At 67.2% G+C, this 83,003-nt stretch carries 88 protein-coding genes and 1 tRNA gene (1 of these 89 cut by a window edge); 38 read left to right on the top strand and 51 right to left on the bottom strand.

What is annotated here, in order from left to right:
• The first annotated feature begins 278 nt into the window (after nt 1–278).
• Complete coding sequence (locus AVT10_RS03965; RefSeq protein ID WP_066688588.1) at nt 279–1,619, top strand: glycoside hydrolase 5 family protein; 1,341 nt, start codon at nt 279–281, stop codon at nt 1,617–1,619.
• Between the two features lie 6 nt (nt 1,620–1,625).
• Here the strand turns inward: AVT10_RS03965 and AVT10_RS03960 are convergent, their stop codons facing one another.
• The 3 genes from AVT10_RS03960 to cpdR form a co-directional block, all read right to left on the bottom strand.
• On the bottom strand, nt 1,626–3,215 hold the full coding sequence (locus AVT10_RS03960) for an amidase (protein ID WP_066688586.1): 1,590 nt from the start codon (nt 3,213–3,215) through the stop codon (nt 1,626–1,628).
• A 116-nt stretch (nt 3,216–3,331) separates the two neighbouring features.
• Nucleotides 3,332–3,406: transfer RNA gene (locus AVT10_RS03955), tRNA-Val, on the bottom strand.
• 75 nt (nt 3,407–3,481) lie between these two features.
• Nucleotides 3,482–3,859, bottom strand: a complete 378-nt coding sequence (gene cpdR, locus AVT10_RS03950; RefSeq protein ID WP_055761907.1) for a cell cycle two-component system response regulator CpdR — start codon at nt 3,857–3,859, stop codon at nt 3,482–3,484.
• Nucleotides 3,860–3,959: 100 nt separating this feature from the next.
• On the opposite strand from cpdR, the gene AVT10_RS03945 reads away from it, so the two are divergent.
• Nucleotides 3,960–4,826, top strand: coding sequence for an N-formylglutamate amidohydrolase (locus AVT10_RS03945; protein WP_066688583.1), 867 nt, complete (start codon nt 3,960–3,962; stop codon nt 4,824–4,826).
• A 187-nt stretch (nt 4,827–5,013) separates the two neighbouring features.
• Here AVT10_RS03945 and AVT10_RS03940 read toward each other — a convergent pair whose 3' ends face one another.
• From AVT10_RS03940 to AVT10_RS03930, 3 genes are all read right to left on the bottom strand, one after another.
• Nucleotides 5,014–5,544, bottom strand: coding sequence for a cytochrome b (locus AVT10_RS03940; RefSeq protein ID WP_066688582.1), 531 nt, complete (start codon nt 5,542–5,544; stop codon nt 5,014–5,016).
• Nucleotides 5,544–6,329 carry a SapC family protein gene (locus AVT10_RS03935; RefSeq protein WP_066688581.1) on the bottom strand — a complete coding sequence of 262 codons (786 nt, stop codon included), beginning with the start codon at nt 6,327–6,329 and terminating at the stop codon, nt 5,544–5,546. The genes AVT10_RS03940 and AVT10_RS03935 overlap by 1 nt, the downstream gene beginning before the upstream one ends.
• An 84-nt stretch (nt 6,330–6,413) precedes the next feature.
• Nucleotides 6,414–7,856 carry an FAD-binding oxidoreductase gene (locus AVT10_RS03930; protein WP_066688580.1) on the bottom strand — a complete coding sequence of 481 codons (1,443 nt, stop codon included), beginning with the start codon at nt 7,854–7,856 and terminating at the stop codon, nt 6,414–6,416.
• 106 nt (nt 7,857–7,962) lie between these two features.
• Between AVT10_RS03930 and AVT10_RS03925 the strand changes: the two genes are divergently transcribed.
• The 4 genes from AVT10_RS03925 (at nt 7,963) to AVT10_RS03910 (ending at nt 11,398) form a co-directional block, all read left to right on the top strand.
• Nucleotides 7,963–8,409, top strand: coding sequence for a hypothetical protein (locus AVT10_RS03925; protein WP_126013094.1), 447 nt, complete (start codon nt 7,963–7,965; stop codon nt 8,407–8,409).
• Between the two features lie 95 nt (nt 8,410–8,504).
• Nucleotides 8,505–9,905 (top strand): DEAD/DEAH box helicase, encoded by a 1,401-nt coding sequence (locus AVT10_RS03920; RefSeq protein WP_066688576.1) that lies wholly within the window; start codon nt 8,505–8,507, stop codon nt 9,903–9,905.
• Between the two features lie 5 nt (nt 9,906–9,910).
• Entirely contained in the window at nt 9,911–10,117 is a 207-nt protein-coding gene (locus AVT10_RS03915; protein ID WP_066688574.1) for a DUF1289 domain-containing protein, read from the top strand.
• A 66-nt stretch (nt 10,118–10,183) separates the two neighbouring features.
• Nucleotides 10,184–11,398, top strand: coding sequence for an SDR family oxidoreductase (locus AVT10_RS03910; protein WP_066688572.1), 1,215 nt, complete (start codon nt 10,184–10,186; stop codon nt 11,396–11,398).
• A 131-nt stretch (nt 11,399–11,529) separates the two neighbouring features.
• Here the strand turns inward: AVT10_RS03910 and gmk are convergent, their stop codons facing one another.
• From gmk to AVT10_RS03880, 6 genes are all read right to left on the bottom strand, one after another.
• Entirely contained in the window at nt 11,530–12,192 is a 663-nt protein-coding gene (gmk, locus tag AVT10_RS03905) for a guanylate kinase (RefSeq protein ID WP_066688570.1), read from the bottom strand.
• A gap of 161 nt (nt 12,193–12,353) precedes the next feature.
• Nucleotides 12,354–12,560, bottom strand: coding sequence for a hypothetical protein (locus AVT10_RS03900; protein WP_066688569.1), 207 nt, complete (start codon nt 12,558–12,560; stop codon nt 12,354–12,356).
• Nucleotides 12,557–12,775 (bottom strand): hypothetical protein, encoded by a 219-nt coding sequence (locus tag AVT10_RS03895; RefSeq protein ID WP_066688568.1) that lies wholly within the window; start codon nt 12,773–12,775, stop codon nt 12,557–12,559. The genes AVT10_RS03900 and AVT10_RS03895 overlap by 4 nt, the downstream gene beginning before the upstream one ends.
• A 245-nt stretch (nt 12,776–13,020) precedes the next feature.
• Entirely contained in the window at nt 13,021–14,406 is a 1,386-nt protein-coding gene (gene fumC / locus AVT10_RS03890) for a class II fumarate hydratase (protein ID WP_066688566.1), read from the bottom strand.
• A gap of 22 nt (nt 14,407–14,428) precedes the next feature.
• Entirely contained in the window at nt 14,429–14,845 is a 417-nt protein-coding gene (locus AVT10_RS03885; protein ID WP_066688564.1) for a GNAT family N-acetyltransferase, read from the bottom strand.
• Nucleotides 14,842–15,324 carry an SspB family protein gene (locus AVT10_RS03880; protein ID WP_066688560.1) on the bottom strand — a complete coding sequence of 161 codons (483 nt, stop codon included), beginning with the start codon at nt 15,322–15,324 and terminating at the stop codon, nt 14,842–14,844. Before AVT10_RS03880 ends, AVT10_RS03885 begins: the two co-directional genes overlap by 4 nt.
• A gap of 81 nt (nt 15,325–15,405) precedes the next feature.
• Here AVT10_RS03880 and hisB point away from each other — a divergent pair, with 81 nt between their 5' ends.
• The 9 genes from hisB to AVT10_RS03840 all read left to right on the top strand — a co-directional run bounded on the left by hisB (nt 15,406) and on the right by AVT10_RS03840 (nt 20,928).
• On the top strand, nt 15,406–15,993 hold the full coding sequence (gene hisB / locus AVT10_RS03875; protein ID WP_066688609.1) for an imidazoleglycerol-phosphate dehydratase HisB: 588 nt from the start codon (nt 15,406–15,408) through the stop codon (nt 15,991–15,993).
• Nucleotide 15,994: 1 nt separating this feature from the next.
• Nucleotides 15,995–16,300, top strand: coding sequence for a YciI family protein (locus AVT10_RS03870; protein ID WP_066688559.1), 306 nt, complete (start codon nt 15,995–15,997; stop codon nt 16,298–16,300).
• A complete protein-coding gene (gene hisH, locus AVT10_RS03865; RefSeq protein ID WP_066688558.1) occupies nt 16,297–16,896 on the top strand; it encodes an imidazole glycerol phosphate synthase subunit HisH in 600 nt (199 codons plus the stop codon). The genes AVT10_RS03870 and hisH overlap by 4 nt, the downstream gene beginning before the upstream one ends.
• Entirely contained in the window at nt 16,884–17,612 is a 729-nt protein-coding gene (gene hisA / locus AVT10_RS03860; RefSeq protein ID WP_066688557.1) for a 1-(5-phosphoribosyl)-5-[(5-phosphoribosylamino)methylideneamino]imidazole-4-carboxamide isomerase, read from the top strand. Before hisH ends, hisA begins: the two co-directional genes overlap by 13 nt.
• Nucleotides 17,609–18,370 carry an imidazole glycerol phosphate synthase subunit HisF gene (hisF, locus tag AVT10_RS03855; RefSeq protein WP_066688556.1) on the top strand — a complete coding sequence of 254 codons (762 nt, stop codon included), beginning with the start codon at nt 17,609–17,611 and terminating at the stop codon, nt 18,368–18,370. The genes hisA and hisF overlap by 4 nt, the downstream gene beginning before the upstream one ends.
• Nucleotides 18,371–18,428: 58 nt before the next feature.
• Entirely contained in the window at nt 18,429–18,581 is a 153-nt protein-coding gene (locus AVT10_RS18075; protein WP_157092676.1) for a hypothetical protein, read from the top strand.
• A 1-nt stretch (nt 18,582) separates the two neighbouring features.
• Nucleotides 18,583–18,900, top strand: a complete 318-nt coding sequence (locus tag AVT10_RS03850; protein WP_066688555.1) for a phosphoribosyl-ATP diphosphatase — start codon at nt 18,583–18,585, stop codon at nt 18,898–18,900.
• Between the two features lie 4 nt (nt 18,901–18,904).
• The gene (locus AVT10_RS03845; protein ID WP_066688553.1) at nt 18,905–19,282 is read left to right on the top strand and encodes a histidine triad nucleotide-binding protein; all 378 of its coding nucleotides are present in this window, start codon (nt 18,905–18,907) and stop codon (nt 19,280–19,282) included.
• Nucleotides 19,283–19,389: 107 nt separating this feature from the next.
• Nucleotides 19,390–20,928, top strand: coding sequence for an amino acid permease (locus tag AVT10_RS03840; RefSeq protein WP_066688552.1), 1,539 nt, complete (start codon nt 19,390–19,392; stop codon nt 20,926–20,928).
• An 81-nt stretch (nt 20,929–21,009) separates the two neighbouring features.
• Here the strand turns inward: AVT10_RS03840 and AVT10_RS03835 are convergent, their stop codons facing one another.
• Entirely contained in the window at nt 21,010–22,011 is a 1,002-nt protein-coding gene (locus AVT10_RS03835) for an adenosine kinase (RefSeq protein ID WP_066688550.1), read from the bottom strand.
• 136 nt (nt 22,012–22,147) lie between these two features.
• Here AVT10_RS03835 and AVT10_RS03830 point away from each other — a divergent pair, with 136 nt between their 5' ends.
• From AVT10_RS03830 to AVT10_RS03810, 5 genes are all read left to right on the top strand, one after another.
• Nucleotides 22,148–22,828, top strand: a complete 681-nt coding sequence (locus AVT10_RS03830; RefSeq protein ID WP_066688548.1) for an EI24 domain-containing protein — start codon at nt 22,148–22,150, stop codon at nt 22,826–22,828.
• 10 nt (nt 22,829–22,838) lie between these two features.
• Nucleotides 22,839–23,216, top strand: a complete 378-nt coding sequence (locus tag AVT10_RS03825; protein ID WP_066688543.1) for a hypothetical protein — start codon at nt 22,839–22,841, stop codon at nt 23,214–23,216.
• 82 nt (nt 23,217–23,298) lie between these two features.
• Nucleotides 23,299–24,339, top strand: a complete 1,041-nt coding sequence (locus tag AVT10_RS03820; protein WP_084401309.1) for a mannose-1-phosphate guanylyltransferase/mannose-6-phosphate isomerase — start codon at nt 23,299–23,301, stop codon at nt 24,337–24,339.
• Between the two features lie 50 nt (nt 24,340–24,389).
• Nucleotides 24,390–25,136 carry an HAD-IIB family hydrolase gene (locus tag AVT10_RS03815; RefSeq protein WP_066688542.1) on the top strand — a complete coding sequence of 249 codons (747 nt, stop codon included), beginning with the start codon at nt 24,390–24,392 and terminating at the stop codon, nt 25,134–25,136.
• Between the two features lie 178 nt (nt 25,137–25,314).
• Nucleotides 25,315–26,406, top strand: a complete 1,092-nt coding sequence (locus AVT10_RS03810) for an acyltransferase family protein (RefSeq protein WP_066688540.1) — start codon at nt 25,315–25,317, stop codon at nt 26,404–26,406.
• Nucleotides 26,407–26,649: 243 nt separating this feature from the next.
• Here AVT10_RS03810 and AVT10_RS03805 read toward each other — a convergent pair whose 3' ends face one another.
• The 5 genes from AVT10_RS03805 to AVT10_RS03790 form a co-directional block, all read right to left on the bottom strand.
• Entirely contained in the window at nt 26,650–27,048 is a 399-nt protein-coding gene (locus tag AVT10_RS03805; RefSeq protein WP_126013114.1) for a hypothetical protein, read from the bottom strand.
• Between the two features lie 129 nt (nt 27,049–27,177).
• A complete protein-coding gene (acnA, locus tag AVT10_RS03800) occupies nt 27,178–29,853 on the bottom strand; it encodes an aconitate hydratase AcnA (RefSeq protein ID WP_066688536.1) in 2,676 nt (891 codons plus the stop codon).
• A gap of 390 nt (nt 29,854–30,243) precedes the next feature.
• Nucleotides 30,244–30,594, bottom strand: a complete 351-nt coding sequence (locus tag AVT10_RS03795) for a hypothetical protein (RefSeq protein ID WP_066688535.1) — start codon at nt 30,592–30,594, stop codon at nt 30,244–30,246.
• Nucleotides 30,591–30,737, bottom strand: coding sequence for a DUF6402 family protein (locus AVT10_RS18925; RefSeq protein WP_420038492.1), 147 nt, complete (start codon nt 30,735–30,737; stop codon nt 30,591–30,593). The genes AVT10_RS03795 and AVT10_RS18925 overlap by 4 nt, the downstream gene beginning before the upstream one ends.
• Nucleotides 30,710–31,144, bottom strand: a complete 435-nt coding sequence (locus AVT10_RS03790; protein WP_066688533.1) for a DUF6402 family protein — start codon at nt 31,142–31,144, stop codon at nt 30,710–30,712. The genes AVT10_RS18925 and AVT10_RS03790 overlap by 28 nt, the downstream gene beginning before the upstream one ends.
• Before the next feature lie 200 nt (nt 31,145–31,344).
• On the opposite strand from AVT10_RS03790, the gene AVT10_RS03785 reads away from it, so the two are divergent.
• Entirely contained in the window at nt 31,345–31,950 is a 606-nt protein-coding gene (locus AVT10_RS03785; RefSeq protein ID WP_066688531.1) for a hypothetical protein, read from the top strand.
• On the top strand, nt 31,865–32,461 hold the full coding sequence (locus AVT10_RS03780) for a 5'-methylthioadenosine/S-adenosylhomocysteine nucleosidase (protein ID WP_066688530.1): 597 nt from the start codon (nt 31,865–31,867) through the stop codon (nt 32,459–32,461). Before AVT10_RS03785 ends, AVT10_RS03780 begins: the two co-directional genes overlap by 86 nt.
• Before the next feature lie 178 nt (nt 32,462–32,639).
• Here the strand turns inward: AVT10_RS03780 and AVT10_RS03775 are convergent, their stop codons facing one another.
• From AVT10_RS03775 to xseA, 5 genes are read right to left on the bottom strand one after another with little or no spacing between them, the layout of a single operon-like run.
• Nucleotides 32,640–33,716, bottom strand: coding sequence for a lactonase family protein (locus AVT10_RS03775; RefSeq protein WP_066688526.1), 1,077 nt, complete (start codon nt 33,714–33,716; stop codon nt 32,640–32,642).
• Nucleotides 33,717–33,751: 35 nt separating this feature from the next.
• Nucleotides 33,752–34,276 carry a superoxide dismutase family protein gene (locus AVT10_RS03770; RefSeq protein WP_066688525.1) on the bottom strand — a complete coding sequence of 175 codons (525 nt, stop codon included), beginning with the start codon at nt 34,274–34,276 and terminating at the stop codon, nt 33,752–33,754.
• Between the two features lie 56 nt (nt 34,277–34,332).
• The gene (locus AVT10_RS03765) at nt 34,333–35,124 is read right to left on the bottom strand and encodes a M23 family metallopeptidase (protein WP_066688524.1); all 792 of its coding nucleotides are present in this window, start codon (nt 35,122–35,124) and stop codon (nt 34,333–34,335) included.
• On the bottom strand, nt 35,121–35,318 hold the full coding sequence (locus tag AVT10_RS03760) for a DUF2093 domain-containing protein (RefSeq protein WP_066688522.1): 198 nt from the start codon (nt 35,316–35,318) through the stop codon (nt 35,121–35,123). The genes AVT10_RS03765 and AVT10_RS03760 overlap by 4 nt, the downstream gene beginning before the upstream one ends.
• Nucleotides 35,319–35,330: 12 nt before the next feature.
• Nucleotides 35,331–36,824 (bottom strand): exodeoxyribonuclease VII large subunit, encoded by a 1,494-nt coding sequence (gene xseA / locus AVT10_RS03755; protein ID WP_066688518.1) that lies wholly within the window; start codon nt 36,822–36,824, stop codon nt 35,331–35,333.
• Here xseA and purD point away from each other — a divergent pair.
• Together purD and AVT10_RS03745 are read left to right on the top strand one after the other, a co-directional pair.
• Nucleotides 36,823–38,094 (top strand): phosphoribosylamine--glycine ligase, encoded by a 1,272-nt coding sequence (gene purD, locus AVT10_RS03750; protein ID WP_066688516.1) that lies wholly within the window; start codon nt 36,823–36,825, stop codon nt 38,092–38,094. The genes xseA and purD overlap by 2 nt on opposite strands.
• 4 nt (nt 38,095–38,098) lie before the next feature.
• Entirely contained in the window at nt 38,099–38,704 is a 606-nt protein-coding gene (locus AVT10_RS03745; RefSeq protein ID WP_066688513.1) for a hypothetical protein, read from the top strand.
• A gap of 21 nt (nt 38,705–38,725) precedes the next feature.
• Here AVT10_RS03745 and AVT10_RS03740 read toward each other — a convergent pair whose 3' ends face one another.
• Together AVT10_RS03740 and AVT10_RS03735 are read right to left on the bottom strand one after the other, a co-directional pair.
• Nucleotides 38,726–39,985, bottom strand: a complete 1,260-nt coding sequence (locus tag AVT10_RS03740) for a dicarboxylate/amino acid:cation symporter (protein ID WP_084401306.1) — start codon at nt 39,983–39,985, stop codon at nt 38,726–38,728.
• Nucleotides 39,986–40,049: 64 nt separating this feature from the next.
• Nucleotides 40,050–41,354 (bottom strand): hemolysin family protein, encoded by a 1,305-nt coding sequence (locus tag AVT10_RS03735; protein WP_066688509.1) that lies wholly within the window; start codon nt 41,352–41,354, stop codon nt 40,050–40,052.
• A gap of 173 nt (nt 41,355–41,527) precedes the next feature.
• Here AVT10_RS03735 and AVT10_RS03730 point away from each other — a divergent pair, with 173 nt between their 5' ends.
• A complete protein-coding gene (locus tag AVT10_RS03730; protein WP_066688507.1) occupies nt 41,528–42,205 on the top strand; it encodes an OmpA family protein in 678 nt (225 codons plus the stop codon).
• Between the two features lie 128 nt (nt 42,206–42,333).
• Here AVT10_RS03730 and map read toward each other — a convergent pair whose 3' ends face one another.
• Genes map through AVT10_RS03710 form a run of 4 tightly spaced genes read right to left on the bottom strand, consistent with a single transcriptional unit; the run spans nt 42,334 to nt 44,087 of the window.
• Nucleotides 42,334–43,107, bottom strand: a complete 774-nt coding sequence (map, locus tag AVT10_RS03725; protein WP_066688505.1) for a type I methionyl aminopeptidase — start codon at nt 43,105–43,107, stop codon at nt 42,334–42,336.
• 1 nt (nt 43,108) lies between these two features.
• The gene (locus tag AVT10_RS03720) at nt 43,109–43,315 is read right to left on the bottom strand and encodes a ParD-like family protein (protein WP_066688503.1); all 207 of its coding nucleotides are present in this window, start codon (nt 43,313–43,315) and stop codon (nt 43,109–43,111) included.
• Nucleotides 43,316–43,363: 48 nt separating this feature from the next.
• A complete protein-coding gene (locus AVT10_RS03715) occupies nt 43,364–43,798 on the bottom strand; it encodes a nucleoside deaminase (protein WP_066688605.1) in 435 nt (144 codons plus the stop codon).
• Nucleotides 43,799–43,856: 58 nt separating this feature from the next.
• Nucleotides 43,857–44,087, bottom strand: coding sequence for a hypothetical protein (locus AVT10_RS03710; RefSeq protein ID WP_055791532.1), 231 nt, complete (start codon nt 44,085–44,087; stop codon nt 43,857–43,859).
• A gap of 163 nt (nt 44,088–44,250) precedes the next feature.
• On the opposite strand from AVT10_RS03710, the gene rpmB reads away from it, so the two are divergent.
• From rpmB to AVT10_RS03695, 3 genes are all read left to right on the top strand, one after another.
• The gene (rpmB, locus tag AVT10_RS03705) at nt 44,251–44,550 is read left to right on the top strand and encodes a 50S ribosomal protein L28 (RefSeq protein ID WP_066688500.1); all 300 of its coding nucleotides are present in this window, start codon (nt 44,251–44,253) and stop codon (nt 44,548–44,550) included.
• 245 nt (nt 44,551–44,795) lie between these two features.
• On the top strand, nt 44,796–45,197 hold the full coding sequence (locus AVT10_RS03700) for an NUDIX hydrolase (RefSeq protein WP_198158491.1): 402 nt from the start codon (nt 44,796–44,798) through the stop codon (nt 45,195–45,197).
• Nucleotides 45,194–45,688: a DUF523 domain-containing protein gene (locus AVT10_RS03695; RefSeq protein ID WP_066688496.1), complete on the top strand. Its 495-nt coding sequence runs from the start codon at nt 45,194–45,196 to the stop codon at nt 45,686–45,688. Before AVT10_RS03700 ends, AVT10_RS03695 begins: the two co-directional genes overlap by 4 nt.
• Before the next feature lie 169 nt (nt 45,689–45,857).
• Here the strand turns inward: AVT10_RS03695 and AVT10_RS03690 are convergent, their stop codons facing one another.
• Nucleotides 45,858–47,024, bottom strand: a complete 1,167-nt coding sequence (locus AVT10_RS03690) for a nucleotide sugar dehydrogenase (RefSeq protein WP_066688494.1) — start codon at nt 47,022–47,024, stop codon at nt 45,858–45,860.
• A 118-nt stretch (nt 47,025–47,142) separates the two neighbouring features.
• Nucleotides 47,143–48,114, bottom strand: coding sequence for an esterase-like activity of phytase family protein (locus tag AVT10_RS03685; protein ID WP_066688492.1), 972 nt, complete (start codon nt 48,112–48,114; stop codon nt 47,143–47,145).
• A gap of 69 nt (nt 48,115–48,183) precedes the next feature.
• Here AVT10_RS03685 and dapE point away from each other — a divergent pair, with 69 nt between their 5' ends.
• Nucleotides 48,184–49,350 (top strand): succinyl-diaminopimelate desuccinylase, encoded by a 1,167-nt coding sequence (gene dapE, locus AVT10_RS03680; RefSeq protein WP_066688490.1) that lies wholly within the window; start codon nt 48,184–48,186, stop codon nt 49,348–49,350.
• Here the strand turns inward: dapE and AVT10_RS03675 are convergent.
• Entirely contained in the window at nt 49,335–50,315 is a 981-nt protein-coding gene (locus AVT10_RS03675; protein ID WP_066688488.1) for an NAD-dependent epimerase/dehydratase family protein, read from the bottom strand. The two genes, dapE and AVT10_RS03675, sit on opposite strands and share 16 nt — an antisense overlap.
• 64 nt (nt 50,316–50,379) lie before the next feature.
• On the bottom strand, nt 50,380–50,847 hold the full coding sequence (locus AVT10_RS03670) for a PilZ domain-containing protein (RefSeq protein WP_164523831.1): 468 nt from the start codon (nt 50,845–50,847) through the stop codon (nt 50,380–50,382).
• A gap of 384 nt (nt 50,848–51,231) precedes the next feature.
• On the opposite strand from AVT10_RS03670, the gene AVT10_RS18685 reads away from it, so the two are divergent.
• Entirely contained in the window at nt 51,232–52,539 is a 1,308-nt protein-coding gene (locus tag AVT10_RS18685) for a sugar transferase (RefSeq protein ID WP_232307861.1), read from the top strand.
• 90 nt (nt 52,540–52,629) lie between these two features.
• Here the strand turns inward: AVT10_RS18685 and AVT10_RS03660 are convergent, their stop codons facing one another.
• The 3 genes from AVT10_RS03660 to AVT10_RS03650 form a co-directional block, all read right to left on the bottom strand.
• Nucleotides 52,630–54,003 (bottom strand): HlyD family type I secretion periplasmic adaptor subunit, encoded by a 1,374-nt coding sequence (locus AVT10_RS03660; RefSeq protein WP_066688483.1) that lies wholly within the window; start codon nt 54,001–54,003, stop codon nt 52,630–52,632.
• Between the two features lie 4 nt (nt 54,004–54,007).
• Nucleotides 54,008–55,765 carry a type I secretion system permease/ATPase gene (locus AVT10_RS03655; RefSeq protein WP_066688482.1) on the bottom strand — a complete coding sequence of 586 codons (1,758 nt, stop codon included), beginning with the start codon at nt 55,763–55,765 and terminating at the stop codon, nt 54,008–54,010.
• A gap of 88 nt (nt 55,766–55,853) precedes the next feature.
• The gene (locus AVT10_RS03650) at nt 55,854–56,792 is read right to left on the bottom strand and encodes a glycosyltransferase family 2 protein (RefSeq protein ID WP_066688481.1); all 939 of its coding nucleotides are present in this window, start codon (nt 56,790–56,792) and stop codon (nt 55,854–55,856) included.
• 262 nt (nt 56,793–57,054) lie between these two features.
• Here AVT10_RS03650 and AVT10_RS03645 point away from each other — a divergent pair, with 262 nt between their 5' ends.
• From AVT10_RS03645 to AVT10_RS03625, 5 genes are all read left to right on the top strand, one after another.
• Entirely contained in the window at nt 57,055–57,834 is a 780-nt protein-coding gene (locus AVT10_RS03645) for a WecB/TagA/CpsF family glycosyltransferase (RefSeq protein WP_066688479.1), read from the top strand.
• Entirely contained in the window at nt 57,834–58,907 is a 1,074-nt protein-coding gene (locus AVT10_RS03640) for an acyltransferase family protein (RefSeq protein ID WP_066688477.1), read from the top strand. Before AVT10_RS03645 ends, AVT10_RS03640 begins: the two co-directional genes overlap by 1 nt.
• On the top strand, nt 58,904–59,821 hold the full coding sequence (locus AVT10_RS03635; RefSeq protein ID WP_066688475.1) for a glycosyltransferase family 2 protein: 918 nt from the start codon (nt 58,904–58,906) through the stop codon (nt 59,819–59,821). The genes AVT10_RS03640 and AVT10_RS03635 overlap by 4 nt, the downstream gene beginning before the upstream one ends.
• A gap of 99 nt (nt 59,822–59,920) precedes the next feature.
• Nucleotides 59,921–60,181 (top strand): spike base protein, RCAP_Rcc01079 family, encoded by a 261-nt coding sequence (locus AVT10_RS03630; RefSeq protein ID WP_066688474.1) that lies wholly within the window; start codon nt 59,921–59,923, stop codon nt 60,179–60,181.
• Between the two features lie 4 nt (nt 60,182–60,185).
• Nucleotides 60,186–61,577, top strand: coding sequence for an SGNH/GDSL hydrolase family protein (locus tag AVT10_RS03625; RefSeq protein ID WP_126013129.1), 1,392 nt, complete (start codon nt 60,186–60,188; stop codon nt 61,575–61,577).
• A gap of 49 nt (nt 61,578–61,626) precedes the next feature.
• Here AVT10_RS03625 and AVT10_RS03620 read toward each other — a convergent pair whose 3' ends face one another.
• From AVT10_RS03620 to AVT10_RS03565, 12 genes are all read right to left on the bottom strand, one after another.
• Entirely contained in the window at nt 61,627–61,938 is a 312-nt protein-coding gene (locus AVT10_RS03620) for a hypothetical protein (RefSeq protein ID WP_066688470.1), read from the bottom strand.
• Nucleotides 61,939–61,995: 57 nt separating this feature from the next.
• On the bottom strand, nt 61,996–62,934 hold the full coding sequence (locus AVT10_RS03615) for a glycosyltransferase family 2 protein (RefSeq protein WP_066688467.1): 939 nt from the start codon (nt 62,932–62,934) through the stop codon (nt 61,996–61,998).
• An 84-nt stretch (nt 62,935–63,018) separates the two neighbouring features.
• Nucleotides 63,019–64,047 (bottom strand): acyltransferase family protein, encoded by a 1,029-nt coding sequence (locus AVT10_RS03610; RefSeq protein ID WP_066688465.1) that lies wholly within the window; start codon nt 64,045–64,047, stop codon nt 63,019–63,021.
• A 10-nt stretch (nt 64,048–64,057) separates the two neighbouring features.
• Nucleotides 64,058–65,518 carry an O-antigen ligase family protein gene (locus AVT10_RS03605; RefSeq protein WP_084401299.1) on the bottom strand — a complete coding sequence of 487 codons (1,461 nt, stop codon included), beginning with the start codon at nt 65,516–65,518 and terminating at the stop codon, nt 64,058–64,060.
• Nucleotides 65,519–65,521: 3 nt separating this feature from the next.
• Nucleotides 65,522–66,973: an MOP flippase family protein gene (locus AVT10_RS03600; protein WP_066688455.1), complete on the bottom strand. Its 1,452-nt coding sequence runs from the start codon at nt 66,971–66,973 to the stop codon at nt 65,522–65,524.
• On the bottom strand, nt 66,970–67,800 hold the full coding sequence (locus tag AVT10_RS18065) for a glycosyltransferase family 2 protein (protein ID WP_126013138.1): 831 nt from the start codon (nt 67,798–67,800) through the stop codon (nt 66,970–66,972). Before AVT10_RS18065 ends, AVT10_RS03600 begins: the two co-directional genes overlap by 4 nt.
• Entirely contained in the window at nt 67,793–69,064 is a 1,272-nt protein-coding gene (locus AVT10_RS03590) for a lipopolysaccharide biosynthesis protein (RefSeq protein ID WP_066688448.1), read from the bottom strand. Before AVT10_RS03590 ends, AVT10_RS18065 begins: the two co-directional genes overlap by 8 nt.
• Nucleotides 69,065–69,133: 69 nt before the next feature.
• Entirely contained in the window at nt 69,134–69,865 is a 732-nt protein-coding gene (locus tag AVT10_RS03585; protein ID WP_066688445.1) for a P-loop NTPase, read from the bottom strand.
• A gap of 20 nt (nt 69,866–69,885) precedes the next feature.
• On the bottom strand, nt 69,886–71,226 hold the full coding sequence (locus AVT10_RS03580; protein ID WP_066688443.1) for a GNVR domain-containing protein: 1,341 nt from the start codon (nt 71,224–71,226) through the stop codon (nt 69,886–69,888).
• Nucleotides 71,227–71,263: 37 nt separating this feature from the next.
• Entirely contained in the window at nt 71,264–72,475 is a 1,212-nt protein-coding gene (locus AVT10_RS03575; protein ID WP_066688441.1) for an ATP-binding protein, read from the bottom strand.
• A gap of 29 nt (nt 72,476–72,504) precedes the next feature.
• Nucleotides 72,505–73,308 (bottom strand): SLBB domain-containing protein, encoded by an 804-nt coding sequence (locus AVT10_RS03570; RefSeq protein WP_066688439.1) that lies wholly within the window; start codon nt 73,306–73,308, stop codon nt 72,505–72,507.
• Nucleotides 73,309–73,326: 18 nt separating this feature from the next.
• Nucleotides 73,327–74,553 carry an outer membrane beta-barrel protein gene (locus tag AVT10_RS03565; RefSeq protein ID WP_066688435.1) on the bottom strand — a complete coding sequence of 409 codons (1,227 nt, stop codon included), beginning with the start codon at nt 74,551–74,553 and terminating at the stop codon, nt 73,327–73,329.
• A gap of 359 nt (nt 74,554–74,912) precedes the next feature.
• Between AVT10_RS03565 and AVT10_RS03560 the strand changes: the two genes are divergently transcribed.
• Complete coding sequence (locus AVT10_RS03560) at nt 74,913–78,281, top strand: family 16 glycosylhydrolase (protein WP_164523832.1); 3,369 nt, start codon at nt 74,913–74,915, stop codon at nt 78,279–78,281.
• Nucleotides 78,282–78,348: 67 nt separating this feature from the next.
• Here the strand turns inward: AVT10_RS03560 and AVT10_RS03555 are convergent, their stop codons facing one another.
• Genes AVT10_RS03555 through AVT10_RS03545 form a run of 3 tightly spaced genes read right to left on the bottom strand, consistent with a single transcriptional unit; the run spans nt 78,349 to nt 80,820 of the window.
• On the bottom strand, nt 78,349–78,903 hold the full coding sequence (locus tag AVT10_RS03555) for a Smr/MutS family protein (RefSeq protein WP_066688429.1): 555 nt from the start codon (nt 78,901–78,903) through the stop codon (nt 78,349–78,351).
• A complete protein-coding gene (gene mltA, locus AVT10_RS03550; protein ID WP_066688426.1) occupies nt 78,884–80,170 on the bottom strand; it encodes a murein transglycosylase A in 1,287 nt (428 codons plus the stop codon). The genes AVT10_RS03555 and mltA overlap by 20 nt, the downstream gene beginning before the upstream one ends.
• A 5-nt stretch (nt 80,171–80,175) precedes the next feature.
• Nucleotides 80,176–80,820: a Tim44/TimA family putative adaptor protein gene (locus AVT10_RS03545; protein ID WP_420038491.1), complete on the bottom strand. Its 645-nt coding sequence runs from the start codon at nt 80,818–80,820 to the stop codon at nt 80,176–80,178.
• A gap of 180 nt (nt 80,821–81,000) precedes the next feature.
• Here AVT10_RS03545 and secB point away from each other — a divergent pair, with 180 nt between their 5' ends.
• Together secB and murJ are read left to right on the top strand one after the other, a co-directional pair.
• Nucleotides 81,001–81,501 carry a protein-export chaperone SecB gene (gene secB / locus AVT10_RS03540; protein ID WP_066688424.1) on the top strand — a complete coding sequence of 167 codons (501 nt, stop codon included), beginning with the start codon at nt 81,001–81,003 and terminating at the stop codon, nt 81,499–81,501.
• Nucleotides 81,502–81,756: 255 nt separating this feature from the next.
• On the top strand, nt 81,757–83,003 hold the 5' portion of the coding sequence (gene murJ, locus AVT10_RS03535; protein ID WP_066688422.1) for a murein biosynthesis integral membrane protein MurJ. Its footprint extends 334 nt past the window's final position; the window shows 1,247 of its 1,581 coding nt (coding positions 1–1,247); its start codon is at nt 81,757–81,759; the stop codon falls past the right edge of the window.

Here is an 83,003-nt window from a genome sequence, read left to right as displayed (position 1 = left end):
ACACGAAGATTGCGTTCAGCTGCGTGCTGACGGCGGCATGGCATGAGACGGACACGGGCACGGGCAACCTCCTTCACGACAAAGCGGGAAGGTCAGTCTGCCTCAACCGGCGCCAGCCCGCGCCCATGGGATCTTTTTTCATGCGCGCGACCCGGATGGGGCGAATAGCAAAAACAAATATCAATATTGTCGTTGACAGCGGTGACGCGCACCGACCACTCTGCCCGCCAGATCGAACGACGCGCCGGCACGGGATCGGCACGCTGGAAGGGGACCTGATGACGACATTCGCCCGCCGCACATTCCTTGGCACCTCCGCGCTGCTGGCAGGCTGCACCATGGCGCCGCCGGTCGCGACCACGCCTGCCGCGACGAACCGGGCGTTCGTCCGGCGGGACGGTATGCGGCTGATGGTCGGCGACGAACCCTATCGCTTCGTCGGCGCGAACATCTGGTATGCCGCCTATCTGGGGGCCGATGCGCCTTATGGTGACCGCGCGCGGCTGAGACGGGAGCTGGATGCGCTGGCGGCGATGGGCGTCACCAATTTGCGCGTGCTGGCATCGGCCGAGGAAGGGCCGCTCAGGAATTCGATCAAGCCGGGCTTTCGCGGTCCCGGCAAGGATTACAACCAGACGTTGCTCGCGGGCCTCGACTATGCGCTCGCCGAAATGGCGAAGCGCGGCATGCGCGCGGTGCTGTACCTGACCAATTTTTGGGAATGGTCGGGCGGCATGATGACGTACCTGTCCTACGTCAATGGCGGCCAGTATCTGAACATGAACGATCCGGCGCATCCATGGCCGGAATTCGCCAATTACAACGCGCAATTCTATGGCAATGCCCGCGCGACGGAACTGTATCGCGACTGGATCCGCGCCGTCGTCGGCCGGACGAACAGCGTGACCGGCATGCGCTATGCCGACGATCCCGCGATCATGGCGTGGCAGCTGTCGAACGAACCACGACCCTCGGGCGACTTGGCGCATGCCAATCTGCCGCAATTCTACGCCTTGGTCCGCTCCAGCGCGCAGCTGATCAAGTCGATCGATCGCAACCATCTGGTCTCGACCGGCAGCGAGGGGCTGAAGGGCGGGCTGGAGCGCGCCGATATCGTGCTGGCCGAACATGCCATCCCCGAAATCGACTATCTGACGGTACATATATGGCCCAACAACTGGGACTGGGTGAAGCAGACCGACCTCCCCAACACCGCCGTCAGGGGTGAAATGTTGACGGACAAGTATATCGCCGACCACGTCGCGCTGGCCCGCCAACTCGACAAGCCGATGGTGATCGAGGAGTTCGGCTATCCCCGCGACGGCGGCAGCAACGATCCCGCCGCGCCTACGACCTGGAAAGACCGCTTCTACGGCCGCATCTATGCCGCGGCGCTCAAGAGCATGACCGAGGGCGGGCCGATCGTCGGCACCAATTTCTGGGCGTGGAATGGCGAGGCGCGGGCGCAGCACCCCGACTATCGCTTTGCCGAGGGCGACCGGCAATATATGGGCGACCCGCCCCACGAACCGCAGGGCTGGTACGGGATCTTTACGGGCGACACGACGATCCGGCTGGTCGCGGATCAGGCGGCGGCGATCGCGCGGCTACCGCGCTAGGACGGGTCAGCGCCGGGTGCCCTCCAGCCCCGGCGCGACCACCGCCTGTGCAAGATAGCGCGGCGCGACCCGCGCCTTGGCGCGCTGCTCATAGGCGTAGCCTGCCGACAGGACCGCCGCATCGGTGCCGGCGGTGCCGATGAACGACAGTCCGACCGGCAGCCCCTGCATCAGCCCCATCGGCACGGTCAGATGCGGATAGCCGGCGACCGCTGGCAGTTCGGACGCGGACGGACCGCCATATTGGTCGCCATAGACCGGATCGCTGAGCCACGCGGCGGCATAGGTCGGTTCGACCAGCAGGTCGGCGCGCGCGGTCTTGAGCATCGCATCGATCCCCTCGCGCCCCGCCAGCCGGAGCGACGTCGCGCGGGCGGTGCGATAGGCAGGATCGGCCAGTCCCTTGGTCTTCGCCGCCTCCTCGAACAGTTCCTGTCCGAAGAATGGCATTTCGGCCGCGACATGGGCGCGGTTGAAGGCGATGACCTGTTCAAGGGTCCGGGCCGTCACCGTCGCGGGCGTGGTGGCGAGATAGGTGTCGAGATCGGCCTTCAACTCGGTCTTGAGCACCAGCAACTCCGCCTCGCCCAGTCCGTCGAGCTTCGGCGGGGTGACATCGACCAGCGTCGCCCCGGCGGCGCGCAGGACCTTCAGCGCCGCATCGAAGCGTTCGGCGAGCGCCGCCGGCATGCCGGCCGGCCGGATCACGCCAACCCGCTTGCCGTTGAGTGCCTCTGTTGACAGACCGGCGGCATAATCGCGGACGACCGTACGGGCGGTCGCAGCGTCGGTCGGATCGGGTCCAACCATCGCTGACAGCAACAGCGCGACGTCGCGCACCGACCGGCCCATCGGGCCCGGCGTGTCCTGGCTATGGCTGATCGGCACGATTCGGCTGCGGCTGACCAGGCCCAGCGTCGGTTTGAACCCGACCAGCCCGTTGATCGACGACGGACACACGACTGAACCATCGGTTTCGGTCCCGACCGCGACCGCAGCCAAACTGGCGGCAACGGCCGCGCCTGATCCGGAGGACGATCCGCACGCCGTCCGGTCGAGCGCATAGGGATTGCGTACCAGCCCGCCGACCGCGCTCCACCCGCTCATCGACCGGGTCGAGCGGATGTTTGCCCATTCCGACAGGTTCGTCTTGCCGAGGATCACCGCCCCGGCACGGCGGAGATAGGCCACGACCGGCGCATCGCGGCGGGCGACATTGTCTTTCAGCACCAGGCTGCCGGCGGTCGTCGCCATCGGATCGGCGGTTTCGATATTGTCCTTGATCAGGACCGGCACGCCGTGCAGCGGCCCGCGTACCCGCCCGGCGCGACGTTCGTCGTCCAGCGCCTTGGCCTGTGCCAGCGCATCGGGATTGGTCGCGATCACGCTGCGCAGCATCGGCCCCTGCCGGTCCATCGCCGCGATCCGCGCGAGATAGGCCTGGGTGATGGCGACGCTGCTGGTCGCCCCCGACTGCATCCGCCGTTGCAACTGATCGACCGAGACTTCCTCGACCGGATCGGTCTGTGCAGCGACGGGCGCAGCAACCATCGCCAGCGCCGCCACCCTGAAAACTCCGTGCCAGCGCATATCCATCCCCCGTTCGATCCGACCGGGCCAAGCTATCGCAGCGCAGGCCCGGCGCAATGGTCGAAACGGACGCCAGACAGCAAAAACCCCGCCAATCCAATGGACTGACGGGGTTTTCGAAATGGTGGGCGCGGCAAGGATTGAACTTGCGACCCCTGCGATGTCAACACAGTGCTCTACCACTGAGCTACGCGCCCGGCGCTCTCTCTGTTTCCGGAGAGAGCGAAACCGGAGTGGCGCTGTTAGCGGCGCCGATTCTCCCTGACAAGCCCTTAATTGCTCGTTGGGATTCTTTCTCCCTCGAACAGCCGATCGACCTCCGCCACCAGCTCGCGAAGGTGGAACGGCTTGGACAGGATGCGTGCGTGCGGCACCTGTCGCCCGGCCTTGAGTGTCACCGCCGCAAAGCCGGTGATGAACATGACGCGCAGGTCCGGCACCATTTCCCCGGCGCGTTGCGCCAGTTCGATGCCGTCCATCTCGGGCATGACGATGTCGGTCAGCAGCAGGTCGAACGATTCGGTCTGCAACAACGGGATCGCCGCCGTGCCCCGGTCCACCGCGCTGACGAAATAGCCGGCACGTTCCAGCGCGCGCGTCAGATATTCGCGCATCACCTGATCGTCCTCGGCCAGCAAGATTCTGAACATCCGACTCCCTTCGATGCCAGCCCTATTCCTAGGCGAAGGTGGTTAAGATTTTCCAGCCGGACGCTCGACAAGCGCGACGGAGCGTGATCCTTTGCGACCGATGGAAGCTTCCCCCACCCCGCCCTCGTTCGACCGGTACGGACCCGACGAACCGGTATCGCCGGTGGTGGTGTCGGTGCCCCATGCCGGGCGGCAATATCCAGCGGCAATGCAGGCGCTGCTGACCGTGCCGGTCGCGCGACTGACTGCGTTGGAGGACCGGCATGTCGATGCCGTGGCGATGCAGGCGGTTGAACGGGAGGTGCTGTTCGTCGCCCGGCGCGCGCGTGGCTGGATCGACCTCAACCGCTCTCCGCTGCGCGACCGCGATCCGCAGGTCGATGCCGGTGCCGATCCGCGCGGCTTTGCGGCGCAGGCATCGGACAAGGTGCGCAGCGGCATCGGGCTCATCCCCCGCCGGGCGGGCGGGGCCGACAATATGTGGCGGCGCAAGCTGAGCGATGCGGAGGTTACGGCGCGGATCGCCCAGGACCACGCCCCTTATCATGCCGCGCTCGACGGCGCGCTGGCCTCTGCCCGGGCCCGGTTCGGCGTCGCACTGCTGCTCGATCTCCATTCGATGCCACCGCTGCCCGGCGTCGTGCCGGCGCAGGTGGTGCTGGGCAATCGCCACGGGCACAGCTGCGCTTCGCTGTTCACCGACACGGCAGCAGCGATCGTGCACGAAACCGAGCTGCGGGTGGCGATCAACTACCCCTATGCCGGCGGCCATATCCTCGCCAGCCATGCGCGCCCGCGTGCCGGTATCCATGCACTTCAGCTGGAAATCGACCGCAGCCTGTATCTCGACGAGGAGTTCGATCAGCCCGGCAACGGTGTCGCAACCACGGTGGCATGGGTCCGCGCCATGATCGATGCGCTGGCCGAGGTGGCGCTGTCCACCACCCACCGCATCGCGGCAGAGTAGCACAAGAAAAAAGCCACCCCGCGCGGTTGCACGGAGTGGCCAAGGTTCAGGGAGGAGGCGCGTGAAACGCGCCGCACGGCCCAACGAAAGGGGGGAACATCGGACCGTGTATCTGCAACTTAGGAAGGCGGTCGCAGGGGTTCAAGACCCATTTTGCGATTGACCGTGACTTTATCGCCACGGCACGTCAGCGCGCCGCGCGTGGCCCCGGCAGCATCCGCGACAGCACGCCGTCGCGCAACAGGAAATGATGCCGCAGCGCGGCGGCGACGTGCAACGCGACCAGTCCGAGCATCGCGAATCCGAGCAGCTCGTGCGCTTCATGCCCCAGATGGGCGAGCGACGGCGGGATCGGCAGATAGGGGATCGGGAACAGCGCGAACCAGTCGAGCGGATAACGCTTCTCGCCCGACACCATCGCCCAGCCGCTCAGCGGCAGGACGATCAGCAGAATATAGAAAAGCAGGTGCGTCGCATGGGCGGCCATCCGCTCCCATCCCGGCGTTCCCGACGGCAGCGGCGGTGGCCGATGGCCCAGACGCCAGCCGATCCGGCCGAGCGTCAGGACCAGCACGGTGATGCCGATCGCCTTGTGCGCCGGCATCGATCCGCCGATCAGGCCGATCCAGAGGTTGACCAGCACCAGCGCCGCGATCGTCCAGTGGAACAGGATCGCGATGCCGGAATAGCGCCCTCCCTGGATCGGCCGGACCGTCATCAGAAGGTTGGGACCGCGACCGGCTGCGGCTGCACCTTGCCCTGCTGCATCTGGCGCGCGAAAATGTCGCGCATCAGCGACAGCGAGAACAGATGGGCGAAGATCAGCGGCAACATGCCCGACTGCTGCATTTTGCGCAGCTGATCGCCGCGCAGTTCGTTCAGCTTTTCCTCGGACACCATCTGGAAGCCGCGGTACACGAAGGGCTGGTCGTTGCCTTCCTGCTGGATAGCGACTTCGCCGTCCATCAGCAGGCCCAGTTCCTTGATCTCCTTCATGAACATGCCGGTGCGCTGCCCGGCCTGTTCGAACTGTTCGTTAAAGGCGAGGATCTGCTTGGTCACTTCGCTCGGCTGGTCGCCGTCGAACAGCGGCTCGCCATCCTCGAACGGGCCGATGACGTCCGACGTCGGGTCGAAGCACAGCGACAGGTCCTCCGAGTCGGGACGCAGCCGGGCGAGCAGATACGGATAACGGCGGATATAGGCCGGGATATAGGTGTCGAGGTCGCGCAGGCGGCCGTCATCGTCGAGGAAGGTGTTGACGCCTTCGTTCAGGCCCATCAGCGCCAGCGGCACGGGGTCGTCACCGACCGAGAACACGATCGGCATCCGGCGCTGCACCAGCGGGAATTCCTCGACCGTGACGGGGATCGCGTGCTGCCCGACCAGGAACGGCGCGGTTTCGCTCGCGCGGACCTTCCAGTTGGCATGCGTCTGGCTCGAAAGCGGTTCGAGCTGGTTGTAGAACAGCGGAAGCGATTGATTCTGCGGCGCGCTGGCCATTTCAGGGTCTCCAGATACTCTATAGTCGGCCCGGCGATACCATGCCGGGCGGCCGCCCCCCCGGGCGAGCCTCGACCCCCACGTCTATGGATTGGCGCTGCGGGGTGCAAGCGATACGAGCTTGCCGGGATTGAACAGGTTCAGCGGGTCCAGGCCGCTCTTGATCCCGCGCAACGCCGCCAGCCGGGCGGGCGGGCCGAGTCGCTCCAGTTCGCCACGCTTCATCTGGCCGATGCCGTGTTCGGCCGAGATCGATCCCCCCGCCGCCGTCACCGCATCATGGACGAAGCGGGTGATGACCGGCGCATCCTCGGCATACCAGCGCGCCGGGTCCGCCCCGACCGGCGCGCGGACGTGGAAATGGACATTGCCGTCGCCGAGATGGCCGAAGGCGGTGGCGTGAGTCCTGGGGAAGCGCGCTTCGGCCGCCGCCGCCGCCTCGACCATGAAGCGCGGCATCGTGTCGACCGGCACCGAAATATCATGCTGTACCGCCGGGCCGGTCGACTTTTCCGCCGCCGACAGCGAATCGCGCAGCGTCCAGAAGGCTTCGGCCTGCGCCTCACTGCTCGCCAGCACCGCATCGGCGACAAGTCCCGCCTCGACGCCATCGGCCAGTAATTCCTCCAGCAGCGGCGCCGGCGGCAATTCGCCGGGGGCGGCGACCGCCTCGATCAGCAACTGCCATGGATACTGGCCGGACAGCGGCGCGCGGGCGCCCGGCAGATGGGCGACTGCCAGCGCCAGCGTGTCGGCGGGGATGATCTCGAAGCTCTCGATCCGGTCGGTCGCCGCCTGCATCCGCCGCAACAGGTCCAGCCCGGCCTGCGGGTCGGCGATACCGGCCCACGCCACCGCCCGCTCGGCGATCGCGGGCACCAGCCTGAGCGTCGCGGCGGTGACGATCCCCAGCGTCCCCTCCGCCCCGACCAGCAATTGCGTCAGGTCGTAGCCGCGATTGTCCTTGGGCAGCGCGGCGAGGCCGCCATGGACCGTCCCGTCGGGCAGCACCGCCTCGATCCCCAGCACCAGCCGGCGCATATTACCCCAGCGCAGCACCTGCGTACCGCCGGCATTGGTCGACACCAATCCGCCGATGGTGGCGCTGCCCCGCGCGCCCAGAGTCAGCGGGAAACGCTGCCCCGCCGCTGCCGCCGCCTCGTGCAGATGTTGCAGGATGACGCCGGCCTCGGCCACGGCCTGCCCATCGGACACCTGGCGAATTCGGTTCAGTCGGCGCAGCGACAGCAACACCGCCGATCCATCGGCCGGCGGGGTCGCGCCACCGACCATCGAGGTGTTGCCGCCCTGCGGCACCAGCGCGACACCGTGCCGCCCGGCCAGCGCGACCACGCCTGCAACCTCGGCGGCATCCGCCGGCTCGAACAGCGCCGCGCTGATCCCGTGATAACGCCCGCGCCAGTCGGTCAACCACGGCGCGATCCGATCGGCATCGGTGGTCACGATCCGGTCGCCGAACGCAGCCCGCGCATCGGCGACCATGGCGGCTATGGCGTCGGTCGTCATCCGAAGGGGTTAGCATCCCGATCCCCCTTGCCGCCAGTTCATCTGCGGTTAAATTCCGGCATAGGATGATATCCTCGTGACCGCACTGCCGCTTTCCGCAGCGACCATGATGTTGCTCCTGCTCGCCCTGCCCGGCGCGGCACAGCGTCGTCCTGCCGAGGCGCCGCCGACGACGACCGTTCGGACCGAGGTGCGGGTACAGCGCGTGATCCTGCGCGTGCCGCGTGCGCCCTTCGCCCCCGTGTCCTACAGCGCGCCCCGCGCGCTTCCGCCCATCCAATGGGTCGAGAAGCGCACCGACCGCTGCGTACCGCTGCAGAATCTGGCGGCGGTGACGATCAGCCGCACCGACAGCGTCGACCTGCTGCTCAGCAGCGGCGGCCGCCTGCGCGCGCGGTTGGCCGACGATTGCCCTTCGCTCGATTTCGTGTCGGGCCTCTATATCAAGCCGAGCGGCGACGGGCGGATGTGCGCGTCGCGCGACGTCATCCGGTCGCGTTCGGGTGGCCAGTGCCGCATCGCCGCGTTCCGGGCGCTGGTCCCGGCGCGCTGACCCACGGAAAACTTGACTTTTCCGGTGTTTTTCGCAAGGGCCGGTCGGATTTATCGGAGCGCGGTCGTGTTGCGTTCCCCAGCCATGGAATCGCAATGACCTTTGCCGATCTCGGCCTGTCCGACGAACTGCTGCGTTCCGTCAACGATTCGGGCTATACCGAACCGACCCCGATCCAGGCGGCGGCGATCCCGTCGGTCCTGATGATGCGCGATCTGGTCGCCATTGCCCAGACCGGCACCGGCAAGACCGCGTCGTTCGTGCTGCCGATGATCGACATCCTGGCGCAGGGGCGCAGCCGGGCGCGGATGCCGCGTTCGCTGATCCTCGAACCGACGCGCGAACTGGCCGCGCAGGTCGCCGAGAATTTCGAGAAGTATGGCGCTAACCACAAGCTTTCGATGGCGCTGCTGATCGGCGGCGTGTCGATGGGCGACCAGCTGGCCGCGCTGGAAAAGGGCGTCGACGTGCTGATCGCGACGCCGGGCCGGCTGATGGACCTGTTTACGCGCGGCAAAATCCTGCTGACCGGCTGTTCGATGCTGGTCATCGACGAAGCCGACCGGATGCTCGACATGGGGTTCATCCCCGATATCGAGGAAATCTGCACCAAGCTGCCCAAACAGCGCCAGACGCTGCTGTTTTCGGCCACCATGCCGCCGCCGATCAAGAAGCTGGCCGACAAGTTCCTCGACAATCCCAAGACGATCGAGGTAGCCCGTCCCGCCACCACCAACACCAACATCACCCAGCATGTCGTGCCGGTCGCGCCCGCGAAGAAGCGCGACGTGCTGCGCAAGCTGCTGGCGCAGGAAGACGTTCGCACCGCGATCATCTTCTGCAACCGCAAGACGACGGTGCGCGAACTGAACAAGAGCCTGCAGCGCGCCCGGTTCCGCTCGGCCGAAATCCATGGCGACATGGACCAGTCGGCGCGCATCGCCGAACTGGAACGCTTCAAGCAGGGCGACGTGTCGATCCTCGTCGCGTCGGACGTCGCCGCGCGCGGTCTGGACGTGAAGGGCGTCAGCCACGTCTTCAACTTCGACGCGCCGTGGCACCCGGACGATTATGTCCACCGCATCGGCCGCACCGGTCGTGGCGGCGCGACCGGGGTCGCCTACACGTTGGTCGCGCCGGACGATGCCGAGAATATCGCCAATATCGAAAAGCTGACCGGGCAGAAGATTCCGGTGCTCGACATGGGCAGCGCGCCCACCGAAGACGCGCCCGAGCCGGAGGTGGTCGAGGAAGCACCGCGCCGTGGCCGTCGTCGCCCCGCCGCCGAAGCCGAAGCAGTGCCTGCCCGCAGCCCCCGCCCGGAGCGCGACGAACGGCCGGCCCGCGAGGAGCGCCGCCCCCGCCGCGAGCGCGAAGAACGCTACGACGAACGCCGCGGCGAGCGCCCCGCCCGCTATGTCCAACAGGACGCGGTCGAGGACGGCGCATGGAACGGCCCCTTCCCCGCCTTCCTGAACGTCCGCATCCCCGGCTGATCGCCGTGGACGACGATCCGTTCGAAACGGTCGCGGTACAGGCGATCGAAAGCCCGTGCGTGCTGGTCTGTTCGATCGATGCCGCCACTGGCTGGTGCCTCGGCTGCGGGCGCACCCGTGACGAGATCGCGCGCTGGACCGCGATCGATTCCGACGCGCGCCGCGCGGTGATGGCGGTGCTGCCGCAGCGGATGGCCGTTCTGGAGCAATAGCTTAGGCGGACCCTGGGCGCAGCCCATGCGTTGAGCGCGCGATCTGTAAGCCCTGGGAGTATCGTCATGGCCGTCACGCTCAAGCCGCTATCCGAACAGACCATCGTCATTACCGGCGCCTCGTCCGGCATCGGTCTCGCCACCGCCCGCCGCGCCGCACGCGAGGGCGCCCGCGTCCTGTTGGTCGCCCGCAACGAGGACGCATTGCGCGAGGCGGTCGAGGGGATCCGCCTGCGTGGCGGCAAGGCCGACCACCTCGCCATCGACGTTACCGCTGCCGATGCGCCCGAACGGATCGGGGCGAAGGCGCGCGAAGCGTTCGGCGGGTTCGACACCTGGGTCAACGATGCCGCCGTCGCGCTCTATGCCCGGCTGGAGGAAACCAGCGTCGACGAACAGCGCCGGGTGTTCGATGTCGGCTATTTCGCGATGGTCGCCGCGTCGCTCTATGCCGCGCGCGAACTGACCGCGCGCGGGGGTGGTGCGATCGTCAATATCGGATCGATCCTGTCGGACCGTTCGGTTCCGGTGCAGGGCGCGTACAGCGCGATGAAGCATGCGGTGCAGGGCTTTACCGAAGCCTTCCGCATGGAGATCGAGGCCGATGGCAAGCCGGTATCGGTGACCTTGGTCAAACCGGCGGCGATCGACACCCCCTATCCCGAACATGCCCGCAACCGCATGGATCAGCCCGCGCGCGTACCGCCCGTCGTCTATGATCCCGAACTGGTGGCCAAGGCGATCTGCTTTGCCGCCGCGCATCAGAAGCGCGACCTGACCGTCGGCGGGACCGGCATGGCGATGACCAAGATGAGCAACCTGCTGCCGCGCAGCGCCGACCGGTTCATGGAGAAATTCTTCAAGGAAGAGGCGCAGACCACCGACACCCCCGCCACGCCGGGTGCCAAGGACAATCTGTACGAGCCGCGCGCCGATGGCCGCGCCCGGTCGAATCAGGACCATTATGTCCGCAAGCAGAGCCTGGCGCTCGAAGCGCAGATGCGGCCGTGGACGACCGCAGCGCTGCTCGGCGGGATCGGCGTAGCGGCGGGCATGCTGCTGTCGCTGCGCGGATCGACGCCGCGTCGGCGGAATGACGAACCGAAGCTGCTCCCCCCGCCCCGCGCGCATCAGGCGGACGGCACCGATGCCAGCGCGTCCTATGCCGCCGGGATTGCCGATGAAGGGACGGTTCCCGGCAGCGAGCCGGTATTCTCGGAACGCCCGGCAGGTTCGCCGGTCGCCCCGAACGCGGCGGAGATAAAGGTGGCGCAGCCGTAAGGGCGCACCCGCGCTCTGATCGTCACCCCGGGCTTGCCCCGGGGTCCCGCTTCTTGTGCTGCCGTTGGAAGGAAGCGGGACCCCGGATCAAGTCCGGGGTGACGTCCTTCTATCGAACGGTCAGCACGCCATCACTCGCCCGGGCCGCGCATCAGCTTGCGGATGAAGCCGATCACGCCGGTCTGGCGCGACCGGCGCAGGCGTTCGGCGGCGAGGATCGTCTGCACCTTGCGGAAGCAATCCTCGACATCGTCGTTGACCAGCACATAGTCATAGCCGTCCCAATGGCTGACCTCGGCCGCGGCGCGGGCCATGCGGCCCTCGATTACGTCCGCGCTGTCGGTGTTGCGCGACACGAGCCGCTGGCGCAGTTCGGCCATCGACGGCGGCAGGATGAAGACGCGCACCACATCGCCGCCAGCGATCTGGAACAATTGCTGCGCACCCTGCCAGTCGATATCGAACAGCACGTCCTTGCCGGCGCTCAGCATCGCTTCGACCGGCGCGCGCGGCGTGCCGTAGCGGTTGTCGAACACATGCGCCCATTCGAGGAATTCATGGTCGGCGACCATGCGGCGGAATTCCTCGAGATCGACGAAATGATATTCCTTGCCATCGGTCTCGCCCGGCCGGGGGGCGCGGGTGGTCGCCGACACCGACATGACGAGATCGTCCTCGGCGGCCAGCAGCTTGCGCGCAATGGTCGACTTACCCGCGCCGGAGGGCGAGGACAGGACGAACAACACGCCGCGGCGCTTAAAACCGTGGAGGTCGGGGTCGGGCAGATGGCTCATGGACCGGCCTATTCGCGCGTACAGGCGGACGGCGTCAAGGGGCGACGGTACAAAGCCATCGCCCCTCGATCGGGTTCACACAGATGTGAAGGTCTGTCCGGCCGGTCGCGGGCGGCCCCGTCCGGCACCGGTCCGCCCGAGCCAGGCGGACCGGGTACGCGTCAGTAGCCGCGTCGCATCTTGTCCAGCTTGCGCCGGTCATAGGCCTTCTTGGCCACATAGCTGCCGCCCAGGATCATGCCGAGCGGCCCCATGCGGCGCATCGCGCTGCCCGCCAGCCAGCCCATCGCAGCACCCTTCGCACCACCACGTCCATCGCGGCGATCCATCTCACGCCCGACGAGCGCGCCGATAATCCGTCCGATCATGCTGCATCCTCCGTTTCGAAGAGTTGTTCCTTCAGTTCGGCGGCACCGCGCAATACGGCCCAGCCGACCGCATAGGTTATCGCCATGGGCACGACGACTTTCAGTACATTGGCGACAATGGCACCCTTGATCGCACCATCGACGCTCGAATCATCGTCGCCGCTCATCTTGTCGATGGCCGCTCCGACCAATGCGCCTATCGTCGTCGCACCCATATTTTCCTCACCGAAGTTATACGGTTACAGCGCAGGAAGCGCCCGGATGTTCCCTGTCGGCGCACCATCGGCGCCACGCCCTCACCCCATCGCCGACGCCAAAGTTCACTAAGTTCACACTCACCGCGTTTTCGCAGCCTCGCGCGCCACGGTCGTCAAACAATGGCAAACCAACTCGGCACGACACGCCCCAGCAGGCAGCATGGCATTCGTCCGCCGTGTAGGAAAGCGGCCGGCGATAGCGGCTATCCGACCATCGTCTCCGGCCGGACCAGCCGGTCGAACGTCGCCTCGTCGACCAGTCCCAGCGCCAGTCCCGCCTCGCGCAGCGTCAGCCCTTCGCCATGGGCGTGTTTGGCGATCTTGGCGGCATTGTCATAGCCGATCTCGGGCGCCAGCGCGGTGACCAGCATCAGCGAGCGTTCGACCAGTTCGCCGATCCGCGCGCGGTTCGGTTCGATCCCGTCGACGCAGCGTGTCGCAAAGCTCGTCATGCCGATCGCCAGCAGGTCGATGGACCGCAGGACCGCCGCGCCGATCAGCGGCTTGAACACGTTCAGCTCCAGATGCCCCTGCATCCCCCCGACCGTCACCGACAGGTGATTGCCCATCACCTGCGCGGCGACCATCGTCAGCATCTCGCACTGGGTCGGGTTGACCTTGCCCGGCATGATCGAGCTGCCCGGTTCGTTGGCGGGCAGGTCGATCTCGCCCAGCCCGGAGCGTGGACCGGACCCGAGCAGGCGGATGTCGTTGGCGATCTTGGTCAGCGCCACCGCCAGCGTGTTGAGCGTGCCCGACAGTTGCACGAGCGGGTCGTTCGACGCGAGAGCCTCGAACTTGTTGGGCGCGGTGACGAAGGCATGGCCGGTGATCGCCGCGATTTCCGCCGCAACCGCCTCGGCGAACCCCGGCGCGGCGTTAAGGCCGGTGCCGACCGCCGTGCCGCCCTGCGCCAGGCGCAACAGATCGCCTTCCGCCGATCGCAACCGGCGATAGGCGTCGCGCAACTGCGCGACATAGCCCGAAAACTCCTGACCCAGCGTCAGCGGCGTTGCGTCCTGCAAATGGGTGCGGCCGATCTTGACGATATCTGCCCAGTCCCGTGCCTTGGCCTCCAGCGATCCTGCGAGACGATCGAGCGCCGGGAGCAGGTCGCGGTTGAGCGCCACCACCGCCGCGACATGCAGCGCGGTGGGGAAGCTGTCGTTCGACGACTGGCCCTTGTTGACGTGATCGTTCGGATGGACCGGCGATTTGCCGCCGCGCTTGCCCGTCAGCGCTTCGTTGGCGCGGCCGGCAATGACTTCGTTGGCGTTCATGTTCGACTGGGTGCCGCTGCCGGTCTGCCAGATGACCAGCGGGAACTGGTCGTCCAGCTTGCCGGCGATCACTTCGCCCGCCGCCGCCTCGATCGCGTCGGCGAGTGTGGCGTCGAGGCCGTGGGCACGGTTCACCCGCGCTGCCGCCTGCTTCACGATGGCGAGCGCATGGACGATGCCGATCGGCATCCGCTCGGACGGCGGGAACGGGAAATTCTCGATCGATCGTTCGGTCTGCGCGCCCCAGTAAGCGGCGGCGGGAACCTCGATCGCGCCGATCGAGTCGGTTTCGGTACGGGTATCGGTCATGCCGACAAAACCCGTGGCCGCGTCAGTCGATCCGTTTCGACAGGAAGAAGCGGCTATGCCCCGGCGGAAAATCGTCGATCGTGCCGAAATGACCGAACCCCAGCTTTTCGTAGAAGCCGCGCGCCTGGAAACTGAAGGTGTCGAGCCACATGCCGATGCATCCTGCATCCCGCGCCAGCGTCTCGGCCCGCTGCATCAGCGCGCGGCCGATGCCCTGCCGCTTATGGTCGGGCGATACCGCCAGAAATTCGACGAACAGCCAGCGATAGCCGATCTTGCCCCACAGTCCGCCGGTGATCGTGCCGGCGTCGTCCCGGACGACGATCGCCACCTGCTGCCGTTCGGTCGGGCCGACCGAGGCTTCGTTATGCGCGACCAGGATGCGCAGGATCGCGTCGCGCTCGGCCTCGCCGGGCGAAGCGACGACCTCGATCGTCACTTCTTGCGCTTGAAATCCACCGCGACGACGTTCGACCCGTCCTCGCTGGTCGCGATCGGCGCGTCGTTTTCGGGCGGGTCGTGCGGTTCGGGTTCGTCGCCCGGCTCGTCATTCGCCTGAAAGCGCAGTTCGAAATTGACCGCGGGATCGTGGAAGCCGGTGATCGCGGCATAGGGAATGACGAGGGTCGACGGGATGCCGCCGAAGCTCAGGCCGACCGAAAAGCGTTCACCATCGACGGTCAGGTCCCAGAAACGGTGCTGGATGACGATCGTCATCTCGTCCGGAAACCGCTCGATCAGCCGCTTGGGGATGTCGACGCCGGGGGCCTGGGTCTTGAAGGTGATATAGAAGTGATGCTCGCCCGGCAGCGCGCCGGTGGCGGACACCTGCCCGAGGACGCGGCCGACGACGGCGCGCAGGGCTTCCTGGACGATCTCGTCATAAGGGATCAGGCTGTCTGCGACGGGCTGGCTCATGGCGCCTTGGGTAGCGGCGTTTGCCGGTCCGTCAAGATTCGTTGCGTTGCATGGGATGCGCCACACGCTATGGAGACGCCCATGCGCACCGCCACCATCGCCCGCACGACCAGCGAGACGTCGATTGACGTCACGGTCAATCTCGACGGTACCGGCATCTATGACGTGTCGACCGGGGTCGGATTCTTCGACCATATGCTCGAACAGCTGTCGCGGCATTCGCTGATCGACCTGACCGTGCGGACCAAGGGCGACCTGCATATCGATGCGCACCACACGGTCGAGGATACCGGCATCGCGATCGGCGAGGCGTTCGCCAAGGCGCTGGGCGACAAGCGCGGCATCCGCCGCTATGGCGACGCGCTGTCGCCGATGGACGAGACGCTGACCCGCGTGGCATTGGACATTTCCGGCCGTCCGTGGCTGGTGTGGAAGGTGCAGTTCACCCAGGCGCAGCTCGGCACGATGGATACCGAGATGTTCGGCCATTTCTGCCACAGCTTCGCGCAGGCAGCGGGCATCACGCTGCATGTCGAGACGCTCTACGGCACCAACAACCATCATATCGCCGAGAGCATCTTCAAGGGGCTGGCCCGCGCCCTGCGCACCGCGACCGAAATCGACCCGCGCAAGGCCGATGCCATCCCGTCGACCAAGGGAGTATTGTGACATGGTAGCCCGTCCGATGCAGCCGATGTGCCTGGCAATGCTGAGCTATGTGAAGCCGCTGGACGAGGTCGACGTCCACCGCGACGCGCATGTCGCGTGGATCAAGGCGGCGATGGACGAGGGCACGATGCTGCTGGCCGGGCGTCGCAACCCGCCGACCGGCGGCGTGCTGCTGTTCCGGGGGGAAGAAGACGCGGTGCGCGCGGTTGCCGAGACCGATCCGTTCGTGGTCAACGGCGTCGCCACGGTCGAGGTCGTCGCCTTCACCATGACGCTGGCGATGGACCAGATCGGCCAGCTGTTTTGATCGCACTGATCGATTACGGCGCGGGCAATCTCCAGTCGGTCGCCAATGCGCTGAAGGTAGCGGGTGCGGCCGATCTGGCGATCACCGCCGACCCGGATGCGGTCGCGAAGGCCGACCGGATCGTGCTGCCCGGCGTCGGCGCCTTTGCCGCGTGCATGAACGGGCTGACCGCGATCCCCGGCATGGTCGAGGCGATGCGGTCGCGGGTGCTGAACGGCGGCGTGCCGTTTCTGGGCGTGTGCGTCGGCATGCAGTTGTTGGCGACTACCGGCGAGGAGTTCGGCAGCCATGCCGGCCTCGGCTGGATCGAAGGCACCGTCCGGCGCCTGACCCCCGCCCCCGGCGTCACCGTGCCGCACATGGGCTGGAACGACGTGGTGCCGGTCCGCGAGCACCCGCTGCTGGTGCCCGGCGAAGCCTATTTCCTGCACAGCTATGCGTTCGAGGGCGAGGATGTACTGGCCACGACCGACCATGGCGGCCCGGTGACCGCGGCGATCGGCCGCGACAACATCCTCGGCGCGCAGTTCCACCCCGAAAAGAGCCAGCGCTACGGATTGGCGCTGCTGGAGAGGTTTCTCGAATGGCGTCCCTGACGGTTTTTCCGGCAATCGACCTCAAAGGCGGACAGGTCGTCCGTCTGGCCGAGGGCGATATGGACCGTGCCACGGTCTATGGCGACGATCCCGCGCATCAGGCGACATTGTTCGCCGATGCGGGGGCGGATCATCTGCACGTCGTCGATCTGGACGGCGCCTTTGCCGGACAGTCGGTCAATGGCGATGCGGTGGCGGGTATCCTCAAGGCGTTTCCGGGCCGGGTGCAGCTGGGCGGCGGCATCCGCAACCGCGCCAATGTCGACCGCTGGCTCGACCTCGGCGTCGCGCGGGTCGTGATCGGTACAGCCGCGCTGGAAGACCCCGATTTCGTGCGCGAAGCCGCCGCCGCCTGTCCGGGGCGGATCGTGGTGGCGGTCGACGCATGGGACGGCATGGTCGCGACGCGCGGCTGGGCGGATGTGTCGACGGTGTCGGTCACCGAGCTCGCCCGCCGGTTCGAGGATGCCGGCGTCGCTGCTGTCCTGTTCACCGATGTCGGGCGCGATGGGATGCTGAAAGGTTGCAATGTCGAGGCGACTGCCGCGCTGGCCGCCGCCGTATCGATCCCGGTCATCGCCAGCGGCGGGGTCGCGGGGATCGAGGACATCCATGCGCTGAAGGGCAAGCCCGGCATCGAAGGCGTCATCACCGGCCGGGCGCTGTATGACGGTCGCCTCGAACTCGCCGAAGCGATCCGGGTCGCTGCCGCATGACGGTGCGGGCGCGGGTCATTCCCTGCCTCGACGTCCATGCCGGGCGGGTGGTGAAGGGCGTGAACTTCGTCGAACTGCGCGATGCCGGCGATCCGGTCGAGCAGGCGCGCGCCTATGATGCGGCGGGCGCGGACGAACTGACGTTCCTCGATATCGGCGCCAGCCATGAAGGGCGCGACACGATCATCGACGTGGTGCGGCGGACGGCGGAGGTGTGCTTCATGCCGCTGACCGTGGGGGGCGGCGTGCGATCGCCCGACGATGCCCGCGCGCTGCTGCTGGCCGGGGCGGACAAGGTCGCGGTCAATTCCGCCGCCGTGGCACGGCCCGAACTGGTGGCGGACATCGCCGACCGCTTCGGCAGCCAGTGCGTCACCGCCTCGGTCGATGCCCGCCGGGTCGAGGGGCGCTGGGAAGTGTTCACCCATGGCGGTCGCCGCGCGACGGGGATCGATGCGGTCGAACATGCGCTGAAACTAGCGGAACTGGGTGCGGGCGAATTGCTGGTGACGTCGATGGACCGCGACGGGACGCGCGACGGCTATGACCTCAACCTGATCCGGACGATCGCCGACGCCGTGTCGGTGCCGGTGGTGGCGTCGGGCGGGGTCGGTACGCTCGACCATCTGGTCGCGGGCGTGACGCAGGGACATGCCAGCGCGGTGCTGGCGGCGTCGATCTTTCATTTCGGGGAAGCGTCGGTGGCGGACGCGCACGCCGCGCTGGCGGCGGCTGGGGTGCCGGTACGGTCGCACTAAGATCCTCCCCGTGCCGGGGAGGATTTTCAGGCCTCGCAAAACCCCCTACAGCCGCCCCATGGCCACTACCGCCCTCGCCGCCCATTCGGGCATTGCGCCGCCCCGCGAAGGCTTTGCCTTTTCCGACGTCGCGACGTTCGTCGCCTTCGTCTTCATGGTGGTGCTGGCGCGGCGGGCGATCCGCAATCGGCAACGCAGGAACAGGGACTGACATGGACGCCTTCGACCGGCTCGAATCGGTGATCGCCAGCCGGATCGGCGGCGATCCCACCCAATCCTATGTCGCGAAGCTGCACGCGCGCGGCACGGCGAAGATCGCGCAGAAGGTCGGCGAGGAAGCGGTCGAATGCGTCATCGCGGCGTGCGGCAACGACCGCGCCGGGCTGATCGGCGAGGCCGCAGACCTGATATTCCACCTGACGCTGCTGCTGCAGACCCAGGGCATCGCGCTGGACGATGTCCGCGCTGAACTGACCCGCCGCGACGGGCTGTCGGGCATCGCTGAAAAAGCGTCCCGTCCCAAGGAGTAAGTCCATGCCGATCGACGCGACCCAGCCCTATGACGCCGACAATATCTTCGCCCGCATCCTGCGCGGGGAGATACCGGCCAAGCGGGTATATGAGGACGAACATGCCCTCGCCTTTCATGATATCGCCCCGCAGGCGCCGGTGCATGTGCTGGTGATCCCCAAGGGCGCTTATGTGTCGTGGGACGATTTTTCCGCCCGCGCACCCGATGCCGAAATCGCAGGATTCGTCCGCGCCGTGGGCCATGTCGCGCGCGAGCATGGGCTGGTCGAACCGGGCTATCGCCTGCTCGCCAATATCGGCGGACATGGCGGACAGGAGGTGCCGCACCTGCACGTCCATCTGTTCGGCGGCGCGCCGCTGGGACCGATGCTGGCGCGATAGGACAGCTTTATTGCACGAAAGGAATTGCGCGGGGCGGATTTGCGGGTAGGTTTACGCCTTTGTAATCTCGCGGCCCCGCAAGAAGGCGCCGCGTTTGGGGGGCCTGCATGATTTTTGGCCGTATCAAGCCACTCGATGCGATCCTTGCGACCGCAGAGAAGAAATCGCTTACCCGCACCCTGGGTGCGTTCCAGCTGACCATGCTGGGCGTCGGCGCCATCATCGGCACCGGCATCTTCGTTCTGACCGCCGAAGCCGCGCAGAAGGCGGGACCAGGCATGATGATCTCGTTCATCATCGCCGGCCTCGTCTGCGCGGTCGCCGCCCTGTGCTACGCCGAAATGTCGTCGATGGTCCCGGTATCGGGATCGGCCTATACCTACAGCTATGCCGTCATGGGCGAGATGCTGGCCTGGATGGTCGGCTGGGCGCTGGTGCTAGAATATGCGGTCGCCGCCGGTGCCGTATCGGTCGGCTGGTCGGGCTATTTCGTCGGGTTGCTCAGGGAATTTGCCGGTATCGACCTGCCCACCGCGCTGACGCTCGGCCCGATCGATGGCGGCATCATCAACGTGCCTGCCTTCATCATCGCGCTGCTCGTCACCTGGCTGCTGGTGATCGGGACCAAGGAATCGGCGTTCATCAACGCGATCCTCGTCGCGGTGAAGATCGGTGCGCTGATCCTGTTCTGCGCGCTGGCGCTGCCGGTGATGCAGTCGAAGAATTTCGAGCCGTTCGCGCCGTTGGGCTTCGGCGGCATTTCCGCCGCCGCCGCGTCGATCTTCTTCGCATATGTCGGGTTCGACGCGGTGTCGACCGCGGCCGAGGAGACGAAGAACCCGCAACGCAACATGCCGATCGGCCTGATCGGCAGCCTTGCCATCTGCACCATCTTCTACATCCTCGTCGCTGCCGGCGTCATCGGCACGGTCGGCGCGCAGCCGCTGGTCGATGCCGCGGGCAAGGGCATCGCGCCGGGCAGCACCGAACTGGCCGCCGCCTGCGCCAATATCGGCAGCCAGGCCGTCGTCTGCTCGAAGGAAGCGCTGGCATGGACGCTGCGCGAGATCGGCTGGCAGCAGGTCGGCAACCTGATCGGCCTCGCCGCCGGGCTGGCGCTGCCCAGCGTCGTGCTGATGATGATGTTCGGCCAGACACGCATCTTCTTCGTGATGAGCCGTGACGGTCTGCTCCCGGCCAAGCTGTCGAAGGTGCACCCGAAATACGGCACGCCGCATGTGGTGACGATCATCACCGGCGTGTTCGTCGCCTTCTTCGCCGCACTGTTCCCGGTCGGGGCGCTGGCCGATATCTCGAACTCGGGCACGCTGTTCGCGTTCGCCATGGTCGCGATCGCGGTGCTGGTGCTGCGCAAGACCGATCCGAACCGTCGCCGTCCGTTCCGCACCCCGGCGGTCATGGTCGTCGCTCCGCTGGCGGTCGCCGGCTGCATCTACCTGTTCTTCAGCCTGTCCTTCTACACGCTGGCGCTGTTCTTCGGCTGGGCGTTCTTCGGGCTGCTGGTGTATTTCGGCTATAGCCGCTCGCGCAGCCATGTCGGCCGCGGCATCGTCGACACCCATGAGGACGATGCGGGCGTTCCGCCCCTGCCGGTGCCGCCGCTGCCGGGCGGTCCCAAGGACTGATCGGCAACGACGCTTCGATACAGGAAGGGCCGGGGAATCGCTTCCCCGGCCCTTTCTTTTTGTCGGTGATGGATGGGCGGATCAGCCGTCCAGCTTGTCGGCCATCAGCTTCGTCAGGTCGACCTCGGGACGCGCCCCATAGTGCGAGATGATCTCGGCGGCGCACAGCGCACCGAGCTTCAGCGAGCGTTCGATGTCATAGCCGTGCGACTGGCCGTGCAGGAAGCCGGCGGCGAACAGGTCGCCCGCGCCGGTCGTGTCGACCACGCGCTCGATCGGCTGCGCGGGCACGCTGGTCCGCTGGCCTTCGGTCACCGCGATGGCGCCATGTTCGCCGCGCGTGACGACCAGCACCGGCACCTGGCCGGCGATCTTGTCCACCGCCGCGTCGAAGTCCTCGACCTTCGCCAGCGCGAGCAGCTCGTTCTCGTTGGCGAAGAGGATGTCGACCTGCCCCTCGGCGATCAGCGCGCGGAAGTCGTCGCCGTGGCGCGAGATGCAGAAGGTGTCCGACAGGGTGAAGGCGACCTTGCGCCCGGCATCGCGTGCGATGCGGATGCCGGCGCGCATCGCGGCGCGCGGCTCTTCCGGGTCCCACAGATAGCCTTCGAGATACAGGATCGCGCCGCTGGCGATCAGGTCGGCATCCAGCGCCGCTTCGGGCAGGAACTGCGACGCGCCGAGAAAGGTGTTCATCGTGCGCTGCCCATCGGGCGTGACGAAGATCATGCAGCGCGCGGTCGCCGGCTCGCCCGCACGCACAGCGGTGTCGAAGCGGACGCCGGCGGCGCGGATGTCATGCGCGAATACCGCCCCCAGCTGATCGTCGGCGACCTGCCCGATGAAGCCGGTCTTGCCGCCCAGCGCGGCGATGCCGGCAACGGTGTTCGCGGCCGACCCGCCCGACACTTCGCGGCCCGGGCCCATCTTGGCATAGAGCGCGTCGGCATCGGCCGGCGAGAAGACGAGCTGCATCGACCCCTTGGTCATGCCCTCCGCTGCAAGGAACGCGTCGTCGGACTGGGCAAGGATATCGACGATGGCGTTGCCGATCGCAACGACGTCGAGCGTGGGCTGGGTCAATCAAGGTCTCCGAAGAATATCGCCCGGCGACGTCGCGCGGACATTGGTTCGGGCGTTAGCCAGCGGCGCGCGCGCTAGCAAGCGGCAGTCCGGTCGGGCGTTGACGCGCCCTCTGCGCGCCACCATCGTCGGGTGCATGATCGAGAGCTTTTTCCTGTCCGTCGCGCAGCTTGGCGACCGTGCGTTCCTGCGGGTGCTGGCGAAATCGCTGGCGCTCACCCTGGTCCTGCTGGCACTGGTCGGTGCCGGGCTCGCGTGGGGGGCGCATTGGGCGGTGGCGGACTGGTTCGTGATGGGCGACGATGCCGGCGCGCTGGCGGCGATCGCCGCCGGGATCGCGGCGATCGGCCTCGCGTGGCTGCTGTTCCGCGTCGTCGCGATCGCCGTCATCGGCCTGTTCGCCGACGAGGTGGTCGAAGCGGTCGAGGCGAAACATTATCCCGCCGCGCTGGCGAGCGCACGGCCCGTCCCGCTTGGCCGGTCGCTGGCGATGAGTGGCAAGTCGGTGGTGCGGACGGTGCTGGTGAACCTGTTCTTCGTGCCGCTCTACCTGCTGTTGCTGGCGACGGGCATCGGGACGGCGGCGGTGTTCTTCGTCGTCAATGGATGGCTGCTGGGGCGCGACCTGTCGGACATGGTCGCGGCGCGCCATTTGCCGCCCCCGGCGATGGCCGCCGAACGTTCCGCCAGCGGCGGGCGGCGGTTTCTTCTGGGACTCGTGGGAACCGGATTGCTGTTGATACCGTTTGTGAATTTCGTTGCGCCGCTGATCGGCGCCGCGATGGCGACGCATGGGTTTCATCGTCGCCGTAGATAAGGGGGTGGGAATGCGTAGCGTTGGGATCGGCGTAGCCTTGGCGCTGACCGTTTCCGCCTGTGCCACGCCCGGTCCCGTCGTTCGTCAGAACGCCCTGCCCGCACCGCCGACGCCAAGCTATGGCACGATCGGCCTCGAACGGGTCATGGGCCAGAATGCCAATGCCCTGACCCAGCTGCTCGGCCAGCCCCTGCTCGACCTGACCGAAGGCGCCGGCCGCAAGCTGCAGTTCGGATCGAATATCTGCGTCCTCGACGCCTATCTCTATGCCCCCCAGCAAGGCGGTGTCCCGGTGGTGCGTCACGTCGACGCCCGCCAGCGCACCGGCGCGCCGATCGACCGCGCGAGCTGCGTCGCGGCGCTGACGCGCAAGGGGGGCGGACGCTGACCCGAACCGATGCGGCCGACCCGATCCAGTCGTTACGCGCATCCCGATATCTATTGTCCCTTTCACGCAGGAAAGTTCTACCATGTCCAAGATCGTTCCCGTGATCCTGTCCGGCGGATCCGGTACGCGCCTGTGGCCCATGTCGACGCCGGAAACGCCCAAGCAGATGCTGGCGCTGACTGCCGAATCGACCATGTTGCAGCTGACCGCGCAGCGCGCCATCGGTGACGGCTTCGACGCCCCGATCGTCGTCGCCAACCGGCGGCACGCCGACATGATCGACGCCCAGTTGCGCGTCATCAAGTCCTCGCCCAGTGCGATCATCCTCGAACCCGCCGGGCGCAATACCGCCCCGGCGATCGCCCTTGCCGCCCTGGCGGCGGGTGGCGGGGATGCCATTCTGCTCGTCATGCCGTCGGACCATGTCATCGCCGATGTCGATGCCTTTCACGACGCGGTGCGCCGCGCGCTGCCCAAGGTGCAGGAAGGCTGGCTCGCGACCTTCGGCATTTCGCCCGACGCGCCCGAGACCGGCTATGGCTGGATCCAGGCGGGCGAGGCGATCGCCGAGGGCGTGCACCGGGTCGCGCGCTTCGTCGAGAAGCCGCCGCTGGACGCGGCACAGGCGATGCTGGCGGCCGGCGACCATGTGTGGAACGGCGGCATCTTCCTGTTCCGTGCCGACCGCTATCTGGCGGAATTGGGCCAGCACGAACCGACCATGCTGGCCGCGTGCGAACAGGCGATGCAACAGGCGACGCAGGACGGCAACCGCATCGCCCCCGATGCCGCCGAGTTCGCCCGCGCGCCGTCGCAGTCGATCGACTATGCGGTGATGGAAAAGGCCGAGCGGGTCGTCGTCGTGCCGGTCGCGATGGGCTGGAACGACCTTGGCAGCTGGGATGCGCTGCACGCGATCAGCACCCATGACGACGGCGGCAACGTGCATCATGGCGAGGTGATCGCGATCGACACCCATGACTGCCTGGTGCGCAGCGACGGCATCCGCGTGGCGATGGTCGGTGTGTCGGACCTGATCGTGGTGGCCAGCGGCAACGACCTGCTGATCCTGCCGCGCGGACGCAGCCAGGACGTCAAGAAGCTGGTCGAAGCGCTGAAATAATCCCCTACCGGTGCGGCCCGACCGCCGCGCCGATCCTGCCGGAGTAGAACATGAAGCAACTGGTAGCCTTCGACCTCGACGGAACGCTGGCCGAAAGCAAGCAGCAGCTGACCGAGGCCATGGGCGAGGCGCTGGCCGACCTGCTCGGCGTCGCGCATGTCGCGATCATTTCGGGCGGCGACTGGCCGCAGTTCGAAAAGCAGGTCGCGACCCGCCTGCCCGAACGCGCCGACCTGTCGCGGCTGTGGATGATGCCGACCAGCGGCACCAAGCTGTACACCTATGGCGACGGCCGCTGGAACACGGTCTATGCCGACCTGTTCGACGACGACACCAAGGCCAAGATTCTCGAGGCGTTCGACGCCGCGCTGGAGGCGACCGGCTTCGTTCCCGAACAGACCTGGGGCGAACGGATCGAGGATCGCGGCAGCCAAATCACCTTCTCGGCGCTGGGCCAGCAGGCACCGATCGACGCCAAGGAGCATTGGGACCCCAAGTTCGAGAAGCGCAAGATCATCCAAGCCGACCTGAAACAGCGCCTGCCGGGCCTGTCGATCAACATGGGCGGCGCGACGTCGATCGACGTCACCAAGGAAGGCGTCGACAAGGCGACCGGTCTGGCCAAGCTGGCCGATATCAGCGGCATCGCCACCGACGCCATGCTGTTCATCGGCGATGCGATCTTCCCCGGCGGCAACGACTATGCGCCCAAGGCTGCCGGCATGGACACGGTCAAGATCCGCGACCCGCAGGAAACGCTGGCGGTGATCGAGGCGATCGTCGCCTGTCAGAAGTGACCACTCGGCCCCGCCCCGCCGCGCGGCGGGGCCGATGCTTCGCACATATCGTGCCGGATTGGGGCTGAACGCGCGCCGTAAACCGTTGGGAACGGTACGGAAGCGGCGAGATGCCCGATTGCCAAGCCGTGACGAGTCGGACTAGGGCGGCGGACAAGTTATTCGGGAAGGACATCCGTTGGGCAAGCGTATCGCCGGTTTCGACGGATTGCGGGCGATCGCAGCGATTGCCGTCGTGTTCTGCCACACCGTTGCCGGGCGGACCCAGATCGGCGGCTATGCCGTCAACCTGTTCTTTGCGCTCAGCGGCTTCCTGATCCTGTCGATCCTGTACGATACGCGGCGGTCGATCGAGCGGCGCGAGATCGCGGTCGGGACCGCGCTCGGCAATTTCTGGACGCGGCGGTTCGCGCGGATCTGCCCGGTCTATTATGTCGTGCTGGCGTTCGCGCTGCCCTGGCTGGTGTCGACCGGACAGATGCCGCTGGAACACACGCCGGCCTATATCGCCTATGTCCAGAACTACCTGATCCTGTGGACCGGCGAATGGGGCGCGTTCGGCTATACCTGGACGCTGGCGGTCGAGCAGCAATTCTACGTCCTGTCGGCGGCGGCGGTGCTGCTGACCCCGTCCCAACAGCACCGCCCGTTGCTGGGCGCAATGGCGGTGATCCTGCTCGTCGCTGCGCTGGCGCTGGGGCAGATGCCGTGGCTGATCTCCGCCTTCAGCGTCGATCGGCTCCCGTTGGTCGGCTTCTCGATGGCGTCGGCCGGCGGCTGGCTGGCGCTGTCGTGGCGCGAGGGACGGTCGTTCGGCGGCCTGCTAAGCTTCCCGGCCTTTGTCGTCGCGCTCGCGATCTGCGCGGTGCTGGCGCCGATGCCGGCTGCGTGGCTGAGCGGCAACCCGATCACGCTGTTCGCGCAGCCGATCGTGCAGCTGGTCGCGGTGTGCGTGATCCTCGGCCATATCGTCACGCACCAGCAGTCGGCGGTGGTCCGCTTCCTCGACCATCGCATCCTCAAATTCTACGGGGCGATCTCGTACAGCCTGTATCTGTGCCACGGCATCCTCGCCGACCAGCTGAAGGAAATTTGGTTCGAAGCCAATCTGGGGATCGGCGTGGTCAATTTCGCGGTCGAGCGGCTGTCCTATTTCGCGTTCATCCTGGGCATTTCGACGGTGATCGCGACGCTGCTGTGGACCTATGTCGAGCGGGTTTTCCACAAGAGCCGCCCGGCCGTCCCGGCGGCACCGCTGGCGACGGCGTAGCGCCCGGTCGTCGCCGCGCCGGGCGAGGCGGTGGTCCAAAGTTCACTAAGTTCACACTAGTGCGCTGTTTGCGTCATACGCCAAGCGCTGCCGCTGGCGACCGACAAATCGACATCGAGAAAGAGCGGTAGTGCTTATGGCATCGTTGGGATGCTGTAGGACAGCCGCGATGTTTTCGAAGGGCACCCGGCGCTTCCCGAGGCGGACCCCACCCGACGGGTATCAGGTCTTGACGGTCGGTCATCAGCCGACGACCTCGGCGAACACGTCGCACCGCGAACCGGCACATTGCGGCGTGACGGTGACGACGACCGGTCCGTCGAACAGTGCGGCTGGATAATAGGTCCGCGTTTCGGCCGTCGGCAGGACGGTAAGGCCGATCCGGCGGCATGCCGCGCGATAGCGATCGAGGAGGGCAGCGGCGGACGAGGTGGTACGGTAGCTTCCCGATGCATCCTCGTTCTGCATGCCGTCGCGGTCGTGCTGGCGGAATTCGATGACCGCGCCGGCGCCGGGCGGGGCGCCGAGCTGACGGAAATAGCGGGCGGCGACCGTTTCGTCCCCCGTCCCGACGCCGCGGCGATCGGTACAGCCCGCCAGACGCTTCGCCGGTCGAACGCCGTACACCTGATATGACGGCACAGGTGCCGAATGCCGTGTGGTCGGGCAAGCGCACCGACCGCCATTCACGCCCGCCGCTCCGCCAAACGAAAAGAGCCGCGCCTCCCTTGTCGGGAGACGCGGCCCTTGTCGGCCGTCGGGCTTGACCGCTTAGGCGGCCAGCTTGCGCAGCACGTACTGGAGGATGCCGCCGTTCAGGAAATATTCCAGTTCGTTGACGGTATCGATCCGGCACTTGGTCAGGAAGGTTTCGGTCGTGCCGTCGGCGCGGACCATGATGACTTCCACGTCCTGACGCGGGCGCAGGTTGGCGACGCCCTGGATCGTGAAGGTCTCGTCGCCGGTCAGGCCGAGGGTCTGACGGGTTACGCCTTCGGCGAACTGCAGCGGCAGCACGCCCATGCCGACGAGGTTCGAACGGTGGATACGCTCGAAGCTCTCGGTGATGACCGCGCGGACGCCCAAGAGGTTGGTGCCCTTCGCCGCCCAGTCGCGCGACGAGCCGGTGCCATATTCCTTGCCGGCGATGACGACCAGCGGGGTGCCGTCGGCCTTGTGGCGCATCGCCGCGTCGTAGATCGGCATGACTTCGCCGTCATAGCGGCTCATGCCGCCTTCGACGCCGGGGACCATTTCGTTCTTGATGCGGATGTTCGCGAAGGTGCCGCGAACCATGACATTGTCGTTGCCGCGGCGGGCGCCGTAGCTGTTGAAGTCGGCGCGCGAAACCTGCCGCTCCATCAACCACTTACCCGCAGGGCTGTCCGCCTTGATCGAACCGGCGGGCGAGATGTGGTCGGTGGTGATCGAATCGCCGAGGATCGCGAGCGGCTTTGCCTCGATGATGTCGGCCACCGGGTTCGGCGTCATCGTAAGCCCCTGAAAATAGGGCGGATTGGCGATGTAGGTGCTCGCCGTCGGCCAGTTGTAGGTGTCCGAGCCCTCGACCGAGATGCCCGCCCAGTGCTTGTCACCGGCATAGACGTTGCCATAGCGCGAACGGAACATGCCGTCGTCGATGTTGGCGGCCATGAGGTCGGCAACCTCTTCGTTCGACGGCCAAATGTCCTTCAGATACACGTCCTGCCCGTCCGAGCCCTGCCCGATCGGGGTCGACACCATATCCTCGGTCACGGTGCCCTTCAGCGCATAGGCCACGACGAGCGGCGGCGAGGCGAGGAAGTTGGCGCGGACATCGGCCGACACGCGGCCTTCGAAGTTGCGGTTGCCCGACAGGACCGAGGCGGCGACGATGTCGTTGCCGTTGATCGCCGCCGAGATCGGGGCGGCCAGCGGGCCCGAATTGCCGATGCAGGTGGTGCAGCCATAGCCGACGAGGTTGAAGCCGACCGCGTCGAGATCCTGGGTCAGGCCCGCCTTGTCGAGATAGTCGGTGACGACTTGGCTACCGGGCGCCAGCGAGGTCTTGACCCACGGCTTGGGCTTGAGGCCCAGCTTGTTCGCCTTGCGCGCGACGAGGCCGGCGGCGACCAGCACCGACGGGTTCGAGGTGTTGGTGCAGCTGGTGATCGCGGCGATGACGACGTCGCCGTCGCCGATGTCATGGGCTTCACCCTCGACCGCGACGCGGACGGGTGCGTCCTTCTTGTACACCTTGGTCAGGTCGCCGTTGAACACGTCGTCGACGCTGGGCAGTTCGACGCGGTCCTGCGGACGCTTGGGACCGGCGAGCGACGGCACGACGGTCGACATGTCGAGTTCGAGCGTGTCGGTGAAGATCGGGTCGACGGCGTTCTCGTCGCGCCAGAAGCCGTTGGCCTTGGCATAGGCTTCGGTCAGCGCGATCACTTCCTCGGGACGCGCGGTCAGGCGCATATAGTCGATCGTCTTGTCATCGACCGGGAAGAAGCCGCAGGTCGCGCCATATTCCGGCGCCATGTTGGCGATGGTCGCACGGTCGGCGAGCGTCATCGACGACAGGCCGGGGCCATAGAATTCGACGAAACGGCCGACCACGCCCTTGGCGCGCAGCATCTGCGTGACGGTCAGCACCAGGTCGGTGGCGGTGATGCCTTCCTGCAGCTTGCCGGTCAGCTTGAAGCCGACGACCTCGGGGATCAGCATCGACACCGGCTGGCCGAGCATCGCCGCTTCCGCTTCGATGCCGCCCACGCCCCAGCCGAGCACGCCCAGACCATTGACCATCGTCGTGTGGCTGTCGGTGCCGACCAGCGTGTCGGGGTAGGCGATCGTGCCCGAACCGTCGGTCGATTCCGACGACCACACCGCCTGGGCGACATATTCGAGGTTGACCTGATGGCAGATGCCGGTGCCCGGCGGCACGACCGAGAAATTGTCGAGCGCCTTCGAACCCCACTTGAGAAACTCATAGCGTTCGATGTTGCGCTGATATTCCAGCTCGACATTCTCTTCCGCCGCGGTCGGCGTGCCGAATTCGTCGACCATGACCGAGTGGTCGATGACGAGGTGGACGGGAACCTGCGGGTTGATCTTGCCCGCGTCGCCGCCGAGCGTGGTGATCGCATCACGCATCGCGGCCAGATCGACGACGCAGGGAACGCCGGTGAAGTCCTGCATCAGCACGCGCGCCGGGCGATACTGGATTTCGCGGTCCGACCGGGCATCCTTCTGCCAGTCGACGATCGCCTGCGCATCTTCGCCGGTCACGGTCACGCCGTCTTCGAAGCGGAGCATGTTCTCCAGCAGCACCTTCATCGAGAAGGGCAGCCGCGACACGTCGCCGAGCTTGGCCGACGCCTTGGCCAGCGAATAGTAAGAATAGGTCTTGCCGCCGACAGTGAGCGTGTCGCGGGTGCCGAGCGTGTCCTGGCCAATGGCGGTCATGCGGATCCTTCCCAGTTGGTCGCGGGCGGGATCGATCGGCCGGGGGCCGTCGACGGAATGGCCGCCGCGGGTAGGTTATCGAGCTGTACCGGTGGCCCTTAGCAACCGGGTTCCTTCGGGGGAAGTGGGTGAATCCGCGTTCGGGACGGCAGAAGCGATCTTTATCAGATCATAAATGCTTTCGCTTTGCAATAGCGATAGTGCGGGTGCTGCGGTGCTTCGATGTTCGGCGATGACCGGGGAATGTCGTCATCGAACGGCCGGAATCCACGGACGCCGACGTTTCGGCTGGGCTCGCGCCGCCAGCGTATATGGACTCCCGCCTGCGCGGGAGTGACGAACGACGAGGGAGCGGCGTTGCTGCTCCCGCGAACGGGGTATCTGGCGGACCTAGTCCTTTACCGACCATGTACGGGTCCGGCGGTCATACACGGCCGTACTGCCGATCGAGACGCTATCGGCATCCCAGTAGAGCCGGCCATTGCCCGAAAGTTCGATGGGCGCGTTCGATGCGATCACCGTGCCATCCGGCTCGATATAGCGCGCGACGACCGGTATTTCGAAGTCGCGTGTCCGCCACGCCTGCCACCGCGCCGGAGTGTAGAGTTCGACGACGCCCCGCCCGTCAGGGGCTGCCGTACGCCGGTACAGCGTCGAGCCGCCGAGCAGGTAGAGCGCGAACGACAGCAGGAGAAGCAGCGCGATGACGAGCGCGATGCGTCGATGGCGTCGGCGGATCATGCGGCAAACTCCATGATGACCGGCCGTAGCAGACGGCGCCGGCCGATCCCGCTATAGATGGTGAAGTCGCCGCCCCGGCCATAATGGCTCCGCCAATCGCGGAACGACGCGTTGCCTACCGACCAGTAACGCTGAGCGAACACGCCGTTGCCGCCGTTCCTGGCCGTTTCCCGAACCACCTGAATATCCGGTGCGATGACCGCGCCCGGCTGAGGCCGGTCGGACCCCAGCTGCCAAGCATCTGATCCCCGTTGAAATCATAGGTGTCGCGCAGATAGGTGCCGACTTCGTCGATGGTCAGGCGGATGCGGGCAGCGGGCAGCGGCACGGCATCGCCGGCAACCGCAATCTTGACCGATCCCCGCCCGATCGCGGCGTAGAAATCATCGACATCGCCGAACAAGGCGGATTCGATCCTCTGGAAATTCAGTTGGCAGGTCTGGTCGGCGCGTGCCGGCCCGGCGGCGAACCAGCGCTCCATGACGGCGGCGCCGACCGGCCAACCTTCCTGCCGCATCGCGCGCGGTATGTCGGTCAGGGTGAAGACCATGCTGTCGCTCCGTCGTCCTCGCCAGGGCAGCGTAGGGGCAGATCGGTCCGACGCCCAGATGTTCGTGGATCGACCGGGCGGGTTGGCCGCTCCTGCCGTCGCACCCCTTGCCAAGGACGGTCGACGCATATCCTTTTTGGAACTTTCCTACACGAATTTCGAGAGATTATGGTTCGTTCGAACGATGAAGGGGCGGGGCGATGGCGACATATCGGGTGCGGCACGACGGGTGGACGCCGCAGCGGCAGCGGGCGTTTCTGCGGGCGCTGAGCGAGACGGGGTGCGTGCGCGATGCCTGTGCGCGGGCGCGGATTTCGACCACTTCCGCCTATCGGATGCGGCGGCGGTCGGAGGCGTTCGACCGGGCGTGGCGGCGGGCGCTGGCGAAGGTCGCGCCGACGATCGAACAGGCGGCGTTCGAACGCGCGGTCAACGGGTGGGAGGAGCCGGTTTGGCATGGCGGCAAGATCGTCGGGCATCGGCGGCGCTATTCGGACGGGTTGTTGCGGTTGTTGCTGACGCGGGGCGCGACGCAGGGGGCCGAGGACGACGACCGGCGGATGCGGAGCGGTGGCTGGGACCGAGCGACGCAGGCAGAGACCGATGCGATGCTGATCGCAAACATCAGGGCGTTCAAGCGGCAGCAGGACGCGAATGCGGCGCGGAAAGCCTTGCCTGCGCCCGCCCCTGCCGCCACCACGCGGCCGGTCGAAGAGGGGAATGGCGATGCAGGTGATGCGAATCGGGGGACGGCGGGTGCTGTTCGTGATGGCGACGGACCACGAATATGGACCCTGCCTCGCTGAACGCTTCGTGCCGCTGATGACCGGGGTCGGGCCGGTCGAAGCGGCGATCGGGACCACGCAGGCGCTGGCCGGGATGACCGAGCTGCCCGATCTGGTCGTGTCGATCGGGTCGGCGGGGTCGCGCAGGCTGCCGCTCGGGTCGATCTGGCAGGTCGCGAGCGTGTCGTGGCGCGACATGGATGCGACGCGGATCGGCGTGGCGAAGGGGGTGACGCCCTTTGCCGACCACCCCGCCGAGATGGCGCTGGCGACGCCGATCGACTGGCCGGTGGCAAGACTGTCGACCGGGGCGAATATCGTCGGGGGCAGCGACTATGACGGCATCGATGCCGATATGGTCGATATGGAGACGTTCGCAGTGCTGCGCGCGTGCGGGCGGTTCGGGGTGCCGGTGATGGGGTTGCGCGGCATTTCCGATGGGCCGGGCGAGCTGGAGGCGCTGGGCGGGTGGACCGCGATGCTGGGGGTGTTGGACGAACGGTTGGCGGAGGTAGTGGACCGGTTGGGGTAGGAATTGGGTTCACGCGGAGGCGCGGAGACGCGGAGGGGTTGCGACCCGGGCGAAGCGCTCGCGAACGGCAGACGTCTTCCTGCGCTGAACCGCAGAGCAAAGCCCGCTGGCGCGGGAATGATCGCCGCAAGCGCAACCTCTTCGCGCCTCCGCGCCTCCGCGTGAACCAATGTCTACGTCACGCCCGGTCGAGGAACACCACCCCCGGCACCTTGATCCGCGCCGCCGTCGGGCGGACCGGGCCGTCGACGGTCACGTCGAACAGCGCGACGTCGCCGCTGCGTTCGTTGGCAACGAGCAGCTGGCCGCTATCCTCGAGCAGCAGGAAGAAGCGCGGCCAGTCGCCGCCGCAGTCGACATGCTGGGCGAGGGTCGCGGTGCCGTCCTCGGCCAGGTCGAACACGGCGATGCTGTTATGCCCCCGGTTCGAGGCGTAGAGGCGGCGGCCGGCGCTGTCGATCGCGATATGCGCCGCCTGCGACGTGCCCTGCCAGCCGGGCGGGAGCAGCGAGGTGGTGGCGCGGTCCTTCAGCGTGCCGTCCAGCTGCGCGTCGAGGGTGACGAGCGTGTTGGCGAGTTCGGTAACGACATAGGCGATCGGCAGCGTCGGGTGGTACGCCAGATGACGCGGGCCGGCCCCGGCGGGGGCGCGCCATGCGATGGCCGGTTCGGCGATCTCTCCGGTCGACAGCGGATAGACGAACACCGCATCGGCGCCGAGATCGACCGCATGCAGGAAGCGATTGTCGGGCGTGAAGCCGACCCAGTGCGCGTGCGGCCCCGCCTGGCGATCGGCGCGCGGGCCGGTGCCCCGGTGCTGGCGGATGATCGGGGGTTGCGGCATGCCGGCGGCGAGCGGGTAGAGTGCTACCGTGCCCGAGGAATAATTGGCGACGGCGAGCAGCGCGCCGTTCGGAGCGATGGCGACGTGGCAGGGATCGTCACCGCCGCTCGGCAGGTCGGCGAGGATCTTGCCGGTGCGGTCGGTGGCGACCATCCGGCCAGCGGCGGATTCGCGGACGAAATAGCGCATGTCGCCGCGGGAGACGCCGAACGAGGCATTGGTCAGCGCCGGATCGGCGGGGCCGACGCGCCAGCTGCGGCTGCTGGCCGGGAGGGTGTAGAGGCCCGCCCCGCCCTTTCCGGCATAGGTGCCGGCGATCAGCGAGGTCCGCCACGCCTGCGCACGGGCTGGCAGGGCGGACAAGGTGGCGGTGGCGGCCATGCCGGCCAGAACGGAGCGTCGCGTGGTCATGGACCCGCTATGCTCCGCTCCGGCCCCTTCCGCAATCAGGCGGCGGTGAACACGCCGCAGGCGATGCGGCCGCCCGAATTGCCCGACGGGTCGGTCTTGTAATCGTCGGCCTGCGCATGGATCACGAAGGCCGAGCCATCGGTGTCGAGCAGCCCGTCCATCGTGCCGGACGGTAGCATGATCGTCAGCGAGCCGCTGCCGTCCGCGCCGATGGTCAGGTTGGGCGCGTCGCCGGCGTGCGGGCCGGCGGGGTTGCTGGTGCCGTGCTGCCTGGCCGTGGGGTTCCAGTGGCCGCCGGCGGTGGTGAAGTCGGGCGCGTCGCAGCGGCCGACCGCGTGGACATGCGCGCCGTGCAGCCCGGCGGGCATGCCGCGCGCGTCGATCCTGATCTGGATGCCGCCCGCCATCTCGGTCGCGGTGACGGTGCCGACATCGGCCCCGGCTGCGGTGCGCAGCGGTGCGGTGGCGGTGCGGCCGGCGGGCGCGTCGGTGGAGCCGGTGGTGGTGCAGCCGGCGAGCGCGGTGGCGGCGATGGCGGTCAGGAAGGTGGCACGCAGCATGATCGGGTTCCCCTTTGATACCGTTGCGAAATGTTTCGTGGGCGCGGGCGGTTCCGTCAGGGCGTCATCGGCCCGGCGAGCAGCAGCGGATCGATCCGCGCGTCGTGCCACTTCATGCCCCAATGGAGGTGCGGGCCGGTGGCGCGGCCGGTGGCGCCGATCGCGCCCACCACCTGCCCCTGCCGCACCTGGTCGCCGGGCTTCACGTCGATGCGCGAGAGATGGAGGAACGCGCTGTTCAGCCCCATGCCGTGATCGATCATCAGCAGATTGCCCTCCAGCGTGAAGGGCGCGGCCGCCGCGAGGATGACGACGCCATCGGCCGGCGCGGCGACGGGCGTGCCGGTCGGGCGGGCGACGTCGACGCCGGAATGATAGGCGCCGGGTTCGCCGGCATAGATGCGCTGCGACCCGAACAGGCCGGAGATGCGGCCCCTGACCGGCCAGACGAAGCGTTGCCGCCAGCCCTGCGCGTCGGTCGCCATGTCGCGCGCGGCCTCGATCTGCGCCAGTTCGGGGGCGCGGCGGCGCCGGAATTCGGCGGAGGGTTGGGAAATGCGCGGCAGGGTCGGCAGGCGCTCGATCCGCCATGCGCGGGGGGCGACGCTCAGGGGACGGACGATGCGCTGGCCGTCGGGGAGCGTCGCGAGGAGCGTGGCCGCGGGGCCGGCGTCGCGGTCGAAGGCGATCAGGAAGCGGCCATCGGCGGCGACCGCGACCGGTTGGCCGTCCAGTTGCAGCGTGGTGCCCGGCGGCACGCTGCCGGTCAGCGCCGCCCCCTGCCCCGGCGTGCCGTCGAGCGCGAGGACGGCGGGGGCCGCCGCGATCAGGGCGGCGGCGGCGATCATTGTGGGGCGAGCGCCCTGGTCGAGGCTTCGGCATCGACATAGGCTTCCTGCCGCGCCGCGCTCCAATAGCGCAGCTCGTCGAGCGGGATGCGCGTGCCGGTGACGGCGCAGGTCACGAAATCGCCATCGGCCAGCACCCGGAAATTGTTGGTGAGGTAATGGAGCTTGGCGGGGCGGCTTTCGGGTTTCAGCATGGCAGGTCCGGGTCAGAGCAAAGTGGGTTGCGTGGGTTCGACATAGGCGCGGCCCCCGGAGCGCTCAACCTTCGCGTCGAGCACGCCGTCGCGGAAGTGGAGCTGGAGCGCGCCGGCGGTGCGGGCATCGGCGGCGGAGGCGACCGTCTTGCCGTTCGCCTTCGCGACGACGCGGACATAGCCCTTTTGCAGCAGATTGTCGGGGTTCACCTGTTCCAGCATGCGCGCGGTGCCGTCGAAACTCGCCCGCGCCTGCGCCAGCCGCTGGGTCAGCATGGCCGGGCGCAGCGCATGGCCGTGGCGGTCGAGGCTGCGGCGCGCCGTCGCGACGCGGCGTTCGAGCGCGAGCGACAGGCGGCCGGCGACATCGTCCAGCCGCTGACGCTGCGGCCCCAGCAGCGCGTCGCGGCGGGGCATCACGCGGACCAACGCCGCCAGCTGCTCGCGGCCCCGGTCGTGATAGCGGCGCGCGCAACGCTGGGTGCGGAGCGACAGGGTGGCGATGGTGTGGGCGAGGTCGGCGCGGACGGGAACGGCGAGTTCGGCGGCGGCGGTCGGCGTCGGCGCGCGCAGGTCGGCGGCGTGGTCGCACAGTGTCGTGTCGGTTTCGTGGCCGACGGCGGAGATGACCGGGATCGGCGAGGCGGCGACCGCGCGGACGACGACTTCCTCGTTGAAGCACCACAGGTCCTCGATGGAGCCGCCACCGCGGGCGACGATCAGGAGGTCGGGGCGGTAGATGGTAGCATCGCTCCCCGTCGACCCCCCGCGCAGGCGGGGGTCCAGGGTTTCACCCACGGACGTCGGTGCTTCCGGCTCTGGCCCCCCGCCTGCGCGGGGGTATGGTTGTGGTTCACCTAGGGTCGGCCTCTCGGGAAGGGCCGCGAACCCCCGCACCGCCGCAGCGATCTCGGCTGCGGCGCCTTCGCCCTGCACCTTGACCGGCCAGACGAGCACATGGGTCGGGCAGCGATCCTCCAGCCGGTGGAGGATGTCGCGGATCACCGCGCCGGTCGGCGAGGTGACGATGCCGATGGTGCGCGGCAGATAGGGGAGCGGGCGCTTCTTCGCGGCGTCGAACAGCCCCTCGCCCGCCAGCTTACCTTTAAGCTTTTCGAGCAGCGCCATCAGCGCGCCTTCGCCGGCCAGTTCGAGATGGTCGATCACGATCTGGTAGCGCGAGCGGCCGGGATAGGTGGTGAGCTTGCCGGTCGCGATCACCTCCACGCCGTCCTGCGGGGTGAAGGCGAGGCGGCCGGCCGATCCGCGCCACATCACCCCGTCGATCAGTGCGGCATCGTCCTTCAGCGCCAGGTAGACATGGCCCGACGAAGCGCGCTTATAGCCCGAGATTTCGCCGCGCAGGCGGACGCGACCGAACTCCCCCTCTACCATGCGCTTCAGCCGGCCGGCGAGTTCGCTGACGCTTTCCGGCGCGGCGTTGTCGTTCGCGCGCGGCTCGGCTACGAGCCGGCTCGACATAAAATCGGGGAAACGATCGTCCATGAATGTCCTGTTGATCGGATCGGGTGGGCGCGAACATGCGCTGGCGTGGAAGCTGGCGCGCTCGCCGCTCCTCGATACGCTTTATGCCGCGCCCGGCAACCCCGGCATCGCGCAAGTCGCGACGCTGGTGCCGCTGGACGTGACCGATCACGCCGCGGTGGTGCGGTTCTGCGTCGAACGGGCGGTCAAGCTGGTGGTGGTCGGGCCGGAAGCGCCGCTGGTCGCGGGACTCGCCGACGATCTGCGAGCCGCGGGCATCGCGACGTTCGGGCCATCGGCGGCAGCGGCGCAGCTGGAAGGGTCGAAGGGCTATACCAAGGATCTGTGCCGCGAGGCGGACATTCCGACCGCCGGCTATGTCCGCGTGACCGCGCTGGACGAGGCGATCGCCGCGCTCTCCCCCTTCTCGCTGCCGGTGGTCATCAAGGCCGATGGCCTTGCCGCGGGCAAGGGCGTGACCGTGGCGATGGATCGTGCCGAGGCGGAGGCCGCGCTCCACGCGATCTTCGAAAAGCCGGGCGGCGAGGCGGTGATCGAGGAGTTTCTGGCCGGCGAGGAAGCCAGCCTGTTCGTGCTGACCGATGGCGTGTCGCTGCTGCCGTTCGGGTCGGCGCAGGACCACAAGCGGGTCGGCGACGGCGATACGGGTCCGAATACCGGCGGCATGGGAGCCTATTCGCCCGCCCCGGTACTGACGCCCGCGCTGGAGCAACTGGCGATCGACACCATCGTCGCGCCGACCGTGGCGGCGATGGCGGCGCGCGGCACACCCTATTCGGGGGTGCTCTATGCCGGATTGATGCTGACCGAGCGTGGGCCGAAGCTGATCGAGTATAATGCGCGGTTCGGCGATCCCGAATGCCAGGTGTTGATGGCGCGGCTGGACAGCGATCTGTTGCCGGTGCTGCTGGCGGTTGCGCAGGGCACGCTGGCGCAGGTCGAGCCGCCGGTGTTCAGCGCCGATACCGCGCTGACGGTGGTGATGGCGGCGCCGGGCTATCCGGGCACGCCGGAAACGGGCCGGCCGATCGGCGGGATCGACGCGGCGGAAGCGACCGGCGCGACCGTGTTCCATGCGGGAACCCGTTCGGCGGGTGAAGGCGTTGTGACCGCCGGTGGCCGGGTGCTGGCCGTGACCGCGCGGGGGGCGACCGTGACCGCCGCGCAGGAAGCGGCGTACCGCTCGGTCGATGCGCTCGACTTTCCGGGCTTCTGCCGCCGCGACATCGGCTGGCGCGAGGTCGCGCGCGAAGCGGCGATGAAGGATTGAGACGATGGACAGCACCTCCCCCCTGCAATCGCCCGGCTTCCTGGGCGTGCTGACGACAGCGCATCTGGTCCTGATCGCCGTGCTGGCGGTGGTGACGATCATCGGCATCGCGTACGGCATGAAGCTGGCCCGCGCCCGGCGGCAGGCGTCGCGCGAGCTGGAGGATGCCGGGCATCTGGAGCGCGGCGATGCCCCGGTCAGCGAGGCGGAGGTCGTGCAGCGGCCGGCCACGCCGGTGGATCGGACGCCGGAGCCGGTTGCGCCTGCGCCGGCGGAACCGATCGCGACGTCGGTCGCACCGCCCGCACCGGCGGCGGCCCCCGTCGTGCCGCCCGCCCCGGTCGTGACCGCCCCGCCGGCTCCGGTTGCGGGCGACACCGACCTGACCCGGCTGAAGGGTCTGGGGCCGAAGGTCGCGGCGATGCTGGTCGAACGGGGGATTCCCGATATCGCGACGCTGGCCCGGCTGGATGCCGCGCAGGCCGACGCCGTCGCCGCGCAACTGGGCATGTTCGCCCCGCGCATGGCGAAGGATCGCTGGGTCGAACAGGCACAGTTCCTGGCGGCGGGCGATATCGCCGGGTTCGAGGCGAAGTTCGGGAAGCTGTAGCGCGCGCCGCTTGGGATTTGTTTAGAGCCCCTGCTCCGTCGTTCCCCCGCGCGTGGCGATCACGGTCGCGATCAGGTCGTAGGTGACGTTGGCGACGGTTCGCGCAATGTCCGGGATGACATCGACCGCGACGAGGACGGGGAGCAGCTCGATCGGCGCGCCCAGCGCAACGACCGACGGGGCCGCGCTGGCATAGGTGCTGACCGCGCCGGGCAGGCCGAGGATCAGCAGGCTGGACAGCACCGCCAGCGGGATCGCCATCGCGACCTGAAGCGGCGACACCGGCACCCCGCCCATCCACGCGAGCGTCAGCGCCAGCAACAGCGTGTTCGACGGCGCGGTGATCTTGAACACTGCCACCGCGATCGGCAGCGCGACCGACGCGTCGCGGTCGGCGACGCCCAGCGCCCGCGCGCTGAGGAACATCGCCGGCAAGGTGGCGAGCGACGATTGCGTGCTCGCCGCGATCACCTGTGCCGGGGCCGCCGCGCGAGCGAAGCGCCACAATCCAATGCCGCCGGCCAGCCGCATCAACCCATAGCCGATCGCGATCAGCAGCAGCGACAGCGCGAGCGAGGCGGCGACATATTGCACGAGGATCGCGAGCACGCTCACCCCCGCGGACGCCCCGACCGAAAAGGCAAGCGCCCCGATCCCGAGCGCACCCAGGCGCAACACCCAGCCGATGACCACGATCATCGCATCGCCAAGGCCGCGGAGCGCGAGGAGCAGCGCGGCGGACGGACCTTCCTCGACCTTGCCCAGCGCCAGTCCCAGCACCAGCGCGAAAAGGACCAGCGGGACGATCGCTCCCGAGGCGGCCGAGGCGACCGGATTGGTCGGGACCATCGCGCGGATCGATTCGACCGGGCCGGGCACGACCGGCGGGACCTCTGCCGCGACCATGGTGCGCAGCGCGGCGATGCTGTCCTGCGGGATCGTGAACCGGTCGATCAGCAGCGGGGCGACGATGGCGGTGACGATCGCCGACAGGAACAGCATGCCGATCAGCACGAGCGGCAGGCGCCGGCCGAGCGCGGCACCCTCGGCCCCGGTCGCCGAGCGCAGCCGCGCGACCCCGGTTACGACCAGCGCGAACACCAGCGGGATGATCGTCATGCGCAGCGCATCGAGCCACAGCCCACCGATCAGCCCGGCTGCCGTCAGCGCCGTGGCGTTCCCGCCGGACAGCGCCCCGGCCGCGAAGCCGGCGACCAGCGCCAGCATCAGCCATGCCGGTGCCGGCATGCGCCGGAGCGCCGCGAAAGATCGTGCTGCCATGATAGCCCCCCGCGGCGATGATCGGTCCGCCACCCGGTCGAGTCAACCGGCGCGCCGGCAGCTGCTAGGCCGCTTCCTCGACCAGCAACTTGTCGATCTTGCGGCCGTCCATGTCGACGATCTCGAAGCGCCAGCCCTGTTCGGTGAAATATTCGCCTTCGGTGGGCAGATGCTTGAGCACGGCGAGCGCGAGGCCGGCGACGGTCGCATAGTCGCGGTCTTCGGGCAGGTCGATGCCGATGCGTTCGGCCAGCTGGTCGGCGGGCGTCTGGCCCGACACCAGCAGCGACCCGTCCTCGCGCCGCACGATATGCGGGTGATCGCCTTCCTCCGCATCCGATGCGAAGTCGCCGGCGATGGCGCGCAGCAGGTCGGCGGGGGTCACGATGCCTTCGAAATGGCCATATTCGTCATGGACGAGGCCCATCGGCACCGCCGCACGGCGGATCGCCTGCAACGCGTCCATCGCGTCGACCTGATCGGGCAGCACCGGCGCTTCGTGCAGCAGCGTGCGCAGGTCGAGCGGCTCCCCGCGACAGATCGCCGCGACGATGTCGCGCGCCTGCACGACGCCGATCACCGCATCGACCGATCCTTCGGCGACCGGCAGGCGGGTGTGCGGCGTCGTCGCCATCGCCGCGCGGATGCCGGCATCGTCGAGCGTGACGTCGAGCCATTCGACCTCGGTCCTGGGCGTCATCACCTCGCGCACCGGGCGGTCCGCCAGGCGGACGACGCCCGAGATGATCGAGCGCTCATGCTCCTCGATCACGCCCGACTTGCTGGCTTCGGCGACCAGCAGGTGCAGTTCCTCCGCCGTCACCCGGTTTTCGGATTCGCGGTTCATCCGCAGCAGATTGAAGATCAGGCCCGAGGTCGTGTCGAGCAGCCACACGAACGGCGCGGTGATCCGCGACAGCCACAGCATCGGCACCGCGACCAGCACCGCGATCGGCTCCGGACTGCGCAGCGCGAACTGTTTGGGCACCAGCTCGCCGATCACCAGACTGGCAAAGGTCGTGACGCCGATGACCAGGCCGAAGCCGACATTGGCGGCCAGCGATTCGGGCAGGCCGAGCAGCACCAGCCGCTCGCCGACCGGCCCGCCGAGGCTTGCGCCCGAATAGGCGCCCGACAGGATGCCGATCAAGGTGATGCCGATCTGGACGGTCGACAGGAACTTGCCGGGATCGTCGGCCAGCCGCATCGCGGTCTGCGCGCCCCTGCCCCCCGCTTTCGCCAGGCCTTCCAGCCGTGCCTTGCGCGCGGAAACGATGGCGAGTTCGGACATGGCGAACACGCCGTTCAACGCCACCAGCGCGAGGATGATGACGACGTCGAACCAGGGGAAGGGTGTGAGAGGTTCCATTGAACTGGCCCATCCATGCCGCAATGCCGCGCTGCGCACAACCGGCGAGTCGTCCGGTCGTTGCGATTAGCGCGCCCGGTCAGTCAGGAACCGTTCAAAACGGCTGCGGAACAAGTACCGCGTTGCCCGGTTTTTCCGGGCAAGACCCGAAATCGGATACGCTGGAGGACAATATGGCGAAGGGCTCGAAATTCTGGATCGCGGGCGCACTGTCGGCGGCGCTGCTGACCGGCGGGTGCGTGACCGATCCGGAAACCGGCGAGCGCAGCATCTCGCGCGCGGCGATCGGCGGGATCGGCGGCGCGGTCGGCGGCTATCTGCTGGGCGACCTGGTCGGCGGCCGGCGCGACCGGACCGAGAAGATTCTGGGCGCAGGGATTGGCGGCCTCGCCGGGGCGGGCATCGGTGCCTATATGGACAAGCAGGAGCGCGACCTGCGCGCCCGCACCGCCGGCACCGATGTCGAAGTGACGCGGCGCGGCGACGATCTCGTGCTCAACATGCCGGCGGGGATCACCTTCGCCTATGACAGCGCCAATGTGCAGCCGCAGTTCCGTGCGACGCTGGACCAGGTCGCCGACGTGCTGCGCGATTACAACCAGACCTATATCGACGTGTACGGCCACACCGATTCGACCGGATCGGACGCGTACAACCAGACGCTGTCGGAACGCCGCGCCGCTTCGGTCGCCAGCTACCTGACCTCGCGCGGGGTGCAGTCGGCCCGCATCGGCACGCGCGGTTTCGGCGAGACCCAGCCGATCGCGTCGAACGAAACCGAGGAAGGCCGCGCTGAAAACCGCCGTGTCGAGATCAAGATCGTGCCGATCGAGCAGGATCAGCTGCGTTGATTGGACGGTAAATTCGCCTTCTTCGTCACCCCGGCTCGACCCGGGGTCCCACTTCCTTTGACCGAAGTAAGAAGCGGGACCCCGGATCAAGTCCGGGGTGACGACTTGTCTACGGTTATGGCTGCCCATTACCGCCGGCGCGGCGGCGTTTCGTCGCTGCGCAGCGTCAGCACCTCGACGCCGGTCGCGGTCACCGCGACAGTATGTTCGAACTGCGCGGACAGTTTCCCGTCGGCGGTGACGACGGTCCAGTCGTCATCCTCCTGCACCAGCTTGCGCGACCCCTGGTTGACCATCGGTTCGATGGTGAAGGTCATCCCCTCCTGCAGCACCGCGCCGGTGCCGGGGCGGCCGAAATTGAGGACCGAGGGTTCCTCGTGCATCTCGCGGCCGATGCCGTGGCCGCAATATTCGCGTACGACGCTGTAGCCCTGCTTCTTGGCATGGCGTTCGATCGCCGCGCCGATATCGCCCAGCCGGGCGCCGGGGCGGACCTGCGCGATGCCGGCCCACATCGCGCCCTGCGCGGCCTGTACCAGCCGCCGCGCCTGCGGCGTCACCGTGCCGATCATATAGGTCTTGGACGAATCGGCGATGAAGCCGTCCTTCTCCAGGGTGATGTCGAGGTTGATGATGTCGCCGTCGCGCACGATCGCCGCAGCATCGGGCACGCCGTGACAGACGACGTCGTTGATCGAGCTGTTGAGGACATAGGCAAAGCCGTACTGCCCCTTGCTCGCCGGGCGCGCTGCGCAGTCCTCGACGATGAAGCGTTCGACCATGCCGTTGATCGCCATCGTCGACATGCCGGCGAAATTCCGCCGGTCGAGCATCTCGAACACGCTGGCGAGCAACCGCCCCGAGGCGCGCATCAGCTCGAGTTCGGCGGGCGATTTCACCACGTCAGGCGGCGACCGCATCGACCGCGCGGACCTGCGCGGCGGCGAGGCGGGTGCGGACGATATCGTTGAACGACAGGTCGGGGTTGGCCTCGGCGATCATGCCGATCGTCATCCAGAATTCGGCCTGTGCGTTGATCGAGCGGCACAACACCCCGCTCGCCCGCCGCACTTCCTCGTGCAGCGCGTCGTCGATCTTCACGATACCCATGGCCGTCCTCCCGATATACGAACCATATATGATCCGTATATCGTGCGGTCAAATCCCGCGGCGGTCGGCGAAGAAGTCGCGCAGCAGCGCTGCCGATTCGGCCTCGGCGATGCCCGGATAGATGTCGGGACGATGGTGGCAGGTCGGCTGCGTGAAAAAGCGCGGGCCATGTTCGACCGCTCCGCCCTTGGGATCGGACGCGCCATAATAGAGCCGGGCGATGCGGGCATGGGCGATGGCGCCGGCGCACATCGCGCACGGCTCCAACGTCACCCATAGGTCGCAATCCTCCAGCCGGTCGCGGCCCAGTGCCTGCGCCGCCGCGCGAATCGCGAGGATTTCGGCATGGGCGGTGGGGTCGGCGAGCGCGCGCGGGGCATTGGCGGCGGTCGCGATGACCCGTCCCGCCTGCATCACCACCGCGCCGACCGGCACTTCGCCCGAATCGGCGGCGGCGCGGGCGGCGGCGAGTGCCTGGCGCATCGGGGTGGCGTCGAACATGCCCGTCCCCATGCCAGCGCCGCGCGGCGGCAGCCAGCCGTTACTGGCCGGCGGGGCGTTCGACCTTGATCGCCGGGACCTCGACCGAACGGTTGACCGTGCCGACCTCGACCTTGCCGACCTCGACATCGAATTTGGGCGCCTGCCCGCCCTCCACCTTCACCTGCGGCAGGGCGGCGCGCTGCGTCTGGTCGATATTGATGAAGTTGAACGCCATCAGCCCCGCGACGATCAGGACTACCACGCCCAGCAACCCCAGAAATCCGCGCATCCACCGTCTCCCACGCTTGTCATCATCCGAATCGTTGCCGTAACAACGCAGCCGTGGGCGGACGGGTTGCACCCGCACCCTTGTGGTTGACGCGAGGACCGTTCGACGCTATCCGCGCCGTCTTTCCGGGGCATGTGTCCCGACACAGAATCAGGATCATATCATGTCGCGCATCTGCGAGCTGACCGGCAAGGGCCGGCAGGTGGGTCACAATGTTTCCCACGCCAACAACAAGACCAAGCGCACGTTCCTGCCGAACCTGCAGAACGTCACGCTGATGTCGGAAGCGCTGGAGCGCTCGATCCGCCTGCGCGTGTCGACCCACGGCCTGCGTTCGGTCGAGCATGTCGGCGGCCTCGACAACTGGCTGCTGAAGACCAGCGACGACGACCTGTCGCTGCGTGCCCGCCGCCTGAAGCGCGACGTGAAGAAGAAGGCCGCAGCGGCAACCGCCGCCGCCTGATTCGGTCACGCCGGTTAAGATGACGGACCCGCCGGGGCGCTGCGCAGCGACCCGGCGGGTTTTGTCGTGCGTGGCGTTCGTCGAGATTGGCTGCCGAAGTTGGGCCGGATGATGTCGCTCGACCGGTCGAGCGTCGGAAAGCCGGAGCTGACGGAGTCGGTTTCTCCGAGGCTCCCGCTCCGGGCACGATCGCGCTTGCGGTCGCGATTCGCCGGTATCAGAATCGGACCATGGCCGACCCCGACATGATCCGCATCGCCGCCGCCCTGATTGAAGACGGAAACGGGCGTATGCTGCTCGTCCGCAAGGCCGGCACTCGCTGGTTCATGCAGGCCGGTGGCAAGATCGAGACCGGGGAACAGCCGGTCGACGCGCTGTGCCGCGAATTGCACGAGGAACTGGACCTCGTCGTCGACCGTGCCGCCGTGGCCTTTCTCGGCCACTTCGCAGCGCCGGCAGCAAACGAGGCGGGACGGATGGTCCATGCCGAGCTGTTCCATGTCCGCAGTACCGATGATCCCGCCCCCCGGCTGGAGATCGAGGAAGCCTTGTGGGTCGACCGGGCGGCAGCGGAAACGATGCCGCTCGCGCCGCTCACCCGCGATCACGTCCTGCCGATCTTCGCGAGGCTGACGACAAGCGCATGACGGTGTCAAAGATCCTGGTCAGCGCCTGCCTGCTCGGTCGACCGGTGCGGTATGACGGATCGGCCAAGACGCTGGAGGACACGCTGCTCGACCGCTGGGTGGCGCAGGGCCGCACCGTGTCGGTGTGTCCGGAGGTCATGGCCGGATTGCCGACGCCCCGGCCACCGGCGGAAATTGCGGAGGGCCGGGACGGCGCGGCGGTACTGGGCGGCGACGCTCGCATCATCGAGATCGGCGGGGCGGATGTGACCGCTGCCTTTCTGGCAGGTGCGCGAATCGCGCTGGACCAGGCGATGCGCCACGATTGCCGTTATGCACTGCTGACCGATGGCAGCCCGTCCTGCGGCAGCGGCTTCATCTATGACGGCAGTTTCAGCGGGCGGCGAATCGATGGCGCGGGGGTGACGGCGGCGCTGTTACGGCAGCACGGGGTCGCGGTGTTTTCGCACCGGGACATCGGCGCGCTGGCGGCGGTGTTGGGGGAGTCGTAGCCGGGGGCCGCAAGATCGCGCTGACGCGAAGGAGGCCTGGGCCTGCCCCAACGTCACCCCGGGCTTGACCCGGGGTCCCGCTTCTTCTTCGACGGCAGCAAAAGAAGCGGGACCCCGGATCAAGGCCGGGGTGGCGAAATAGCCAGTCCGTCCAGCCCCAGCCCCCGCCTCAATCCGACCCGAAGATATCCCGGGTGAACAACCGGTCGCCGATATCGCCCAGTTCCGGCGCGGCGCGGTTGGCGATGATCACGTCGCATTCGGCCTTGAACGCATCGAGGTCCCTGACCACGCGCGAGCCGAAGAAGTCGGCGTCGTCGAGGCTCGGTTCGTGCACCACGACCTCGATCCCCTTGGCCTTGACCCGCTTCATGATCCCCTGGATCGACGACTGGCGGAAATTGTCCGACCCCGCCTTCATCGTCAGGCGATAGACCCCGACCTTCTTCGGACGACGCGCGATGATCTGGTCCGCCAGGAAGTCTTTCCGCGTGCGGTTCGCGTCGACGATCGCGCGGATCAGGTTCTGCGGGACCTCGGAATAGTTCGCCAGTAGCTGCTTGGTATCCTTGGGCAGGCAATAGCCGCCATAGCCGAAGCTGGGGTTGTTGTAGTGCATGCCGACGCGAGGATCGAGGCCGACGCCCTCGATGATCTGCTTCGTGTCCATGCCGCCGGCGATGGCATAGCTGTCGAGTTCGTTGAAGAAGGCGACCCGCATCGCGAGATAGGTGTTGGCGAACAGCTTGATCGCCTCCGCCTCGCGGCTGTCGGTGAACAGGATGGGCGCATCCTTCTTCTCCGCGCCCTGCAGCAGCAGGTCGGCGAAGATTCGCGCGCGCTCCGAACGTTCGCCGACGATGATCCGCGACGGGTGGAGATTGTCGTAGAGCGCCCGGCCCTCGCGCAGGAATTCGGGGCTGAACACGACGTTCGGCGCGTTCAGCCGCTGGCGCACGTCGTCGACGAAGCCAACCGGAATCGTCGACTTGATGATGACCGTCGCCGCCGGGGCATGCTCGACCGCCAGCTTGATCACCGCCTCGACCGAGCCGGTGTTGAACTTGTCGGTCTGCACATCGTAATTGGTCGGGGTGGCGACGATGACATAGTCCGCCCCGGCGAGTGCAGTGGCGGCATCGGTGGTCGCGGTCAGCTGCAGTTCGCGCTCGGACAGGAAGTTTTCCAGCTCGGCATCGATGATCGGCGACTTGCGGTCGTTGACCAGCGCGACGCGATCTTCCGAAATATCGACCGCCACGACATCGTTATGCTGCGCCAGCAGCACCGCGTTCGACATGCCGACATAGCCCAGCCCAAAAACCGCGATCTTCATTCGAACCATCCCCGTTATCCGGCCGCGCCGCGTCCGTCAGGTGCTGCGCAACGTCGCGCGACACCTCTTGCTGCAATACAGCATAAGGCGCCGGCGCGGTTCGCGCCAGTCCGCTCGCTCAATAGGCGACAGCGAACTTCAGCAGATAGGTGCGCTGGAACAGCGACTGGTTATCGTCCGACACCATCCACAGGATCAGGCGGTCGCCTTCGCGGGTGAGCGCGATCCCTTCGAAATTGTCGTGCAGCACGGGACCTTCGAACATCGCGACGGTCTTTCCCTTGACCCCTTCGTGATGCTTCAGGTTGCGGACATCGGCGACCTGCAACCGCGCGGTGAAGAAATCGCGGATATTGGCGCTGCGGGTCAGCACCAGCAGCCGGCCGTCGGGCAGCGCCGCCGCATCGGACACCGCATAATGCAGGGGCGGATAATAGTGGAACACGCGGGGCTTCGCCCCCGCTACGGTCGGATCGCCTCCGGGATAGCGCAGCGCGACGAACCCCCAGCGGCGGGGCCAGAGATACGCCTCGCTCATCACGATGGTCGACCCGTCGGGCATATGGGCCATCGCCTCGGCGCCGCTATTGTCCGACCATGGCTTCATCAGCGACGGGGCGGCGTGGGCGACGGGGCGCAGGTTGCGGTCGAAGCGCCAGACCTGGTTATGGCGTTCATAGCCGACCAGCATGTCGCCGTTCGGCAGCATGGCGAGCGATTCCGTGTCGCGGTCGCGCTTTTCCCAGCCGGTGCCCGGCCCGGCCAGTTCGGTGACATGCGGGTCGCGGACCTGCCAGTCGGCGCCCATGCGGAATTGCAGCAGCGCGCCGCCGTCCGACAGCAGGCGGAACCGATCGCCCGATACGTGCAGCGCCGAAAAACCGCCGAACGCCGGGTCGGGCGAGGTCAGCTCGACCCCGCCGAGATAGGTCAGCACGCCGTTCTTCACCCGCTTGGGATCGCCCGGAAACAGCGCGACGGGCTTGCTGTGGATGACCGGCGTCCCGCGATAGAGCGGCAACCGCTCGCTGCCCGCCCAGGTGGGCACCAGCAGCAGCACGGCAAGACAGACCAGGAGGACACGCAACATCCGCGCGCCTTAACCGATCGCACCGCCGCCCACCTAGCCATTTTCCGCAATTGCGATACAGCGCCGGCCATGCACAGCGCGGGAAAAGGGTCGGAGCCGGTGGTGGATGTCGTGGATCTGGCGGCACGGTTGATCGCGTGCGACAGCGTGACCCCGGCGCAGGGCGCCGTGTTCGACCTGCTGGGGGCTGCGCTGGTGCCGCTGGGCTTCGTGGTCGACCGGTTCGTGACCGGCGAGGCGCCCGACGGCCCGGTCGAAAACCTGCTGGCGGTGCGGGGCAGCGGCGGACGGCATGTCGCCTTTGCCGGCCATGTCGATGTCGTCGCCCCCGGTCCCGGCTGGGCCAGCCCGCCCTTCGCCCCCGAACAGCGCCACGGTCTGTTGTTCGGGCGCGGCGCGGTCGACATGAAGGGCGCGGTCGCCGCCTTCGTCGCTGCCGCCGAACGGGTGCCGGCCGATGCGGGCACGATCAGCCTGATCATCACCGGCGACGAGGAAGGGCCGGCGGTGTACGGCACCCGCGCGCTGATCGACCGGATGGCGGCACGCGGCATCGCCCCCGACCTGTGCCTGGTCGGCGAACCCACCTCGCAGCAGCGGCTGGGCGACATGGTCAAGATCGGGCGGCGCGGGTCGGTCAATATCTGGATCGACGTGCCCGGACGGCAGGGGCATGTCGCCTATCCGCACCTGGCCGACAATCCGATCCCGAAGCTGGTCGCGGCGCTCGGCGCGATCGAGGCGGTGACGCTCGACACCGGCAATGCATGGTTCCAGCCATCGAATATCGAGGTGACCGACATCACCGTCGGCAATCCCGCGACCAACGTCATTCCCGGCCACGCCGCCGCGCGCCTGTCGATCCGCTTCAATGACGAGCATCGCGGCGACGAGCTGGTCGAACGCATCACCGCGATCGTCCACGCCCATGCGCCCGAAGCACGAGTCGAGGGCCGGATTTCAGGCGAGGCGTTCCTGACCCAGCCCGGCGCATTTTCGGCGCTGGTATCGGCGGCGATCGAGCGTCACACCGGGCTGACGCCCGAACTGTCGACCACCGGCGGCACGTCGGACGCGCGGTTCCTGTCGCGGCTATGCCCGACGGTCGAGTTCGGGCTACTCAACGCGACGATGCACAAGGTGGACGAGGCGGTGGCGGTCGACGACTTGCGGGCGCTGGTGGCGATCTATGCCGACATCGCGCTGGCCGGATTGGCGACTCAGCCGACCCGGTAATAGTCGCGATACCACGCGACGAAGCGGGTAAGGCCCTCGGCCAGCATCACCTTCGGCCGATAGCCGGTCAGCGCATGGAGCCGCGACACGTCGGCGAAGGTGACCGGCACGTCGCCGGGCTGCATCGGCCGCATCTGCTTCACCGCCTCGCGACCCAGCGCCGATTCGAGCGTCGCGATCATTTCCATCAGCGATACGGGATGGCTGTCGCCGATGTTGAGCAGCCGGTGCTCCCCCCGCTCCGGCACATGGTCCAGCGCACCCACCACCCCGTCGACGATGTCGTCGATATAGGTGAAGTCGCGCGCCATGCGGCCTTCGTTGAATACCTCGATCGGTTCCCCGCGCAAAATGCGGTCAGTGAACGAGAAATAGGCCATGTCGGGCCGGCCCCACGGGCCATAGACGGTAAAGAAGCGCAGGCCCGTCTGCGGAAAGCGGTAGAGCTTGGCATAGGCGGCGCTCATCAACTCGCATGACCGCTTGGTCGCGGCATAGAGCGAGACCGGCGCCACCGCCGCGTCGCTTTCCGAAAAGCCGCGTTCGCCCATCTCCCGTTCGCCATAGACCGAGCTGGACGAGGCATAGACCAGATGGACGAACCCCGGCGCATGACGGCACGCCTCCAGCACCGCCAGATGGCCGGCGAGATTGGCGTGCTGATAGGCGAAGGGATTGTCGATGCTGTACCGCACGCCGGCCTGCGCCGCGAGATGGACGACGCGGGTCACACCGTGGTCGGCGATCAGCCGCGCGATCAGGCCCGGCTCGACGATATCGCCACGATGGAAGGTAAAGCCGTCGCGCGCGGTCAGCGTGGCGAGACGGGCGTCCTTGAGCGCCGGATCATAATAGTCGTTGACGATATCGATGCCGACGACCCGCTCCCCCCGGTCGAGCAACCGGTGTGCCGTCGCGTGGCCGACAAAGCCGGCCGCACCGGTGACGAGGACGGGTCCGTTCATGGAGCGTCAGATTCCCAAGGCAAAGACGACCGATTGCCTGTCCGCGGGACAGGATGCAACGGCGTCAGCGCAGCAGCAGTACCGCCACCGCGCCGACCACCGCCCAGCCGACGACGCCGATGGCGGCCACCGCCGCGACCTGCTGCCGGGGCGGCAGCTTCGCCCCGCGTGGGATCGGATTGTCGGCGCCGACGAGCAGCTGCTCCAGCCGGACGACGTTGCCGCGACTGGCATCGGTCACCGCGCCGGAGGGCAGCCGCGCCAGGAACTCGCAGCCATAGCCGACCGTGCTGGAACGCACGACGCGCGCAGTGACCGTGCCGATCCCGGCCAGGCCCAGCTCGATCCGCTGGTCGGCGGTCAGGACCGCATCGGTTTCGATCAGGCAGCCGTCGCGGGTCAGATCGACCAGCGTGACCGGGGTCGAGCGCTGCGAATCGATCCGCAGCACGGCGGAACGCTGGATACCGACGCGTTCGTGGACACGACGATCGGTATTGGACGCGGTAACGGACTGAGCGGGTTGCGGCACGACGTTCCCCAAATTGGCTGACCTGCCAAGTTGTAGGACGAAGTGCTTACGAAAGGGTTGTCATATGCGGGATCGTCGCAGCCAATAGTGTCAGCAGGACCGCAATCGTTCCGCAACCTCTCTGCAACAGTCATGGTAACCAAATGGTTAATGCATGATTCTTGGAATCCCAGATCGGATCATCCGACATTAGCATCGGATCGTGGCGAAATTGTTGTTCGCAGTTGCGGAACGGCGCGCGGATCGGCTAGCAGCGCAGGAAGGTTCGACCGGTCCACACCGGCACCGACAAGGGAAGCCTCTGACAACATGGACGCGCGATTGGCCAATCCTGGCAGGACGGACGAACGCAAGTTTTCGGCGTTCTGGGGACAGCCGCACTCCGTGCGGGTCCGACTATATATCGTCATGCTGCTGGTCGACGTCACCGCGATCGGTATCGGGTTCGCCCTGCCCGCGCTGCTGATGCGGCCCGAGGCGCAATATGTGCCGATGTTCATCGTCGCGGCGGCGATGTATTCGGTCATCGCGTTCAACGCCGGCGCCTTTTCGGTCGGCATCAACGACCGGCTGGCGGTGGAAACCGGGCCGGCGATCCGGTCGCTGATGTTCACCTATGCGACCTTCTTCCTGATCGCCTATTTCTTCCGTCTCGATCGCGACCTGTCGCGGTTGCAACTGATCATCACCATGGTGTCGGGATCGATCCTGCTGATCGTGTTCCGGCAGATCATGGCCGCCTATGTCCAGCTGCGGCTGCGCGCGAAGCTGGTCTATCAGCTGCTGATCCGCGACCGGGTGGACGCCCGGATTCCCGACGGCTTCCGCCATTTCGATACCGATACGGTGGGGTTGCGGCCCGACCTGAAGGATCCGGCGATGCTGAACATGTTCAGCAACCTGATCGGCGGATGCGAACGCGTGGTCATCGCCTGCCCGTTCGAGGAGCGCAAGGCATGGGCCATGATGCTGAAGGGCGCCAATGTCCGCGGCGAGATCATCGCGCAGGAAATCGACCAGTTCGGCGCGCTGGGGGTGTCGAAGCTGGAACGCGCGCCGACCCTGCTGGTGTCGGTCGGCCCGTTGCAGCTGCGCAAGGCGATCGCTAAGCGCGCGTTCGACCTGATGTTCTGCATCCCGGTGCTGATCCTGATGGCGCCGGCGCTGGCGATGGTCGCGCTGGCGATCAAGCTCGACAGCCGGGGGCCGGTGCTGTTCCGCCAGCGCCGCGTGGGTCAGGGCAATGCGTTCTTCGACATCCTGAAGTTCCGCAGCATGCGCACCGACATGAGCGATGCCAGCGGCAGCCAGTCGACGCGCCGCGACGACGATCGCATCACCCGCGTCGGATATTTCATCCGCCGGACCAGCATCGACGAACTGCCGCAGCTGTTCAACGTGCTGATGGGGCAGATGAGCATCGTCGGCCCGCGCCCGCACGCGCTGGGCTCGACGGCGGGCGAGCGGCTGTTCTGGGACATCGACGAGCGTTACTGGCACCGCCACGCGCTGAAGCCCGGCATCACCGGACTGGCGCAGGTGCGCGGATTCCGCGGGGCGACGCACCAGGAGGAGGATCTGACCGGGCGCCTGCAGGCCGACCTCGAATATATCTCGAAATGGTCGTTCTGGCTCGACCTGACCATCGTCGTCATGACGTTGAAGGTGCTGGTCCACAAGAACACCTATTGATCGGTCGCGCCATGTAGCGCCGGCCAAACAAAACGCCGCCCGTTCCAGCGTGGAACGGGCGGCGTTTTCGTGTCCGACTATGGCGATCGATCAGCGCTGCGCGAACACGCTTCCGCTGCGCGAAAGGAGCGGCCCCAGCAGGAAGTCGAGCGCGGTGCGCGACTGGGTGGGGATCATCACCTCGACCGGCATGCCCGCGCGGACGCCGCCGGCGAAATTGCCCGAACGGACCGCCGCCTGCGCCGCAGCCGGCGACACCCGCACGGTGACGACATAATAGGACGCCCCGGTGCGGTCGTCCTGCACGCTGTCGGCCGACACCCGCGTGACCGCCGCGTCGAGCGGGGGCAGCGTCTGCATCCCCGGCCCCACCATCCGTACCCGTGCCGCCTGACCCGGGCGCAGGTCGGCGGCTTCGTTGATCGGCACGCGCATCTCGACCGCCATGGTGCGGGCGTCGGGCACGATCTCCAGCAGCGACGCACCGGCGGCGACGACCGATCCCGGCACCGGCAGATGGGTCGCCGATACCGTGCCGGCGATCGGCGCATGGACCGTCATCCGCTGCAATTCCGCCCGCGCCGCGCGCCAGCCGGGCAGCACCGTGTCGAGTTCGGTCCGCGCGAGGCGCAGCCGGTCGGCGGCCGCCGCCATGCGTTCGTTGCGCATCTGTTGCAACTGCAACCGCGTCTCGCCCACCTGCGTCCGCAACCGCGCGATGTCGGCGCGGCTGCTGCCCGCCGCCCCGCCCAGATCGGCGACCGAGCGTTGCAGCGCCAGCAGGCGCGTACGCGTCGACAGGCCCTTTTCATAGAGCCGCTGATAACCCGCCAGTTCGTCGCGGCTGAGCGCTTCCTGCTGGCGCAGCGAGGCGAGGCGTTCGCCGACGCCGTCGATCTGATGCGCGATCTGGCGCGAACGGTCGGCCATCACCGCAGCTTCGGAGCGTTGCAGCGCGCGTTCGGCGTCCAGCTGCGCCTGTTGCGCGGCCAGCGCCGCCTGTGCCTGCGCCTGATCGGCACCTTGCAGGCCCGCAAAGCCGGCGGGTGCCGGCACGCGCGATTCGCCGCGCAGATCGGCTTCCAGCCGGGCGATCTCCGCCTGCAGCCCCAGCGCACGGGCGGCGAGCGCCCGTTCCTGCGCCAGCGCATCGGAAGTGGTGAAATCGATCACCTTCTGCCCGGCGCGCAATGTCGCGCCATTGGCGACATGGACCGCCGAGACGATGCCGGCGGCGGGCGCCTGCACGACCCGTCGCGAATCGGCGAGGCGGATGACCCCCTGCCCCACGACCGCCGCGTCGAGATGGCTGACGACGGCCCAGCCGCCGACGCCCAGCACGAGAACTGCGGCCAAGGCCGCCCCCGCGCGCACCTCCCGCCCCGGATCGTGCAGCGCACGGGCGCGGCGCGGCGTGGCCGAGGGCGACGGTCGCAGCCGGTCGATGGTGGTCGAAAAATCCATGGGGTTACGCCTTTGCGAACGAGGTCGGCTGCTCCTGGTCGGGCTTGCGCCGCGACCGGAGGCCGAAAAGGGGGCCGAACCGTTCGATCCGCCCCTGATCGAGCAGCATCAGCCGGTCGGACGCAGCGAGCAGGTCGGGGTCGTGGCTGGCGAACAGGATGGTACGCTGATCCTGTCGCAGCAAGGCCAACAGCCGCGCCAGCGCCTTCTTGCCCGCCGTGTCGAGATGCGCGGTCGGTTCGTCGAGCACGAGGATCGCCGGATTGCCGAACAGCGCGCGGGCAAGCGCGACACGCTGCGCCTGCCCGCCGGACAGGCCGGTTCCGCCGACGCCGAGGATGGTGTCATAACCCTGTGGCAGCGCGGTAATCATGTCGTGTGCGCCCGCTGCCTTGGCGGCGCCGATCGCCGCCTCGTCCAGCAGCGCCGCGCCGGCGGCGTCGAGCCCGACATAGAAACGGACGATATTTTCCTTCACCGTCCCGTGAAACAGCACCGGGTCCTGCGGCATATACCCGACATAGCGGGCCAGCCGTTCGCGGTCCCAGTCGGTTCGGCTGATCCCGTCGAAGCGGACATGGCCGGCATCGATATCGACCGCGCCGACGATCGCGCGCAGCAGCGTCGACTTGCCCGACCCGCTGGGGCCGGCGATGCCGATCACCTCACCGGCACCGATCGCACCGTCGATCCCCGACAGGATGGGCCGCCCGTCGAGCGGTGCGGCGATGCCGACCGATTCGAGCGTGATCGCCCCCTTGGGTGCCGGCAGATTGGTGCGATCGGGCGTGTCGCTCGACGGCAGCGACAGCAGGCGGTCGAGCCGGCCATGGGCGACCCGTGCCTGCACGATCGTCTTCCATCCCGCGACCAGCTGATCGATCGGCGCCAGCGCGCGTGCGGTCAGCAGCGAAGCGACGATGATCGCGCTGGCCGAAATCGCATCGTCGACGACCAGCACCGCGCCCAGCGCCAGCGCACCCGATTGCAGCGCCAGCCGGACGAACTTGATCGCCGCCTGCAGGCTGCTGCCGGCGAAGCTCGCACGCAGTTGCAGCAGGCCGGCGATGCCGCGGTCGCGTTCGTGCCGGGCAGCCAGCGTATCGACCATGCCGAGCGCGCGGACTTCGGACGCATGGGCGACGCCGTGGTTGAGCCGGGCATAGGCGATGCTCTGCGCCTCGCTCGCCTGCTTCATCGGCTCGGCAGTTCGCTTCTCGTTCAGCCAGGCGAGCCCGACCAGCAGGACACCCGACACCACCATTGACGCGCCGAGCAGCGGGTGGAGCAGGAAGCCGACGAGGATGTAGATCGGGGTCCACGGCGCATCGAGCGCGGCGAAGATCGCCGGACTGGAAATCGCCTGGCGCAGCGTGTCGACGTCGCGCATCACCTCGCCGCGTTCGAGCCGCGACAGCGACGGCTGGCTGAGCGCGACGCGCAGCGCCGGCCCGGCCAGCATCCGCTCCGCCTGTACCGACGCGCGGATCAGCACGCGCGAGCGCAGCCATTCGAACACCGCCAGCGCCGCCAGCGCGCCGAGCATCAGGACGCTCAGCGCCGCCAGCGTGCCGAGACCTCGGCTGGGCAGCACGCGGTCATAGACCTGCAGCATGTACAGCGACGGCGCGAGGTAGAGCAGATTGCCGATCGCGCTGAACACCGCAGCCGCGACAAGATGCGTCCGGCAGCCGCGCAGGGCGATGCTCAGGCGCGAACGCGCAAGCGGCGGGACGTGCCCGGCCGAGGAAACGGGGATCATCCGCAAACTTTCAACAGGCGGACATGAGCATCCGCAGGCCGTCAGCCTAGTTGAAAGTCGTTAAGATTCCGCTGATTGCCGGGGCGCCTCAGGCCCCCGGCGCACGCCTCCCGAAGACATAGGCGATGCCATTGGCAACACGCTGATATGCCGTCGTAGGAAGCAGCACCTGCGCGCCGACAACCAGCGCCAGCTTCGGCGGATAGGCGCCATGCACGAGTGACTGGAAATACAGTCGTGCGCCGTAAATACGCTGTGCCCGTGCCGCCCCGCGCGCCGCATGCCAACCGCGAAACGCCCAATAAGCGCGTTCCGACACATGCACGCCGCGCATCCGGTCGATCCATTGCAGCAGGGGCACATATTTCGGCTGTTTCGACACGCGCTTCGGGTCGAACACGTCGTCACCGATCGACAACGCTTCGGGCACATACACGAATTTCAGTCCACTCGACGCGCACCGGATCGCGAAATCCGTATCCTGCGACGATGGCAGCGATTCGTCGAACCGGACCTCTCGCGCGACGTGGGTCGGCAGGATCATGGTCGAGGTCGGCACCCAGCCGCGCGCGCAGAACAGATATTCATCGATCCGCTCCTCGGCAGCGGGACCGCGCGGCGGCTTCAGCCAGAAGGTGCCGGTGCCGCGGTCCATGGCGATCTGCGTGAACAGCATGCAGTCGCCCGGCTGCTGCGCCAGAATGCCGGCAGCATGTTCGAGCTTGTTCGGCAAGAACTGATCGTCGGAATCGAGCAGCGCGACATAGGGCGCGCGCGCTTCGTCGAAGCCGGTGTTGCGCGCCGCGCTGGCGCCGCGATTGGGGGTGCGGATGTAGCGGAAACGATCGTCGCCCAGCGCGACGATCACCTGTTCCAGCGCCTCGCCGTCCTTCGATCCGTCATCGACGACCAGACATTCGAAATCGGCAAAGGTCTGCGCCTGCAGCGACGCCAGCGTCGGCCCAATCTTGTCCGCGCGATTATACGCGGGGATGACCACCGAAAACATGGGCTGCAGATTCGTCATTCGCCTACCCTAACGACACAGTATGTTCGTACAAGTTCCGACCCTGTCTGCGCCATGTTTGCCGCGATCCTGCAGACGGCATCCCCCTGCCCCGCTATAATACTACACCGCGAAATGCTGCACCGCAAACCGGATAGTAAACAAATGCTGCATGCGCTATAGCCCCGCCGCTTTCGACCCTTGCGCTTCGATAGGGAAGGCCGGGGCGATGAAAAGGGTGGCAAGCGCGATGAACGGTAAGGCAGCAACGAACCGGTCCGGCATGGAAACGACCAGGATCGCCGGATTTCCGGTAGTTACCGCGGGTCGTCAGGCGCTGACCGACCGGATGGCTGCCGATTGCAAGCGCGGTCCCGACGGTGCCGGACGCGGATCGGTACTGGTGTTCGACATCAACGGCCATGGCATTTCGATGGCGGGGACGAACCGTGCCTATCGTGACGCGCTGCACCAAGCCGACATGATCCATGCCGATGGCGGTGTCTGGGTCGCCATGTCCCGGCTGACCGGCACGCCGATCGAGGAACGCAGCGCCACCACCGACATGATGACCGACTTCGCCGCACGCTGCGAACGCGACGGCCTGTCCTTCTACATCCTGGGCGGCACCGAAGAGGTGAACCAAGCGTTCTGCGCGTTCTTGAAGCGCGAATATCCCCGGCTACGCATCGCGGGCAGCCGCAACGGCTATTTCAAGGCCGAACAGGATGCGGAAGTGATCGAACAGATCGCCGCGGCGAAGGCCGACGTCATCTGGGTCGGGATGGGCAAGCCGCGCGAGCAGCAATTTTCGATCGCGCTGCGCCGCCGGCTGGACCATGGCTGGATCGTCACCTGTGGCGGCTGCTATAACTATTTCGTCGGCGAATATACTCGCGCGCCGCAATGGATGCAGTCGGCCAACCTCGAATGGCTGCATCGCATGGCGACCGAGCCGCGGAAATTCGCATGGCGCTACATCACCACCAACCCGCATTCACTGGCGCTCGGGCTGTGGGATGTGCTTAAGCTGAAGGCCTCACGTTCGACCAAAGCCCGCTGATGCGGGTCGATTCGCTGACCGGCGTTCGCGGTGTCGCGGCGATGGCGGTCATGCTCTATCATATCCCGCAGCAGCCGGCCTTTGCCACGTTTCGAATGACCCTGTTCGATCGGGCCTATCTGTGCGTCGACCTGTTCTTCGTGTTGAGCGGCTTCGTCATGGCGATCGGCTATCGCGACATGATCGCCGAACGTCCGATTGCTGCGCGCTGTGGTGCATTCCTGCGGCAGCGGCTGGCCCGGGTGTTTCCGCTGCACCTCGTCGTCACCTTGGCGTTCCTGCTGCGGGCGATGGTCGATATGTCCGGTGATGGCGGACGGCCGGGTACGTTCGACGTCGTCGCCAATCTGGTAATGATCCAGTCCTGGGGGCTGGGTACTGCCGCGCTGGCCGGTAACAGCTGGTCGGTCAGTACCGAATGGGTCGCCTATCTGCTGTTTCCGCTGATCGCTATCGGCGCCGCATCGCGGCTGCGGCTCGCATTGGTGGTTGGCGCCGTCGCATTGCTGGCGCTGGTCGCACTGTCGGGGATCGGCATCCAGGGGCCGATGGACGTTGTGCAGCGCACCTCGATCCTGCCGGTGCTGCGCTGTCTGGGCGGGTTCACGCTGGGCGTGGTGGCGTATGGTTTCGCCGACCATCCCGCCGTGCGGGCGCGGCTGAGCGGTGACCGGGCGTTCGGCATCGTCTGCGCCATGATCGCGCTCGCATTCCTGGTGCCGGAAGGTGACCTGATCGTCGTCCTGTTGCTGCCGGTGCTGATCCTGTGCTGCTTCTTCGAGGGCCGGGCGGTTCGGGCGATCCTCGCGAACCCGGTAATCCTGCGGTTGGGCGTCACCTCCTATTCGCTCTACCTCTGGCATCCACTGTTCCGGGACATGGGTGCCTGGATCGTCGGGATGCTGCATCGGGCGGGCGTCACGCAGATCGACGCGGTCGCCTATCTGCTGCTGATTGTCGGCACGCTGATCTTTTGCGAGCTGAGCTATCGCGGGATCGAGGTGCCGGGCCGTCGCATCCTGCTGTGGCGGGCCAGCCGTCCCCTGCGCCCCATGGCCGGAGTACCGGCATGACCCATGTCGTCATCGCCGTGCCGACCTACCGTCGCCCGGACCAGTTGCGCAAACTGCTCGACTCCCTGGCGGTGCAGGTCGATGCGCCGCCGATGACCGTCGTCATCGCCGACAATGACCGCGTTCGCCACGAGGGCGTCGCCATGGCTGAAGCGATGCTTGCGGCCGGATACCCCCATGCGATCGATGCCTTTGTCGTCGACACGCCCGGCTTGTGCCATGCCCGCAACGCGCTGGTCGACCACGCGCTGGCGGTGGACGCGGCGACGCATGTCGCGATGCTGGACGACGACCAATGGGTCGCCCCCGACTGGCTGGCCAGGCTGCTGGCGGCGCATCGCCGGCACGGCGCGGACATTACCGGCGCGCCGGTCCGCTACCAGTTCGATGGCGCCCCGCCGCACTGGAACGATGCGCTGTTCGTGTTCCAGCCGGAGAGTCGCGACGACGGGCCGACGTCGATGCTGTTCAGCCTGACATCGGCGGTTGCCGATCGCCGCCTGTGGGAAACGACCCCCGCCCCCCGGTTCGACACGCGGCTGAACCAGATCGGCGGCGAGGACCTCGACCTCTACACTCGTTGGGCGGCCGAAGGGCGCCGCTTCGGCTGGACCAACACCACCGACGTGTTCGAAGCGGTCCCGGCGGATCGCACCACGCTGCGCTGGGCATGGCGGCGCATCTGGCGGGTCGGCAACACCGATACGATCGTGGCCTGGAACCGATCCGGTGGCGCGCGGCGGGTAAAACTGGTCGCGCGAACCTTGGCGATGACCGGCGCGGCGCTGCTGCTCTGGCCGCTGTCGGTGCTGTCGCGCCGACGCCGGCTGCGCGCGACCGGCCGGGTCATCCGCCAGTTCGGGCGGATCGCCGGGCTGAGCGGCCATGCCTTCAAGGAATATGCGGGCGGATAGCCGGCAGGCGCCCCCCCGAAACAACTTTCCTACAGATAAAATTTGAACATATAGGGAACGCCTGCCGGCATAATCGGGTGCCGGCGACGGAGGCGTTCCATGGCATATAGCAACCATCCCGACACGGCGACCGGGCCGGCGCGGGCTCCCTTTCCGATCATCCCCAGCGATACCGCCGAACTGCCGGCCTTCCCTAAGGGCATCTATGTCGGCCGAGGCGGCGACGTCACGCTGCGCGGCATCGAGGGGACGGCCGACGTCACCTATCGCAACCTGCCCGACGCGTCGTATATCGCCGTCCGCGCGCGCTATGTCCGCGCCACCGGCACCACCGCGTCCGACCTGATCGCGGAGGCCTGATCCCATGACCGCACGGCAATCGGGAGCGCAGGGCGGAATGACCGACCGGGCGCTCGACATGAAGCTGGCGACGCGCAACCTGCGCATGCCCGCCAACAACCGGGTCGCGGTTTTCGGCCCCAGCCATGCCGCGCAGCATTTTGCAGGCACCAATGCGTCAGGCGAAGTGCCGACATTGCTTGGCCAGACGGTCGGTGCGGTCCATTGGGCCAATTTCCTGTCGGGCGGGCGGGCGCTGCTGGAGCCGGCCGACATGGTGGCGCGTAACGGCGAATGGACCGGGCCGATGGCGTGGAACGGCATCGACTATCCCGGGCTGATGTCGCGCGTCGAGCGGCTGCTGGCGACCGGTGTCGGCCATGTCGTGATGGTCGCGCCCAGCGCCAACGATCGCAACGCGTGGACCGCCGCCCAGTCGATCGCGAACCTGACCGCGATCGTCGATCGCATCGTCGAGGCGGGGATGCTGCTGACCATCCTGCTCGATTATCCCCACGGCGCGGCGGCCTATACCGTGATGCGGCTGTCGAACACTGCGGCCAGCCCGCAGCTCGACCATTGGAACGTCGTCAATCGCTGGCTGCTGACGCTACACGGACAGCGCGGCATCCGCGTCGTTGATACGCCCGCGATCCTGGGCGACCTGACCAGTGCCGAGGGACAGGCGGCGTCGGGCGTCACGATCGACGGGCTGCACCTGTCGACCCAGGGTGCCTATCTGGTCGGGCGGGTGCTGGCCCGCGAATGGCGGCGCCTGTATCCGCTGGGCAATGTCCTGCCGTTCGGACAGGCGGAGCGCCCCGGACAGGCCGGCGTCAATCCCGGTGCGATAGTGTCGACCCAGCCCTATTTCGGCGGCACCGGCGGGACTCCCGGATCGGGGGCTACCGGGCAGATCGGCACCGGATGGACGACAGCGCTGGCCGCCGGGGTCAGCGGCACCTATTCGAAAGCCACGACGACCGGCTTTGGCGGGCGCAACTATATCGACGAGGACGGTCCGCCGACCAAGGACTGGCAGCAGATCGCGCTGTCGGGAACGGCGAGCGGCACGGCCGACGTCATCCTGCTACGCCAGGCGATCAATCCTGCGATCGGCGATCCGCTGCGCGCGGTGGCCGAGATCGAGGTCGATCCCGGCACCACCGGGCTGTCGGGGATCGGAATCTACATCTTCCACAGCGGCAGCGGGCAGCAGATCCGCGCGTTCGGCACACCGCCGAGCGGGCTGGCCGATCCGTGGCCGTCGCAGGGTTTGGCAGGAGTGATGCGGACCCCGCGGTGGGTCGCCGACAGCAATCTCTGCTACCTGCAACTGTCCGCCAAGCCGATCAACGGCGGGGCGGTGTCCGCGACGCTTCGCGTGCGCGGCATGGCGGTCGGCAAGACGCTGTAGCAGGACGACGACCGGGCGACGCATGCGCTGCCCGGTTGTCGGTCGCACGTCAGGGAATGCGCTGCGCCGAACAGTCCAGTTCACCGCGCACGCCGCCTTCGAAAAAGCTCGGCTTGCGCAATTCGCAACCGGTCGTCCGTTCGGCAGCGGTGCGGAACCGTTCCATGATATTGTTGTTGCGCGGCGCGGCGGGATCGCCGCCGGTGATCTCGGCCGTGTCGGGCGACAGGCGCCGCACCAGATAGGGCCAGCCCGCAACCTCGATCCGGCGCGTATCGTCGATCACCGCCGGTTTGGGCGCAGGACGCGGCGGCGGGACCGGCAGCATCGTCTGATAGGCGATCAGGGCAAGTAGCAGCATGGGTTGGAGATGGCGCTTAGCGCCGCCCTGTGCAACCGTCGAGTTGATGTCGCGCGGTCAGACCGGCGGGACGACCGTTCCCCGGAACCAGTTGCGCACCGCAATCCACTGATCGGCTGCCCGGCGATAGGCATTTTGCGGCATGAAGATCTGCAGAAACACCGTTGCTGCCAGCCGCGGCGAATAGGCGCCGCGCAGCACCGCCGCGAGATACAGCCGCAAAGCCCCTGCCGCATCCGAATGGCGTACGACCTTGGCGATGTGCCAGCCGAAATAACCGCGATAGGCTCGTTCGGGGATATGTGGGCGCAGGTCATTCAGCCACTGCACCTTTTCCGCGCGATGGCCGTTGGCCGACAAGCGGTCGTCGCGCGGATCGTCGGCCCACACCACACTGGGGGTCGTCGTCATGCGAAAGCGGCAACCGGCCAGCGCAAGGCGAATGGCGAAATCGGTATCGTCGCCGAACGTCACGTCCGACCGGTAGCGAACCTGCGCGGCAATCGCGCGCGGCACCAGCAGCCCGCTGGTCTGCACGAAGCCGCGATCGCACATAAGATAGGATGCCATGTCTTCGCCATCGCCGATCCCACGCGGCGGCTTGACGACGAACCGGCCACCGCCGCGATCGGCAACGACCGCCGAATAGGCGGCGACCTTCAGGTCCCCGCCGGCCAGTGTCATCAGGTCGGCCAGGTGATTGGGCAGGAACCGATCATCGGAATCGAGCAATGCGATATAATCGCCGCGCGCCAGGTCGAACCCGCGGTTGCGCGCCGGGCCGGCGCCGCCATTGGTGACGGCGACCACGACCAGTCGGGGATCGTCGATCGCCCGCAACCGATCCACGCTGTCGTCTTGCGACCCGTCATCGATAACGATGACTTCCAGCGGCGAGAAATCCTGCTTCAATGCAGATTCCACCGCCGCCACCACCGCATCGGCCCGGTTGTAATTGGGAATGACGACCGAAACCGTCGCGCGGGGTACGTTCATCACAACCCGCGTTCGTCCAGACCGTCTCGCCTTCCCAGCGCCACCCCAATTCCCCTTTCACACACCCGGCGGCACAGGGCCGCATCAGGCAATATATTTTCCTGCCCGTCGCACGACCGGCAGCCGAACGATCACCGCGCGTGCAACGATAGGCCCTATTATCCCCGCTAACATCAACACACTAAGGAACGGTGCGTTCCATGCTCCGTCCGCTGGGAACAAACGAAGCCAGATTAGTTTCGCCACCCCAATACAGATGGTATTCATGAGATAGATTGCCATCGAGTTAGCCCCGACGATCTGCAAAAGCCGCGAACGCTGCGCCGCGGGGAACAGCATCGCGCCGTGCAGGGCCGGGATGGACAGCAGGCCGCAATACAGCAGTGCGAAGGGATGCCATGGCCCCTGCGATGCCGCGGCAGCAAACAGCAGTGTCAACGGTAGCCACCAGCGCTTGAAGCGCGTCACGCACCAGTCCCAGTGCAGCCACGCCCAGCCGCCGACGGCGAAGAACACATAATATCGCAGCAGCCGGGCGAGATAAAATCGCTCGGTAACCATAAAATATTCGGCCGCCATGGATACGACCAGTGCGATACCGACCAGCAATGCCATCCTTCCCCGGAAACGGGTGAACAGGAACGGCGTCACCAGCGAATAGATGAACAGGACGAGCAGGTACCAGATCGAAATGTTCGGATTGTCCGGCGTATTCGACAGCACCCGCCACAGGCCGGTCGAGACATTGCCGACGCCTTCATGGACTTCGCCGAACTGCGCAGCCGCCGCCTTGCCCAGGATGATGACGATCCCGAAGAACGCGAACGGCACCAGAAGCCGGTCGGCGCGCGACGTCACCAAGGACCGCCAGGCCTTGCCGAGCCGCAGATGCGCCTGGGTCAGGAAAAAGACATAGCCGCTCAGGTACAGAAAGAACGGCATGTGAAAGGTGTAGATGATATCGCGCGTCGTCGCATACCAAGCCGATTCACCAGGCGAATTGGCCTGTACCAAATGGCCATAGACCACCAGCAACATGCCCAGCCCCTTGGCCACATCGATATGCAGCAGGCGCTGTCGCGAGCGATCCGGGGCTGGACCTTCCTGTACCATAGCCGGCCCTTCAGACCTGTTGCTGCGGACGATAGCGCCGGGACCAGCCACGACGACGAACCGTGCGCGTCGTGTCCCAGTTCGTATCCGCCAGCCACTGGGTTTCGCCCCGCTTCGCTGCCACGAAGCGGGTATGCATCACGAGGATGAAGACCACCACGAACGACCAGCTTTCCTTGTCGGGGGCGAAGAACTGCGCTTCGGTGAAGTTCTGCACCACACCGAAGAACCACACCCCCGCCCCCATCGACGCCAGCGGGATATCGCGGTCGGATGACGTCCAGAACCGGTAGAACGGCAGAAACACCAGCGCGACCAGCGCGAGAACGAAGCCGATGATCCCCGTCGTCAGCAGAATCTCGAAATAGCCGGAATGCGAGTGGCCGACCGCCGCGACGACCTTGTTCACGCCCAGTCGCAGCATCGGCGACGCCTCACCGATGGCATAGAATGACCCGTAGCCCGACCCGAGCAGGAAATGCTCGCGGATATAGGGCATGATCGACGCCCAGATCGCCACCCGCCCGGAGAGAGTCTCATAGTCTGAGAAATAGGCGTACACGAGGTCCCAGTTGATGGCGACCAACATACCCGCAGTGGCGATCAGCAGGATCAGGCCATACCAGAACAGGATGCGCTTCGACGGATTGCCGACCCGGCAGCGGTACAGGATGTACGAGAACATCAGGCTGATGCCGACCCAGCCGAGCGAAGTCTTGGAATCGGTCTTGAACAGCACGAACGCCGCGCCGAAGAACAGGGCGATATCCAGCCAGCTACGCCGCCGCCAGCTGTGGTGGAAGAAGATGATCGTGGCATATGCCATGACCGCACCGGTCACGTTCTTGTGCCGGAAAACGCCCTTCCACGTCCCGATCAGTTCGGGATCGAGTTCGTTCGCCGGATGGACCGCGAACGAAAACAGCGGAATCGACGACAGGCACGCGGTGATGATGGATACCACCACGCTCAAGCCGAGAAAGATGTACATAAGACGCACGGTCTGGCGCGCCCCAAGAATGTCGATGGTGAACGCCATGCTGGCAAGCACGACGACCATCCCCAGCGATCGGCGGATCGAAATGCCCGGATCGATAGCCCATGTCGCGCTCAACAAACACCAAATGCACGCGATCAGATAGGCATAAGAAATTGCGTGGAAGTTCTTTAGGCCGCGCATGTAGAATACGATCGCGGTAACGATGCCGAACAGCGCGAAATAGAAGAACTGCCGAAACGCGCTTCCGGCCTGCGCTGCCAGCACTTCGCCGTCCAAATTCTCGGCGGCGGCATACGCATCGTTCGCCGGCGCATAACGCAGGTTGACGCAGATCATGTAGAACAGTGCCAGCAGCACGATCTGGAAAAACAGCTGCACGCGCTTGTCATAGCGCAGCATCTCCACCGGGCGGTGCCAGCTGCGCCGCTGCGGGGATGCCATGCCTGCGGAGTCGGGGATCGTCGTCGCCATGGCTCAAGCCTCTGCCTTGCGCCGGCCGACCAGCGCCATCATGGACAATACCCAGCGCCGGTTGAGAAACCAGCTGCTGCCGAGATAGATCAACCCACCTGCGATACCGCCGGCCACGATCCGGATGAAATGGTCGGTGATCGGCAGCGCCACGAACAACCCTACCCCGGCGGCGGCAGCGGTCGCCAGCAGCGGCCGAAGCCATTGCAGATTATATTCGACGAACCCCGCACCGGTAATCGGCCGGATGACCCCGGCCCATAGTGCGATGGCGAAGACCGCATAGAAGATCGTGATGCCCACCGCGACGCCCATCGCGCCCCAATGCGCGGCGATCGCGGCGGTGATCGCCAGCGTCACTGCGACGGTCAGCGACTGGATCAGCGCGACCTTCGACTTGCCGGTGCCATAGAGCAGACTGCCGACCGGATTGCCGAGCGACCGGAACATGCCCCACAACGCGAACATGCCGAGCAGGTCGGCGGCATTGCCCCAGCGTGGCCCCAGCGCGATCAGCGCCACGTCCTGCCGGAACGCGGCGATGAAGCCGTAGATCGGGAAATTGATCGCCGAGGTCATCGCGAGCGTCGTCAGATAGACGTTGCGGATGCGCCCCTTGTCGTGCTGCACCTCGGCCAGCAGCGGCGTACCGACCCGGGTGATGATCGGGTTGGTCGCCATCATCACCTTCAGGCACAATTCGCGCGGCACCGAATAGATGCCGAGCATCGTGCTGCCCAGCAGCCGCCCGACGATCAGGATGTCGATCTGTACCGCCGCGGTGTTGGCCAGGCTGGCGCCGAGCAGATACATGCCGGAGCCGAGATAGGGCCTGGCATCGGCGAAGTGGAAATAGGCGCGCAGGTTCCAGTCGTTCGACCGGGCGAACAACCAGTAGAACAGGCTGTTGCAGCCACTGAGCAACAGGATCGCCGCGACCAGCGCATAGACCCCGGCCCCGTTCCACGCGAGGATGATCGCCGCCAGCGTGCTGATCGCCGCCGAACACAGCTCGACGATCGCGATGGTGCGGAATTCCAGCCGCTTTTCGGCCAGCACCTTGATCTGCTGCCCCAGCGCCAGGAACAGGAAGGACAGCCCCGACAGCGCCAGCGGCAGCGCCGCGCGAGAATCGCCCAGAAAGCTGGCCAGCGCGGGCGACGCCGCCGCGACGATCCCCGCCAGCACCGCGCCGATCGCGACATTCAACCAGTAGAGCGTGGTCAGCGCATCGTCCGAAATCGTCCGGCTGTGGATGATGACCGAACTGACCCCCAGATCGGCGAACAGCTGCACAAAGGCGGTGACGGTCAGCACCATCGCCATCAGGCCGAAATCATGCTGCGTCAGCAGACGGGCGAGGACGAAGATCTGCAGGGTCTGCAACAGCACCCGCCCCGCCGTGGCGAAGCTGGTCCAACGCACCGCGGCAACCGCGCGGCCCTTGATCGTCACCGGACATTCTCCGGCACGCCATACGCCTCGACGATCTGTGCGATCTGCCGATCGTTGTTCGAACCGTTGACGAAATTGACGTTCATCAACGCCACTTCCTGCGACCCCGGCCATTCGCGGAACCGCCGGCGCGGGCCGACCCGGCGCACCGTCGCGCCCGACAGCCGCGCCATCCAGTTGAGCCACACATCATCGGTCGTCGGGCACAGTTCCAGCAGCCGATCGACGCGGGTGACATCGGGATGGAAGATGCCCGGCGGATAGAGGATCCCGCCGATGCCGGTCCCGAACAGATTGGGGCTGTCGCCCAGATCGTCGACCTGATGCTCCCATTCGACATAGGGGGCGAGGCCGTCGCCCTGCCGCTTCATCCGATGGGCGCGGGTGCACAGGATTTCGCGGCGGTCGGCGCGCCAGTCGTCGACCAGATACCCCAGCCAGTCGGCCGGATAATAGACATCGTCATCGGCGGTGACGATCGCCGCATCGGGATAGGCTTCCAGAGCGGGAATGATCTTCTTGTACGACCGCAGGTCGGGCGTGGTGCGGATCGTCAGCCCATGGGCTTCGAGCGCGCGCACCTCGGCGGGCAGCGCATCGATATCGGCCGGCGCGATCCACAGCACCGTCGCATCGGCCTTCACCTCTTGCGACAGCAGGGTGGCGAGGGTCGGTGCCAGCGTATCGAACCGCTTCGAGTAGGATGTCAGCGACACGACCAGCGGAAAGGGCAGCTTGTGCGGACGCTGCTTGACGGTGCGCAGGCGGACAAAGGCGTAGCGGCGCAGCGCCGCCAGGTACAATGTCTTCGCAAGAGCCTTAACCATCGTCCCGTTCCCTCGATACCGTTTCGCGGCCATCGCGGCGCCAGCGCCGCTCCGCGACCACGACGCCCCACATCATCACCGCCTGCCCCAGCAGGATGCCGACCAGCGACCAGGCGGCGGCAAAGCTGGTCAGCACCAGCGCGACGCCCGCGACCGACACGCCGCACGCGACCATGCTGGCGGTCGCCAGGGCGCGGAAGCGGTCGGCCGCCTGCAACAAAACGCTTGCCGGCGTCATGATGCATTGCAGCAAAGCGATCGCTCCGGTCAACACCACCGCGATTTCGACCGACCGCGCGTCGAGCTTCGCCGGCACGACCGTTCCGGGCACCAGCCACAACATGCCGGCCGCCAGCGCGATCGTACCCGCCCACAGCAGCAGCAGGACCAGCAGGAAATGGCGCCGCGACCGCTCGGCGGCATCGACCCGTCCGGCGCTCAGGTCGCGCGCCATGCGCGGACGCTCGGTCTGGGTCAGCGCGGTGATGCAGACATTCAACGGCCGCAGGAACAGCGCCGCAACGCTGAGCGGCGCGAACGCATCCGGCCCGAGCATCGCCGTCACCAGATAGGCATGGCCGTTGGTCGTCGCCTCGCTGGTGACGACCCCGACCAATGCCCAGCTCGCCTGATCGCGCCAGATCGGACGATAGGCGCCGAGCGACGCGATCCCGACCAGTGCGCCGATCACCGCGGTGAAGGGCACCAGGGCCAGCAGCGTCGCGACGACGAACCCCGCGGCGATATGCGCCAGCCCGCCGCCCAGCCACAGGACGGCGCCCGCCCACAGGCCGAGGATCGCGGCATAGATCAGGTCGGACAGCGCGGCGCGGACCGGCTGGTCCTCGGCATAGGCATGGTTGCGCCCGAACCAGCGGATCAGCGCGAGGAAAGCGGTGGCACCAAATCCCAGCGCGACCGCCAGCGAGGAAGCCCCGACCCCCATGACGACCCCGACCAGCACGCCATAGCCCACCGACAGCGCCAGATTGACCGCGCGTAGCGTGCGCAGCCCGTCCGTCCGCCCGTCGGTCCGGTGGATCAGGATCGAATAGGGCGCGCAGACCAGCGCGTTCGACAGGCCGAAGCCCAGCTGGATCAGGACGATGGCAAAGGCGAGCAGACCGACGCCGCTGGCCGGCAATCGCGCGATCGCGACCAGCTGGATCGCGAAATGCGCGACGGACACGAACGCCGACGAGCCGCTCACCAGCCCATAGCGGCGCAGCACGTCGGTCCATGGCGGGGCGGAGCGCGAGGTCATGCAGACGTGCTGGTCATCGTTCGATGGCCCGGCGCGGTCAGGACGACATCGCCGGGCCGGAACAACGGATCAGACCAGAACCGACCCGGCGACCGGAATGCCGCGCTGGTCGAGCACGTCGACGATGCGGCGGATGTCGGCGATCTTGGTGCGGTGCTTTTCGGCGACCACCACGACATTGTCGAACCCGGCCAGCAGGTTGCCGAGCGCCAGGACGCGGTCGCCCATCGCCGGCAGCGCGACGATGATCTGGCGTACGCCCGGCATCGACCATTGTTCGACCTGTTCGACCAGCGCGCCGCGTTCCAGGTGGCTCGCCTGCGACGCCGCATCGCTGCCGGCGGGCACGACGAACAGTCCGGGGATCGCGGTCCGCTGCGCGGTGATCGTCGCGTCGGGGGTGCGCAGGCAGTCGGCGACGCCGGGTGCCTCGGGAACGCGCAACAGCGACGCGATCGCCGGATCGGCAAGGCCGGCATCGACCAGCCCGGTGACCGTGCCCATCTGGGCGAACACCGTCGCCAGATTGGCGCTCAGCACCGATGGCGCGTCGCCCGGCGACACGCCGACCACGGCGGTCAGCGCGATGCGGGTGTTCAGCCCGTTCTGCTCGCTGGTGGCGGCGATGACCTTGGCGCGGATCGCGCGGATCTTCGCCACCATGTCGTCGCTGCGGAAGGCCGCGACGACCAGCGGATCGACCCGGGGGTCGCCCATCTGCAACAGCGACCGGGCGTCGTCGTTGCCCGGAACGGAATCATCCCCCGCCCCCTGGCGGTGTACCGTCGATTTCAAACGCATAGGATGTACTTTCCCAAAGCTTAGGCGTGACGGAGCGCAAGGGCGGAGGACTTGTCCGAGCTGCCGTCGGTGAAGTCGGCCAGGACGTCGAGGTCGGTCGCCTTGGCAAGGCCACTGGCCGAGCGCGCACGGGGCGATGCGATTTCGAGGATGAGCGCCAAGCCGCAGCCCAGCACGCCGCCGAACACCAGCCCGCCCAGCAACCACAGCAGCACGTTCGGCTTGAACGGCAGCAGCGGTGCGGTCGCACGGTCGAGGACCGTGGTGTTCGCCCGCGACACTTCGCTCTTGAGCGCGGCATCGTTCAGGCGTTGGCGCACCGTGTCATAGGTCTGGCGCGCGGCATCGACGTCACGCTGCAGCACCGACAGCTGGTCCTGGGTGCCCGACATCCGCAGCATCCGCGCCTGCTGTTCGGCCAGCCGGTTGCGCAGGTCGGCCTCGCGCCGCACCGCCGCGCCGCTCGCGGCTGACAGGGCGTTCGACTGAATGCCGCGGGTCGCCGCCAGCTGGGCGCGCAACGTCGCCAGCTGGGCCTGCGCCGCGATCATCTCGGGATGGTTCGGCCCCAGCGTGCGGCCGAGTTCGGCGGCTTCGGCCGACTTGATCGCCACCTGCTGCTGCAGCCCCTGCACCGACAGCGCGGCGTTGACCTCTGGCATGTTCGCGCCACCGGCCTTCGACCGTGCCTCGGCGGCGGCGGCTTCGGCGCTGGTCAGCTCGGCCGACAGGCTCTTCAGCTTCTCCGCCTCGACGTCCATGCGGTCGACACCGATGATGCCGTTGGCGCGCTGGAAATCGGTCAGGCGGCGCTGCGCCTGTTCGAAACGCTCGCGCACCTCGGCGGTCCGCTGGTCATACCAGCGCGCATTGACGCGGGCCGGGTTGACACGCAGCTCGACCTGCTTCGCCAGGAAGGTGTCGGCGAACAGGTTCGCCACCCGCGCCGCCGTTTCCGGATCGCGGTCGATATAGCCGATCGTGATGACGTTGCTCTGGCGGTCGGTATCGACGCTCAGATTCTTCGCGATCTCGTCGCGAACGCGCTGCACCTCGACCGGGTCGTTCGGCTTTTCGATCAGGCCGGACTTGGCCGCCACTTCGGACAGCACCAGCTCGCTGCGCAGCACGCTGACCTGCGTGCCGATGATCGAATCGATCACCGCGGCGCTTTGCTGCTGGTCCTTTTCGGACTGGTCGGTCTGGGCCAGATCGACCAGCAGCGACGATGTCGCGCGATACTGGCGGGGCTGGATCAGCGCCAGCGTCGCCGCCAGCGCGAACACGACCCCGCCGACCAGCAGGATCAGCATCAGACGGGTCCGTACGACCTGCCATAGATCGGCTAAGTTGAAGCTCATTCCGTCACACCTTTCCGGGGCAGGCCCCGTCCCCCGATCACTGGCCGCCGATCCGGCGCACCCCGACCCCATGTTCGATCATCAGTCCCAGGAACTGCGGCGCCAGGCTGTCGCGGAACATCACCGCGCCATGCGCCATCGTCACCAGCGCCGGCCCCACCTGCTGCATCACCCGTGCCAGCGCCGCATCGTCCAGCGTGTCGCGGCCCAGCGTCGTCCGCTCGACCAGCCGCAGCAGGTCGTCGTTCGTCGCCGGGTCGCCGATCGCCCGGGTGAAGATGCGGTGGTCGTTGCCGCTGATATCGGCCCAGCCGGCAAAGGCGCGCTGGAAGCCCTGCGCCACATCCGCCGCCTCGATCCGGTCGCTGCCGCGCGCATCGGCGACCAGCGCCGCCTCCAGCCCGAACAGCCGCGCGTGATAGGGCGATCCATAGGCCGAATGCACGACCGCCGCGGCCGCATCGGGTGCGAAAGCCATGCCGCACTTGTCCGCGCAGCTGTCCAGCAGGGTGCGCAGGTCGTCGGCCGCGATCGGCCCGACCGGCACGACCAGCATGTGCCGCCTAAGCGACGGATGGCCGCTGATCAGGTCATCGACATTGGCCGCGATCCCGACGATGACGATCTGCACCCGCGCATGCATGTCGCTCAGCAGCTTCATCAGCGCGGCGACCTCCGACTGCACGGCGGCATCGTCGATCCGGTCGAATTCGTCGAGAACCAGCACGGTCGGCTGCCGCACCTCGCCCAGCGCGGTCGCCAGTTCGCGCGGACCGAAGGCCACGTCGTTCAGCGCCGCCAGCCGCTGCATCAGCGCGGTGTCGCGCCCGGTGCCCGGCAGCGATTCGAGGAACGGGCGGAACAGGTCGGTGAAGCCGATATTGCCGCTGGTCGATTCGTACAGGACGATCTGGCCCACCTCGTCGGCGAAATCGCCGAACACGCGGACCAGCGACGTCTTGCCCGACCCGCGCGCGCCGAACACGACGACGTGCTTGCGCTCCCACACGACACCGCGCACCATCCGGTCGACTTCCTCGGTGCGGCCCGACAGGCCGAACCGGTCCTCGACCGGCAATGCCGCGGCAAAGCCCCGATGGATGCGCAGCCGGCGATCGGGCTGTGCGACCGGCGCGGCGGGTTCCGCCGCCGGCGGAAACGGCACGACCCGCTCGATCCGGAGCGGGCGGTGCCGCGGGGGATCGATCAGCCGTGCGAACATGGTCTTCAAGCTGGCGAACACGCCCATGCGAAATTTCCTTTAACCGCCGGTCGCGATCAGAACAGCTTTTCCTTGATGATCAGCACGTCTTCGGGCTGCACCACGTCGTCCAGGCCCAGGCCGTTGACCTTCTGGCCACCGCGCCGCACCTCGATCCGCCGCGTCGATCCGGCGAGCGTCGGACCGCCCGCGCGCGCCAGCGCCTGGCGATAGGTCATCCCCGGCTGCACCGCGAAGGCGCCCGGCTCGTTCACCTGGCCATAGACATAGACCATCTCCGCCGGCGGCACGAACAGCGTGTCGCCCGGCCGCACCAGCCGCGCCCCGCCTGCGCCCAGATCGGCGAGCGACAGGCGTTCGGGCGCCCCGTTCATCGGGGTCAGCACGACGACGTTGGCGCCATCGGCGCGCACGCCGCCGGCCCGCGCGATCAGCATCGCGACGGTATAGGGGCGGTCGAGCGGATAGTTGCCGGCATTGGGCACATTGCCCAGCACCGTCGCCGACCGGCTGACATAGTTCGACACCTCGACGCTGATCGACGGCTTGGTCAGATAGCCGCGACGCGAATATTCACTGGCCAGCGTGCGCGACAGGTCGGCGGCGGTCATGCCGGCGGCCCGCACCGGGCCCAGCAGCGGCATGTTGACCGTGCCGTCGGCGGCGATGCGGGTCTTCACCGCCATGTCGGTCCGGCCGTAGACGCTGATCGCGACCTCGTCGTCGGGACCCAGGATATAGCCCGCCTGCGGCAGCGTGGCGGCCGGCGCGGTCGCCGGGGTCTGCGCCGGCAGGACCGACGGGAAGGTGATCGCGGCGAACATCGCGCCGCCGATCAGGCGCATCTTGGTGCTGTTCATCTTGGCTCACCCTTTTCCTCAGAATCGCATTTCGGCGGACGCAGTCACGCGGGTCGCATCGAAATCGCCGATCGACGGCTCCGTCTTGCGCCGCGAATGGGTCGCGTCGAGTCGCAGAAACAACCGCCCCGTCATCTGCCGTGCCAAACCGGCACGGAAAATCGGCGACTGGTCCTTTTCCAGCCCGCCACGCACGCCGCCCGGCGGCGCGCGGAAATCGCGGGTCCGGTAATCGAAGCCCAATGTGGCGGAGGTCAGTTCGTTGACCTGCATCTGCCCGACCAGGCTGTAGCTCGACTGCACGGCATAGGCGGTGGTCAGCAGCGTATCGAACACCACCGACCGCGCCGCCGTCGCTTCGATCTTCAGCGGGGCCAGCGCCCGGCTGACCACCTGCGCGCGCCAGCCGAGACCGCCATAATCCTCGATCAGCGGGTCGTCGCTGCGCACCGACAGCCAATGGACGTCGACGCTGGCGGTCAGCAGCGGCGACACCGCCCGATCGAGCGCCACGCCGGCGCGATCGACCGAACTGCCGCCGCGCACCTGGTTCGGACGGGTGATGTCGTCGCGGCGATAATAGGCCAGCGCCTGCCCCAGGCTCGGCCGGCGATAGCCGATGCCGACGATGCCGGAGGTCGTCCGCTGGTCGGCATAGTCGAACTCGCCGTCATTGTCCGATTCATACCGCTCGGCCGACAGCAGCGGATAGAAGCCCGCTGGCCGCTGGCACGTCGCGGTCGCCCCAAAGCGCGTCTGGCGGATGGTGTTGTCGAGCGGCGCGTTGAGATCGCCGAAATCGGTGCGCTGGCGGTTATATTCGCCGTAGGGCGTGATGCTGCACGTGCCCGCAATCCCCGCCGTGCCCCGCGCGCCCAGCGCCAGACGCGGCCGGCTGCGGTCGGGATTGAAGGTGAAGATTTCATAGCCGTACAGCGCGTTCGCCGTCACCTGCGCCCCGCCCAGGATGCGGTCGATCCGCGCCGATACCGCCGGCGCGACGATCAGCTCGTCGGTGCGCCCATCGGCCCCCTTGATCGTGCGAAAGATATTGTCGTCATAGGCGACCGACAGCGCGGGCGTGATGATGATGTCGTTTTCGCGCAGCGACAGCGGCGCCGACGCGACCGCCGACGGCAGATAGAGCGACAGGGGCTGCTGCACATCGCGCGAGCGTCCCGCCACTTCGCGCGGCTGGGCGAACGCGGGCAGCGCCGACGCCAGCATCGCCGACGTTAGCATCATGGCCGCACAGGAACGCCGACATGTGCTGATTCGCCGATCGATTGGCACCTGCATCTCCAAGCTGCACCGGTTCAAGTCTCGCGCTCGCCTAACCCAGGAAACAGGCGACGTCAAAAGATTGCTGCATTGCAAAAAAACTAATGGTTAGCGCGGGATCTCACGCCACCGTCCGGACCATAGCATGGCGCGGAAATCGGTACCGCGCAAAACGCTGTACGCGAACAGACCTACCGCCGGTGGCCCGAACGCCGCGTCAGCTATGCAAATTAAGATGAACAAAGATTTAACCGCGTGCGCAAGCCGAAATTTTACAGGGAATCAGCGATCTGATGCGGGCTTGGTCAGAGGAACTCGTCCCCATGGTTTACGTTAATGGCGCCGGAAAAACGTTGTCGGTTTCGGGTGCGGTAAAGAGTAACGCCACCCGCAATGCCGATGGCAGCGTCAGCACCGGCAACGCCGACAACAACGCGCTGCACAGCGCAGGCTATGGCAGCGGCGTCCAGAGCGTGATGACCGGTGGTGATGGTGACGACACCTATCACCTCTGGTCGAAGGCGACCGTCACTGAAAAGGCCGGTGGCGGCATCGACACGGTCTACAGTCATATCGAGGCAGCCTATCTGCCCGATCACGTCGAGAACCTGACGCTGTCGGGGGCAAGCGCCCGGTTCGGTTTCGGCAACGCGCTCGACAACGTCCTGACCGCGGGCGACACCGGCAGCGAATTGAACGGGGGCCTGGGTGACGACGTCATCGTCGGCGGCAAGGGCGTCGACACCGTCATCGTGCGCAAGGGCGAGGGATCGGACGCGGTCTATAACTTCAATGTCGCGCAGGACAATGTCCGCCTGAGCGGCTTTGGCTATCACGATTTCGCCGACCTGAAGGCGCGCATGACGCAGACCGGGGCGGACGTGACGATAACCCTGTCGGACGATCAGAAGCTGGTGTTGCGCGACACGCAGGTCGACGCGCTGTCGGCGAAGAATTTCGAACTCGAACTCGATCGCAGCACGCTGAAGCTGACCTTCGAGGAGAATTTCGACAAGCTGGTCACCCAGTCGCAGGGTGGATTCTGGCGCACCGACTGGGGCAATGGTGGCACGAACGACAATTACCGTCCCGGTGAAGTCGGTGCCTATGTCAACGACACCTTCCAGGCCGCATCGAAGCTTCTCGGCGTCAATCCCTTCTCGATCGACAATGGCGTGCTGGCGATCACCGCCAAGCCGGCGGGCGCGCTGTCCAGCCTGATCGATGGTCGCACCTACACGACCGGGGTGCTGTCGACGAAGGACGCTTTCTCGCAAAAATACGGCTATTTCGAAATCCGTGCGACGCTGCCCGAGGGCAAGGGCTTTCTGCCCGCCTTCTGGCTGAAGTCGGCCGATGGCCGCTGGCCGCCCGAGCTCGACGTCGTGGAAGCGATCGGCGACCGGTCCGACACGATCTACATGAGCAGCCATACCGCCGCCGAGACGGGCTCGCACACCTTTCAAACCCAGACGACGCATGTCGACTCCAGCGAACCGCACACCTACGGCATGAACTGGACCAAGGATTCGCTGGTCTGGTACATCGATGGGGTCGAGGTCGCGCGCTACAAGTCGCCGACGGATGCGACGGCCGAATTCTACATGATGATCAACCTGGCGGTCGGCGGCAGCTGGCCGGGCGCGCCCGATGCCACCACCGGGACGGGCCAGTTCAAGGTCGATTATGTCCGCGTCTATGCGAACAGCGATACCGAAAGCTACACCAGCAAGGGCGAGACCTTCTACCTGAACGACAGCGTGCCGCACACGCAGGGTACGTTCGGCGACGACCTGCTGACCGGCGGCACCGGTGCCGATGTGATGGACGGCCGCGCGGGCAACGACAGGATGTTCGGCGGCGCCGGCAACGACACCTTGACCGGCGGGGCGGGCAACGACCTGCTCGACGGCGGGACCGGGGCCGACGACATGGCCGGCGGCGATGGCGACGACATCTATTATGTCGACAATGCCGGCGACCGGGTCAGCGAATATTACAACAACGGCAAGGGCGGCTATGACAAGGTCTTCGCCTCGGTCGATTATACGCTGACCGCCAATGTCGAGGACCTGACGCTGATCGGCACTGCCCGCAGCGGCACCGGCACCGAACAGGACAATATCCTGACCGCCAACGACCTCGGCAACACGCTGCGCGGGCTGGGCGGGCACGACACGCTCAACGGCGGGCGCGGCGACGACATCCTCGATGGCGGCGCAGGCAATGACAAGCTGTATGGCGGTGCCGGCAACGACAGGATGTACGGCGGCGATGGCTATGACGTGCTGTACGGCGGCGACGGCAACGACGTGATCGACGGCGGCGCGCACAACGACACGCTGTATGGCGATGCCGGCGAGGACAAGCTGTATGGCGGTCCGGGCAACGACACGCTGATCGGCGGTTATGACGCCGACTTCATGGCCGGCGGCCAGGGTGACGATCAATATCATGTCGACCATGTCGGCGACGTGATCGAGGAACTGTTCGGCGAAGGCTATGACCGGGTCCGCGCGTCGGTCGACTATACCCTGTCCGACAATGTCGAAGAACTGCAGCTGGTCGGCCCGGCCATTACCGGCATCGGCAACGCCCAGAACAACACGCTCTACGGCAACGAGAACGACAATCGCCTGTTCGGCGGCGGCGGCGACGACGTGCTCACCGCCGGCCTCGGCAACGACCTGCTCGACGGCGGGACGGGAGCCGACCGGATGACCGGCGGCGACGGCGACGACACCTATTATGTCGACAATGTCCGCGACAGCGTGATCGAGTTCTTCAACGGCGGTGCCGGCGGCTATGACAAGGTGTTCGCCTCGGTCGACTATACCCTGACCGCCAATGTCGAGGATCTGACCCTGACGGGGTCCGCGATCCGCGGCACGGGCAATGCCGGCCACAATGTCATCACCGGCAACGACATGGACAATATCCTGAACGGCGGCGACGGCAACGACACCATCTATGGCGGTGCCGGCAACGATACCATCTATGGCGGGACCGGCTGGAACTCGCTGTATGGCGGGACCGGCAACGACACGATCCATGGCGGCAGCGGCAACGAGACGCTGGTCGGTGACGAAGGCGACGACCAGCTGTTCGGCTATGCCGGCGACGACCGGCTGATCGGCGGCGACGGCAACGACGTGCTGAACGGCGGTGTCGGGGCAGACCGGATGGAGGGCGGCGACGGCGACGACATCTATTATGTCGACAATGCCCGCGACACCGTGACCGAATATTTCCACAACGGCCAGGGCGGCCGGGACAAGATCTTCGCCTCGATCGACTATGTGCTGGGCGACCATGTCGAGGACCTGACGCTGATCGGCAACGCGGTGCGTGCCACCGGCAACGCGCTCGACAACTTCATCACCGGCAACAAATGGAACAACGGCATCGACGGCGGCGCCGGCAACGACCGGCTGACCGGCGGCGGCGGGGCCGATACCTTCCTGTTCAGCGGCGTGTCGGGCAACGACGTCATCACCGACTTCGACTGGGACGACCGCATCGACCTGCGCGGCTGGTTCGCTGACGGGGTCGTCGACATGAAGAAGCTGTCGATCGTCAATGGCGAGCATGGCGCGATCGTGTCGATGGAGGGCCATGGCTCGATCGAGCTGCTCGGCGTCGCCGCCAACGAGCTGTCGATCAAGTCGTGGGGCATGATCACCCACGCCTGACGCTGGCGACTTCGGGGGGGAGGCTCCGGCACGCGCCGGGGCCTCCCTTTCTACGTGCGGCGAAAGACTACCGCGCCGCCGGCCGCCGCAGGATCAGGTACAGCGCCCCCTGCCCGCCATGGCGCGGATGCGCGGGGCGGATCGAGGCCACGCGGTCGGCATGCCGCCCCGCCAATATCCAGTCGCCCACCGCCGCGCGGATCGCGCCGCGCGCATGCGGCCGTTCCGATTCGGGGCGCGGCGGCTTGCCCGTCACCAGCAGCAGCACCCGGTCGCCGCGCTGAATCGCGCGTGCCAGCCCCTGATCGAGCAGCAGATGCGCCGAATGCAGCGTATGCCCGTGAAGATCGATCGTCGATTCCGGGCTGACCAGCCCGCGCGACAGCCGCCGGTCCCAGCTGGCGTCGAGCGTCGCGCCCGGCGTCCGCGCCTTGGCCGGCACCGGCGCCGCGGCAGGCGCCTTCGCCCGCACCGGCTTGGGTGCCGGCGCGCCGTGCTTCTCCAGCTTTTCGAACAGCGCCGGCGCGACCGGCACCGGGCGCACGGCATGGAGCGGCTTTACCGCCGCGACCACCCGCGCCCACAGCGCCGCTTCGCCGGGGTCAAGGCGTCGCCCGGCCACCCGCGATCCGCTGGACGGTGCCGATCGGCAGCAACAGGAAGGCGGTGCCGCGCGCGCTCATGCCGCCGGCGATCGCCCGCGCCTCGTCGCCCGCACCCCAGAAGGTGTCGAAGCGGTTGGTGCCCTTGATCGCACCGCCGGTATCCTGCGCGACCCACAGCCCGGTGGCATCGGTGCGGTCCATCGACAGGAACACCGGCGCGCCCAACGGCACGAAGCGCACGTCCGCCGCGACGCTCGCCTGCCCCGTCACCGGCAGCCCCAGCGCGCCCAGCGGCCCCGGCCCGGTCAGTTCGCGGAAGAACACGAAGCTCTTGTTCTCGCGCATGATCGCGCGGCCCTGTTCGGGATTGGCGCGCAGCCACGCCATCAGCCCCTGCATCGACGCCTGCCCCGGCTGCACCAGCCCGCGGTCGCGCATCAGCTTGCCGATGCCGGTATAGTCGCGGCCATTCTGCCCGGCATAGCCGATGCGCATGACGCCGCCATCGGGCAGCCGCAGCCGGCCCGACCCCTGCACCTGCAGGAAGAACATCTCGACCGGATCGGCCGCCCACGCGATCTCAAGACCCCGCCCGGCCAGCGCGCCTTCCTCGATCGCGGTCCGGTCGTAATAGGGAACGAAGGCCTTGCCATCGACCCGCCCGCGAATCCGCTTGGCCTTGAGGTCGGCCGAAAACAGCCCCAGGTCCGCCTCGACCAGATCGCCCGGCACGCCATAGATCGGCGTCTCGTACCCGCTGCGCCGGTCGCGCGACCCATGGATTTCGGGTTCGTAATAGCCGGTGGCGAACGCCTTGCCGTCACCGACCTGCGCCGTTTCGAACCAGCGCGCGAAAAAGGCCCGCGCCCCGCCCGCACCGACGCCGCGCGCCGCATCGCACGCCGCCTGCCAGTCGGCTGGGCGGGTCAGCCCGGTCGGATCGGCCTTGCGCGTGACGGAGGGGCAACTGATGCGGAACGCCGCCAGCGCGCGCTCGGCCGCGTCGTCGGTGATCGGCAGGCTGGCGACCGGCGGCCCGGCGACGACTCCGGCGGCCAGCGCGGTCGCAGCACCGTCGACCGTGCCCACGCCGGTGATCGGCGGCAACGGCACCGATGCGGTCGGCTGGCGCACCGGCAGGGGGCGGCTCGGCGTGCCGCGCGTAATAGCGGGCCGCTCGGGCGCCGGCCGCGACGCGGCACTCTCCGCGCCCCGCGGCACGATCGCATTGGAACAGCCGGCCAGCAGCAGCGCGGCGAGTGCCGCCATCCCCCCCTTGTTCATGACGCTCAGGCTTCGTCGGTGTCGGCGAGCTTCCAGTTCGGGTCGCTGCTCTTCAGCACCCGCAGGAACGTCCACACGTCATGCGTCTCGACCGCGTCCGACAGCGACCCGGCGATCATGTTGCCATCGGCATCGCGGGTGATCGCGGCGATATCGGCGTCGAAGCGTACCGCGACGCGGGCGACGCCGCCCTCGACCGATGCCTCGGTCACGACCGCACGCTCGATCGACACCAGCCGGTTGTCGAGGACATGGCCCGCCGCATTGCGCTCGGCGATCGCCTGCGAAAACGCCTCGCGCACATCGCGCTCGGTCAGCCATTCGAGGGTCGATTCGTCGCCCTTCCAGAATGCTTCGAGGATCATGCGATAGGCCGACTTGGCGCCTTCGATGAACTGCGCGACGTCGAAGGTCGGATCGGCGGCGATCAGCGCGCGCAGGCCGCCTTCGGCACCGCTTTCGACATGTTTCGGCCCCAGCACCCGTGCCTCCGGCGCCGCCTCGACCGGGCGGGCGAGCGGCGGCGTGCCGATGCGTTCCTCGGCCGTGCGCGGCAGGGGTTCATGGCCGGTCCGCTTGCCGAGCACGGCATAGAGCCGCATCGCCAGAAACGCCGCAACCATCGCGAGCAGGACGACAAAAACCAACATGCCTTCACTTCCTTCCGTCGACCGGACATAGGACCGATCGGGCGCGGATACAAATGATGCGGCGGCCTTCTGGTTCGCCGGGCGGGTCGACCCGTTGAATCGCGGTCCTGCCGCTGCTAGTCCGCGCCATCTTAACGCGGCAAGCGCCAAAGCTTTCCGCCTGAGCGGACAGGGATTATCATGGAAGATCAGAACGACGCCACCGGCATCGACGCGTTTGCCAACGGGGACGACAGCCAGCCGTCGGTCAACGTCATCACCCAGTACGTCAAGGACCTGTCGTTCGAAAACCCGAACGCGCCGGGCGTGTACCAGATCGCGGGCAGCCCGAAGCTGGACGTGCAGTTCAACATCGGCGCCAACATGGTCGGCGACGGCGTGCACGAAGTCGTGCTGAAGATGGAGGCGCGCGCCGAAATCGAAGGTCAGGTGATGTACCTCGTCGACCTGTCGTTCGCGGGGCTGTTCGGGCTGCGCAACATCCCCGACGAACATCTCCAGCCGTTCCTGCTCGGCGAAGCGCCGCGCATCCTGTTCCCCTTCGCCCGCCGCGTGCTGGCCGACGCGGTCCGCGACGGCGGCTTCCCGCCGCTGATGCTGGAGCCGATCGACTTCGCGCAGCTCTACATCGCGCAGGCCGAACAGCAGGGCGCGCTGGGCGAAGTCGCCGGCCACGCCTGATCTTCGGGGCGGGCGGGCTTGGCTTTTATCGGAATTGCCCCCTGCCCCCGCCCCGTTCCGTACCCCCGCGCAGGCGGGGGTCCAGGGTCAAGCAAGGCAACGGCTTGCCTATGTCGCTCTGGATCCCCGCCTGCGCGGGGATACGCTTAAGGGCGACCTCACCAAGGTCTCGAACGCGTCCGGCATGACGAACGTCGCGCCCCCTCCGATCAGGAACGGCACCGGGAACAGCGGAATGTCGATGGGCTACCGGTCATGAAACTCGCCAAATCCTTGGGGTCGGTCGGCGGGCTGACGCTGGCCAGCCGAATACTCGCGCTGGTCCGCGACTCGCTGCAGGCGACCTTCGTCGGCGCAGGCTTCGCCTCCGACGCGTTCCTCGTCGCCTTCCGCCTGCCCAACATGTTCCGCGCGCTGTTTGCCGAAGGGGCCTTCAACGCCGCCTTCGTACCGCTGTTCAACAAGAAGGTGGCCGAAGGTGACAGCGCCGCCGAGGGACAGGGTCTGGCGACCGGCATCGCCTTTGCCCGCGACGTGCTGTCGGTGCTGCTGCCGGTACTGATCGCCGCGACGGTCGTCATGCTGATCGCCGCATGGCCGCTGACGTACCTGCTGTCGGGCGGGTTCAACGATCCGACGCCCGACCAGTTCGCCTATGCGGTCACGCTGTCGCGGATCACCATTCCCTATCTGCTGCTGATCTCGATCGTGTCGTTGCTCGGCGCGATCCTCAATTCGCTCGACAAATTCTGGGTCAATGCCGCGGCCCCCATCCTGTTGAACGTCGCGATGGTCGCCGGACTGGTCTTCTTCCACGGACCCGATCCTTACGCGACCGCTCGCGTCCAGGCATGGGCAGTGACGGCGGGCGGCGCGTTGCAGCTCGGCTGGCTGATGTTCGCCTGCCGCCGCGCCGGCGTCTCGCTCAAACCCCGCCGCCCGCGCATGACCGACGATGTCCGCGCGATGCTGAAGCTGATCGTGCCTGCCGCCGCCGGGGCGGGCGCGATGCAGTTCAACCTCGTCATCTCGACCGCGCTGTCGGGCAAGCTGCTCGACGCCGGGTCGATCTCCTACATCTATTATGCCGACCGGCTGAACCAGCTGCCGCTCGGGCTGATCGGCATCGGCCTTGGCACCATCCTGCTCCCCACCATCTCGCGCCAGCTCAGCCGCAAGGACGATGCCGGCGCGATGGACACGCAGAATCGCGGTATCGAGCTGGCGCTGCTGCTGACGCTGCCCGCGACCATCGCCTTCCTGACCGTCGCCGAACCGATCATCCGCGCGCTGTTCCAGCATGGCGCCTTCACCGCGCAGGACACGATCCGCTGCGCCCAGTCGCTCGCCGCCTTCTCGCTCGGGCTGCCGGCCTATGTCCTCATCAAGGTGCTGACCCCGGGCTTCTATGCGCGGGAGGATACGCGGACGCCGGTGCGCTTCGCCATGTGGTCGATCGGCATCAACATCGTGCTGAACCTCGCGCTGATCCCGACCGTCGC

The sequence above is a fragment of the Sphingomonas hankookensis genome (assembly GCF_001619955.1).
In the GTDB taxonomy this organism is placed as follows: Bacteria; Pseudomonadota; Alphaproteobacteria; order Sphingomonadales; family Sphingomonadaceae; genus Sphingomonas; species Sphingomonas hankookensis_A.
Note: the sequence above shows the minus strand (reverse complement) of the source record. Positions and strands in the feature narration are given on the sequence as shown.

Excerpts from the sequence above, each read along its gene's own strand:
- acnA (WP_066688536.1), bottom strand. The coding sequence starts at position 29,853 with ATGACCGCCATTGGCCAGGACACGCTCGGCACCCGCGACACGCTCACT.
- AVT10_RS03575 (WP_066688441.1), bottom strand. The coding sequence starts at position 72,475 with ATGGGCGTGTTCGCCAGCTTGAAGACCATGTTCGCACGGCTGATCGAT.
- AVT10_RS03610 (WP_066688465.1), bottom strand. The coding sequence starts at position 64,047 with ATGGTACAGGAAGGTCCAGCCCCGGATCGCTCGCGACAGCGCCTGCTG.
- hisA (WP_066688557.1), top strand. The coding sequence starts at position 16,884 with ATGGCGTCCCTGACGGTTTTTCCGGCAATCGACCTCAAAGGCGGACAG.
- AVT10_RS03715 (WP_066688605.1), bottom strand. The coding sequence starts at position 43,798 with ATGCGCCAGGCACTCGCCGCCGCCCGCGCCGCCGCCGATTCGGGCGAA.
- AVT10_RS03840 (WP_066688552.1), top strand. The coding sequence starts at position 19,390 with ATGATTTTTGGCCGTATCAAGCCACTCGATGCGATCCTTGCGACCGCA.
- AVT10_RS03650 (WP_066688481.1), bottom strand. The coding sequence starts at position 56,792 with ATGACGAATCTGCAGCCCATGTTTTCGGTGGTCATCCCCGCGTATAAT.
- dapE (WP_066688490.1), top strand. The coding sequence starts at position 48,184 with ATGCACAGCGCGGGAAAAGGGTCGGAGCCGGTGGTGGATGTCGTGGAT.
- AVT10_RS03620 (WP_066688470.1), bottom strand. The coding sequence starts at position 61,938 with ATGCTGCTACTTGCCCTGATCGCCTATCAGACGATGCTGCCGGTCCCG.
- AVT10_RS03730 (WP_066688507.1), top strand. The coding sequence starts at position 41,528 with ATGGCGAAGGGCTCGAAATTCTGGATCGCGGGCGCACTGTCGGCGGCG.
- AVT10_RS03630 (WP_066688474.1), top strand. The coding sequence starts at position 59,921 with ATGGCATATAGCAACCATCCCGACACGGCGACCGGGCCGGCGCGGGCT.
- hisF (WP_066688556.1), top strand. The coding sequence starts at position 17,609 with ATGACGGTGCGGGCGCGGGTCATTCCCTGCCTCGACGTCCATGCCGGG.
- AVT10_RS03930 (WP_066688580.1), bottom strand. The coding sequence starts at position 7,856 with ATGACGACCGACGCCATAGCCGCCATGGTCGCCGATGCGCGGGCTGCG.
- AVT10_RS03880 (WP_066688560.1), bottom strand. The coding sequence starts at position 15,324 with ATGAGCCAGCCCGTCGCAGACAGCCTGATCCCTTATGACGAGATCGTC.
- AVT10_RS03900 (WP_066688569.1), bottom strand. The coding sequence starts at position 12,560 with ATGATCGGACGGATTATCGGCGCGCTCGTCGGGCGTGAGATGGATCGC.
- rpmB (WP_066688500.1), top strand. The coding sequence starts at position 44,251 with ATGTCGCGCATCTGCGAGCTGACCGGCAAGGGCCGGCAGGTGGGTCAC.
- AVT10_RS03570 (WP_066688439.1), bottom strand. The coding sequence starts at position 73,308 with ATGAACAGCACCAAGATGCGCCTGATCGGCGGCGCGATGTTCGCCGCG.
- AVT10_RS03780 (WP_066688530.1), top strand. The coding sequence starts at position 31,865 with ATGGCGATGCAGGTGATGCGAATCGGGGGACGGCGGGTGCTGTTCGTG.
- AVT10_RS03770 (WP_066688525.1), bottom strand. The coding sequence starts at position 34,276 with ATGCTGCGTGCCACCTTCCTGACCGCCATCGCCGCCACCGCGCTCGCC.
- AVT10_RS03760 (WP_066688522.1), bottom strand. The coding sequence starts at position 35,318 with ATGCTGAAACCCGAAAGCCGCCCCGCCAAGCTCCATTACCTCACCAAC.
- AVT10_RS03960 (WP_066688586.1), bottom strand. The coding sequence starts at position 3,215 with ATGGATATGCGCTGGCACGGAGTTTTCAGGGTGGCGGCGCTGGCGATG.
- mltA (WP_066688426.1), bottom strand. The coding sequence starts at position 80,170 with ATGAACAAGGGGGGGATGGCGGCACTCGCCGCGCTGCTGCTGGCCGGC.
- secB (WP_066688424.1), top strand. The coding sequence starts at position 81,001 with ATGGAAGATCAGAACGACGCCACCGGCATCGACGCGTTTGCCAACGGG.
- AVT10_RS03940 (WP_066688582.1), bottom strand. The coding sequence starts at position 5,544 with ATGACGGTCCGGCCGATCCAGGGAGGGCGCTATTCCGGCATCGCGATC.
- AVT10_RS03740 (WP_084401306.1), bottom strand. The coding sequence starts at position 39,985 with ATGGCAGCACGATCTTTCGCGGCGCTCCGGCGCATGCCGGCACCGGCA.
- AVT10_RS18075 (WP_157092676.1), top strand. The coding sequence starts at position 18,429 with ATGGCCACTACCGCCCTCGCCGCCCATTCGGGCATTGCGCCGCCCCGC.
- AVT10_RS03545 (WP_420038491.1), bottom strand. The coding sequence starts at position 80,820 with ATGTTGGTTTTTGTCGTCCTGCTCGCGATGGTTGCGGCGTTTCTGGCG.
- AVT10_RS03910 (WP_066688572.1), top strand. The coding sequence starts at position 10,184 with ATGGCCGTCACGCTCAAGCCGCTATCCGAACAGACCATCGTCATTACC.
- AVT10_RS03655 (WP_066688482.1), bottom strand. The coding sequence starts at position 55,765 with ATGATCCCCGTTTCCTCGGCCGGGCACGTCCCGCCGCTTGCGCGTTCG.
- AVT10_RS03685 (WP_066688492.1), bottom strand. The coding sequence starts at position 48,114 with ATGTTGCGTGTCCTCCTGGTCTGTCTTGCCGTGCTGCTGCTGGTGCCC.
- AVT10_RS03635 (WP_066688475.1), top strand. The coding sequence starts at position 58,904 with ATGACCCATGTCGTCATCGCCGTGCCGACCTACCGTCGCCCGGACCAG.
- xseA (WP_066688518.1), bottom strand. The coding sequence starts at position 36,824 with ATGGACGATCGTTTCCCCGATTTTATGTCGAGCCGGCTCGTAGCCGAG.
- AVT10_RS03925 (WP_126013094.1), top strand. The coding sequence starts at position 7,963 with ATGATGTTGCTCCTGCTCGCCCTGCCCGGCGCGGCACAGCGTCGTCCT.
- AVT10_RS03920 (WP_066688576.1), top strand. The coding sequence starts at position 8,505 with ATGACCTTTGCCGATCTCGGCCTGTCCGACGAACTGCTGCGTTCCGTC.
- AVT10_RS03870 (WP_066688559.1), top strand. The coding sequence starts at position 15,995 with ATGGTAGCCCGTCCGATGCAGCCGATGTGCCTGGCAATGCTGAGCTAT.
- AVT10_RS03720 (WP_066688503.1), bottom strand. The coding sequence starts at position 43,315 with ATGGGTATCGTGAAGATCGACGACGCGCTGCACGAGGAAGTGCGGCGG.
- AVT10_RS03560 (WP_164523832.1), top strand. The coding sequence starts at position 74,913 with ATGGTTTACGTTAATGGCGCCGGAAAAACGTTGTCGGTTTCGGGTGCG.
- AVT10_RS03585 (WP_066688445.1), bottom strand. The coding sequence starts at position 69,865 with ATGCGTTTGAAATCGACGGTACACCGCCAGGGGGCGGGGGATGATTCC.
- AVT10_RS03895 (WP_066688568.1), bottom strand. The coding sequence starts at position 12,775 with ATGGGTGCGACGACGATAGGCGCATTGGTCGGAGCGGCCATCGACAAG.
- AVT10_RS03850 (WP_066688555.1), top strand. The coding sequence starts at position 18,583 with ATGGACGCCTTCGACCGGCTCGAATCGGTGATCGCCAGCCGGATCGGC.
- AVT10_RS18065 (WP_126013138.1), bottom strand. The coding sequence starts at position 67,800 with ATGGTTAAGGCTCTTGCGAAGACATTGTACCTGGCGGCGCTGCGCCGC.
- AVT10_RS03945 (WP_066688583.1), top strand. The coding sequence starts at position 3,960 with ATGGAAGCTTCCCCCACCCCGCCCTCGTTCGACCGGTACGGACCCGAC.
- AVT10_RS03660 (WP_066688483.1), bottom strand. The coding sequence starts at position 54,003 with ATGGATTTTTCGACCACCATCGACCGGCTGCGACCGTCGCCCTCGGCC.
- AVT10_RS03615 (WP_066688467.1), bottom strand. The coding sequence starts at position 62,934 with ATGAACGTACCCCGCGCGACGGTTTCGGTCGTCATTCCCAATTACAAC.
- AVT10_RS03580 (WP_066688443.1), bottom strand. The coding sequence starts at position 71,226 with ATGAGCTTCAACTTAGCCGATCTATGGCAGGTCGTACGGACCCGTCTG.
- fumC (WP_066688566.1), bottom strand. The coding sequence starts at position 14,406 with ATGACCGATACCCGTACCGAAACCGACTCGATCGGCGCGATCGAGGTT.
- AVT10_RS03825 (WP_066688543.1), top strand. The coding sequence starts at position 22,839 with ATGCGTAGCGTTGGGATCGGCGTAGCCTTGGCGCTGACCGTTTCCGCC.
- AVT10_RS03745 (WP_066688513.1), top strand. The coding sequence starts at position 38,099 with ATGGACAGCACCTCCCCCCTGCAATCGCCCGGCTTCCTGGGCGTGCTG.
- AVT10_RS03640 (WP_066688477.1), top strand. The coding sequence starts at position 57,834 with ATGCGGGTCGATTCGCTGACCGGCGTTCGCGGTGTCGCGGCGATGGCG.
- AVT10_RS03710 (WP_055791532.1), bottom strand. The coding sequence starts at position 44,087 with ATGCGCGGATTTCTGGGGTTGCTGGGCGTGGTAGTCCTGATCGTCGCG.
- AVT10_RS03765 (WP_066688524.1), bottom strand. The coding sequence starts at position 35,124 with ATGATCGCCGCCGCCGCCCTGATCGCGGCGGCCCCCGCCGTCCTCGCG.
- gmk (WP_066688570.1), bottom strand. The coding sequence starts at position 12,192 with ATGAGCCATCTGCCCGACCCCGACCTCCACGGTTTTAAGCGCCGCGGC.
- AVT10_RS03690 (WP_066688494.1), bottom strand. The coding sequence starts at position 47,024 with ATGAAGATCGCGGTTTTTGGGCTGGGCTATGTCGGCATGTCGAACGCG.
- AVT10_RS03605 (WP_084401299.1), bottom strand. The coding sequence starts at position 65,518 with ATGGCGACGACGATCCCCGACTCCGCAGGCATGGCATCCCCGCAGCGG.
- AVT10_RS03795 (WP_066688535.1), bottom strand. The coding sequence starts at position 30,594 with ATGATCCGCCGACGCCATCGACGCATCGCGCTCGTCATCGCGCTGCTT.
- AVT10_RS03845 (WP_066688553.1), top strand. The coding sequence starts at position 18,905 with ATGCCGATCGACGCGACCCAGCCCTATGACGCCGACAATATCTTCGCC.
- AVT10_RS03790 (WP_066688533.1), bottom strand. The coding sequence starts at position 31,144 with ATGGTCTTCACCCTGACCGACATACCGCGCGCGATGCGGCAGGAAGGT.
- AVT10_RS03695 (WP_066688496.1), top strand. The coding sequence starts at position 45,194 with ATGACGGTGTCAAAGATCCTGGTCAGCGCCTGCCTGCTCGGTCGACCG.
- AVT10_RS03775 (WP_066688526.1), bottom strand. The coding sequence starts at position 33,716 with ATGACCACGCGACGCTCCGTTCTGGCCGGCATGGCCGCCACCGCCACC.
- AVT10_RS03675 (WP_066688488.1), bottom strand. The coding sequence starts at position 50,315 with ATGAACGGACCCGTCCTCGTCACCGGTGCGGCCGGCTTTGTCGGCCAC.
- AVT10_RS03625 (WP_126013129.1), top strand. The coding sequence starts at position 60,186 with ATGACCGCACGGCAATCGGGAGCGCAGGGCGGAATGACCGACCGGGCG.
- AVT10_RS03700 (WP_198158491.1), top strand. The coding sequence starts at position 44,796 with ATGATCCGCATCGCCGCCGCCCTGATTGAAGACGGAAACGGGCGTATG.
- hisB (WP_066688609.1), top strand. The coding sequence starts at position 15,406 with ATGCGCACCGCCACCATCGCCCGCACGACCAGCGAGACGTCGATTGAC.
- cpdR (WP_055761907.1), bottom strand. The coding sequence starts at position 3,859 with ATGTTCAGAATCTTGCTGGCCGAGGACGATCAGGTGATGCGCGAATAT.
- AVT10_RS03735 (WP_066688509.1), bottom strand. The coding sequence starts at position 41,354 with ATGGAACCTCTCACACCCTTCCCCTGGTTCGACGTCGTCATCATCCTC.
- AVT10_RS03820 (WP_084401309.1), top strand. The coding sequence starts at position 23,299 with ATGTCCAAGATCGTTCCCGTGATCCTGTCCGGCGGATCCGGTACGCGC.
- AVT10_RS03645 (WP_066688479.1), top strand. The coding sequence starts at position 57,055 with ATGGAAACGACCAGGATCGCCGGATTTCCGGTAGTTACCGCGGGTCGT.
- AVT10_RS03565 (WP_066688435.1), bottom strand. The coding sequence starts at position 74,553 with ATGATGCTAACGTCGGCGATGCTGGCGTCGGCGCTGCCCGCGTTCGCC.
- purD (WP_066688516.1), top strand. The coding sequence starts at position 36,823 with ATGAATGTCCTGTTGATCGGATCGGGTGGGCGCGAACATGCGCTGGCG.
- AVT10_RS03965 (WP_066688588.1), top strand. The coding sequence starts at position 279 with ATGACGACATTCGCCCGCCGCACATTCCTTGGCACCTCCGCGCTGCTG.
- AVT10_RS03935 (WP_066688581.1), bottom strand. The coding sequence starts at position 6,329 with ATGGCCAGCGCGCCGCAGAATCAATCGCTTCCGCTGTTCTACAACCAG.
- AVT10_RS03815 (WP_066688542.1), top strand. The coding sequence starts at position 24,390 with ATGAAGCAACTGGTAGCCTTCGACCTCGACGGAACGCTGGCCGAAAGC.
- AVT10_RS03785 (WP_066688531.1), top strand. The coding sequence starts at position 31,345 with ATGGCGACATATCGGGTGCGGCACGACGGGTGGACGCCGCAGCGGCAG.
- AVT10_RS03830 (WP_066688548.1), top strand. The coding sequence starts at position 22,148 with ATGATCGAGAGCTTTTTCCTGTCCGTCGCGCAGCTTGGCGACCGTGCG.
- AVT10_RS03590 (WP_066688448.1), bottom strand. The coding sequence starts at position 69,064 with ATGACCTCGCGCTCCGCCCCGCCATGGACCGACGTGCTGCGCCGCTAT.